Source organism: Chryseobacterium sp. 22543, assembly GCF_052044565.1.
Classification (GTDB): Bacteria; Bacteroidota; Bacteroidia; order Flavobacteriales; family Weeksellaceae; genus Chryseobacterium.
In genome coordinates, this window is sequence record NZ_JBQENH010000008.1 from 57,672 (window position 1) to 173,014 (window position 115,343).

103 protein-coding genes and 1 tRNA gene (1 of these 104 only partly in view) are annotated in these 115,343 nt (G+C 36.2%); 64 read left to right on the forward strand and 40 right to left on the reverse strand.

Features of this window, described 5'->3' with window-relative positions; genetic code table 11:
• Nucleotides 1–92 precede the first annotated feature (92 nt).
• The gene (locus tag ACTJIP_RS21340) at nt 93–1,061 is read left to right on the forward strand and encodes a cyclase family protein (RefSeq protein WP_219072281.1); all 969 of its coding nucleotides are present in this window, start codon (nt 93–95) and stop codon (nt 1,059–1,061) included.
• 217 nt (nt 1,062–1,278) lie between these two features.
• Here ACTJIP_RS21340 and ACTJIP_RS21345 read toward each other — a convergent pair whose 3' ends face one another.
• From ACTJIP_RS21345 to ACTJIP_RS21355, 3 genes are all read right to left on the reverse strand, one after another.
• Nucleotides 1,279–1,722 (reverse strand): carboxymuconolactone decarboxylase family protein, encoded by a 444-nt coding sequence (locus ACTJIP_RS21345; protein ID WP_077414119.1) that lies wholly within the window; start codon nt 1,720–1,722, stop codon nt 1,279–1,281.
• 4 nt (nt 1,723–1,726) lie between these two features.
• A complete protein-coding gene (locus ACTJIP_RS21350; protein ID WP_232539064.1) occupies nt 1,727–2,161 on the reverse strand; it encodes a DoxX family protein in 435 nt (144 codons plus the stop codon).
• Between the two features lie 63 nt (nt 2,162–2,224).
• Nucleotides 2,225–2,797, reverse strand: a complete 573-nt coding sequence (locus tag ACTJIP_RS21355) for a Crp/Fnr family transcriptional regulator (protein ID WP_077414115.1) — start codon at nt 2,795–2,797, stop codon at nt 2,225–2,227.
• A gap of 66 nt (nt 2,798–2,863) precedes the next feature.
• Here ACTJIP_RS21355 and ACTJIP_RS21360 point away from each other — a divergent pair, with 66 nt between their 5' ends.
• From ACTJIP_RS21360 to ACTJIP_RS21375, 4 genes are all read left to right on the forward strand, one after another.
• Nucleotides 2,864–3,229, forward strand: coding sequence for a DUF1304 domain-containing protein (locus ACTJIP_RS21360; RefSeq protein ID WP_077414113.1), 366 nt, complete (start codon nt 2,864–2,866; stop codon nt 3,227–3,229).
• A gap of 544 nt (nt 3,230–3,773) precedes the next feature.
• Nucleotides 3,774–5,024, forward strand: coding sequence for a quaternary amine ABC transporter ATP-binding protein (locus tag ACTJIP_RS21365; protein ID WP_440705068.1), 1,251 nt, complete (start codon nt 3,774–3,776; stop codon nt 5,022–5,024).
• A gap of 1 nt (nt 5,025) precedes the next feature.
• A complete protein-coding gene (locus ACTJIP_RS21370) occupies nt 5,026–5,853 on the forward strand; it encodes an ABC transporter permease (RefSeq protein ID WP_077414110.1) in 828 nt (275 codons plus the stop codon).
• Nucleotide 5,854: 1 nt separating this feature from the next.
• Complete coding sequence (locus tag ACTJIP_RS21375) at nt 5,855–6,709, forward strand: glycine betaine ABC transporter substrate-binding protein (RefSeq protein ID WP_440705069.1); 855 nt, start codon at nt 5,855–5,857, stop codon at nt 6,707–6,709.
• Between the two features lie 313 nt (nt 6,710–7,022).
• Here ACTJIP_RS21375 and ACTJIP_RS21380 read toward each other — a convergent pair whose 3' ends face one another.
• Nucleotides 7,023–7,400 (reverse strand): winged helix-turn-helix transcriptional regulator, encoded by a 378-nt coding sequence (locus ACTJIP_RS21380; protein ID WP_077414262.1) that lies wholly within the window; start codon nt 7,398–7,400, stop codon nt 7,023–7,025.
• Between the two features lie 129 nt (nt 7,401–7,529).
• Here ACTJIP_RS21380 and ACTJIP_RS21385 point away from each other — a divergent pair, with 129 nt between their 5' ends.
• Both ACTJIP_RS21385 and ACTJIP_RS21390 read left to right on the forward strand, forming a co-directional pair.
• A complete protein-coding gene (locus ACTJIP_RS21385) occupies nt 7,530–8,519 on the forward strand; it encodes an NADP-dependent oxidoreductase (RefSeq protein WP_077414106.1) in 990 nt (329 codons plus the stop codon).
• Between the two features lie 3 nt (nt 8,520–8,522).
• Nucleotides 8,523–8,999: a cupin domain-containing protein gene (locus ACTJIP_RS21390; RefSeq protein WP_077414104.1), complete on the forward strand. Its 477-nt coding sequence runs from the start codon at nt 8,523–8,525 to the stop codon at nt 8,997–8,999.
• A 309-nt stretch (nt 9,000–9,308) separates the two neighbouring features.
• Here the strand turns inward: ACTJIP_RS21390 and ACTJIP_RS21395 are convergent, their stop codons facing one another.
• Nucleotides 9,309–9,770 (reverse strand): thioredoxin family protein, encoded by a 462-nt coding sequence (locus ACTJIP_RS21395; RefSeq protein ID WP_440705070.1) that lies wholly within the window; start codon nt 9,768–9,770, stop codon nt 9,309–9,311.
• Nucleotides 9,767–11,836 carry a TonB-dependent receptor plug domain-containing protein gene (locus tag ACTJIP_RS21400; RefSeq protein ID WP_440705071.1) on the reverse strand — a complete coding sequence of 690 codons (2,070 nt, stop codon included), beginning with the start codon at nt 11,834–11,836 and terminating at the stop codon, nt 9,767–9,769. The genes ACTJIP_RS21395 and ACTJIP_RS21400 overlap by 4 nt, the downstream gene beginning before the upstream one ends.
• Nucleotides 11,837–11,959: 123 nt before the next feature.
• On the opposite strand from ACTJIP_RS21400, the gene ACTJIP_RS21405 reads away from it, so the two are divergent.
• The 8 genes from ACTJIP_RS21405 (at nt 11,960) to ACTJIP_RS21440 (ending at nt 21,413) form a co-directional block, all read left to right on the forward strand.
• A complete protein-coding gene (locus ACTJIP_RS21405) occupies nt 11,960–13,111 on the forward strand; it encodes a homogentisate 1,2-dioxygenase (RefSeq protein WP_077414097.1) in 1,152 nt (383 codons plus the stop codon).
• Between the two features lie 181 nt (nt 13,112–13,292).
• A complete protein-coding gene (locus ACTJIP_RS21410) occupies nt 13,293–14,804 on the forward strand; it encodes a succinate CoA transferase (RefSeq protein WP_440705072.1) in 1,512 nt (503 codons plus the stop codon).
• Between the two features lie 219 nt (nt 14,805–15,023).
• Nucleotides 15,024–16,298, forward strand: a complete 1,275-nt coding sequence (locus tag ACTJIP_RS21415) for an acetyl-CoA hydrolase/transferase family protein (RefSeq protein WP_047382678.1) — start codon at nt 15,024–15,026, stop codon at nt 16,296–16,298.
• A gap of 140 nt (nt 16,299–16,438) precedes the next feature.
• Nucleotides 16,439–17,230, forward strand: coding sequence for a hypothetical protein (locus ACTJIP_RS21420; protein WP_077414093.1), 792 nt, complete (start codon nt 16,439–16,441; stop codon nt 17,228–17,230).
• A gap of 234 nt (nt 17,231–17,464) precedes the next feature.
• Nucleotides 17,465–18,595, forward strand: coding sequence for a 4-hydroxyphenylpyruvate dioxygenase (gene hppD, locus ACTJIP_RS21425; protein WP_077414091.1), 1,131 nt, complete (start codon nt 17,465–17,467; stop codon nt 18,593–18,595).
• 70 nt (nt 18,596–18,665) lie between these two features.
• On the forward strand, nt 18,666–19,127 hold the full coding sequence (locus tag ACTJIP_RS21430) for a hypothetical protein (RefSeq protein ID WP_440705073.1): 462 nt from the start codon (nt 18,666–18,668) through the stop codon (nt 19,125–19,127).
• Nucleotides 19,128–19,179: 52 nt separating this feature from the next.
• Nucleotides 19,180–20,427 (forward strand): fumarylacetoacetase, encoded by a 1,248-nt coding sequence (gene fahA / locus ACTJIP_RS21435; protein WP_440705074.1) that lies wholly within the window; start codon nt 19,180–19,182, stop codon nt 20,425–20,427.
• 161 nt (nt 20,428–20,588) lie between these two features.
• Nucleotides 20,589–21,413 (forward strand): flavin reductase family protein, encoded by an 825-nt coding sequence (locus ACTJIP_RS21440; protein WP_180565247.1) that lies wholly within the window; start codon nt 20,589–20,591, stop codon nt 21,411–21,413.
• A gap of 190 nt (nt 21,414–21,603) precedes the next feature.
• Here the strand turns inward: ACTJIP_RS21440 and ACTJIP_RS21445 are convergent, their stop codons facing one another.
• Together ACTJIP_RS21445 and ACTJIP_RS21450 are read right to left on the reverse strand one after the other, a co-directional pair.
• A complete protein-coding gene (locus ACTJIP_RS21445; RefSeq protein ID WP_077414085.1) occupies nt 21,604–22,110 on the reverse strand; it encodes a hypothetical protein in 507 nt (168 codons plus the stop codon).
• 49 nt (nt 22,111–22,159) lie between these two features.
• Nucleotides 22,160–23,002, reverse strand: coding sequence for an alpha/beta hydrolase family protein (locus tag ACTJIP_RS21450; RefSeq protein WP_440705075.1), 843 nt, complete (start codon nt 23,000–23,002; stop codon nt 22,160–22,162).
• Nucleotides 23,003–23,063: 61 nt separating this feature from the next.
• On the opposite strand from ACTJIP_RS21450, the gene ACTJIP_RS21455 reads away from it, so the two are divergent.
• From ACTJIP_RS21455 to ACTJIP_RS21475, 5 genes are all read left to right on the forward strand, one after another.
• On the forward strand, nt 23,064–24,320 hold the full coding sequence (locus tag ACTJIP_RS21455) for a T9SS type A sorting domain-containing protein (RefSeq protein ID WP_219072274.1): 1,257 nt from the start codon (nt 23,064–23,066) through the stop codon (nt 24,318–24,320).
• Between the two features lie 15 nt (nt 24,321–24,335).
• Nucleotides 24,336–25,109 (forward strand): HipA family kinase, encoded by a 774-nt coding sequence (locus ACTJIP_RS21460; RefSeq protein WP_077414079.1) that lies wholly within the window; start codon nt 24,336–24,338, stop codon nt 25,107–25,109.
• Nucleotides 25,096–25,479 carry a DUF3037 domain-containing protein gene (locus tag ACTJIP_RS21465; RefSeq protein ID WP_077414077.1) on the forward strand — a complete coding sequence of 128 codons (384 nt, stop codon included), beginning with the start codon at nt 25,096–25,098 and terminating at the stop codon, nt 25,477–25,479. Before ACTJIP_RS21460 ends, ACTJIP_RS21465 begins: the two co-directional genes overlap by 14 nt.
• 119 nt (nt 25,480–25,598) lie before the next feature.
• Complete coding sequence (locus tag ACTJIP_RS21470) at nt 25,599–26,534, forward strand: alpha/beta hydrolase (protein ID WP_232539063.1); 936 nt, start codon at nt 25,599–25,601, stop codon at nt 26,532–26,534.
• 194 nt (nt 26,535–26,728) lie between these two features.
• Nucleotides 26,729–28,570: a carbon starvation CstA family protein gene (locus ACTJIP_RS21475; protein WP_180565243.1), complete on the forward strand. Its 1,842-nt coding sequence runs from the start codon at nt 26,729–26,731 to the stop codon at nt 28,568–28,570.
• A gap of 272 nt (nt 28,571–28,842) precedes the next feature.
• Here the strand turns inward: ACTJIP_RS21475 and ACTJIP_RS21480 are convergent, their stop codons facing one another.
• Nucleotides 28,843–31,614: a TonB-dependent receptor plug domain-containing protein gene (locus ACTJIP_RS21480; RefSeq protein ID WP_440705076.1), complete on the reverse strand. Its 2,772-nt coding sequence runs from the start codon at nt 31,612–31,614 to the stop codon at nt 28,843–28,845.
• Between the two features lie 601 nt (nt 31,615–32,215).
• Nucleotides 32,216–34,546: an ATP-dependent helicase gene (locus ACTJIP_RS21485; protein ID WP_180565241.1), complete on the reverse strand. Its 2,331-nt coding sequence runs from the start codon at nt 34,544–34,546 to the stop codon at nt 32,216–32,218.
• Nucleotides 34,547–35,023: 477 nt separating this feature from the next.
• Between ACTJIP_RS21485 and ACTJIP_RS21490 the strand changes: the two genes are divergently transcribed.
• The 3 genes from ACTJIP_RS21490 (at nt 35,024) to secG (ending at nt 38,922) form a co-directional block, all read left to right on the forward strand.
• On the forward strand, nt 35,024–36,337 hold the full coding sequence (locus ACTJIP_RS21490) for a M16 family metallopeptidase (RefSeq protein ID WP_440705077.1): 1,314 nt from the start codon (nt 35,024–35,026) through the stop codon (nt 36,335–36,337).
• A gap of 53 nt (nt 36,338–36,390) precedes the next feature.
• Nucleotides 36,391–38,436, forward strand: a complete 2,046-nt coding sequence (locus ACTJIP_RS21495) for a M16 family metallopeptidase (RefSeq protein ID WP_440705078.1) — start codon at nt 36,391–36,393, stop codon at nt 38,434–38,436.
• A 132-nt stretch (nt 38,437–38,568) separates the two neighbouring features.
• Entirely contained in the window at nt 38,569–38,922 is a 354-nt protein-coding gene (gene secG, locus ACTJIP_RS21500) for a preprotein translocase subunit SecG (RefSeq protein ID WP_428169141.1), read from the forward strand.
• A gap of 51 nt (nt 38,923–38,973) precedes the next feature.
• On the opposite strand, the gene ACTJIP_RS21505 is transcribed toward secG, so the two are convergent.
• Together ACTJIP_RS21505 and recR are read right to left on the reverse strand one after the other, a co-directional pair.
• Nucleotides 38,974–39,813, reverse strand: coding sequence for a glycosyltransferase family 2 protein (locus tag ACTJIP_RS21505; protein ID WP_440705096.1), 840 nt, complete (start codon nt 39,811–39,813; stop codon nt 38,974–38,976).
• On the reverse strand, nt 39,809–40,420 hold the full coding sequence (recR, locus tag ACTJIP_RS21510) for a recombination mediator RecR (RefSeq protein ID WP_034697032.1): 612 nt from the start codon (nt 40,418–40,420) through the stop codon (nt 39,809–39,811). The genes ACTJIP_RS21505 and recR overlap by 5 nt, the downstream gene beginning before the upstream one ends.
• Nucleotides 40,421–40,814: 394 nt before the next feature.
• Between recR and ACTJIP_RS21515 the strand changes: the two genes are divergently transcribed.
• The 6 genes from ACTJIP_RS21515 to ACTJIP_RS21540 all read left to right on the forward strand — a co-directional run bounded on the left by ACTJIP_RS21515 (nt 40,815) and on the right by ACTJIP_RS21540 (nt 45,322).
• The gene (locus ACTJIP_RS21515) at nt 40,815–41,420 is read left to right on the forward strand and encodes a hypothetical protein (protein WP_077414063.1); all 606 of its coding nucleotides are present in this window, start codon (nt 40,815–40,817) and stop codon (nt 41,418–41,420) included.
• A 24-nt stretch (nt 41,421–41,444) separates the two neighbouring features.
• Nucleotides 41,445–41,936: a hypothetical protein gene (locus tag ACTJIP_RS21520; RefSeq protein WP_077414062.1), complete on the forward strand. Its 492-nt coding sequence runs from the start codon at nt 41,445–41,447 to the stop codon at nt 41,934–41,936.
• An 84-nt stretch (nt 41,937–42,020) separates the two neighbouring features.
• A complete protein-coding gene (locus ACTJIP_RS21525; protein WP_440705079.1) occupies nt 42,021–43,463 on the forward strand; it encodes an aminoacyl-histidine dipeptidase in 1,443 nt (480 codons plus the stop codon).
• Nucleotides 43,464–43,651: 188 nt separating this feature from the next.
• The gene (locus ACTJIP_RS21530; RefSeq protein WP_440705080.1) at nt 43,652–44,233 is read left to right on the forward strand and encodes a TIGR00730 family Rossman fold protein; all 582 of its coding nucleotides are present in this window, start codon (nt 43,652–43,654) and stop codon (nt 44,231–44,233) included.
• A 27-nt stretch (nt 44,234–44,260) separates the two neighbouring features.
• A complete protein-coding gene (locus ACTJIP_RS21535; protein WP_440705081.1) occupies nt 44,261–44,434 on the forward strand; it encodes a hypothetical protein in 174 nt (57 codons plus the stop codon).
• Between the two features lie 138 nt (nt 44,435–44,572).
• The gene (locus ACTJIP_RS21540; protein ID WP_440705082.1) at nt 44,573–45,322 is read left to right on the forward strand and encodes a hypothetical protein; all 750 of its coding nucleotides are present in this window, start codon (nt 44,573–44,575) and stop codon (nt 45,320–45,322) included.
• Nucleotides 45,323–45,385: 63 nt separating this feature from the next.
• Here the strand turns inward: ACTJIP_RS21540 and ACTJIP_RS21545 are convergent, their stop codons facing one another.
• Both ACTJIP_RS21545 and ACTJIP_RS21550 read right to left on the reverse strand, forming a co-directional pair.
• Complete coding sequence (locus ACTJIP_RS21545; protein ID WP_440705083.1) at nt 45,386–45,715, reverse strand: ferredoxin; 330 nt, start codon at nt 45,713–45,715, stop codon at nt 45,386–45,388.
• Nucleotides 45,716–45,727: 12 nt separating this feature from the next.
• A complete protein-coding gene (locus ACTJIP_RS21550) occupies nt 45,728–46,783 on the reverse strand; it encodes an NAD(P)/FAD-dependent oxidoreductase (protein ID WP_077414059.1) in 1,056 nt (351 codons plus the stop codon).
• A 153-nt stretch (nt 46,784–46,936) separates the two neighbouring features.
• On the opposite strand from ACTJIP_RS21550, the gene ACTJIP_RS21555 reads away from it, so the two are divergent.
• Entirely contained in the window at nt 46,937–47,707 is a 771-nt protein-coding gene (locus tag ACTJIP_RS21555; RefSeq protein ID WP_077414057.1) for a DUF3108 domain-containing protein, read from the forward strand.
• A 269-nt stretch (nt 47,708–47,976) separates the two neighbouring features.
• Here the strand turns inward: ACTJIP_RS21555 and pheS are convergent, their stop codons facing one another.
• Both pheS and ACTJIP_RS21565 read right to left on the reverse strand, forming a co-directional pair.
• Nucleotides 47,977–48,987: a phenylalanine--tRNA ligase subunit alpha gene (gene pheS / locus ACTJIP_RS21560; RefSeq protein WP_077414055.1), complete on the reverse strand. Its 1,011-nt coding sequence runs from the start codon at nt 48,985–48,987 to the stop codon at nt 47,977–47,979.
• A gap of 126 nt (nt 48,988–49,113) precedes the next feature.
• Complete coding sequence (locus tag ACTJIP_RS21565) at nt 49,114–49,773, reverse strand: YceI family protein (RefSeq protein WP_440705084.1); 660 nt, start codon at nt 49,771–49,773, stop codon at nt 49,114–49,116.
• A gap of 75 nt (nt 49,774–49,848) precedes the next feature.
• Between ACTJIP_RS21565 and ACTJIP_RS21570 the strand changes: the two genes are divergently transcribed.
• Nucleotides 49,849–50,784 (forward strand): sulfate/molybdate ABC transporter ATP-binding protein, encoded by a 936-nt coding sequence (locus tag ACTJIP_RS21570; protein WP_077414052.1) that lies wholly within the window; start codon nt 49,849–49,851, stop codon nt 50,782–50,784.
• 289 nt (nt 50,785–51,073) lie between these two features.
• Here the strand turns inward: ACTJIP_RS21570 and ACTJIP_RS21575 are convergent, their stop codons facing one another.
• Nucleotides 51,074–51,418 (reverse strand): zinc ribbon domain-containing protein YjdM, encoded by a 345-nt coding sequence (locus tag ACTJIP_RS21575; protein WP_077414050.1) that lies wholly within the window; start codon nt 51,416–51,418, stop codon nt 51,074–51,076.
• A 384-nt stretch (nt 51,419–51,802) separates the two neighbouring features.
• Between ACTJIP_RS21575 and ACTJIP_RS21580 the strand changes: the two genes are divergently transcribed.
• The 14 genes from ACTJIP_RS21580 to ACTJIP_RS21645 all read left to right on the forward strand — a co-directional run bounded on the left by ACTJIP_RS21580 (nt 51,803) and on the right by ACTJIP_RS21645 (nt 65,759).
• A complete protein-coding gene (locus tag ACTJIP_RS21580) occupies nt 51,803–53,008 on the forward strand; it encodes an RsmB/NOP family class I SAM-dependent RNA methyltransferase (protein WP_077414049.1) in 1,206 nt (401 codons plus the stop codon).
• A gap of 189 nt (nt 53,009–53,197) precedes the next feature.
• Nucleotides 53,198–54,865, forward strand: coding sequence for a GLPGLI family protein (locus ACTJIP_RS21585; RefSeq protein WP_077414048.1), 1,668 nt, complete (start codon nt 53,198–53,200; stop codon nt 54,863–54,865).
• A 318-nt stretch (nt 54,866–55,183) separates the two neighbouring features.
• Nucleotides 55,184–56,851 (forward strand): asparagine synthase B, encoded by a 1,668-nt coding sequence (gene asnB / locus ACTJIP_RS21590; protein WP_440705085.1) that lies wholly within the window; start codon nt 55,184–55,186, stop codon nt 56,849–56,851.
• 313 nt (nt 56,852–57,164) lie between these two features.
• On the forward strand, nt 57,165–58,007 hold the full coding sequence (locus tag ACTJIP_RS21595; protein ID WP_228460191.1) for a hypothetical protein: 843 nt from the start codon (nt 57,165–57,167) through the stop codon (nt 58,005–58,007).
• Between the two features lie 139 nt (nt 58,008–58,146).
• Nucleotides 58,147–59,550: an MFS transporter gene (locus ACTJIP_RS21600; RefSeq protein WP_077414043.1), complete on the forward strand. Its 1,404-nt coding sequence runs from the start codon at nt 58,147–58,149 to the stop codon at nt 59,548–59,550.
• Between the two features lie 135 nt (nt 59,551–59,685).
• Nucleotides 59,686–60,561 (forward strand): pirin family protein, encoded by an 876-nt coding sequence (locus tag ACTJIP_RS21605; RefSeq protein ID WP_428169145.1) that lies wholly within the window; start codon nt 59,686–59,688, stop codon nt 60,559–60,561.
• 154 nt (nt 60,562–60,715) lie between these two features.
• Nucleotides 60,716–61,027, forward strand: a complete 312-nt coding sequence (locus ACTJIP_RS21610) for a GNAT family N-acetyltransferase (protein WP_149388378.1) — start codon at nt 60,716–60,718, stop codon at nt 61,025–61,027.
• A 58-nt stretch (nt 61,028–61,085) separates the two neighbouring features.
• Complete coding sequence (locus tag ACTJIP_RS21615; protein ID WP_077414039.1) at nt 61,086–61,985, forward strand: pirin family protein; 900 nt, start codon at nt 61,086–61,088, stop codon at nt 61,983–61,985.
• Nucleotides 61,986–61,999: 14 nt separating this feature from the next.
• A complete protein-coding gene (locus tag ACTJIP_RS21620; RefSeq protein WP_077414038.1) occupies nt 62,000–62,539 on the forward strand; it encodes an NADPH-dependent FMN reductase in 540 nt (179 codons plus the stop codon).
• Nucleotides 62,532–63,110 carry a TMEM175 family protein gene (locus ACTJIP_RS21625; protein ID WP_077414036.1) on the forward strand — a complete coding sequence of 193 codons (579 nt, stop codon included), beginning with the start codon at nt 62,532–62,534 and terminating at the stop codon, nt 63,108–63,110. Before ACTJIP_RS21620 ends, ACTJIP_RS21625 begins: the two co-directional genes overlap by 8 nt.
• A gap of 1 nt (nt 63,111) precedes the next feature.
• Nucleotides 63,112–63,330: a (4Fe-4S)-binding protein gene (locus ACTJIP_RS21630; protein ID WP_047424288.1), complete on the forward strand. Its 219-nt coding sequence runs from the start codon at nt 63,112–63,114 to the stop codon at nt 63,328–63,330.
• Nucleotides 63,330–63,725 (forward strand): OsmC family protein, encoded by a 396-nt coding sequence (locus tag ACTJIP_RS21635; RefSeq protein ID WP_077414035.1) that lies wholly within the window; start codon nt 63,330–63,332, stop codon nt 63,723–63,725. Before ACTJIP_RS21630 ends, ACTJIP_RS21635 begins: the two co-directional genes overlap by 1 nt.
• Nucleotide 63,726: 1 nt before the next feature.
• The gene (locus tag ACTJIP_RS21640) at nt 63,727–64,014 is read left to right on the forward strand and encodes a GNAT family N-acetyltransferase (RefSeq protein WP_175627200.1); all 288 of its coding nucleotides are present in this window, start codon (nt 63,727–63,729) and stop codon (nt 64,012–64,014) included.
• Between the two features lie 185 nt (nt 64,015–64,199).
• Nucleotides 64,200–65,759, forward strand: a complete 1,560-nt coding sequence (locus ACTJIP_RS21645) for a sodium:solute symporter (protein WP_077414033.1) — start codon at nt 64,200–64,202, stop codon at nt 65,757–65,759.
• 69 nt (nt 65,760–65,828) lie between these two features.
• On the opposite strand, the gene ACTJIP_RS21650 is transcribed toward ACTJIP_RS21645, so the two are convergent.
• Nucleotides 65,829–68,066: a reprolysin-like metallopeptidase gene (locus ACTJIP_RS21650; protein ID WP_440705086.1), complete on the reverse strand. Its 2,238-nt coding sequence runs from the start codon at nt 68,064–68,066 to the stop codon at nt 65,829–65,831.
• A 326-nt stretch (nt 68,067–68,392) separates the two neighbouring features.
• On the opposite strand from ACTJIP_RS21650, the gene ACTJIP_RS21655 reads away from it, so the two are divergent.
• From ACTJIP_RS21655 to ACTJIP_RS21665, 3 genes are all read left to right on the forward strand, one after another.
• Complete coding sequence (locus tag ACTJIP_RS21655) at nt 68,393–68,911, forward strand: hypothetical protein (RefSeq protein ID WP_077414030.1); 519 nt, start codon at nt 68,393–68,395, stop codon at nt 68,909–68,911.
• Nucleotides 68,912–69,018: 107 nt separating this feature from the next.
• Entirely contained in the window at nt 69,019–69,873 is an 855-nt protein-coding gene (locus ACTJIP_RS21660) for a transketolase (RefSeq protein WP_262484610.1), read from the forward strand.
• 30 nt (nt 69,874–69,903) lie between these two features.
• The gene (locus ACTJIP_RS21665) at nt 69,904–70,848 is read left to right on the forward strand and encodes a transketolase family protein (RefSeq protein ID WP_034697001.1); all 945 of its coding nucleotides are present in this window, start codon (nt 69,904–69,906) and stop codon (nt 70,846–70,848) included.
• A gap of 191 nt (nt 70,849–71,039) precedes the next feature.
• Here ACTJIP_RS21665 and ACTJIP_RS21670 read toward each other — a convergent pair whose 3' ends face one another.
• The 5 genes from ACTJIP_RS21670 to ACTJIP_RS21690 form a co-directional block, all read right to left on the reverse strand.
• Nucleotides 71,040–71,561 carry a hypothetical protein gene (locus ACTJIP_RS21670; RefSeq protein WP_232539062.1) on the reverse strand — a complete coding sequence of 174 codons (522 nt, stop codon included), beginning with the start codon at nt 71,559–71,561 and terminating at the stop codon, nt 71,040–71,042.
• A complete protein-coding gene (locus ACTJIP_RS21675; protein WP_440705087.1) occupies nt 71,539–72,018 on the reverse strand; it encodes a hypothetical protein in 480 nt (159 codons plus the stop codon). Before ACTJIP_RS21675 ends, ACTJIP_RS21670 begins: the two co-directional genes overlap by 23 nt.
• Before the next feature lie 69 nt (nt 72,019–72,087).
• Nucleotides 72,088–72,648, reverse strand: a complete 561-nt coding sequence (locus tag ACTJIP_RS21680) for a hypothetical protein (protein ID WP_139348472.1) — start codon at nt 72,646–72,648, stop codon at nt 72,088–72,090.
• A 7-nt stretch (nt 72,649–72,655) separates the two neighbouring features.
• The gene (locus ACTJIP_RS21685; protein WP_077414023.1) at nt 72,656–73,192 is read right to left on the reverse strand and encodes a DMP19 family protein; all 537 of its coding nucleotides are present in this window, start codon (nt 73,190–73,192) and stop codon (nt 72,656–72,658) included.
• 39 nt (nt 73,193–73,231) lie between these two features.
• On the reverse strand, nt 73,232–73,765 hold the full coding sequence (locus tag ACTJIP_RS21690) for a DUF4303 domain-containing protein (RefSeq protein ID WP_180565234.1): 534 nt from the start codon (nt 73,763–73,765) through the stop codon (nt 73,232–73,234).
• An 847-nt stretch (nt 73,766–74,612) separates the two neighbouring features.
• Here ACTJIP_RS21690 and ACTJIP_RS21695 point away from each other — a divergent pair.
• From ACTJIP_RS21695 to gwsS, 6 genes are all read left to right on the forward strand, one after another.
• Complete coding sequence (locus ACTJIP_RS21695; RefSeq protein WP_077414021.1) at nt 74,613–74,798, forward strand: grasp-with-spasm system A modified peptide; 186 nt, start codon at nt 74,613–74,615, stop codon at nt 74,796–74,798.
• A gap of 95 nt (nt 74,799–74,893) precedes the next feature.
• Complete coding sequence (locus ACTJIP_RS21700; protein WP_077414020.1) at nt 74,894–75,766, forward strand: hypothetical protein; 873 nt, start codon at nt 74,894–74,896, stop codon at nt 75,764–75,766.
• A 1-nt stretch (nt 75,767) separates the two neighbouring features.
• A complete protein-coding gene (gene gwsG, locus ACTJIP_RS21705; RefSeq protein WP_428169146.1) occupies nt 75,768–76,673 on the forward strand; it encodes a grasp-with-spasm system ATP-grasp peptide maturase in 906 nt (301 codons plus the stop codon).
• Between the two features lie 172 nt (nt 76,674–76,845).
• Nucleotides 76,846–77,652, forward strand: coding sequence for a GLPGLI family protein (locus ACTJIP_RS21710; RefSeq protein WP_077414017.1), 807 nt, complete (start codon nt 76,846–76,848; stop codon nt 77,650–77,652).
• 463 nt (nt 77,653–78,115) lie between these two features.
• Nucleotides 78,116–78,718 carry a hypothetical protein gene (locus ACTJIP_RS21715; RefSeq protein ID WP_077414016.1) on the forward strand — a complete coding sequence of 201 codons (603 nt, stop codon included), beginning with the start codon at nt 78,116–78,118 and terminating at the stop codon, nt 78,716–78,718.
• A gap of 149 nt (nt 78,719–78,867) precedes the next feature.
• Nucleotides 78,868–79,938, forward strand: a complete 1,071-nt coding sequence (gene gwsS / locus ACTJIP_RS21720) for a grasp-with-spasm system SPASM domain peptide maturase (RefSeq protein ID WP_077414015.1) — start codon at nt 78,868–78,870, stop codon at nt 79,936–79,938.
• A 95-nt stretch (nt 79,939–80,033) separates the two neighbouring features.
• On the opposite strand, the gene ACTJIP_RS21725 is transcribed toward gwsS, so the two are convergent.
• The 3 genes from ACTJIP_RS21725 to ACTJIP_RS21735 all read right to left on the reverse strand — a co-directional run bounded on the left by ACTJIP_RS21725 (nt 80,034) and on the right by ACTJIP_RS21735 (nt 85,876).
• Nucleotides 80,034–80,411 carry a hypothetical protein gene (locus ACTJIP_RS21725; protein WP_047373649.1) on the reverse strand — a complete coding sequence of 126 codons (378 nt, stop codon included), beginning with the start codon at nt 80,409–80,411 and terminating at the stop codon, nt 80,034–80,036.
• A 69-nt stretch (nt 80,412–80,480) separates the two neighbouring features.
• On the reverse strand, nt 80,481–80,951 hold the full coding sequence (locus ACTJIP_RS21730; protein WP_039371059.1) for an Lrp/AsnC family transcriptional regulator: 471 nt from the start codon (nt 80,949–80,951) through the stop codon (nt 80,481–80,483).
• 134 nt (nt 80,952–81,085) lie between these two features.
• Nucleotides 81,086–85,876: a translocation/assembly module TamB domain-containing protein gene (locus ACTJIP_RS21735; protein ID WP_180565230.1), complete on the reverse strand. Its 4,791-nt coding sequence runs from the start codon at nt 85,874–85,876 to the stop codon at nt 81,086–81,088.
• A 4-nt stretch (nt 85,877–85,880) separates the two neighbouring features.
• Between ACTJIP_RS21735 and tsaD the strand changes: the two genes are divergently transcribed.
• The 3 genes from tsaD to ACTJIP_RS21750 are packed head-to-tail and all read left to right on the forward strand — an operon-like array spanning nt 85,881 to nt 87,981.
• On the forward strand, nt 85,881–86,897 hold the full coding sequence (tsaD, locus tag ACTJIP_RS21740; RefSeq protein WP_077414013.1) for a tRNA (adenosine(37)-N6)-threonylcarbamoyltransferase complex transferase subunit TsaD: 1,017 nt from the start codon (nt 85,881–85,883) through the stop codon (nt 86,895–86,897).
• Entirely contained in the window at nt 86,894–87,289 is a 396-nt protein-coding gene (locus ACTJIP_RS21745) for a hypothetical protein (protein WP_077414012.1), read from the forward strand. Before tsaD ends, ACTJIP_RS21745 begins: the two co-directional genes overlap by 4 nt.
• Entirely contained in the window at nt 87,286–87,981 is a 696-nt protein-coding gene (locus ACTJIP_RS21750; protein ID WP_440705088.1) for an RsmE family RNA methyltransferase, read from the forward strand. The genes ACTJIP_RS21745 and ACTJIP_RS21750 overlap by 4 nt, the downstream gene beginning before the upstream one ends.
• A 51-nt stretch (nt 87,982–88,032) precedes the next feature.
• On the opposite strand, the gene ACTJIP_RS21755 is transcribed toward ACTJIP_RS21750, so the two are convergent.
• Complete coding sequence (locus ACTJIP_RS21755) at nt 88,033–88,713, reverse strand: TrmH family RNA methyltransferase (protein ID WP_440705089.1); 681 nt, start codon at nt 88,711–88,713, stop codon at nt 88,033–88,035.
• 162 nt (nt 88,714–88,875) lie between these two features.
• Here ACTJIP_RS21755 and ACTJIP_RS21760 point away from each other — a divergent pair, with 162 nt between their 5' ends.
• From ACTJIP_RS21760 to ACTJIP_RS21775, 4 genes are all read left to right on the forward strand, one after another.
• On the forward strand, nt 88,876–89,892 hold the full coding sequence (locus ACTJIP_RS21760; protein ID WP_077414009.1) for an asparaginase: 1,017 nt from the start codon (nt 88,876–88,878) through the stop codon (nt 89,890–89,892).
• Between the two features lie 54 nt (nt 89,893–89,946).
• Nucleotides 89,947–90,033: transfer RNA gene (locus ACTJIP_RS21765), tRNA-Ser, on the forward strand.
• 189 nt (nt 90,034–90,222) lie between these two features.
• On the forward strand, nt 90,223–90,633 hold the full coding sequence (locus tag ACTJIP_RS21770) for a hypothetical protein (protein WP_077414008.1): 411 nt from the start codon (nt 90,223–90,225) through the stop codon (nt 90,631–90,633).
• A gap of 343 nt (nt 90,634–90,976) precedes the next feature.
• The gene (locus ACTJIP_RS21775) at nt 90,977–91,777 is read left to right on the forward strand and encodes a DUF2490 domain-containing protein (protein ID WP_219072257.1); all 801 of its coding nucleotides are present in this window, start codon (nt 90,977–90,979) and stop codon (nt 91,775–91,777) included.
• Between the two features lie 118 nt (nt 91,778–91,895).
• On the opposite strand, the gene ACTJIP_RS21780 is transcribed toward ACTJIP_RS21775, so the two are convergent.
• Complete coding sequence (locus tag ACTJIP_RS21780) at nt 91,896–92,591, reverse strand: hypothetical protein (protein WP_077414006.1); 696 nt, start codon at nt 92,589–92,591, stop codon at nt 91,896–91,898.
• A 353-nt stretch (nt 92,592–92,944) separates the two neighbouring features.
• Nucleotides 92,945–94,477 carry a M20/M25/M40 family metallo-hydrolase gene (locus tag ACTJIP_RS21785; protein WP_440705090.1) on the reverse strand — a complete coding sequence of 511 codons (1,533 nt, stop codon included), beginning with the start codon at nt 94,475–94,477 and terminating at the stop codon, nt 92,945–92,947.
• A 192-nt stretch (nt 94,478–94,669) separates the two neighbouring features.
• Here ACTJIP_RS21785 and ACTJIP_RS21790 point away from each other — a divergent pair, with 192 nt between their 5' ends.
• Complete coding sequence (locus tag ACTJIP_RS21790; protein ID WP_077414004.1) at nt 94,670–95,278, forward strand: FMN-dependent NADH-azoreductase; 609 nt, start codon at nt 94,670–94,672, stop codon at nt 95,276–95,278.
• Nucleotides 95,279–95,564: 286 nt separating this feature from the next.
• On the opposite strand, the gene map is transcribed toward ACTJIP_RS21790, so the two are convergent.
• From map to ACTJIP_RS21835, 9 genes are all read right to left on the reverse strand, one after another.
• Nucleotides 95,565–96,329, reverse strand: coding sequence for a type I methionyl aminopeptidase (map, locus tag ACTJIP_RS21795; RefSeq protein WP_077414003.1), 765 nt, complete (start codon nt 96,327–96,329; stop codon nt 95,565–95,567).
• Between the two features lie 661 nt (nt 96,330–96,990).
• Nucleotides 96,991–97,605 carry a hypothetical protein gene (locus tag ACTJIP_RS21800; RefSeq protein WP_077414001.1) on the reverse strand — a complete coding sequence of 205 codons (615 nt, stop codon included), beginning with the start codon at nt 97,603–97,605 and terminating at the stop codon, nt 96,991–96,993.
• Between the two features lie 2 nt (nt 97,606–97,607).
• Nucleotides 97,608–100,967, reverse strand: coding sequence for a DUF6443 domain-containing protein (locus ACTJIP_RS21805; RefSeq protein WP_440705091.1), 3,360 nt, complete (start codon nt 100,965–100,967; stop codon nt 97,608–97,610).
• 8 nt (nt 100,968–100,975) lie between these two features.
• Nucleotides 100,976–104,311 (reverse strand): RHS repeat domain-containing protein, encoded by a 3,336-nt coding sequence (locus tag ACTJIP_RS21810; protein WP_440705092.1) that lies wholly within the window; start codon nt 104,309–104,311, stop codon nt 100,976–100,978.
• A 4-nt stretch (nt 104,312–104,315) separates the two neighbouring features.
• Nucleotides 104,316–105,944 carry a T9SS type A sorting domain-containing protein gene (locus ACTJIP_RS21815; RefSeq protein ID WP_440705093.1) on the reverse strand — a complete coding sequence of 543 codons (1,629 nt, stop codon included), beginning with the start codon at nt 105,942–105,944 and terminating at the stop codon, nt 104,316–104,318.
• Nucleotides 105,945–106,215: 271 nt separating this feature from the next.
• A complete protein-coding gene (locus ACTJIP_RS21820; RefSeq protein ID WP_180565216.1) occupies nt 106,216–107,673 on the reverse strand; it encodes a TolC family protein in 1,458 nt (485 codons plus the stop codon).
• Nucleotides 107,645–110,836 carry an efflux RND transporter permease subunit gene (locus ACTJIP_RS21825; protein WP_428169160.1) on the reverse strand — a complete coding sequence of 1,064 codons (3,192 nt, stop codon included), beginning with the start codon at nt 110,834–110,836 and terminating at the stop codon, nt 107,645–107,647. The genes ACTJIP_RS21820 and ACTJIP_RS21825 overlap by 29 nt, the downstream gene beginning before the upstream one ends.
• 21 nt (nt 110,837–110,857) lie before the next feature.
• Entirely contained in the window at nt 110,858–111,940 is a 1,083-nt protein-coding gene (locus tag ACTJIP_RS21830; protein ID WP_077414248.1) for an efflux RND transporter periplasmic adaptor subunit, read from the reverse strand.
• A 146-nt stretch (nt 111,941–112,086) separates the two neighbouring features.
• Nucleotides 112,087–112,473 (reverse strand): hypothetical protein, encoded by a 387-nt coding sequence (locus ACTJIP_RS21835; RefSeq protein ID WP_077413995.1) that lies wholly within the window; start codon nt 112,471–112,473, stop codon nt 112,087–112,089.
• 627 nt (nt 112,474–113,100) lie between these two features.
• On the opposite strand from ACTJIP_RS21835, the gene ACTJIP_RS21840 reads away from it, so the two are divergent.
• Nucleotides 113,101–113,493: a multicopper oxidase domain-containing protein gene (locus ACTJIP_RS21840; RefSeq protein WP_077413994.1), complete on the forward strand. Its 393-nt coding sequence runs from the start codon at nt 113,101–113,103 to the stop codon at nt 113,491–113,493.
• 37 nt (nt 113,494–113,530) lie between these two features.
• Nucleotides 113,531–113,965, forward strand: coding sequence for an META domain-containing protein (locus ACTJIP_RS21845; RefSeq protein WP_440705094.1), 435 nt, complete (start codon nt 113,531–113,533; stop codon nt 113,963–113,965).
• A 69-nt stretch (nt 113,966–114,034) separates the two neighbouring features.
• Here the strand turns inward: ACTJIP_RS21845 and ACTJIP_RS21850 are convergent, their stop codons facing one another.
• Both ACTJIP_RS21850 and ACTJIP_RS21855 read right to left on the reverse strand, forming a co-directional pair.
• Entirely contained in the window at nt 114,035–114,295 is a 261-nt protein-coding gene (locus ACTJIP_RS21850; RefSeq protein WP_077413992.1) for a SemiSWEET transporter, read from the reverse strand.
• Between the two features lie 36 nt (nt 114,296–114,331).
• Nucleotides 114,332–115,343, reverse strand: partial view of an NAD(P)/FAD-dependent oxidoreductase gene (locus ACTJIP_RS21855; RefSeq protein WP_077413991.1) — the 3' portion only. Its footprint extends 23 nt past the window's final position; 1,012 of the gene's 1,035 nt are visible here — the last part of the coding sequence; its start codon lies off the right edge, out of view; it ends in the stop codon at nt 114,332–114,334.

Consider the following 115,343-nt stretch of genomic DNA (forward strand, 5'->3'; position numbering starts at 1 on the left):
TGCAATAAAAGCCTACTGATTATCAATACACTAATAAAACTTCCCTCTTCCAGCTTCCAACTTCTTCCCTTTAACTCTCATACCTCATAAAAATGAAAAATAATCTGATTAAAATATTCGGGTTAGTAACCCTATTGACTCTTAACAGCATTACATTCAATGCTCAGACACTTGTCAATCCGGAAGATAAATCATGGTTTCCTTCTTCTTACGGAGCGCAGGACGAAATAGGAGCTGCTAATTTATTGACTCCTGAAGTTGTAAAACAGGCTCTGGGACTGGTAAAACAGGGTAAAACCTTAGCTCTTGCAGTTCCTATTGACAAAAAACTTCCGGCTTTCAGACACAGAAGCTTCAATTTATATAATATCCAGCCCGGAGAACAGGGTGGAAAAAGCATAGGTCCCAATAAATTTACATTCAATGATGAACTCGTAAACGGATGGACCGGAGTGGGAACCCAGCTGAACGGTATCGGACACATCGGTATTGACAATATTTACTACAACGGAAATAAAGCAACAGACTTTGTGACTGTGGAAGGCGTAAAAAAACTGGGAGTTGAAAAAGTTCCTCCTTTCGTAACCCGTGGTGTAGTCCTTGATATGACCGCTCATTATGGAAAATCAATAGTACCCGGAGGAACAGAATTTACGGTAGAAGATATCAAATCTGTTTTAAAGAAACAGGGCCTTACCCTGAGAAAAGGTGATATCATTCTTTTCAATACCGGATGGCTTGAATTGATTGGTAAAAACAATCAACAATTCTTAGAAACTGAACCGGGAATCGGAATGGATGCTGCAAAATGGCTTGCCGATCAGGGAATCGTAGCTTTTGGTGGTGACACCTGGGCTTCTGAAGTCTATCCTAATCCGAAAAGTAAAGAAGAATTTCCCATCAACCAGTTTATGCTGGCTAAAAAGGGAATTTATAATCTGGAACTGATCGACAGCCGACCTTTAGTGAAGCAAAAAGTCTGGGAATTTTTATTCGTATTGGGACAGCCTTTATACGTAGGCTCTACTCAGGTGAATGTGAATCCTGTGGCTATTTATTAATTTCTTTAAAAAACAGAGTAACAAAGTAATTCCGGTTAAAAAAATAAAGCTAACCTTAGAATTTATTTTTAGAATTAATACCACAGCCCTATTACATTGTTGCTTTGAATCTTACAGAAAACGGCCTTTCAAAATTGAAAGGCCGTTTTTATAAAAAGTAAACATCCGTAAATTATGCAGGCTTCATGAGCATCCATCTTCCTGCTTCATTACTTCATTATTTTGCAACCGGAAGATGCGTGCTTATTGCAATTCTGTTCCATGCATTGATGGTTACAATCGCCATAATAATCTGAGAAATCTGGCTGTCATCAAAGAATGATTTCGCCTTTTGGAACGTTTCTTCTGTTAATCCATTTTGGCTAATCAGTGTAATTTCCTCTGTCATCTTCAAAAGCACCTGCTCTTCTTCTGTGAAAAATTCTTTTGCCTCCGTCCATCCGTTTAGAATGAAGATTCTCTGAGGTGTTTCACCATATTTAATGGCATCTTTTGTGTGCATATCAAGGCAAAAAGCACATTTATTAATCTGTGAAGCCCTGATTTTAATTAATTCTTTTTGAATGTGAGTTAAAGAAGTTGTCTGTAAATATCCTTCTAATCCCATCATCGCTTTGTAAGCTGCTGAATCTACTGTTGCAATATTTAATCTTGCGCTCATTATATTATTTTTTTTTGGTTAATTGATCTATACTTAAAGAATATTGCTGCTGAACCGCCAATAAAAGAGCTGCGGCACTTCCTACCCATACAGAATAGTTGAGTGGAGCTTTAGGTCCTGAAGCAATGGTCATGGATATGGCAAAAACCAACAGCAGAATACTGCTTCCATACGCTGCAATTCTGGTTTTAAACCCTGCAATCAGCATCAATGGAAATAGGATCTCGAAGAAAGTAGCGGCATACGCTGAGAACGTACTCATTGTTTCCGGAAGAAAAAATGTCAGCTGTCTTGTATATTCTTTAAAACTCTCCATATTTCCCCATGATGAATTTTCTTTACTCCACCATCCAAATCGGTCTGCCACTGCAGAAAGCATGGTTACAGCAAGAGCAAGTCTTAAAAATAACTGCGGAAATCGATTTTTGGTATCTGTCATTGTATTGGCTTTTAATAACATGACAAATTTCCGGCTTTTGATCCGTAAAAATCTTAAACTGGTTTAAGATCGTAACTTTGCCCTGATTTCACTTAAATATTCTGGGGTAAATCCTAAAAAGGAAGCAATTAAATATTGCGGAATTCTCTGTATAAACCAAGGATACAACGTGCTGAAATGTACATAATATTCTTCTTTCGTCATCTCATAAATATAACGGATTCTTTTTTCAGCGGCAGCATAAGCCGTTTGGTAGACCATTCTGAAATAACGTTCCATAACGGGATGCTTTTCCAGTAAAAGTTCCTGAGACTGAAAATCAATAACTAAAATTTTAGAATTCTCTACAGACTGAATATTAAAGTCTGACTTCATCTGTTTTTCAAAAGCAAAAGTATCAGACATCCACCAGTTTTCTATAGCAAATTCTGTGGTTTGTTCTACCCCTTTTTCGTTCACAAAAAACTTTCTCAGGCATCCTTCCACAACGAAATATTTAAATTTACAAATATCACCTTCCAGCATCAGATTTTCTTTCTTTTTCACTTTTAAAACCTGAAAAAAAGAAATAATAGAAGCAAATTCCTCGTCGGTGATCGTAATGAATTTATCTAAATGTGCCTTGAAAGTTTCCATTGTAATATTTAGTAATCAAACTTAACTTTATTTTTTTAGTTTTACAATTCCAAAAAATAATAAATCATGGACATCGTTGCAAAAATTTTGATCGCCTTAGTCGCAATAGAACATATCTACATTCTGTGGATGGAAATGTTTGCCTGGGAAACAAAAGGAAAAGAAGTCTTTAAAGCTGCTTTACCTGCAGAAATGTTTAAACCTACCAAAGGACTCGCCGCCAATCAGGGGCTCTACAATGGTTTTCTGGCTGCCGGACTGATCTGGTCGTTTTTGATCAAAGATCCGCAATGGCAGACCAATGTGGCACTATTCTTTTTAGGATGTGTAGCGGTAGCTGGAATTTACGGAGCGATTTCTGCCACAAAAAAAATATTCTTTGTACAGGCACTACCCGCAATATTGGCAATTACTGCTGTTTTACTAAAGTAATTTTCATAGCTCATATTTGGAAAGATCACCTTCGAGATCTTTACCATATCAATACGCTCTTATCTTTAATGGTAAGAGAAAAATCACTCTACATATCACCTTCCATAACCAGACTTAAAACCAGCTTCTTACGTCCAAAAAAATCCATTTAATATAAAATTCGTAAATTTGCATCGTCATAAAAAATTGATATACAGGTTTTTTATGCTGATCTGCATTTTGATGAGATGTAGAAATTCAAGTTGTTCAGTACACATATCAGTAATTACCTCATCCGTAATTTAATTGTAGAATCTATGTAAGAGATTAACCTCTTTTTACATGCTACACTCTTTTTCTAGAGTATAATCTAATTGAAATATTTAAAAATAAACATAAGGCCCAATGGTCTGTATGCTCTTATTTTTTTGTTAAAAGCTTTTATCACTATAAGCTCTGCAAATTATTTTGCACTATCGTCATCAGCAGAACAACAAAGATTAAACGTATATAATGAATTGGTGTACAATTTTTTATATCATTTATTAATTCAAAAATTCTGAATATGGAAAAAAATGAAAACAGTAGAAAAGTAAAACTTAAAGTTGAAGATCTGACTATTATTTTTGGCAAAAACAAAGAAAAAGCACAGGAACTTTTAGACAAAGGCTTTTCCAAAAAAGAAATTCTTGAAAAAACAGGCTGCACCATAGGAATCAACAAAGCAAGTTTTGAAATCTATGAGGGAGAATTTTTTGTCATCATGGGATTGTCAGGAAGCGGAAAATCTACGCTGCTGCGCTGTCTTAACAGGCTGAATGAGCCTACCTCAGGAAAAGTATACATCAATGATGATGATATTACCAGCAAAAACAATAAAGAACTTCTGGAAGTAAGAAGAACGGAAATGAGTATGGTATTTCAAAAATTCGGATTACTTCCCCATCATACTATTTTAGACAATGCAGGTTTCGGCCTGGAAATCAGAGGAGAAGACAAAGCTTCCCGTGATGAAAAAGCACAGAAAGCCCTGGATATTGTAGGATTGAATGGTTTTGAAAACCAGTATCCTTCCCAACTTTCAGGAGGAATGCAGCAGAGAGTAGGTTTAGCAAGAGCATTGGCAAACGATCCTGAAGTTCTGCTTATGGATGAGGCTTTTTCTGCACTGGATCCTCTGATAAAATCTGAAATGCAGGATCAGATGCTTGAACTACAGAATACATTGCAAAAAACCATTGTTTTCATTACCCACGATCTGGACGAGGCTATTAAAATCGGAGACCGTATCGTCATTATGAAAGATGGAGTCATAGAACAGATAGGAACTGCAGAAGATATTTTAACCAATCCTGCCAGCGACTATGTAAAAGCTTTCGTAGAGAAAGTAGACCGTAAAACAATTATCACTGCCAGATCTCTGATGTTTGATAAAGCTACCGTAGTACGTTTCAGAAAAGACGGTCCGGAAGGGGCATTAAGAAAAATGAGAGCCACCGGATTAGAAAACTTACCTGTAGTAGATTTTCAAAATAAATTTCTGGGCTTTGTAACCCTTAACGATGTTGTCCGAATTGCCAAAAGAAAAGAACCTACAGTGGAATCAATTATCAACAGCAATGTTCCTTCAGTCTATCCTGAAGTCACTGTAGAAGAAATGCTGCCGTTAATTTCCGGAAGTAAATCAGCCATCGCAGTAATTGATGAAGACAATAAATTTTTAGGTCTTGTCACTCAGTTATCTCTTGTCATAGAAGCGACCAAGTTTAACGAAGAAGAAATCATTGAATTAAAAGAAATCGCAAACAATCAATAAGATGAATAAAACTATAGATATAGGTCAATATGTAGAAACTGCTATCAATTGGCTCACAGAAAATGGAAAACCTGTATTTGATGTCATAAAACACGTTGGAAATGCCTCTATTATGGGGATTGAATGGGTTTTAACAAACACACCCTTTTATGTAATCATTCTCTTCTTTACACTGCTGGCACTATGGAAAGCAGGAAAAGGTATTGCTGTAGTAACCGCAGCCGGACTAAGTTTAATATTTTTAATGGGATTATGGAAAGAAACCATGGAAACACTGGCACTTATATTTGTTTCCACCATTACAGCTCTTATCCTTTCTATCCCTCTGGGAATTTTGGCAGCTAAAAATGCAATAGCAGCAAAGGTTATCCGTCCATTACTGGATTTAATGCAGACAATGCCGGCATTTGTGTATCTGATTCCTGCTGTACTGTTTTTCAGCATTGGTAAGGTTCCAGGAGCTTTTGCAACCATTATTTTTGCGATGCCGCCTGCCGTAAGATTAACAACACTGGGAATTGAAGCTGTTCCGAAAGACATTGTGGAAGCCGCCAGAGCTTTTGGAGCCACCAACCGACAGATACTGTTTAAAGTAGAGCTTCCTTTAGCCATGAAAACAATTTTAACCGGGATCAATCAAACCATACTTTTATCCTTATCCATGGTGGTTATCGCAGGAATGATTGCCGCAGGAGGCTTAGGAGAAAAAGTATTGGAAGGAATTAATAATCTGGATATCGGATTAGGATTTGAAAGTGGATTATCCGTTGTGATTTTAGCCATTATCCTCGACCGTATTACCCAGGGATTTGTAAAGAAAAAACAATAAGATGAAACAATTAAAATATCTGTTTTTTCCCGTTTTAATGTTGGTATTTGCTGCATTATATTCGTGTGAAAATATAAAAAACTCCAAATACGTTACCATAGGAATGGTAGATGGCTGGGCGGAAGATGTTGCCATGACGCAAGTTACTAAAGCTATTTTAGATCAGCAGGGCTATCATGTCATTATTCAAAAAGCTTCAACGGATATGATTCTGGCTTCTATGAATAATGAAGATACAGACCTTTTCATGGGGGTCTGGCTTCCTTACACTCACGCTAAAAAACTTGCTAAATTCCCGGGATTAACTCATCTTGGCACCAATTACAACAACGGCCGTATAGGATTGGTCGTTCCGGAATATGTTCCTGTTAACTCTATTGAAGAACTCAATCAGCATAAGGAGGAATTCAGTCACAGAATCATTGGAATTGAAAAAGGAGCTGGACTAACAACCGGAACAGATAAAGCAATTATCGATTATAAACTGGATTATCAGCAGATCAACTCCTCTACCATTGCCATGATCACCGAATTACAAAATGCCATACAACGTAAACAATGGATTGTGGTAACAGGATGGCAGCCCCACTGGATGTTTGGTAAAATGAAGCTTAAGTTTCTTGATGATCCCAAAAAGATATTCGGTGAAGCAGAACAGATTAAGACTTACTCCAGGAAAAGCTTTGGAAAAGACCATCCTCAACTCGCCAAATTCTTTTCCAGACTCCATTTTGATGATGAAAATATGTCTGATCTTCTAATGAAAATGGAACAGAGTAAAAATAAAGAAGCCACCGCCAAAGAATGGGTGAAAGACCACTCTGAGCTGGTACAGTCATGGCTAGATAAAAATTAATAAACAATTTGGTATTATTTAAAATCCTCAATCCTATACGGGTCTGAGGATTTTTTATTGAGATTTATAGTTCAGAAGAATTCATAGATTCTTTGATATTTTCCCGATGAAGCAATATGTGTTAGTAATCGCAAAGGCGCAAAGAAATTTAATAATATTCTGCTTTAAGGTGCAAGAAAAATCAAAGATTTTCAGCAAGGAATAACCTATAAAGTATTAGGAATATACAATTTTATCGCAGATAAAATCCTTGCGCCTTAAGGCATGTTTAAAGGAAAATCATTGCGTCTTTGCGTTTTCCAATAACTCATAACTACCCCATTGATTCCTTGATCTTTTCTCTATGAAGTATTCCCCAGTTTACCAATGTTTCCGTCACCGGAAAAACAGACTTTCCATATTCGGTCACAGCATACGTTACAGTGATAGGTTTCGTATCCTGAATCGTTCTTGTGACCAGAAGGTTCGTTTCCAGTTCTTTTAATTCCTTGCTCAGCATTTTCGCAGAGATTCCTTCAATACTGCGTTCCAGCTTTTTAAAATGAATCATCTGATCCGGTCTGTTGGTAAGATACCGTAAGATCATAAGTTTCCATTTTCCTCCCAATACATCCAGACTGTCCCGCATCGCGAACAATTCTTCGGTACAGCTTGCTTCTCTTTCGATGCCGTTTTTAGTAATTTTTGCCATAATAGTTTCGTCAAGGTAACTAGTTACCATTAGTTAACTAGTAGCAAATATAAACTATTCCCTCTTTACATTTGTGTATCAAATCAGTAATATGAAATCGCATGATTTCTCAAATACAAATACTTACCTATGAAAGCAGTTATTTTGAATAAAAACGGAAATCTGGAAGATGGTTTTACCGAACAGCCTCAACCCAAGGACCATGAAGTTTTAATCCAGATTAAAGCCAGTGGTTTCAATCCTATTGATTACCAGATGCTGGAAAATGAGCTTGAACGAAAACTGATCAGTTCTCCTATATTAGGAAGAGAATTATCCGGAATCATTGTCAGCAAAGGTCCCGAGGTTACGCAATTCAATATCGGTGATGAAGTCTATTGTGGCAGCGGCTCTATGGGAAGCAACGGCACTTATGCAGAATATATTGCCGTTCCTGAAGCTATTGTTTCTTTTAAACCAAAAAATATCTCGTTTGAGCAGGCGGCTTCCATTCCTTCTGCAGGACTTACCTCTCTGCAAATCTTTAACCGCCTGAAATTAAACCCGGAGAATACACTCCTTATCACTGGCGCAGCCGGAGGCGTTGGTTCATTTTTAATCAAACTTTTATTAGCCCATAATATCCCACAGGTCATCGCAACTGTTGGTAGTGAAGAAAACAGGCAGATGCTTCTCAATTTAGGATTAAAAAGCCATCAGATCGTTAATTACAGAGATAAAAATCTTATTGAGAACATTTTAAAAGCCAATAACGATCAGCCCTTTGAGTTTGGAATTGATCTCGTTGGAAACTACATGTCTGAAGTGACGGCAGAAGTTTTAAAAATTAACGGAACTTATGTGGATGTGACCGCCTTAGTCACTAAAGATGCTCATGAAACATTGTTCAACAAAGGAACTTTGATTATGAATATCTCCAATTATACTTATGGAATGATTAAAAAATATGAATATTATAAAAACAGTTTACTTGAAATAAAAAAGCTCATTGAGAACGAAACAATTCTTCCGCCACAACATAAAGTAATTGGTAATCTTTCTCTGGATACTGTTCTGCAGGCACACTCTATTTTAAAAAATAATCAGACCCAAGGTCATAAACTCATCATGAAACATTAATCTATGAACACAATACCAAGACGAATCGTAACAGGAATTAAAAACGGGAAATCTATTATTATAGAAGACCAGCAGGTAGAAAACGCAGTAGAACATTTTCCGGGATTGATCATTTCTGATGTATGGAATACCCGGAAAACACCGGCAAGCCTGGACTTTGAAAACAGAATTCCGAATACCGGATTTCCACAAACTCCCAAAAACGGTACTTACTTTCGATATGTAGTGATTCCTCCTGATAAAGATTTAGGGGTTGAATGGAAAAAGAATGAACCTCATCCGATGATGCACCAAACTCCCACATTGGATTATATCATTATCCTTTCCGGTGAACTCTACCTCATCATGGAAGAAGGTGAAACGCTTTTGAAACCGGGAGACATCGTCATTCAAAGAAGCACCAATCACGCGTGGAGCAACCGTTCTGATGAACCGTGTATTCAGCTCGCTGTGTTGATAGATGCGGAAGGGGAGAATTAAAAGATTTAATTATTTAAAAATTTAAAGATTGGGATAGTTCTCACGAATTTTAAAAGTTCAACAAGCTTAAAAATCTGTATAATCTGTGAGAAATAAACAGAAAATCTTTAAAGTTGGACAAACGCAAAGGCACAAAGAAAATAAATAATAACTGTTTTTAAGCGCAAGAAAATCAAAGATTTTCAACAAGGAATGATCTATAAAGTATTAGGAATATACAATTTATCGCAGATAAAATCCTTGCGCCTTAAAACATAAGAGAAGAAAAAAACTTTGCGCCTTTGCGTTTTCCAACAAGAATCCCCCAATTTACAAAGCAGAAATCTCCAACAGCTTCTGCTTCATTTTTTCAGGTGTCATCTGTCCTTCCTGATAATATACCAGATTCTGATGCTTATCCAGAAACACCCATAAAGGATAAACAGGCTGATTTTTATTCTTAGACAAAGCCAGCGCCAACTCATGAATTCCGGAGTTTCCATTCTGCAGATACTCAAACTCCTGATTCTGAAAATGAATTTTCTCCTTCGTCTTTTCTGCCTCGAAATTGACAAAATAAAAATGATCATTGATCATATTAACCAGTTCTTTATCTTTATTTAAACGATAAGATTCAATTTTACAGACGGCACACCAATCCGTATAAAGGTGAATGACAACCGGCTTTGGATTTTCCTTCTGCTGAATCTCAAGATCAGAAAAAGTGCCTGTCTTCATCTGAGACAGATAAAAACAGGGCACTAACATTAAAAATAAAATTATTTTTTTCATTTTAAAGTATATTTTACTCCCAGAAAACCTCTGATACGCTGCATGGGAGCATAGCCGTATGCCGTGTCAAAAGTATAATGATTAGGATTGTTGATAGGATCATCAACATGTTTATCAAATGGATCAAAAGGTCTCATCAAAGGATCTTTAGGAGTAAAGTTGAATAAATTTTTAATTCCGCAGTATACTTCAAATCCTGATTTGAAACTCTTTGATACCTGAATATTGGCCAAAGAATAGAATGGTGAATATTCAGGGCGATAATCATTCTGCAGAACAGGAAGCCTCATCGGTCCGTAAAACTGTCCTGTAAAATCTATGGTCAGGTTACTTGGGAACTTATATGTCAGATTATATGTTCCACTCCACTTTGGAGCATGCAGCTGTTGTGTTTTTTGATTTTCATTATCAAATTTCTGGTACACATCAAGATAAGTTGCTCCAAGATTGACACTTAGCGGAAACTGAAATGCAAAATCCACATTCAAAGAAGCTCCTCTTGAAATTCCGTATCCGTGAAGATTATCATAAATAATTTTATTAGGATCAGAATCAAAATCACCCACGATTTTATTGCTGAAATAAGTATAGAATGCAGAAGCATCAAGATTTACCATTCGGTTTCCTACAGGAATTTTCCATATATAATTCAGGTTTCCGTTCACCGATCTTTCCGGTTTAAGATCAGATTTTACCACCACTTCGCGGGAACCCGTCAATGCTGCATGATCTTCAGTAAATAAATTCACTACTCTGAAGCCCGTTCCAAAATTGAAACGCAGGGTATGATACGGATTGGGTGAAAACTTCCATGCTAATCTCGGTGAATGTACGGAATGATGCACTTTATCATAATCATATCGGTATCCCAGCAACAAGGTATTTTTATCATTAATTTCCCATTGATCCTGGACAAAAGCTCCCCAGATCGGAGATTTCATCGGCGCATTGGTGATTCCGTCTGAGGCTAATGTTCCCGGGGTATTGTCATCATAAAAAGTTCTTTTAAAAGTAAGTCCGGCCGTGATATCATGCTTTCCGAAGCTTCTGTCCCAATACGTCTGCACAAAAGCTACTTTTTGTGTGGCATTGAAAGGATTTGATCCGTAAAATGAGTTCTGGTCATGATAGTTGTAGGAAAACTGAGTTACAATATGCTCTTTCATAGGCCATTCATACAAACCGAAAATTTCCGCTCTATTGGTATAAATACTTTCTCCATATACCTGATCACTGCCACGGTAAGATTTATTCCATTGCATTTCTCCCCCGAAACGGTCTTCATACAGATATCTCATCGCAAAACTTGCCTGTCTGTTTTCCTTTCTTTTAAAATTCCATTTGTTGAAAACCGAAATCCTGCTCTGTAGAGTAGCGTCTGTGAAATTATCTTTATTCTGGTCTATTCTTTCCTGAAAACTGAAATAATTCAAACTTAATAATGAAGCGGCATTCTTTCCTACATTGAACTTAGTTGAAATATCCAGATTATTCTCACTCCAGGTACTCGTCATCATATCTACACTTAACTTAGGAGCGGTCAAAGCATTTTTAGTAATAATATTAATTACTCCTCCCATCGCTTCTGAACCGTAAATGGATGATGCAGGACCTTTTACCACCTCTATTCTATCCACCAGACTATTCGGGATTCCACTCAGGCCATATACCGTAGAAAGTGAGCTTACAATAGGCATCCCGTCAATCAGAATCATTGTGTAAGGTCCTTCCAGTCCGTTGATATGGATATCTCCTGTATTACACACAGAACAATTCAGCTGAGGTTTTACTCCATTTACCATAGCAATGGCTTCAAAAATACTGGGAGTCGGATTTTTCTGAAAGAACTTCTGGCTGTAGATTTCTACTGCCACAGGACTTTTTGATCTGCTCATCGGTTTTATGGTTCCGGTAACCACTACATCTTCGATGTTACTTGTTTTGATTTCCCTCTTCATAACTTTTGCAGAATCCAGATTTTTATTGGGCTGCAAACTTAAGCTGTCTGTCTCCTGCGCAAAACAATAGGTTGATAAAAAAGTGATAGAAAATAATATTCGCTTCATGAAATTATAATTGTTAGACAAATCTAACAATTATTTTTCAAATACAAAACTCTTGAAGAAAAATATAGGTTGAGACAATTCATGAAAAATGATTAAATTTGAGAAACTACATAAGAAAGTAAAATGAGATATCATCTAGCGGGAAATATCCCACCAAAAAGACATACGATCTTTAAGTCACCGGAAGATAAATTTTACTATGAACAGCTCTTTGGTACAGAAGGCTTCCATGGTATTTCTTCTCTGTTATATCATATCCACCGTCCTACACAGATCAAATCTATCGGTGAGCCGAAAGATGTCACTCCAAAAATTGCCGTGGAAAAAAACATCGCTCCGAGAATGTTTAAGGGAATGAATGTCACTCCTGAAGACGATTTTATGGACAGCCGAAAAATCCTTTTAATGAACAATGATCTGAAGATGGGATTGGCTAAGCCGAGAAAATCGATGGATTATTTCTACAAAAATGCGGAATGTGATGAACTTTTATACGTTCATCAGGGAACCGGAATTTTAAAAACTTTTGTGGGAGATCTTGAATTCGTTACCGGAGATTATCTTATTATTCCGAGAGGAACGATCTATCAGGTAGAGCTGAAGTCTGATGATACTGTATTTTTTGTATTGGAGAGCCACTCTCCTATTTATACTCCGAAAAGATACAGAAATGAATTCGGACAGCTTTTGGAACATTCCCCATTCTGCGAAAGAGATATGATTGCTCCTGCTTTCAAAGAACCTATTGACGAGAAAGGAGAATTCCTGATTAAAGTAAAAAAAGAAAACCAGATTACAGATTTCATCTACGCAACACATCCGTTTGATGTAGTAGGCTGGGACGGATATTTTTATCCTTATAAATTCAATATTAAAAACTTTGAGCCTATTACCGGAAGAATTCACCAACCGCCACCGGTTCACCAGAATTTTGAGGGACACAATTTCGTAGTGTGTTCATTCTGTGCAAGAATGTATGATTACCATCCACAGGCTATTCCGGCACCTTACAATCATTCCAATATTGATTCTGATGAGGTATTGTTCTATACAGAAGGTGACTTTATGAGCCGTAATCATATTGATCTGATGGACTTTACCCTTCACCCGGGAGGAATTGTACACGGACCTCACCCAGGTGCGATGGAAAGAAGTATCGGTAAAAAATTCACAGAGGAATATGCGGTAATGGTAGATCCGTTCCGTCCTTTAAAAATTACCGAAGAAGCTTTAAAAGTAGAAGATCCTTCATATAAAACTTCATGGTTAGAATAAAACAAAAGTAATACTTCCTTAATTTAAAAAAGTATTACTGAATACATACAAAAGACGCTTTAAATCCTTTATTTAAAGCGTCTTTTTTCGTAAATTTGTGAGGTATGGTTAACATATTAGCCATCATTATTTTTCATGACGCATCCTAAGTAATGGTGGTTTAAAACAAAATCAATATTACATGTTAGAAAGAATCAGATTAGAAAGTCTACACCAAAAAGTAACCACGGCAGAAAATGCTGTAAAAATTATTAAAGACGGCATGACCATTGGGTCCAGCGGCTTTACAAAAGCAGGTGACAGCAAAGCAATTTTGCCTGCACTGGCAGAACGAGGAAAAACAGAAGACTTTAAAGTCACTTTGATGACCGGAGCTTCACTAGGCCACGGTACTGACGGAAAACTGGCAGAAGCCAATGTGCTAAAGAAAAGAATGCCTTTCCAGGTAGATCCTGTCTTAAGAAACAAAATAAACAACGGTGAAATTCTCTTCATCGATCAGCATTTGAGCGAAAGTGCTGAACTTCTTCACACCAAAAATCTTCAGAGCATAGATGTAGCCATTATTGAAGCGGCTTATATAGAAAGAGACGGAAGTATTGTTCCTACAACTTCTGTAGGTAATTCCGTGACTTTTGCTGCTTTGGCTAAAAAAGTCATCATTGAAATCAATACGGAAGTTCCGGAAGAAGTTTATGGAATTCATGACATCTACCAGGCAGAAGATTATCCTTACAGAAATGTTATTCCTATTGTCGCTCCATGGAACAAAATCGGGAGAAAAAGTATTCCTGTTGATCCTGAAAAAATTGAAGCCATTGTGTTTACCAATCGTAAAGACAGTCCGGCAGATATTGCGGAGCCGGATGAAAAGACAACAGCTATCGCCAAACATCTTCTTGCTTTTTTTGAAAATGAAGTTCTTTTGGGACGCCTTACAGACAGATTACTTCCTCTTCAGGCAGGTATCGGTAAAGTAGCGAATGCCGTTCTTACAGGATTCAAAGACAGTAATTTTTATGACCTGACCATGTTTTCCGAAGTGCTTCAGGACAGTACATTTGATCTGATAGATTCCGGGAAATTGAGTTTTGCTTCAGCATCATCCATTACTGTTTCTCAGGAATGCTATGAAAGAGTGTTAGGAAACCTGTCAAAATATAAAGACAAATTCGTTTTAAGACCTCAGAATATTTCCAATACTCCCGGACTGATCAGAAGATTGGGAGTAATTGCTATCAACACTGCTATTGAGTTTGATATCTATGGAAACGTAAACTCTACCCATATCGGAGGAGCAAAAATCATGAATGGAATCGGAGGTTCCGGAGACTTTGCAAGAAATGCCTATTTAAGTATTTTCGTGACTCAGGCTGCTTCAAAAGGCAATAATATTTCTCACGTTCTTCCGATGGTCTCTCATACGGATCATACAGAACATGATGTAGATATTCTGGTAACAGATGTGGGATTAGCTGACTTAAGAGGATTAGCACCGAGAGAAAGAGCACAGAAAATCATAGACAATTGTGTTCATCCGGAATATAAAGAAGAACTGCAATCCTATTTCGACAGAGCATGTGAAAGAGGCGGACACACCCCTCATTTGTTGGAAGAATCATTCAGTTGGCATCTGCGATTCTCTGAAACCGGAAGTATGAAACAGAAAACAGCTGTTGAAACTGCCAATTAAGATTTTAAACAAAATAATAAATGATATAAAAGGACTGAATGCCAATGCATTTGGTCCTTTATCTTTTAAATTGTATCTGGTTTATTTATATGACAAAAGTCTGTGCAATATCCTTAAACTATTTATATGAATATAAAATTATAAAGGTTATCTTTGAAAGAATAGAAGTATTTTATGTAATAAATAATGCTCTCAACCTCCTTTGAAAAAAGATTAAATATGAATAATTACATCAGTGCAGAAGAAGCAATATATACGATAAAAAGTGGAAACCGGGTATTTTTTCACGGCAGTGCATGTACTCCCAATTACCTGATTGATGAGCTGGCAAGACAGGCTGGCCGGCTACAAAATGTAGAAATGGTCTCCATTACCCAGCAAGGAAATGTGGAAATTGCAAAACCGGAATACAAAGACAGTTTTTTCATCAATTCGTTATTTGTTTCCACTCCTGTGCGTGATGCCGTAAATTCTGACAGAGGAGACTTTGTGCCTGTCTTTCTAAGTGAAATTCCTATTTTATTCAGAAAAAATATTCTGCCTCTTGATGTAGCCATTGTTACGGTTTCTCCTCCGGACAGACATGGTTTCTGTACGCTGGGAACTTCTGTAGATATTGCAAGAGCGGCTGTAGATACCGCAAAAATCATTGTTGCTATTGTCAATCCCAGGATGCCAAGAACCCACGGAGACGGGATGATCCACATCAGCAGAATTCATAAACTGGTTTGGCATGAAGAGGAACTTCCAACCGTAGATTATGGTTCAAAAGTAGGTCCTGAAGAAATGCTTGTCGGAAAAAATGTGGCTGAACTCATTGAAGACAGATCTACCCTTCAGATGGGTATAGGAACCATTCCTGATGCTGTTTTGAAATGCCTTACCAACCATAAAGATCTGGGAATTCATACCGAAATGCTGAGTGATGGTGTTATTGACTTGATTCAGGATGATGTGATCAACAATAAATATAAAGGATACAACGATAATAAAACCATTACAAGCTTTTGCTTCGGAACCAGAAAACTGTATGATTATGTAGATGACAATACTGTATTTGCTTTCAGAGATGTAAGCGAAGTAAACTTTCCGATCAATATCATGAGAAACAAAAAAATGGTTGCCATCAATTCCGCCATTGAAATAGATCTGACGGGACAGGTATGCGCCGATTCTATCGGAACAATGCAATACAGTGGAATTGGAGGACAAATGGACTTTATGCGCGGTGCCGCATTAAGTGATGACGGAAAACCTATCATAGCCATTACCGCTAGAACGAAAAAAGGAATTTCCAGAATCGTTCCTTTTCTTAAACAAGGAGCTGGTGTAGTAACCACAAGAGGACATATCCATTACGTTGTTACTGAATACGGAACGGCTTACCTGTATGGGAAAAACCTTCGCCAGAGAGCACAGGAACTCATCAGCATTGCCCATCCGGACGATAGAGAAATGCTGGAGAGAGCAGCCTTTGATAGATTTAAACACTGATAATCAAATAAAAAGGATTTCCAAATTGTTTTTTTTATTTAAAATCTCAAAACATATTTTGAAACCACATCTGCAGAATCATAAAAAAGCGCTAATCTTTTGGCAGTATTTTTGATAAAACTCACTCAAAAACAAGGAAATTGAAAACTATATATAATTCGATACGAGAAGAAGTTGTAAAGCATTCTAAAGTAAGGAATTCTGTTTTGGGGAATGTGAATGAATGGAAGAGAAGCCATTATATTATTCTTTCCGAAATTATTAAAGATGAACTCTCTGAGGCTGAAGAACTGAAGGGAGGAAAAAAATTTGAAATTGGAAATACCATTTCACATGTTACCCTTCAGCGTTTTTTTGAAAATGATTACCAGGATAAAACCCATAATGATCTCAGGTTTCTTAAAACATTAGATAAAATCTGTATTTTCTTAGGCTACAAAGACCTTAATGATTATATACTATCTGTAAGACATAAGAAACAGGATCATGAGGAATCTGATAACCGGTCAAATCTTACGCAGATGGTTTATGATTACTGTGCTGCTGCTTTTGAATTTTACAAGCTGTTTCCCATTCACAATACTGAACTGTTAAAAGATCTAGTATTTGATGATTCCCCGTTTCTGGAAAGAGCGTCACAATTCAGTAAAGAACTGTGTGATAAGGATTTTCATCTGGTTACTAAAAACAACCGGTCCAATTATGAAGTTTTTGATATTCACATCGTTACAGATGAGCCGGACAAAAAAATACTGGAGTCTCAGGAATTCTGGAACCTTCTTTTCAAAGTGGGAGAAACGGGAGAAGAGCATTTTGTCAACCAGCTGAGTACCCAGATCTACTTCATCCGGAAGATAAATAATACCTGGAAGATATGGGATAATTATAATCCTGATGCCGGAATGCTAAACAGAAAGATTGAAACAATATAAAAAGAAAGCCGTAGAGAATCTCTACGGCTTTCATGTTTCGAAATATTTTTTTCACTTGTCTTTTGTATTACAAATGTAAGTAGCCGATTTCAAACGTAAGAAACTTAAATATACTTAAGTAAACTCTTCTTTAACTTTATGTTAAATATATTCAATGAATCCAAGGGAATATTTTCGCAATGTCTAAGTTTTTTGTAATTTGCATACCAATAAAATAAAAGTAAAAGAGAAAATATGTCAACACTTACATTTGCCGAGAAAATAGCTCAAGCAGAAAATTTCTTACCGATCAACGGTACAGATTACATTGAGTTTTATGTAGGAAATGCAAAACAGGCTGCCCATTATTACAAAACCGCTTTCGGTTTTCAGTCTGTAGCTTATGCGGGTCCTGAAACAGGAGTAAGAGACCGTGCATCTTATGTGCTTCAACAAGGAAAAATCAGATTGGTACTAACAACAGGACTTAAGTCTGACTCTCTTATCAGCGAACACGTAAAAAAACATGGTGACGGAGTAAAAATTTTGGCACTTTGGGTAGACGACGCTTATGCAGCTTTCGAAGAAACAACTAAAAGAGGTGGTAAACCTTATTTAGAGCCTGTAACTTTAACTGATGAGCATGGTGAGGTAAGAATGTCCGGTATCTACACGTATGGAGAAACCGTTCACATGTTTGTAGAAAGAAAAAATTACAACGGAGCTTTCATGCCTGGATATGAAAAGTGGGAAAGTAACTATAAGCCTGAAGAAGCAGGTTTATTGTATGTAGACCACTGCGTAGGAAATGTTGACTGGAACAGAATGATCCCAACAGTAGAATGGTATGAAAAGGTAATGGGATTTGTAAACATTCTTTCTTTTGACGACAAGCAGATCAATACAGAATATTCTGCATTGATGTCTAAAGTAATGTCCAACGGAAATGGATTTGCAAAATTCCCTATCAACGAACCTGCAGAGGGTAAAAAGAAATCTCAGGTAGAAGAATATCTTGATTTCTACGAAGGAGAAGGCGTACAGCACATCGCGGTTGCTACGAAAGATATCATCCATACCGTAACTGAATTGAAAAAACGTGGTGTAGAGTTTCTTTCTGCTCCACCGGAAGCTTATTACGATATGGTTCCTGAAAGAGTAGGTCATATTGATGAAGATCTTAAAAAACTTCAGGATTTAGGTATACTTATTGATCATGATGAAGAAGGGTACTTATTGCAGATCTTTACCAAGCCTGTAGAAGACCGTCCTACTCTATTCTTCGAAATTATTGAAAGACACGGTGCACAGAGTTTTGGTGCCGGAAATTTCAAAGCTTTATTCGAAGCATTAGAAAGAGAGCAGGAAAGAAGAGGTAATCTTTAACTTTACATTAAAAATATAGGTTTTGTCAGGATTCAGTATTCTGGCAAAACTTTTTTATAAAACACAGTATATGAGAAAACTTTTAATCGGGATTTCCCTTTTAGGAACTTTAGGGCTTAAAGCACAATACGGTTCTTTGAATGAAATCCTTAACCGACTTGAACAAAGAAAAGGCATCAATCAGCATCTTGAAAATGTAAATATTGATAACAAAAAATTCGTTTTTATTAAAGATGAGGCTGATCATACGGAACGGGACTTTATTATTATCAAAGGGAACAATGCCACTTATGTAGAAGTTTTCGATGATAAAGCTACAGGAGAAAGCAGTTCTAATGTTTTCACCGGCGATATCATCAGGAAAAAAAATATTATTTCTTTAAGAGCAGATATGCTTGAAAATAAAAAAATCCCAATGCCTGTTACGAAAACGTTATTGTTGACTCAGCAGGATAATATTATATATCTCATCGATGTCAATACCAGAGACAGGTGGATAGATGAAGCATCTTACTCAAAAAAGGCAAAATAAATATTCTTTGGAAACACTCAGCAATATTTTAATCTAACTAAAATCTAAACTTATGAAATCATTTGTAGACTATTCCTCAAACTCGGATTTTTCTATACACAATATTCCTTTCGGAGTCGCAGTTTTTAACAAAGAATATATCGGATGCTGTACAAGAATCGGAGATCAGGTAATTGATCTTGCTACCTTGTATGATCTTGGTTATTTTGAAGATATTGAAGGATTAGACGACAATGTTTTTGAAGCTTACACCATCAACGAATTTATCGAACTGGGTAAACCAATTACCAATGCTGTTCGTGCCAAAATTCAAACATTATTACAGGAAGGATCAACATTATCAAAAGATCAGAAAACAATAGAAGAAGCCTTCTACGACCTTGATAAAGTAAAAATGATGATGCCTGTTCACATCCCGAACTACACGGATTTTTACAGCAGTATCGAACATGCTACCAACGTAGGAAAAATGTTCCGTGATCCGGCAAACGCTTTATTACCTAACTGGAAACATTTACCAGTAGGTTATCATGGAAGAGCCTCTTCAATTGTAGTATCCGGAACAGAAATCAACCGTCCAAAAGGACAAATGAAACCTGCTGATGCAGATACCCCTGTTTTCGGACCATGTAAACAACTGGATTTTGAATTGGAAATGGCTTTCATCATCAATAAAAATACAGAGATGGGAGAAAGTATTTCAACGAAAGAAGCAGAAGATGCCATCTTCGGAATGGTTGTTTTCAACGACTGGTCTGCAAGAGATATTCAATCTTGGGAATATGTTCCTCTAGGGCCATTCCTTGCGAAAAACTTTGGTTCTTCTATTTCTCCATGGGTAGTTACTCTTGAAGCTTTGGAGCCATTCAGAACAGCTTCTCCAGTACAGGATCCTGAAGTTTTAGAATATTTAAAATTTGAAGGAGATCAAAACTATGACATCAACCTTGAAGTCTATATTCAACCAGAAAACGGAGAACAAAACCTGATCTCCGAAAGCAACTATAAACACATGTACTGGAATATGAACCAGCAGCTGGCCCATCACACAGTAAACGGATGTAATGTAGAAGTGGGAGATCTGTATGCCAGCGGTACCATTTCAGGAAGCGATCCAAAATCATTCGGTTCTATGCTTGAATTGACCTGGAGAGGACAAAATCCTTTATCATTAAGCAATGGTGAAGAAAGAAAATTCATTGAAGATAATGATACCGTTACAATGAAGGCTTGGGCTGAAAAAGATGGCGTGAGAGTAGGTTTCGGTGAAGTTTCCGGTAAAATTATTCCTACACGTTAATATAAAAATTAATCATTAAATGCTTCGACTTCGCTCAGCATGACATCGCTAGAAATATGCTGTAAAACAGTTAGTATTAGAAATATCATGCTGAGCAGAGTCGAAGCATCTTTTTAATATCATTTGAATACTTAATTTAACTTAAGTGTTACAACAAAAATATGAAAACAGTAATCCCTTCCGAGATAACTTCCGTACAATTACAGACCATCATGCAGACGGCTGTTTCACCGCGCCCGATTGCTTTGGCATCTACTGTGGATAAAGATGGTACCATCAATTTATCTCCGTTCAGTTTTTTTAATATGTTCAGCACAGTTCCTCCGATTTTGATTTTTTCACCATCGAGAAGAGTTCGTGATAATACAACCAAACATACGCTGGAAAATGTTCTTGAAGTACCGGAAGTAGTCATTGGAACAGTGAATTTTCCTATTGTACAGCAGATCTCATTAGCTTCTACAGAGTATGAAACCGGAGTCAATGAGTTTATAAAATCCGGACTTACCATGAAAGAGGCTGATCTTGTACAGCCTAAACTGATTGAAGAATGCCCTGTCAACTTTGAATGTAAAGTTTTAGAGGTAAAGCCATTGGGAGATCAGGGCGGTGCAGGGAATCTTGTGATCTGTGAAGTTCAGAAAATTCACATCAGAGAAGAATACCTGAATGAAACCGGAAATCTGGATCAGAAAAAACTGGATATGGTAGCCCGTTTAGGCAGTAACTGGTATTCCAGAAGTAATGAGAACAGCCTTTTTGAAGTTCCAAAACCTTTGGTAACAAAAGGAATCGGCTTTGATCTGTTGCCTGATTCTATTAAGTACAGTAAAGTATTTACTGGGAATGACCTTGGAATGCTTGCCAATACAGAAGTATTACCTGCAGGTGACTTCCATGCGGATGAAAATATTCACCTTAATGCCCAGAAACTGCTTCTGGAAAGTAAAATTGAAGAAGCATGGACCATTTTGACCATTAAATAAATAAAAAAAGCCTGAAATTTCAGGCTTTTTTTATTTAAAGAGGAAGTTAGAATCCGGAGGTTCATAAGGTTATGAATAACTTTTATCTCAGTTAATAACCTTTTGGAAAATAGTTCTATTTTGATTTCAATAGATATCGAATGCCATTAGCAACTCCCAGCTTCTATCTTCCCACTTCCCTTCTTATATTTTATTTTGTTTTCAATGTTTCGGAAATCGTTATTTTCCCTTTTTCAGCAAAGTCTGTTACCTTTCCGTTTTTATCAATAGAAATATTCAGATTATCATTCTTGGCATCATAGTAAATATGTGTTGCATATGCCGGACAGTCGTGCTGCTTACATCCTGACAGTTTATAAATTCCGTTTTCTGATGTAATAGGACTTTCTACATTAAAATTCTTCACCATCTCATCATATTGAGTTCCTGCAAGTTTTTTCAGTCTTTCAGTGATGCTTTTATCTTCAAACAACTTGATATCATGAGGATATTTACCCACATTTTTAGTGATACTATTGTCCGGAGCCGGAGCAGAAGGAGGTGGTGATGCTACAGAATCATTTTTTGTAATGACAGAATCTTTAGACATTACTGTAGCCAAAGTATCTGTGCTTGCTGAAGATTCTGTCTTTGCTTCTTTTTTACACGAAATAACACATAATGAGAGCGCGAATGCGCCTGCAATAACTTTTTTCATAATTATACTGATATGGTGGTTAATTTATAATAACGTAGTTTTAACCGTTTTATTTCAATTTTTCTTTGATAAAATCAATACATTTTTCGGTTACAGTATTCAGATCTTTGGGTAAATCTGTTTCTGTCCAGGGCTCTTTTGCTCCGAAAGTATGATTAGCATTTTCAATCAGGAAAAATTCAGAATTCGGATGAAGAATATGAAGATGCTCTGCCTGTTTTACCTCTACAGCTTCATCACCCGTTCCATGAATAATCAGCATATGAGCTTTTGCCATCTCCGTTGCCCGTTCTACATCAAAACGGTGAACATTCTGCTCATAGTTCTCATAAAACTGATAATAGTGGGGCATTTCCTGCTTGGTACGCCCGTTCAGAGCATAATAAACTCCGTCCTTCTTCCAGTTTTCAAAAGCTTCTCCTGTGGGAAAGCGGTCTAAAGTATCCACACTGGCCAGAGTAATCAGACCATTGATTCTTTCATCTTCAAAAGTTTTAATGATAGAAATTCCTCCTCCCCTGCTGTGACCTATCAGAATGATCTTTTCTTCATCCACACGAGGATCTTTACTAAAGTGATCAATCACCACTCCAAGGTCAGAAAGCTCTTTAGAATAATTATTATGGCCAAAAGCTTCAAGGTCTCCAAAGTTATACGGATCATCCGGTGTAGTTCCGTTATGGGAAAAATTAAACTTCACGAAGAAAAAACCTGCTTCAGCAAACTTTTCCGCCATAAGATTCCACGATCCCCAATCTTTATAACCTTTATATCCATGAACAAACAGTACCAACGGAAGCTTTTTTCCAATGTCTTTATAAAAAATATCAGCAAGAAAACCTTTTGTTTCTTTATTTTCTAAATATATATTCTTTTCACTAATCAAATTCATAAAATAAATGGGGTTTATTTAATATTATTTATATTTATGGGATTAATTTAAATTGAAATTTATGAAAAAAACTCTACTTCTTTTACTTTTAATTACTTTTTCTTTTATCCTCAGCCAGACAACCAAAAGGGTGTTCTTTATCGGAAACAGTTATACTTACGTTAATGATTTGCCTAACCTCATCCAAAGTATTGCTGCTTCTAACGGCGATGTACTGGAACATCACAGCCATACACCTGGCGGGTCAACGCTGCAGGATCATTCCAACAATCCGGATGTGATTTCAACCATCAACCAGGGAAACTGGGATTATGTCGTATTACAGGAACAGAGCCAGCTTCCGTCATTTCCGGATTCTCAGGTTCAAAATCAGGTATATCCTTATGCTCTTCAGCTTTCCAATTTGATTAAAACATCAAATCCCTGTGGAAATGTAATCTTCTATATGACCTGGGGCCGTAAAAACGGTGATGCTGCGAATTGTCCGGGACTTCCCGCTGTCTGTACCTATCAGGGAATGGATACTCAGATTTATAACCGCTATATGGAAATGGCAACAACCAACGAAGGTATTGTTTCCCCTGTAGGTAAAGTGTGGAGAGCAATCAGGGAGCAAAACCCGGCTATTGAATTGTATGATCAGGATGAATCACATCCGAGTTATATTGGGTCTATGGCTGCTGCGTATACATTTTACACTATTTTATTCAAGAAAGATCCTGCACAGATCCCTTTTAATGGAAATCTTAGTCCGGCACAGGCACAGCTAATCAAGGATATCGTTAAAACAGAGGTTTACAATCAGCCTGTAAAATGGTTTGTAACGAATAATGATGTTCACAGCAGATTCACCTATCAGCTTACCGGAGCAGGAACGGTTCAGTTTACCAATACAACACAGAATGCAGCTGCCTATTCATGGGATTTTGGTGACGGTACAACCTCAACTCTAGAAAATCCGGTACATACCTACCCTGCAGGAGGAACTTATACCGTAAAGCTGACAACAGCTGCCTGCGGAGCCACTACCACCAAAACAAAACTGATTGTGGTAAGTACCTTAAATACAGCAGAAACAGCTATTCAGGATCCTGTTCAGATTTATCCTAACCCTACTCAACATCATATTACCATTACTTCTAAAAAGAGAATTGAAATACTTTCACTTACCGATGCTTCCGGAAGAATTGTTCATTGTCATTTGAGTAAAACAGATTCAGGATATATTCTGCCACTTCAGCATTTGAGCAGTGGAGTTTATTTTTTACAGTATAAAGCTGATGAAAAGGAATTCACTAAAAAGATTATAAAAAAATAAGCTTATTTTTGCTTCATGCAGAATTTAAGAACTGTAACCGTGACGCGTTACATTCTGCCATTGAGAGAAGGAGGATCTCTTCCTGCTCTGGCAGAAGCTGATGATGATTTCAAATATGTATTAAAATTCCGTGGTGCAGGCCATGGGGTAAAAATGCTTATCTCTGAACTTTTGGGTGGAAAGATTACCGAAGCATTGGGACTAAAAATTCCTGAACTGGTTTTTATCAATGTTGATGCCGATTTCGGAAGAACGGAAGCCGATGAGGAAATACAGGATCTCCTAAAATTTTCTGAAGGTCTGAACCTTGGTCTGCACTATCTTTCCGGTTCTATCACTTATGATCCGGGAGTAAGTGTTGATCCCCTTCTGGCTTCAAAAATAGTATGGCTTGATGCCTTTATTACTAACATTGACCGTACTTTTAGGAATACAAATATGCTGATGTGGAATAAAGAGCTTTGGATCATCGATAATGGTGCTTCATTCTACTTCCACCATTCATGGCAGAATTTTGATACAGCAGCAAAAACGCCTTTCAAATATGTGAAAGACCATGTACTTCTTCCTAAGGCAAAAATGCTTGATGAAGCAGATCAATTTGCCCATGAAGTACTGAATGATATACTTTTCAGGGAGATTGTCAATACAATTCCTGAGGACTGGCTGCACTGGAATGATGCTGATGAAACGCCTGAAGAAATTCGTGAGATCTATTTTCAGTTTCTGAAAACCAGATTAGAAAATTCTCAAATCTTTATAAACGAAGCTAAAAATGCAAGAGGATAAAATATATGAATATGCGGTAATACGCTTGGTACCTAAAGTTGAAAGAGAAGAATTTTTCAATATCGGACTGGTTATGTTTTCCAAAAGGGAAAAATTCATCAGGGTAGAATTCTATTTATGTCCTGATAAATTTAAACTCATGCACAGTAAACTGGACTATGAAGATATTATCCAGAATCTTGAAAGTTTTCAGAAAATTGCCAATGGTGATAAAGACGGCGGTCCTATTGCACTGCTTGATATTCCTGAGCGTTTCCGCTGGCTGACAGCTGTAAGAAGTGCTGTGGTGCAGACTTCCCGACCTCATCCGGGAAAATCCAAAGATCTAAACAGTACTTTTGGTAAACTTTTTGAGGAGTTAGTAAAATAACACATCCTTAAAAATTTATTATGAATTTATCGATAAACAACATATCAATCTGCAGGTTTTTCACAAACCTGTTTTTTGTTTTATTCTTAGGTTTTTCTAATTTATTTTTTTCCCAGAACTTGTCACAAGTACAGGTTAAAACACCTCCTGTAAAAAGTACAGTACTTCCTAAGATAGCCCATCTGTCTGAGGATATTGTGTATAAAACCAATAAAAAAGGGAATCCTCTTGCTCTGGATTTATATATTCCTAAAAATGTTGCCACTGAAAAAATACCTGTACTGATCTATGTTCATGGAGGCGGATGGATTGAAGGCGATAAAGTAGTTCATGCAGACAATTATCTGGAAAACACTGTTGAAAAGTTAATGGCAAAGCAATATGCCGTGATCAGCATTAATTATACGCTGCTGAATGATAGTACTCATTTTCCACTGCCTCTGGAAGATACCAAAGATGCTATCAGGTGGGTAAGAAAAAATGCAGATAAATATCATTTCGATACCAATAATATAGGTCTGTTTGGGGCTTCAGCCGGAGCTCACCTTTCCCTGATGGCGGCTTATACTCCCGACAATACTTATCTGGGAAGTCCGGAACTTTCGTCTTATTCTGCCAAAGTAAATTATGTAATTGATCATTATGGTCCTGCTGATCTTAATAAGCTTTTCCATACAAGACTAGGAACAATTCCGGTAGGAATGATCGGGTTGATGTCAAAAAAGATTGTCGGTTTACAGGAAAATCTGGTAAAAGGAATTTCCGGGTATGATATCAGAAAAGATCAGGATAGAGCCATCGATTATCTGAATACCTTATCTCCAGTTAATTTTGTTTCGGAAGGAGTTCCAACTTTAATTGTTCAGGGCAATAATGACAAAATTGTTCCTTTAAACCAATCTAAAAAACTTCACAGAAAATTAAACAGAGCCAAAATACAAAACGCTCTTATCATTGTTGATGGCGGAGTACATGGTTTTGGAACAACTGATAAAGCTTATCTGGACAAAATTACTGATGAAATGGTGGATTTTGTTCTTTCACAAAAGAAGTAATATACATTTATCTATTCAATTACAATTCAAATAACTATAAATCAATATAATAAAATACATTACAACAACAAATTTGCTAGATTGATATACATATTGATATTTTTTCATTGAGAATTAATTACCTTGGCTATTGTTTAAATTATTAACAACAAAAACACCAATCAATTAATTATTTATCAATAAAAATAAGCAATATGGAATCTTTAAACAATATCAATGCGCTTACTCTCATATTTGTATCTGTTCTTATTTTTGCGATAGCTTACCGTTTCTATGGTATTTTTATTGCCAATAAAGTTCTCAGGCTTAACGACCAAAATATGACTCCTGCTGTAGAATTTGCAGATGGTAAAGATTATGTCGCTACGAATAAAAATGTACTTTTCGGACATCATTTTGCTGCAATCGCTGCTGCAGGGCCATTAGTAGGACCTGTTCTTGCCGCTCAGTTCGGATATCTTCCGGGCGCATTATGGATTCTGATTGGATGTGTATTGGGAGGCGGAGTTCATGATATGGTTGTACTCTTTGCTTCTGTGAGACACAAAGGTCAAAGTCTTGCGACTATCGCTTCTAAAGAAATCGGAAAAGCAACCGGAACCGTAGCTGGTTTTGCAATTCTATTTATCCTGATTCTTACGCTGGCGGGTTTATCGCTGGCTTGTATAAATGCAATGCATGAAGCTTCATGGTCTCTTTTTACAGTAATCATCACAATGCCTATCGCCATCATCATGGGACTGATTATGCGTTATAAAAAGAACAGTGTTTTGTTTGCAAGTATTTTAGGCGGTATCCTTTTGATTGCCGGAATCATCGGAGGACATAGTCTGATGCAGAACCCTACCATGAACAATTTATTTTCCTGGGATATTAAAACAATTTCTATCGCGATTCCTCTGTATGGCTTTATTGCTTCTGTATTGCCGGTATGGCTGCTTTTGGTTCCAAGAGATTATCTTTCCACTTATTTAAAGATAGGAACTATTATCATGCTGGCTATCGGGGTCATTGTGATTCATCCTACCATACAGATGCCAGCAATCACTGCTTTTGTAAATGGTGGAGGGCCTATTATTGGCGGACCTGTACTTCCTTTTATTTTTATCGTGATTGCCTGTGGAGCAATTTCTGGTTTCCATGCTGTGATTGCTACGGGAACAACTCCTAAAATGCTTAATAAGGAAAGAGAAATTCTTTTTGTAGGATATGGAGCAATGCTTGTGGAAGGTTTTGTAGCATTGATGGCACTTATTGCGGCATGTACACTGATGCCGGGTGATTATTTTGCGATCAACACCCCTAAGGAAGCTTATGATTCTTTTCTTGCAACACATCCTTCACTACATGGTGTAGACATAGATTATTATTCACAAAAAATAGGGATTGACCTGTATGGAAGAACCGGAGGTGCTGTATCTCTGGCTGTAGGAATGGCCCATATCTTCAACAAAATCCCTTATATGGATCAGCTGACGGCCTACTGGTATAATTTTGCGATTATGTTTGAAGCTGTATTTATTCTTACTGCTATTGATGCAGGGACAAGAGTGGGACGTTTCTTCTTACAGGAAATGCTGGGTTCTGTAGTTCCAAAATTCAATGATAAAAACTGGATTCCGGGAATTATTATCAGCAGTCTTCTTTTCACTTTTGCCTGGGGATATCTTGTGTATACCGGAAACGTAAACAGCATCTGGCCATTATTCGGAATCAGTAATCAGCTGTTGGCTGCCTGCGGACTTATCGTCTGTACAACAATGCTGATCAGGATGAACAGGGGAAAATATGCTTTATGCTCAGCTATTCCCGGAGTTTTCATGGCCGGAATTACATTCTGGGCCGGGTATATCCAGGTGACCGCCATTTATATTCCCAAAGGACAGTACTTACTGGCTGCACTAGCAGCAACAGCCATGATTCTTATGCTTATTGTATTTATAGGGGCTTTCCGAAAATGGTATCAATTGCTTCAGATCAACAAAACAGTAATGGATCATTATGGAGAACCTGTGAAGGAACTTGTGGAAAGATAAATTCATATGATCATAAATAAAAAAACAGTTCAGAAATTCTGAACTGTTTTTTTTTATAGAAGTTCCTTAATCTGATAAAAATGCAGAATATATACATTAAAACCATTAAGAAGGATTTAAGAAATAAAGTATAGTTAAGATGAATCATTCTGATTTTTAAGCTTAAAGCGAAGCTTATCTTAATACTCTCAATATCTTAATACAATCTTAATGTTTCAAAATATAAAACTTTAAACAATTTCATAAGTCATAAGTAAGATCTGCTATTGAACTTAAAAATTGAAATTAAGTCTCGCGAAAACATATCTACCATTTTGTCCAAACTGTGAAGTAGAACGTGAATAGATAAACTGGTCATTATTGGTAGAAGCAGTAAGGTTTTTTGTTGGATAAATATCAAACAAATTGTTCACCCCCAAAGTCAACCCTACGTTTTTAGTAAACTGGTAAGCAGCAGATATATCGGTAATGATCTTATCTCCGATCGGTTGGTGTTCATTAAAATCTATGATTCCGTCTCCGTTCACATCAATAATATCAGCACCTGTTACTTTTCCAAAATAAGTATTTCTCAGATAGAACGTAGCATCCTTCCATGAAAGGGTGTGCGAAAGACTGGCTTTCACTCTAGGCACAGCTTCTTCCAGATACACTCTTGATTTTTCAGAAAAATATACTTTCTCAAGCTGTGGTGACTGTAAAAGTCCTGCAGAATGGATATCTCCTACCTGTTTGGTCTTATTAAGGTTAATAGCAAAGTTATTATCGAGTTTTATACCTGAAAATCTTACATTATGTGAAATCACTACATCCAACCCTTTTGTTTCCGTATCAATTGCATTGGTAAAGAACTGAGCACCGTTCACATTTAATTTATCATACTCTTTTTGTGCATCTGAAGGCACATCTTTTCTTAAGAACTGGTCCGTAAGGATGATACGGTTGTCGATTCTTGTGAAATATCCGTCTGCTGTAAAGCTAAGCCCTGCTGAAGGAATTTTGTAGGTAAATCCTACACTTGCTGATTTGGAAGTTTCCTGCTTCAGTTTTGGCATACTTAGCAATCCTGCCAGCTGGGAATCATTACTGAAAGTTCCTACTTCCAAAAGTTGATTATTCGTAAACAATGTAGAAGTTACATTATAATAAATCTGGTGGATAGACGGAGCTCTGAATCCTGTAGATCCTGCAAATCTCACATTGAAATTAGGCGCTATTTTGATTCTTGAAGCTAATTTATAATTGAATGTCGATCCGAAATCAGAATAATTTTCATATCTCGCAGCAGCGTCTACCAATAACCAGTTGGTGAAGTTAAATTCTACATCTGCATAAGCTGCCACCGACTGTCTGTTTTTATCCACAGCATTCTCAGGTTTAAATCCATTGAATACCTGTGATCCTCCCGGCAGAGGCAGTCCAAAAAAGTCCGTAGCTCTCTGGCTTGGATCTCCGTTCCAGATATTTCCAAATTGATCATATGTCTGATACGAAGCTTCTTCACCTTGGGTAATTTTAAAATTCTCATAGCGGTGCTCAGCTCCGAAAGCGACATTGATCCCTTCCCATACATCGTATTTTTTAGAGAAATCTAAATTGATTGTGTTTTGGGAAAATCTCAGCCCTCCTGCATTAAATTCTCTTGGCGAAGCAAAACGTAAGGAGGTATTTCCGGTGTTTTGAATATTATAGGTAAATGAATTCTGCCCGTATGTATTACTGAAATCAATATTCCAGCCGTCCCATTTCCCTTTGATTCCTGCAGCCAGGGAAATATCCTGGATATCCGTTCCAATCTGTGGAAGATAACCATTAGGATACAATCCTGTAAAAGTTCTGTTTTCAGTTGGTCTTCTGTAGAATCCTCCGGAAGTTCCGTGTCTTATGCTGTAACCACCAAAAGTATACACTTTCCAATTGTCACTTACTGGGATTTCGGCATTCACAAAAAGCTGATGATTATTAAGCTTCGACTGCCCTACCTGCATATTAAAATCCTTCCTTTCCTGCCCTCTGTACGTCAATTCCTGATCCGTAAAGTAATTAAGCTGATCTCTGGTAAAATTTCCTGATTTCAAAATACTTTGTAATGCAGAAATGGTATTGGCTCCCTGGATTGAATTTTGCAGCTCCTGAGAAAAGTAGTTTACATTTTGTGCATACTGATGTACATAATTTACAATCTGCTGTGAATTGGGTGTATTCCCAATATTCGTAAAAAGAGAAGAAAGATTAACTCCGTCATTTAGTGCACGTTGTTCAATGGCATTATAAGCATTGTAAATAGGTCCATTTTCTGTTCCGGCTCTATAGGTTGGATTTCTGAACTGTGAAGACCAAGTGATATTGAAGAAACCTCCTTTGGTTCCTATTTTATTACCATAGTTCAGATCCAGCTGAATATTCTGTCCGTCAAAATCGCCGGTATGGTCATTAGCTGTTGGTGTTAAATTTCCTCCATAACTTATTTGTCCTGCCAGTTTTCCTGTATCTCTTTTCAAGTCAAGATTAATTACTCCGGCAATGGCATCAGATCCATATTGTGCTGCAGCTCCGTCTCTTAATACTTCTATTCTGTTTAATGCAAAAGACGGAATGGCATTTAAATCCGTTCCTACGGTACCTCTTCCGGGTGTTCCGTTTACATTCACCAATGCTGAAGTGTGTCTTCTTTTTCCATTAACCAAAACCAATACCTGGTCCGGCCCCAAACCTCTCAGCTGGGCAGGATCCAAATGATCCGTTCCGTCTGAGTTAGTCTGAATGGTAGAAGTAAATGATGGTGCTACTGCATTCAGGATTTGTCCAATATTTGTTTGTGGGAGAATGATTGAAGATTCTTTCACATTGAATACATCTACAGGAACCGGGCTGTCTGTTTTAGATCTGGCTCCAGCTCTTGATCCCAGCACCACTACTTCTTCTACATTATTGGTTTTTATACTGTCTTTATTTGTTTTGATGCTGTCTTTTTCCTGTCCGTAAGTATATACTCCAAGAAAAAATAAAACAGAGGCCGAAAGAATAGTTTTTTTATTTCTCATATAGTTTAATTTGATTGAACATTTATGTTTTTACAAGCTGCAAATGTAAAATATATTTATTAGTCTACAAAATCAATAGACTTTGTTTTTATAAAAAATGGTTATCGTTTCTTTCTATCCCTATTTAAAGTTAAGATAAATTAAGGAAACATTCATAAAAACATTGCTTTATAGATGGTTAAATTCAAAATAGATAGAGAAATATATTACCGTTTAAACGCTATAACCGCAAAGGAAAATTTACAGCTTATTATTCTTATGTTCGCAAAGGCACTTCGTTCAGCAGAGAAATTGTCTTCAATAAGTGGAACGTCATTGCGAACGAAAAATAAATACATCTGAATGAACACATTGCGAACTTTGTGTTTAAAATAGGTAATCTAAACGCTATGACCGCAAAGGAAAATTTACAGCTTATTATTCTTATGTTCACAAAAGCACTTCGTTCAGCAGAGAAATTTCTCTTTGCTAAGTGGAACGCCTTTGCGAACGAAAAAAATAGACAAAGTGCAATAGTTACATTGCGGGCTTTGCATTTAAAAATAAAATAAAACGGATCCAAAAATTGAACCCGTTTTATTTATATTGTATTGTTCTGAAATTAAATCTTAGTCAGTTTTGCATATTTCAGAATCAGGTTTTTCTCTCCTTCATGGATGAAAATAACTTTTGCTTTGATATTCTGAGGATCCGTTCCATCCAAGAAGCTAACTTCTCCAATTCCAAAACGGTCGTGTCTCACCTTATCTCCTACTTCAATATCCTGAGAAGAAGCTCCACTTGGGTTGATAATTTTAGCTGTACTTACAGGTTTCAGTTTTCTTACTTCCTGAGCAGGTTTTGAGGCATCACCTCTATCGAGAGTCTTCTTTTCAACCTTTTTGAAAGATTTCATGTCAGAAGGATGTTCATCAAAAATATTGGATCTTACCCCTGAATTATTGATAAATCTTTTTTCCAAAGCAGGATTAAGGAATTCAATATATTCATCATCAATTTCACTTAAGAATCTTGAAGGTTCTGCATCTGTGATTTTCCCCCATTGAAAACGGGAAACAGCATATGAGAAAAAGACCTGTTTTTCAGCCCTTGTCAGTGCTACATAAAATAGTCTTCTCTCTTCCTCAAGGTCTTCTCTGGTGGCAGAGCTCATAAAGCTTGGGAACAGATTTTCTTCAAGTCCTACTAAGTGAACTACTGGAAACTCAAGTCCTTTTGAAAGGTGAATAGTCATCAATGAAACCATATCATCTTCCAGGTTCTTATCCTGAGTATCTGCTGAAAGGGCGATATTTTCAAGGAAATTGGAAAGACTCGGATCTCCGTCTTCCAGCTGCATCTGCTCTTCAATGAATCCCTGCATGGAGTTCATCAATTCCTGTACGTTTTCTACTCTGGAAATTCCTTCCGGAGTCTGATCATCTTTCAAAAACTTGATTAAGCCGCTTCGTTTTGCCACTTCCATAGCAACACTGTAAGCTGTTTCTGTTTTCAGCAATACCTGAAAAGCTTTTATCATAGACCAGAAGTCGTTCAACTTGTTCAAAACTCCGTTGTTCAGGCCCAATTGAGGTGCATACATCGGAAGATTTTCCAATACTTTTGAAACCGCAATATTATGAGCATCTGCAAAAACGATCAGTTTATTCTGTGTTGTTTCTCCAATTCCTCTTGCAGGATAGTTGATGATCCTCATCAATGCTTCAGAATCATTTTCATTGATCAGAAGTCGAAGATAACCAATAAGGTCTTTTACTTCTTTTCTTTGGTAGAAGGAAAGTCCTCCATACACTTTATATGGAATATTTTTACGTCTCAGTGCATCTTCAAAAGCACGTGTCTGAGAGTTGGTTCTGTATAAAATGGCAAAATCACTGTATTTTCTCTGGTCACGGTTACGGAGTTCCCAAATATTTCCGGCAACAAAATTCGCTTCATCAGCATCGGAAAGAGATCGGTATATTTTGATCTTATCCCCTTCTTCATTGTCACTGAATACATTTTTCTTAAACTGCTGTAAATTTTTTGCAATAACTACATTAGCCGCATTTACAATATTCTGTGTAGAACGGTAATTCTGTTCCAGAGATACTGTTTTAGCATCTGTATAATCTTTTTTAAAGTTTAAGATATTGTAAATGTTAGCTCCACGGAAAGAGTAAATGGATTGTGCATCATCCCCTACCACACAGATATTCTCAAATTTTGAAGCTAATGCTTTTACAATAAGATACTGAGAGTGGTTGGTATCCTGGTACTCATCCACCATGATATATCTGAACCTATCCTGATATTTTGCAAGCACTTCAGGAAAACGGGTCAGCAGCTCATTGGTTTTCAACAAGAGGTCATCAAAATCCATGGATCCGTTTCTGAAACACTGATCTACATATTTCTGATAAATCTGTCCGATGAATTTCATATTAGCCTTTTCATCCGCCTCCATCAGTTCCGGGTTGTTGAAATAAGCTTTTACCGTAATCAGATTATTTTTATAGGTTGAGATTCTTGCCTGAACTTTTTTAGGTTTATAAAGATCTGCATCAATATTCATATCCTTCAGTACTTTTTTGATCACATTCAGGGCATCCTGCTGATCATAAATGGTAAAATTGGAAGGATATCCAAGATAATGAGCCTCAATTCTTAAAATTCTTGCAAAAACAGAGTGAAAAGTTCCCATCCAAAGACTTCTTGCATTACTGTCTCCTACTACTTTTGCAATACGGTCTTTCATTTCACGAGCCGCCTTATTGGTAAAGGTAAGCGCCAGGATATTGAAAGGGTCTATTCCATTATGTATTAAATGAGCAATACGCATGGTAAGTACACGCGTTTTCCCGGAACCTGCTCCGGCAAGCACCATCAAAGGTCCTTGTAAAGAGGTAACGGCTTCATATTGTGATTCATTGAGTCCTTTCAAATAGTCCATACAGCAAAAAAATTTTGGGAACACAAAATTAATGTATTCAGAGGAGAATTCAAACTTTCATGAGAAGTTAGAAATTGCAACACTCAAATTTTAATACTTAAAATATATATCAATAGTCAATTTTGCTTTAAAATGTGAGTGGCTCCTATTAAATATTCAAAATTAAACGCTAATGTCCGCAAGATTTATTAATCTTATATATTTTGTTCGCAAAGGCATTACATTTAGCAAAGATCTCGGGCAAGCATTGCTGAGTAAAACGCCATTGCCACCGATCTGAAGGTTATTTAAATATCTTAGTGGACTCTGCGTTAAAAATACTATTTGCAGGCAAAGTAAATTGATAATTAACATTATAAATTCCTACTTTTTAAACTTTTAATTTCTAAAAATTTTCTTATTACAACATATATTTCTATACATTTTGTAACATTTAATTCACTTTTCGTACTAATTGATAAACAATTTCTAAATTTTATGAAAAAGCGACTTCTTTCTGCTGCTGCCGTAGCTTTCTTCGGGCTAATGCTGAATGCACAGCAAATCAAATTCGAAGAGTATGACCTTCCCAATGGTCTTCACGTAATTCTTCATCAGGATAACTCGGCGCCGGTTGTAACAACAGGTGTAATGTACCATGTAGGTGCAAAGGATGAAGTAAAAGGCAGAACAGGTTTTGCTCACTTCTTTGAACACCTTTTATTTGAGGGAACTCCTAATATCAAAAGAGGAGACTGGTTCAAGATTGTTTCTTCCAACGGAGGACAGAACAATGCCAACACCACCAATGACAGAACGTATTACTATGAAACATTCCCTTCTAACAACGAACAGCTTGGACTTTGGATGGAAGCTGAAAGAATGCGTCACGCGGTAATCAATCAGGTAGGTGTAGATACACAGAGAGAGGTTGTAAAAGAAGAGAAAAGATTAAGAATGGACAACCAGCCTTATGGAAATCTTTTCACAACTATTCAGAAAAATTTATTTACCAATCACCCGTACAACTGGCCTACAATCGGCTCTATGGAAGATCTGAATTCTGCTAAACTAGAAGAATTCCAGGCGTTCTACAAGAAGTTTTACGTACCGAATAACGCCACTTTGGTTGTTGCAGGAGATATCAAACCTGAACAGACTAAAAAATGGATCGAAACCTATTATGGAGGAATTCCAAAAGGAACTTTATATCCAAAAGATTTCCCTAAAGATACTCCTATCACTCAGGAAAAAGAAGTAACGGCAACAGACCCGAATATCCAGCTTCCTGCTTATGTTTTCGCGTACAGAACTCCGGCTAACAAAGAGAAAGATGCTTATGTTTTAGATATGCTTTCTTCTTATTTAAGTAATGGAAAATCTTCGGTTTTATATAAAAAATTAGTTGATCAGGACAAAAAAGCACTTCAGGTAGCTGCTTTTAACCAAGGGCTGGAAGATTACAGTATTTTCGCCTTCTTCGCGATCCCGATGGGACAGACTACAAAGCAGGCTTTACAAGCTGACATTGATGCTGAAATCAAAAATCTTCAGACTACATTAATCTCTGAAGATGATTATCAAAAACTTCAAAACCATTACGAAAATCAGTTTGTAAATGCTAACTCAAGCATTCAGGGAATTGCTGCTTCATTGGCAACCAACCACGTATTGATGGGTGACACGAATTTGATCAATAAAGAAATCGACATTTACAGATCTATCACAAGACAGGATCTTCAAAATGCTGCTAAAAAGTATCTTAATTCCAACCAAAGAATAATCATTAACTACGTACCTGAGAAAAAGTAATCATTTCAACTTTTAAGGTTACAATATGATTATTAAAAATTAAATTTTTACAAATGAAAAAGCAATTAACATATATAGCTGCAGCGTTTTTCTTTACAGGAATGGTTTCAGCACAAAAAATAGATCTTAATGCAATGCCGAAGCCGGGACCTACTCCTGCGATTAACATTGCTAAGCCAAAAACTTTCCAGCTAAGCAACGGTCTTACAGTAATGGTAGTTGAGAACAACAAGCTGCCAAGAGTAAGTGCAAGCCTTTCTATGGACAGACCTCCTTACAATGAAGGAGCTGTAACTGGGGTAAGCGGAATCATGGCTGAACAGTTTGAAAACGGAACTACGAATATCTCCAAAGATGATTTCAACAAAAAAGTGGACTACCTTGGGGCAAATCTTAATTTCTCTTCAGGAGGTGCTTCTGCCAACTCACTTTCAAAATATTTCCCTGAAGTATTAGGCCTGATGGCTGATGCAATTATTAATCCTAAATTCTCTGCTGAGGAAATTCAAAACTCTAAAGAAAGAGCTATTGAAGGATTAAAATCTGAGGAAAAAAATGCTTCTTCTATCGCGGAAAGAGTTTCAAACGCTTTGATGTATGGAAAAAATACTTCAAGAGGTGAATTTGAAACTGTTGAATCGATTAACAAAATCCAGCTTGCTGATGTACAGAACATCTATAAAAAATACTACGCTCCGGACAATGCTTATTTAGTAATCGTTGGAGACGTAAAGTTTGACCAGGTAAAACCTTTGATCGAAAAGGCCTTCAATAGCTGGAAAAAAGCAAATACCCCTGTTACACAATTAGAGCCAGCTTCTAATGTTGCGAAAACAGAAATTAATGTAGTGGATGTTCCTTCTGCTGTACAGTCTGTTGTTTCTCTAAACAACCTGAACACGTTGAAAATGAAAGATGCCAATTATTTCCCTGCAACAATTGCCAATTACATCCTTGGAGGTGGTGGTGAAGCAAGACTTTTCATGAACCTTAGAGAGAAGAACGGATTTACTTACGGTGCTTATTCAAGTATGGTAGCAAGCAAGTATTCTCCTGAATTTTCTGCAAGTGCGAGTGTAAGAAATGAGGTTACAGACAAAGCGGTTAAGGAATTTATGAATGAACTTAATGCTATTTCTACGGTAAAACCAGAAGAATTGGCAAATGCAAAAGCAAAGCTGAAAGGTTCTTTCATCATGTCCTTAGAGCAGCCTGCAACTATTGCAAGGTTTGCATTGAACCAAAAAGTTCAGGATTTACCAGCTGATTTCTACACCAATTACCTGAAATCTATCGATAAAGTAACAGCTGCAGATGTTTCAAATGCTGTTAAGACTACCATTTTACCAAACCAAAGCAGAATTTTCATTGCAGGTAAAGCATCTGATATTTCTGAAGGATTGGAAAAATTAGGTTACCCTGTAAAATATTTTGATAAGGATGCAAATCCTGTTTCAAAACCAACTGTACAAAAAGTAGATGCAAGTGTAACGGTTGCCTCTATTGCAGATAAATACATCAATGCTATCGGAGGAAAAGCTAATTTGGCTAAAATTACTTCATATACTACGAATGCTTCAATGTCTATGCAAGGACAAAACATCGATTTTAAAATCGTTAAAGCACAAGGCGGAAAGGAGCTGACAACTGTAACAGCAATGGGACAGGTTGTTCAGAAGCAGGTATTTGATGGGAAAACCGGTTATTCTATGCAGATGGGACAAAAAATTGACATCACACCGGAAGAAATTGCTGAAAAACAAAAGAACCCGGAGCTTTTTGAAGAATTAGGTTTTGCAAAATCTGCTGATTATAAATTAGGAGGAATTGAGAAAATCGGAGGTGAAGATTCTTATGCAATTAAAAGTGGAGATACAACGTATTACTACAGCGTTGCAACAGGATTAAAAACCGGAGAAACAAAAAAAGTAAAAGCAAAGGGCCAGGAAGTGACAATCCCTACAACATTCTCTAATTACAAAGATGTAGAAGGGGTAAAAATGCCATATACAATCTCTGTAAGCCAGATGGGAATGGATATGACCATGAATGTAAAGTCTTATGAAATAAATAAGGCTACTGATGCTGATTTTAAATAATAACATCCAATTTTTATAGAAAAAACGGCAACAATTGTTGCCGTTTTTATTTTTATCAACATTTAGCGATATCTTTCTTTGTCATTCAGTAAAAAAAGATTAAATTTGCCATTCAAAAAGATATCAGAATTAATGGATACTATATTTACACTATTGATGGTTCTTGTTATGGTTGCCAGCGTTTTATTGGTAATTATCGTTATGGCACAAAATCCAAAAGGAGGAGGCCTTTCCAGTACATTCGGAGGTGCATCATCTGCACAGTTTGGAGTACAGAGAACCAATGATTTCATGGAAAAAGCAACATGGACTCTAGGCGGAACTATCATCGTTCTTATTCTTTTAAGCGTTGTTATTACAGGAAAGCCGTCTCAGATAGCTCCTACACAAAAACAACCAGTGAAGAAAGAAGCTCCTGCAAAACAGTCAGCTCCTGCTTCTTCTACAACAACCCCGGCACAAACTCCTGCAGCACCGGCAAAATAAGAAGAATACCATCTTATATAAAACAAAAGCAACTCCAATTGAGTTGCTTTTTTATTTTAACTTGATCTTTTCAATCTGATAGCGAAGTTTCAGCCCTGCCTTTAAAAATGAATATTGTACAGGCTTCGATTCTTTATAATATTTATCAATAAAGATCTGCATGGCTCCATAAAATCTCTTGAGATATACTTCATTCTTAATAGTGCTTTCTCCTTTGTGATGAAGAATAGAAACTTTACCATAATAGAAGTTTTTGTAACCGTTTCTTAAGAAAGTATAGCAAAGATCAATATCTTCTCCATACATAAAATAAGCTTCATCCAGCCCTCCTATTTTTTCGTAAACGTCTTTTTTAGCCAGTAAAAAAGCGCCTGTCATAACTTCTATTTCAGCAACCGCATTTTCCTCAATGTCGTTTCTGTAATAAGACTTGGAATTATTCTTTTTAAAATTTGTAAACAGCTTTTCAAAAGAGTTAAACATATCCGGAACAGAACGTTTACTTTCAGGAAGAAAATTACCTTCCACATCATGCATCCTCACTCCCAGACATCCGAATGCAGGCTGAGAATCGGCAAAATCCAGAAGTTCCTTCATATAAAACCCTTCAAATTCTGTATCAGGATTCAAAAGTAAAATATATTCTCCTTTTGCTGCCTGAATCGCCCGGTTGTTCGCTTTTGAAAAACCTCCGTTTATTTCAGAAGATATAAAATGTACGCCAGGAAACTCGGGAATAAGATCTGTCCAGGAATTGTCTGTAGAAGCATTATCAATAACAATCACTTCATAGTCTATCTCCTGTATATATTTCTGAAGTGACAAGAGGCAGCTTCTGAGCAATTGTGCAACATTATAATTAACGATAATAACAGACAGCTTCATATTAATCCTTTTCGTTATATGGCAGCCTGTTGATAATGGATCTTCCTAAAGAAATTTCATCAGCATATTCCAGTTCATCTCCTACTGAAATTCCTCTTGCAATGCTGGAGAAATTCACATTGAAACTTTTAAATTTCTTATAGATATAATACGCTGTTGTATCTCCTTCCATCGTGGCACTCAATGCGAAAATAAATTCCTTCACCTTTCCATCATTCAATTTCTTTTCAATACTTGGAATATTTAACTGCCCGGGTCCTACTCCTTCCATTGGAGAAATTTTTCCGCCCAGGATCAGATACTTGCCTGTATATTTTCCGGTATTCTCAATAGCAATTACATCCCGTACATCTTCAACGATACAGATCAGTTCACCATTTCTCTTTTCATTGCTGCATATTTCACAGATGTCAAAATCTGAAAAATTATGACATTCTTTACAATATTTTATTTCATTGACAAGGTTAATCAGGGAATTTCCAAGACTTACAGCTCTGGAATTGGGCTGCTTCAACAAATGCAGTGCTAATCTCAATGCGGTTTTTCTTCCAATCCCAGGCAGTCCCGAAATCTCGTCTACCGCCTTTGCCAATACTTTACTTGGATAATCCATAGGTACAAAAATAAGGATTAAAGTTGATAATTAATAGTGAATAGTCAATCGTCAGTTCGCTTCGCTTGTGAATTTTTATACAGTATAATAAATTTTTAACGCTGAGCGCGCTAAGATGTCTAAAGGTTAAAAAAATGATTGCAAAGGCGCTTTACTCAGCAATAAGAAAACTTGTATCTCAGCTGAACGAAGTGCCTTTGTGAACAAAACATATAAAAAGAGTAAACAACCCTTGCGAACTCAGCGTTTAATTTTATTTTTCACAAAAATCACCTTATAAATTTCCGTCAACACAATGTCTCAATATGATATTTTAAATTTCACCCATACCTGAGAACTCTAAAAAAACCTTTATATTTGCGGCTTAAATTAAATATGAAAAAAATTAACTAACATGGTACTTAACAATCTTAACTATCCTCTGGATTTCAAATTCAAAATCACTACTTTAGCAAGTGACTTCAATATTACTGACAAAAACGGAAATTATGTAGCGTATGTGCGTCAGAAAATGTTCAAGTTGAAAGAAGATGTTATCGTTTTCAATGATGAGAGCAAGTCTAAGGAACTTTTCAGAATCAAAGCTAATAAATGGATAGATTTCAACGCTTCGTATTCTTTGAATGATCTTATTGACAATAAAAACTTCGGTAGACTGGCAAGAAAAGGAATGCGTTCTATCTGGAAAGCAAGTTACGATATTCTGGATGCCCAAGATCAGCCTAAGTTTAAAGTTCAGGAAGACAGTGCATGGGTGAGATTCTGGGACAGCTTTGTAGGAGAACTTCCTATCATCGGAATGTTCACAGGATATTTCCTTAATCCATCTTATACGGTGACTGGTATTGATGGGAAAGCTTATTTTAAACTTAAAAAAATGCCTTCATTCTTCGGAAGAAGATTCCAGCTGGACAGACTGATCGATATTGATGATGAAGAAGAAAGTTTAGTAATCCTTTCTTTATTAATGATGACACTTCTTGAAAGAGCAAGAGGGTAAGAAAAATAATAAAACCACAAACACATGAAATATTTAATCATTTTATTTTCCGCATTTCTATTGGTAGCCTGCAAAAAGGAAAAAGAAACGGTTTCAGGTTCTCCTTCTGCCGATTCTTTACCTATTGCAAAAGATTCTGCTTCAACAGGTACATCTTCTGGAAATATTCTGGTGGGAACCATTCCGTTTCCTAAAGAAATTAAAGAATGCTCCTGCTATTTTGCGATAAGCAAAACTGATTTTGAAAATGAAAGATACATCTACGCAGATGATGCCGGAAAAACTGCTTACATGATGCTGGATGGCAAAAGACTGGCTCTGAATCTCATCTCTTCAAGTGATATGGAGGTAGATGAATTGCTTACCAAAGAAATAGAAAATGATGATTACAAAATTTCCGTAAAAGGTAAAAAAATAAAAGGCGAAGAAGCTTTACTGTTTGAAGGGACCCTGACTATAGAGAAACCAGACGGAACTACATTTACGACTCCGATCTATGGAGAGTGTGGATGTTAATAAAAGCGAAATCATACAACAAAAATGCTTCTGTATCTCACGGAAGCATTTTTTATTTTGTAAATTTGAGAAAAATAAAATTCAATGGAATTATCTAATATAGAACCGCAGATTATCTGGAAAAATTTCTCCAGATTAAATGCTGTTCCAAGACCTTCAAAAAAGGAGGAAAAAGTAATAGCTTTTATCAAGGGATTTGGTGAAAATTTAGGACTGGAAACTACGGTAGATGAAGTAGGAAACGTTATTATTAAGAAACCTGCCACTGCTGGCATGGAAAACCGTAAATCTATTGTGCTTCAATCGCACCTTGATATGGTTTGCCAGAAAAATAACGATGTTAATTTCGATTTTGAAACAGAAGGAATCAAAATGGAGATTGACGGTGACTGGGTAAAGGCAAAAGGAACTACTTTAGGAGCTGATAATGGTTTAGGAGTAGCAACCATTATGTCTATTCTTGAAAGTTCAGATATTCCACATCCTGCATTGGAGGCTCTTTTCACTATTGATGAAGAGACTGGAATGACGGGTGCTTTAGGACTAAAGCCAGGGCAACTGACAGGACAAATTCTATTGAATCTTGATACTGAAGAGGATGATGAGATTGATATTGGCTGTGCAGGAGGTGTTGACGTAACTATCACTCAAAACTATGCTGCAGAAGCTCCAAAAGGACAAATTGTAAGACTTGAAGTAAAAGGTCTTCAGGGTGGACACTCCGGAATGGATATTCATAAAGGTTTCGGAAATGCCAATATTATTTTGGGTAGACTTCTTTACAGCGGTTTAGAAAATCAGAATATTGAATTGGTTTCTATCGACAGCGGAGGTCTGAGAAATGCAATTCCTAGAGAAGGTGTAGCTCTAATTTCTGTGAGAAATACTCAGGAATTTATAGAAAACGTAACGATTCTTAAGAAAGATATTTTAGAAGAATTTGCGACTGTAGAGCCGGGAATTCAGATCAATATTGAGAACTCCACGTCTTCTGACAAAGCAATTTCAGAAGGAGATTCTAAAAAAGTAATCCTTACTCTAAAAGCTCTTCATAATGGAGTATACAGAATGAGTCCGGATGTGGCTGATCTTGTAGAAGCTTCTAATAACGTAGCAAGAGTAGAATTGAAAGTTGGAGAACTTAAGATTTTAAACCTTACAAGATCTTCTGTAGATTCTTCAAAATATTCAGTGGCAGAACAATTGAAATCTGTAGCAGAATTGGCTGGAATGAATGTTGAATTCAGCGGTTCATATCCAGGATGGAAGCCAAAACCAGGTTCAGAGATCGTACAGCTGATGGAGAAACTTTATACTGAGAAGTTCACTGAAAAACCTCATGTAGTAGCTTGCCATGCAGGTCTTGAATGTGGTATCATTGGAGCCAACTATCCTGAAATGGAAATGGTAAGCTTTGGACCAACGATCAGAGGGGCTCACTCTCCTGATGAAAAAGCGAACATTCCTTCAACTCAGAAATTCTGGAGTTTCCTGAAAGATATTTTAGCCAATATTCCTCAGAAATAGAACATTAAAATTACTATATTGAATATCCAAAGTCTTATGATTTTGGATATTTTTAGTTTTAATTGAAATAAAAATGCTTCGACAGGCTCAGCATGACACAGCTAAAAATTCATCTCAAAAAAAAGTTAGTATTAGAGATGTCATGCTGAGCTTGTCGAAGCATCCAAACCATAAAAAAACCTTATACAATGAAAAGTATCACCGTATTCTGCGGCTCAAGTTTTGGCACAGATAAAATTTATGAAGAACAGGCATTTTTGCTGGGACAAACCTTAGCTAAACAAGACATACAGCTCATTTATGGCGGTGCTGATGTTGGCCTGATGGGAACGATTGCTGACGCAGCATTGAGTGAAAATGGCAACGTCATTGGAGTCCTTCCCCACTTTTTACAATCCAAAGAAATTGCTCACAAAAATCTGACCGAACTCATCATCGTGGAAACCATGCACGAAAGAAAAACCAAAATGAATGAACTCTGCGATGGTGTTATCGTTCTTCCCGGTGGCTACGGTACATTGGAAGAGTTTTTCGAGATGATCACCTGGGCACAGCTTGGCCTTCACAAAAAACCAATCGGAATTCTGAATATTGACGGATTTTATGATGATCTGATCAAACTGGTTCAAACCATGGTAGATAAAGGGTTCTTGAAGCAGATAAACAGTGATATGCTGCTGATCAGCGACACTATAGATGACTTACTGGAAAAGATGAGAAATTATCAGGCTCCTACGGTTGGAAAGTGGATTTCTAAGGAAGAAATTTAAAAACTAATATTATTTACAAACTTGAAAATGGATCTAATAGAATTTAATAAAAGAGTAAAAGAAACCTTTCCTCCCTTTAAAAATAAACATTTATCGGGAAGTATTTTAAAAATAACTGAAGACTATTTAAATGAATTTTATTCCCTAGTCGCTGAAATTGATGAAAATATATATAGACATGAGGTAAAAGAATATATTTAAAAAAAGATAAAACAACAAAATGAACAAATTTTACAGTCAATACAGTTTTTTTTAGAAGGAGACATCATCAATTATTACCTCACCATTTATAACGCTTTTTTTAACGGAGATGTAGGATTAAAAAATATTTTTTATAAAATGATCCCATCAAGACAACGATTCTTTAGATTAAGAACAAATATTCCAAATAAGAAATTCAAAAATAATGAAATGTTTCATATTCCTTTTGAAGAAATTCGAAGAACTGGAAACCAAAGATTTTCATTATCAGGACATCCTGCTCTTTATCTAGGAAATTCTTCCTATATATGCTGGGAAGAACTTTCAAATCCTAGTTTAGAAACTTGTAATTTTTCGGTTTTAAGGAATAATGAAGAAGTGACTTTATTTGATTTAACACCTCCTTTAGAAATAACAAAATTTGAAGATATTTTAAGATATCCATTAATTATTTCATCTTCAATAAAATTCACAGATAATACATTTACTTTTAAACCTGAATATATAATACCTCAAGCAACTTATTTTTCATTACTTAAATTTAATAAGGATTTATTAGCAAAAAAAGTTAATATAAATTATATAAATAAACTAGATGGAATTATATATTTATCAACACATATTTCACAGGAACTATTATTTTCTGATTTAAATTTAATGTATAATTATGTATTACCTGTTGAAAATATTGTAGAAAAAGGATATTGTGAAAGATTAAAGAAATTATTTTCTATTTCAGAGCCAAAGTCAATTAATGATCTATGGCTAAAATTTCCTCACTTGTTTTTAGAAAAAACAAATTATAAAGAAGAGTATGAATTATCGATATTTAATACAATCGAGAAATATATTTGTGGTCAAACAGTCCCTAAATCTTTGATTGATTAATATAAAAACAAAACCCGTCCGAAAAACTCGGACGGGTTTCTTATTAAGATTAAAAAATATTTTCTAAGGATAAGGAGCAATTTCCACTTCGAGCCCTTCCATTGCATCGGCAATATGTAGCTGGCATCCCAATCTGCTGTTTTCTTTCACATGGAAAGCTTCACACAACATAGCATCTTCTTCATCTCCCATTGGTTCCAGACCAGGATCATTGATTACATATACCTGGCATGAAGCACACATCGCCATTCCTCCACATACACCAATAGTACCTTCTTCTGCCAATTCATAGGAACGGATAATTTCCATTAAGTTCATGGACATATCCGTAGGAGCTACGACATCATGGGTTACCCCTTCTCTGTCGGTAATTTTAATATTAACGTCTGACATAATTCTGCAAAATTAGTCAATTTTTTTCACAACTGCCTTCTCTGCTTCTTTACGGCTTCCGTCGAATCCGTCAACACCACTTACCGTTGTATATTTTAATACGAATTTTTTACCAGGATTCAGTCTGTTGTAAACACTCTGACACATCAAAGTAGCTTCGTGGAAACCACAAAGGATCAACTTCAGTTTTCCAGGATAGGTGTTGATATCTCCAATTGCATAGATTCCGTCAATGTTCGTCTGGTAATCTAAAGCGTTATTTACAACGATTGCATTCTTCTCGATATTTAATCCCCAGTTTCCGATCTCTCCCAATTTTGGAGTCAATCCGAATAATGGAATAAAATAATCTGTTTCAATATCATAAGCTTCTTGACCATCAACCTGTACCGTGATCGCTTCTACTTTTCCGTCACCTTTAATAGCTGTAACTTCTGCTGGAGTGATTAATTTAATCTTCCCCTGATTCTTCAGGTCCTGAACTTTTTCTACAGAATCCAAAGCGCCTCTGAATTCATTTCTTCTGTGAATCAATGTAACTTCGCTTGCAACATTTGATAAGAAAACACTCCAGTCAAGAGCAGAATCACCACCTCCGGCAATAACTACTTTTTTATTTCTGAAATGCTCAGGTTCTTTCACAAAGTACTCAAGGCCTTTTTCTTCGTAATCTGCAATATTATCCATCGTAGGTTTTCTAGGTTCAAAAGTACCTAAACCACCGGCAATGGCAATAGCTTTACATCTGTGAACAGTTCCTTTGTTGGTAATCACTTCAAACCATTCATCATCTACTTTAGTATAAGAAACAGCGGTTTCTCCCAAAGTGAATCCAGGCTGAAACTGCTTGATCTGTTCCATTAAATTATCCACCAATTCTCCAGCATTCACTGAAGGATAACCTGGAATATCGAAGATAGGTTTTTTAGGATACAGTTCTGCCAACTGCCCTCCTGGCTGTGGAAGCGCATCAATAATATGGCACTTCATTTTTAATAAACCAGCTTCAAAAACTGCAAAAAGTCCTGTAGGTCCCGCACCTATGATCAATATATCAGTGGTTATCATAATATTTAAGATAATTTAATTATACATGTAACTGCAAATTTACTAATTTTAATGCGAAGCATATTTAATTGATTCTAAATAAAAACCTGAGATTTGTCAAATATCTATCATTTAAGATTTTAAATTTGGCAATGTTTTTGTAAATGTCTTGTTATGAAGAAAATTTTAAACCTTTTTGCAGTATTTATATTCTTTTTAGGCTCAGCCCAGATTGATAACATCGCAGACGGAGAATCTATCACTCTCAGAATACATTACGGCTTCCTTAACGCAGGAACAGCGAACCTTACTACAAAACAGACCAATTACAAAGGGATTCCCCATCTGTATGTAAAAGGAACAGGACAGACTACCGGCGCCGTAAAAGCATTCTTCAAGGTGGAAGATTTATATGAAAGTTTCATCAATACCCAAACAGGATTACCAAGTTTCTACGTCAGAAATGTACGTGAAGGAAGCTATCGCCAGCATTTTGAAACGGTTTTTAATCACGATAATAATACATTAATTTTAACAGATAAAAAAACTCCTGCCAATGGCTCTAAGGTTCTAAAATCAGTAAAAGGGGTTCAGGATATGCTTTCATGTTTTTACTATTTAAGGAGTAAAAGCCCGGATGAATTGAAGGTGGGAACCATCATCAATATGAATGTATGGATTGATGACGAGATGTTTCCATTTCAGTTAAAAGTAACAGGAACAGAAAATTTAAAGACAAAATTCGGTACCATCAATTGTTTAAAGATTATTCCATCTGTAAAAAGCGGAAGAGTATTTAAAGAAAAAGAAGGCGTAACTATGTGGGTTTCCAATGATGCCAATCATATTCCAATGCTGTTGAAAGCTGAACTGGCAGTAGGTTCACTGAAAGCCAGTATTGATGATTACAAAAACGTAAAATATCCTTTAAAGTTCAGCAAATAACAATTGTAAGTTTTTAAAGATACAGCCTGTAAATTTTACAGGCTTTTTTTATTGCTGATGTAATATATCCTTAACACGGATTGTCTTAATAATAGAGGCAGATAAAAGAGCTGCAGCATGTCAATACTTCCATTGGATCCGAACCGAAGTATAGATATAAGAGACAGACACGTGTAAATTTTTCAATAAGATTAGTTTTTAATTACGTTTTGTTTCTTAGGTCAGTAATTAAAAACAAAAAACCTCCGGAGCTCCGGAGGTTTGATTTTTTATAGTGTTTTGAACTGTTCGAGTGTTCTGATATCATTTTCAAAGAACATTCTGATGTCACTCATCTGGTAAAGAAGCATTGTAATTCTTTCAATTCCCATTCCGAATGCATATCCTGAATATTTCTCAGAATCGATATTCACATTTTTCAGTACGGCAGGGTCTACCATTCCGCATCCCATGATCTCCAGCCATCCTGTTCCTTTTGTAATTCTGTAATCTGTTTCAGAGTTTAATCCCCAATACACATCAATTTCAGCACTCGGCTCAGTGAACGGGAAGAAAGAAGGTCTCATTCTGATCTTAGATTTTCCGAAAAGTTCAGTAGTAAAGAACTGGATTGTTTGCTTTAAATCTGCAAAACTTACATTCTCATCAATATATAATCCCTCAATCTGGTGGAAGATACAGTGAGAACGTGAAGAGATGGCTTCATTTCTGAAAACTCTTCCCGGAGATAAAATCCTGATTGGAGGCTGATTTTCTTCCATAAAACGAGTTTGTACAGAAGATGTATGTGTTCTCAAAAGAATATCAGGATTCTGCTCAATAAAGAATGTATCCTGCATATCTCTTGCCGGGTGATATTCCGGAAGATTAAGTGCCGTAAAGTTATGCCAGTCATCTTCAATCTCTGGTCCGTCTGCTACTGCAAAACCAATAGATTTAAAGATTTCAATAATTCTGTTTTTCACCAGATTAATTGGGTGTCTTGAACCCAATTCCAATGGAAATTCAGGTCTTGTAAGATCTTCTTTTTCTACGACAACAGAAGATTCAGAAGAATTTTTCAAATCTTCCAATTTTACAGCAACTGCCTGTTTCAAAGTATTGATCTTCTGTCCGAAATCTTTCTTCTGGTCGTTAGGAACTTCTTTTAATGTTTCGTAAAAATCATTAAGAACCCCTTTTTTACCGTTGTACTTGATTCGGAAGTTTTCGATATCTTCCCTAGAGGTAGCATTGAAGCCGTTTACTTCGATCAGTAGTTCTTCTATCTTTTCTATCATTATTTTACCCTTTCAAAATGTTTTGCAAAAATACGATTTTAAGTTGAATAATAAGTCCGTCAAAAAAAAATCTGCCTCTTTTTCGGGAGGCAGACTTCAATCACTTATTTCACTTAAATAAAAAAATTATTTCTTTTCTAAAGCTTTAACGTTGATCTGAAGAGTCACCTCGTCTTTAATCACACCGTTTTCAGCAGGAGCCTGGAACTTCACCCCAAACTCTTCTCTTTTGATATCCTTTGGTTCAGTAGCTACACTTACCACTCCGTCTTTTACAGAAACATTAGCCTTAAACTGAACGGATTTTGTAATTCCTTTAATTGTTAAATTACCATCCAAAAGAGTATTATAATCACCTTCTGTAGCCGGAGTAACTTTTGTAATTTCATAAGAAGCCGTTGGAAATTTTTCAACTTCAAAGAAATCGCCGCTCTTCAGGTGGCCATTTAATTTTTCCATATCTTCCGGACTGTCTTTCAAATCCACAGAAGTTAATGAGTTCATATCAGCAACGAATTTTCCGCTTTCCAGTTTTCCGTCTTTCACTGTCACATCTCCGCTTTCAAACCTGATTGTTCCAAAATGACTTGTATTCTCAGATTTAAAAACTTTATATCCCTTCCATTCAACTTTACTGTTTAGCGTATCCAAAGTGAACTGGCTACCTTCTTTGGTAGTCGTCACCTCATTACTCTCACTGGTAAGCGGTTTATCTTTTTTACAAGAAACCATTACAGCAGCAACGAATAAAGCAGGAATCGCTATCGAAAACAGTTTTTTTCTCATTTTTGATTTATTTTTATTAGTTCCGCTAATATAATAAAAAAAATTATGTTTTCATAAAAACCTTACATTTGTAATATGCTATTAGAAATAAACAATTTATTTTTCTCTCATAACAAAGAAAATCCCCTGTTTCAGAACCTTAATCTAAGGTTTGAAGAAAACAGAATTATAGCTCTTGCAGGAGAAAGCGGATGCGGAAAATCCACTCTTCTCAATCTTATTTATGGTCTTCTTGATTGGGAAAGTGGAGAAATTATTTTTAACGGAACAAAGCTTTTGGGACCGAAAGGAAATCTTGTTCCCGGAGAACCGGAAATGAAATTCGTAGCACAGAATTTTGATCTTATGCCTTATGCTACAGTTGCCGAAAACGTAGGAAAGTTTATTTCTAATATCAATTTAAAACAAAAAAAAGAAACCGTAACGGAACTTCTGGAAGTGGTGGGTCTTCAGGAATTTGCGAACGTACTTCCCAAATATTTAAGTGGTGGACAACAGCAGAGAGTGGCCATTGCCAGAGCATTGTCTGTACTTCCAAAGCTCCTGATTTTAGACGAACCATTCAGTAATCTGGATTTTCCGAGAAAAATTGAGCTTCGAGAAAGACTTTTCAGATATGTAAAGCAGCATGGAGTTTCTTTAATTATCTCTACTCACGAACTTCAGGAGATTATGCCGTGGCTGGATCAGATTGTTATTCTTCAGGACGGAAGACTAATTCAGAATGACAGTCCGGAAGAGACCTACAGACACCCTTACAACTCTTATGTTGCAAAATTATTCGGAGAAGTGAATATTTTCAGTGAAAACGAGGCTGAAGACTTCCAGCTTCCCAAATTCTCTTATTATCCCAAAGAAATCAAAATTACAGAATCCGGCCTCGAAGCCGAAGTTCTGGAAAGCAGATTTGCAGGAAACTATTATTGGAATAAGCTAAGAACAAAGGAAAAAGAACTTGTAGTTTATACAGATGAGAGCATATCAGGATCTATAAATATTTCATTTATTTAAAGACAAAAAGGCAGGGCTATTATTATATACGGGACATTTTCCCTTTTCTCTGTGTTTTACATAACTTATACATTTACTTACACTTATCTATAAAAAAAATACAAACATAAGAATTGGTTATTCAAACTTTTTCTTACATTTGTACTTCCAAAGCTTAAGGAAATTTTTGGTTATTTCTCTTTCTGCCTTCCAGACGGACATTAGCAATCTTGCAATTAAGTCTTAGAAAGATTACACTGTCCAATTTTTTCCTTTTCTTATTTTTAAGACATAAGAAAACAGTAATTTCTTATGCTTTCTTTACAAACTCTGATTTAAGAGCCATTGCCCCGAAACCATCAATTTTGCAGTCAATATTATGATCACTTCCTGGTCTTAAACGGATATTTTTCACTTTGGTTCCTGCTTTTACCGGTTTTGGAGCTCCTTTTACAGGAAGATCTTTTACTACGACTACAGAATCTCCATCCTGAAGTTCGTTTCCATTTGAATCTAATATTTTTCCTTCGTTAGCTGCTTCAGTAGCCGCTTCTGCAGGATCCCATTCGTGGAAACACTGGGAACAGACCATCATATTATCGCTCGGATAGGTAAACTCAGAGCTGCATTTCGGACAAAGTACTGTATCACTCATATTTTTAATTTTTTGCAAAGGTAGAGCTTTTTGGAGGTTGAAGTCAAGTGCAGTATAATTACTGTTGAAAAGTCAAACTAAACGCTATCGTTCGCAAAGCTTGATTAAAAATATTATACTTCGTTCGCAAAGTCACTTCGTTCAGCCAGAATATCAGTTTAATCATTGCTAAGTGAAACGCCTTTGCGATCCTTCTTAAAAAACTATAAGATTTCTTAGCGGTCTTTGCGTTAAAATTTATTTATACTTATAAAAATCTACAAGCTAAGCGGATTGACCATTCACTATCACCATCAGCCTGCCATTCTTAAACTCTCACATCCCAAATTCCAAACTCTCAATTAAAAGTCGTATTTTTGCAGATTCAAACAGCGAAGCAAACTTATGGAACTTATTCACAGAAACTTGGCAATCGGAATTCACGATGCCTTACAGGAGACATTTTTTGAGAAAAACAAATATGCAGATAAAGTTATTGAAAGACTTTTGAAAGCAAACAGAAAATGGGGAAGCCAGGACAGAGCTGTTGTTTCTGAAATTTTTTACAATATTATCCGTTGGAAAAAACGTCTTGAATATTATATGGGGGAAGGTGTAAAGCCCAACAACATTTACAAGCTTATCATCGCCTATTTACTTTGGAGTAAAACCAATTATAAAAAGTTTGAAGAATTTGACGGAATCAAAATTGCCGACATTCTTACCAAACTTAAAAAGAATACAGTTCCTACAAAAGCAATAGAGCATTCTATTCCTGAATGGCTTGCTGAAACTCTTGAAAAAGAACTTGGAGCTAAATGGGAAAGAGAAATGATTGCTTTGAATGAGCAGGCACCCACTGTTTTAAGAGCAAATTCTTTAAGAACAACAACAAAAGAACTTATTTCTGACCTTACTGATGAAGGTGTTGTTTCTTTTCCTATTAAAAATTATCCTGATGCTGTTCAGTTAGAAGAGAAGAAGAATGTTTTTCTTACCACAGCGTTTAAAGAAGGATTATTTGAAGTTCAGGATGCTTCTTCTCAAAAGATTGGTTATTTCCTTGATGTGCAGGAAGGACAAAGAGTGGTAGATGCATGTGCAGGTGCAGGAGGAAAAACACTTCACTTAGCAGCATTAATGAAAAACAAAGGCCAGATTATTGCCCTGGATATTTTCGAGTGGAAACTTGCCGAATTGAAGCGTCGTGCCAAAAGAGCTGGCGCCCACAATATTGAAACCCGTATGATTGCCGATAATAAAGTAATCAAACGTCTTCATGAAAAGGCTGACAGACTTCTGATTGATGCCCCATGTTCTGGTCTTGGAGTTTTAAAAAGAAATCCGGACAGTAAGTGGAAAATTGATCAGGACTTTATTGACAGAATTAAAAAAGAACAGCAGCAAATCCTTCAGGACTATTCTAAAATGCTTAAAAAAGGAGGAAAAATGGTATATGCAACATGTTCTATCCTTCCATCTGAAAACAATCTGCAGGTAGACGAATTCATCAAAAACAACCCCGGATTCAAAATGATTAAGGATGAAAAAGTAATGCCTAGCGAGGGTTATGACGGATTCTATATGGCTTTGATTGAGAGAATTTCTTAATCCAAACCCAATAACAATATATAAAACTACTCTATTTTTTGGAGTAGTTTTTTTTTATTTAAAAATCTTTCTAAAAAAATGTAACATTTTTTGTAACATTTAAAGCACATTGTCTACTAACTGTATAGATTAAACCGGTTTTATGCTCTGGAAACTTTAGAATAACTTTGCAGCAAACTCATTTTATTTATGCATACAAGAATTGTTTTCAATTTTCTAGCCATCTTCTTATACTGTCTGTTTTCTGCACAGACCTATGAAATTCAGTATACCAGTTCATATAACGGAAAAACAAATACAGACCAGCCCTCTACTATCGTTTGGGTTAATGAGAAAGAAAATTTCATTCTCAACAGTACAATCAAAGAACAAAAAAGCAGCTTCCCTTATGAAATCACTAAGGTAGAAAAGCCAACAAACATTATTGTTTCATATGCTTTTTTAAAACCGGGATCTACTATTTCAACATCAGATACTGAGTCTGTGGGAAAGCAGGATTTTGAACTCACCAATGAAACTAAAAAGATTCTAGGCTACACTTGTAAAAAAGCAGTCACAAAGGTGAACTCAAACACCATTGAGATCTGGTACACGAATGATTTGAAGCTAAAGGGTGGGCCTTCTGTTTTAGGACAGAATTTAGGACTGGTTCTGGAAGTCGAAAGAAATAAAAACTCTTTAATTACAGCCAGTTCGATCAAAAAAATCAAGGATACAGGAATTGAAAATATAGTAAAGGGAAATATACAGACAACGGATCAGTTGGGGTATAAAGATTTGCTTTGGAAAAGCAGATTTACTACGCTGAATGTTTTTGAAAATGAAACCATCAATTTCTCTGATGCCTCAAAATCTGATGAACAGATAAAAAGATATGCCAACGGAACCATCATTCTTAAAAAAGTAAAATTCCCTGCGATTACAGAAGGAGAAAATATTTTTGTAGAACTGAAACAACAGTCGAACGGGGATGCCTATGACAGAACCGGAACAGTATTTTTCATCCCTCAGGATAAGGAAAAATCTTTTTTTGATGGATTGGAAAAAGGAGCAAAAACACTTCCTGTCTATGAAAATGGAAACGGAAAGCAATATTATGGGATAACAACTACCGATAACTATAGCCCTGCTACGGAAATGATGAGATTTTTTACCGCTTTTGGAATCCAGAAGTTCAATCATATTCAGCTTAAAGGAAAAAACTGGCAGACTATCAGTCCTTACCGGCAGGATATTACAGAGCTTAAGCCTGCATTATCAGGAAAAGAAATTTGGGTAGGTACATTTATTGGCAACTATGACAAAGGCGGACATAAAGTAAGCCTTGATATCACCATTCACAAGAGTGATCAGACAGTTAATAAAAACAATACAGCGATACCATTATTCAATACTTTAAATATTATGGAAATGGCCGGGCAGGACTACTCTACGATGTTCAATCAGGATAAAGGACTCCTTGTTAATTTCACTTTAAATAAAGATTTGAAAAATGCTCAGTTAAGATATACTACAACCGGACATGGAGGCTGGGAAAACGGAGATGAGTTTGTTCCTAAAGCCAACTCTATTTTCGTTGATGGAAATCCGGTATTTTCATTCGTCCCATGGAGAACAGACTGTGGTTCGTACCGTTTGTACAATCCGGCATCAGGAAATTTTCAGGACGGTCTTTCTTCATCAGACCTCAGCAGATCAAACTGGTGTCCGGGAACAGTTACCAATCCTAACTTCATTCCTCTTGGAGATTTGAAAGCCGGAAAACATACGATTCAGGTGAAAATTTCTCAGGGAGCTTCCGAAGGCACAAGTTTCAGCTCATGGAATGTTTCGGGAACGTTACTTGGGGTACAATAAAACAAAACCTTCTTGCATGAGAATTGCAAGAAGGTAAAAACACAAATGATGAAAAAAAATTATTTCGAGCCACAAAGTAAGGGTTAAAATTCATATAATTAATTACCATAGATTAATAAATATGTCATTTTTATTTTGTATGGAAAACCATCAATTTCGGCTCAACGAAAAAAATTAATCAAAAACATGTTAATTTCAAAGAATAGTTAATATTTTTAACTTTAAATAATTAATTGATTAAAAATTTTCGCTTTTAAATATTTTTCATTGTTATTTATAAACATCCCTTCTACTTTTGTCACATAAATAATAGAAATTATGTGTGGAATTGTATGTTTATTTGATGCCAAACAGAAAACTGAAGTATTAAGACCTCAGGTGTTGGAAATGTCAAAAAAAATCCGTCACAGAGGACCGGATTGGAGCGGCGTTTTTCAGGACGAAAAAGTAATTTTCTCTCACGAAAGACTTGCCATTGTAGATCCTACCTCTGGAAAACAACCTTTATTTACAAAAGACGGAAAAGTAGTATTAGCCGTGAATGGTGAAATCTACAACCATAGAGAATTAAAAGAAGAATTTCCTGATTATGAGTTTCAGACTCAATCTGACTGCGAGGTAATCCTTGCTCTTTACAGAAAGTACGGAAAAGATTTCGTTGAAAAACTGAACGGGATTTTTGCCTTCGCATTATATGACACTGAAAACGACATCTACCTTATTTCCCGTGATCATATGGGAATATGCCCTCTTTATCAAGGTTGGGACAAAAACGGAAACTATTATGTAGCTTCTGAACTGAAAGCACTTGAAGGAGTATGTAAAAAAATTGAAACATTCTTACCGGGACATTTCGTTTACAGTCCGGACGGCGCTGAACTCCAGCAATGGTATACAAGAGACTGGGACAGTTTTGATCATGTGAAAGAAAACGAAACAGATATCGCAAAATTAAGAAAGGGTCTTGAGGATGCTGTTCACAGACAACTGATGAGTGATGTTCCTTATGGTGTACTTCTTTCCGGAGGTTTGGATTCCTCAGTGATTTCAGCGATTACCGCAAAATTTGCCCGCCAGAGAGTTGAAAGTGGAGACACACAGGAAGCCTGGTATCCAAGACTTCACAGTTTTGCTGTAGGACTTGTAGGTTCTCCCGATCTGGCTGCTGCACAAACAGCTGCAAAACACATCGGATCTGTTCACCATGAAGTTAACTTTACCGTTCAGGAAGGGCTGGATGCTGTACGCGATGTAATTTATCACCTGGAAACTTATGATGTAACAACAATCAGGGCATCCACCCCGATGTATCTTCTGGCAAGAGTAATTAAGTCTATGGGAATAAAAATGGTGCTTTCAGGAGAAGGTTCTGATGAATTATTCGGTGGTTATTTATATTTCCACAAAGCTCCAAACGCAAAAGAATTCCACGATGAAACGGTAAGAAAATTAGGCAAACTTCACCTGTATGACTGCTTAAGAGCCAACAAAGCACTAATGAGCTGGGGAATTGAAGGCAGAGTTCCTTTTCTGGACAAAGAATTTATGGATATTGCCATGACTCTTAACCCAAAAGATAAAATGATCAATACGGCTGAAGGAAAAATCGAAAAATGGGTATTGAGAAAAGCCTTTGAAGATATGCTTCCTGATTCTATTGTCTGGAGACAGAAAGAACAGTTCTCAGATGGTGTAGGCTACTCATGGATCGATACCTTAAAAGAAGTTGCAGAAAAAGAAGTGACGGATGAAATGATGGCTAACGCAAGATTCAGATTCCCGCTAAACACTCCTCAAAACAAAGAAGAATACAGATACAGAACTATTTTTGAAGAACATTTTCCAAGTGAAACAGCAGCTGCTACCGTACCTTCTGTTCCATCTGTAGCCTGCTCCACTCCTATCGCTTTAGAATGGGATGAAGCATTCAAAAAAATGAATGATCCAAGCGGAAGAGCGGTGAAAGTACATGAAACTTCATACTAGAGGGGTTGATTAGTGAATAGTCAATCGTCAATCCGCTGTGCTTGTCAATTTTGTTATGTGGTTCGGGTTGCGAGATTCGAGATTAAGAACCATCAATACAGAGGTATTTTCTGATCTGCTGTTAATCATTCACCATTCATTTTGCGAAGCAAAAATTGACTATTGATATTTAATTTCATCGCTTCAAACACCTAACTTCCTCAGTTATAATTTATCAATCCTGTAGTAATACAGGATTTTCTTTTGAATTAACAATAACAATATGGCATAATTTAACTGACAATCCAAAATAATATCTAATAAATAATTATATTTGGAAAACGAAAATATCAATTATAAAAAAATGAGAAGAAACCTTACTGTTTTATTTGCCTTATTAGCCATAAGTTTTGCTTTTGGACAAGGAAAATATGGCAAATATCTGAATTCGAAGAAGCTTGCTTTGGCTTATAAGAGCGTGAAAGATCAAGATAAAGATGATTACTACCAGCAATTCTACTGGCTTGTAAAAGCAGAGCAGCTAAAAACGTATCCTCACCTTAAAGATATAAAACCTGTCGTTTTATATGAATTCGTAAAATATGTAAACCCTCAGAATCCAACAAAAAAATTGGATGCCAGAGGTAAAGAACTTAGAGCAACTGCAGAATTATCTTTAAATCAATATTTTAAAAATAAGAAATTTGAAAACAATTCTGTTTTGATGTACAATCTTGAAACCTATGTAGATCCTTCAAAAGGACAATACTACACAAAGGTTGATCCTGAGAAAATAAAGGAACTTGTACCGAAAGAATTATTTGCCTTCAACTCTTTCAACAGAAATATGGGAGAGGAAAAGACATATTATCTTTGGATTGACAAGAAAAAAGATGATTTGAATATTGTAGATATCATTCCTAGCGAAAAAGAAGACAAAGCTTTCTATGCAAGACTGAAACAATATCTTCCAAGCTATAAGTTTTCAAAATATGTTCCTAGTGTAAAAAAAGGAAACAAATCTGATAAGACAGATATCGAATATTATTACATCATGCCATTTGAGCAGAATACCGATAACATCGAATACAAAACAAAGGATTTCAAAACTTTCACTTTAAGCCAGTATAGAAAAGCCGGTGATGAATGGAAAGGAGTAGAAAAGCCTAGAAAATAAATCAAAAAGTCCTGTGAAATCTCACAGGACTTTTTTAATTTTATATGGATTTCTTTATCTAAAGATCAACCTGCTTAAAGCAAGCAGATTCTTCAAATAAAATAAGTCTGGACGTTTTTAACGGTTCAGCCTATACGAAATGACAGAAACAAGCACACCACAGACATCCATAAAGAAAATATTACCTTTGATTCTGGCTACCGCTATTTTTATGCAGATGCTGGATTCAACCATCCTGAATACTTCCCTGCCTTCTATTGCAAAAGATCTGCACGAATCTCCGCTTAATATGCAGAACGCCATTATCAGTTATGTTCTTACATTAGCTGTTTTCATGCCTGCCAGCGGATTTCTGGCAGACCGGTTCGGGACCAAAAAAGTATTTATTTTCTCGTTGGTACTGTTCAGCTTAGGTTCCTTGTTTTGTTCCTTGTCTCAGAATCTTACCCATTTGGTAATTTCAAGGGTCATCCAGGGAGTCGGAGGAAGTTTAATGACTCCTGTCGGAAAGCTGGCATTAATCAAAACATTTGATAAAAGTGAACTCCTTAAAGCAATGAACTTTGCCATTATTCCGGCTCTTATTGGTCCTGTACTTGGTCCGTTAGTCGGAGGTTATATGGTAGATTACCTTTCATGGCACTGGATATTTCTGATCAATATCCCGATTGGTGTTTTAGGAATTCTTTTAGGATTAAAATTCATGCCCAATTACAAGTCGGATGATGTTGATTTTGATTTAAAAGGCTTTTTAATTTTTGCAGCGGCCTCCCTCCTGCTTTCCGTTTCACTGGAACTTTTTGGGGACATGCAGAATATCACTCCTGTTTTACTTGTATTCATTATGGGCTTCCTGTTTCTGTATTATTATTACAAACATGCTAAAAGAGGAGGAAATCCTATCTTCCCGTTAAACCTTTTTCAGGTGAGAACTTTTCGGGTAGGTATCGTGGGAAACCTGGCCACCAGATTAGGAATCAGTTCTGTTCCGTTATTGCTTCCCCTGATGATTCAGATTGCATATAAACAGTCAGCAGTAACTTCAGGCTGGATTATTGCTCCCATGGCTTTAACGGCAATCTTCGGGAAATCATCGGTGATTAAAATTCTCGATAAATATGGCTATCGTCAGACTTTAATGATCAATACATTCATCATCGGAACGCTGATCTGCCTGCTCGCTATACCTGATATACATACTTCCTTATATTGGTTTATTCCCATTATCGCAGTATTAGGTTTTTTCAACTCTATACAGTTCACCTCTATGAACACCATTTCTATTGCTGACCTTCGGAATTTTCAGACCAGCAGCGGAAACTCTTTAATTTCAGTGAATCAACAGCTGGCTATTGGTTTCGGAATTGCATTCGGACTGATTGTTTTAAAGCTGTTTGAAAATACAGATCTTATTAATGGTGAAATTCACAATGCCTTTCGACTCACATTTCTCACGGTAGGAATATTGACAATTTTATCAGGATTTGTTTTCAGAAGGCTACACATTTCAGATGGAAAGAATATGAAGTCGAAGGAAGATTAAAGAATGAAACTTAAAATGGTAAATTTGAAACTTCACGCTGTACATTTTGCCTTTCTACGTTTCCTACGAACTTAACACAGATCAATGCTTTTCGCATATAACTATGGTAATTTTGTTAACATAATCAACAATGTGATGGCAACTAAAAAAATAGAAATCGTAGTATCTCCGAGACCTGCACACTTTGTAGGCGATGGATTCAGGGTTCATAATTTTATTCCGGGAGTATCCGGATTAGATATGAAAAGAATGGACCCGTTTATTATGCTTGATTACAATTCAAAATTTCATTTCAATGGTTCCGACAGACCAAGAGGAGTGGGAGTTCATCCGCACAGAGGTTTTGAAACAGTAACAATAGCGTATAGCGGAAAAGTAGAACACCATGACAGTGCTGGCGGCGGCGGTGTTATAGGAGAAGGTGACGTTCAGTGGATGACCGCAGCAAAAGGAGTTCTTCATAAAGAGTACCATGAAACAACATGGGCAAAAGAAGGAGGAATTTTTCAGATGGTTCAGCTTTGGGTAAATCTTCCGGCAAAAGATAAAATGAGCTGCCCGAAATATCAGGCTATCGAAAATTCTAAAATGGAAAGAGTAGATTTAGGTGAAAATGGTTTTGTAGAAATAATTGCCGGCGAATATGACGGTCATAAAGGTCCTGCAAGTACTTTCACACCGGTTCATATGATGAATGCCAAACTTAAAGCAGGTGGAAAAGCTGATTTTAATTTTCCGGCTCATTTCAATACTGCAGCTTTGGTTATTGAAGGAAGCATTACCGTCAACGGTGAAGAAACCGTGAAGGCTGATCATTTTGCATTATTTAAAAATGAAGGTGAAACTTTCACTATTGAAGCAAAAGAAGATGCTGTTGTTTTAATTATCAGTGGTGAGCCTATTAATGAACCGATCTACCCTCATGGCCCTTTTGTAATGAATTCCAGAGAGGAAATCATGCAGGCTTTTGAGGATTTCAACACCGGAAAATTCGGATATCTTGAAGATTAAAAGAATTAAATTTATCTTAATCTTAGGTAATTCCTTTTTTATTAACTTTATATAATTGCAAACCTTATGGGTTTTGAAAACCTGTAAGGTTTAGCTATGATAACAAATAAGCTTTGCTCTATTACAGAAGCAGGCAATCCTTAATTCAAAAATTATGAAACCAGAATTTGAAAATATACCTCTTGTAAAAGCGGAAAAAAGATTTGAAATAGAATTCAACGGGCATTATGCATTTATAGATTACCGTGAGACAACACACCAGATTGCTTTGGTACACACTGAAGCAGATCCTGAACTGGCAGGAACAGGTGCAGCAGCAGCTGTGGTAGAGAAAACGCTCAATTATATCGAAGAAAGCGGGAAAAAGCTTCTTCCCTTCTGTCCTTACGTTTTCGCTTTTATCAAGAAACATCCTGAATGGAAACGTATTGTGGATGAGAAATTTGAAGGATATGACAAACTTTAAATTTCCCGTAAAACCCCTCAATCTATTTATTTAACATTAAAAAAAGTATCACATCATCATGTCAAATATTGGACTTATCATTGAAGAAAAAGCAGCAGATATCGGAAATTTTCTGGTAGGAAGGCTTCTGCCTTTCCGTGAGAAAAGAGCGGTTGGCCCTTTTGTTTTTATAGATCACATGGGACCTTCAGAATTGAAGGATTATCAGAACCTTGATGTTCCCCCTCATCCCCATATCGGATTATCCACATTAACGTATCTGCTGGAAGGTTCTATTTTCCACAGAGACAGTATTGGAAGTGCTCTTGAAATAAAACCGGGTGCTGTCAACTGGATGACTGCCGGAAAAGGAGTTGTACATTCGGAAAGAACCCCTGAATATTTAAGACACACCGATAAAAGACTTCATGGATTCCAGATCTGGGTGGGACTTCCGAAACATCTTGAACAGTCTGAGCCTACATTTCATCATATTGAAGCTGATGAGATTCCGGTGTGGGAAGAAGATGGTATTCAGTATAAACTAATTGCTGGTGAAGCATTTGGCAGAACATCTCCGGTTCCTGTACACAGCAAGTTATTTTTCATCGAAATAAAAACAAAAGAGGCTAAAAAAATAAGCATCGGAAAAGATCTTTACGGAGAAGCTGCAATGTATGTTCTGGATGGAACGGTTACCACAGAAGGAAATTCTTATGGTTCAAAACAGCTGATGATCGCTAAAGATACCAAGCTTTGCGAGTTTGATATGAGCGAAAACGGAACAGTTTATCTTTTCGGAGGTGAGCCATTCGATGAAGAACGTTTTATATTCTGGAATTTTGTTAACTCTGATAAGGAATTACTTGATCAGGCAAAAGTAAACTGGAATGACCAGAATCACGAAGCTTTTCCTTTGGTTCCGGGAGATGAAAATGAATACGTTCCGCTTCCAAAGGCTATTTTAAACAGAAAATAATTTCAGTTCAAACCATGAAAATATTAGCATTTGCCGGAAGTACGTCTTCCACTTCTATCAACAGGGAACTGGTAAAGTTTGTTCTGAAAGATTTTCAGGAAGATGAAATCAATTTGATCGACCTCAACAATTTCACTATGCCTGTATTCTCTGTAGACCTTGAAAAGAAAGGTTTTCCGGATGAAGCCCATCATTTTTTAAAAGTTATTGATGAATGTGATGTGATCATCTGCTCTCTTGCGGAACACAACCGTTCTTACAGCTCAGCTTTTAAAAATGTTTTTGACTGGTCTTCCAGAATTAATGTAAAAGTATTTCAGAATAAACCAATGTTTTTGATGAGCACTTCTCCGGGAGGCTATGGCGGAGGAAATGTAATGAATACGGCAAAAACATTTTTCCCACAGTTTGCAGCAGATATCAAGGAAACTTTTTCATTGCCTAAGTTTTATGAAAATTTTGATATGGAAAGCGGAGTCATCAATCCGGATATGCTGAATGATCTGAAAGGTAAAATACAAAACTTTAAAAATCAGGTTAAAACCAATGACTAAAGGAAGATTAGAGGCCTTCAGTGACGGTGTCCTTGCTATTATTATCACCATTATGGTACTTGAACTGAAAGTACCGGAAGGAAATAGCTGGACCAGTCTCAAACCTCTCCTTCCTAAGTTCCTGGCTTATATTTTCAGTTTTATTTATGTAGGAATCTACTGGAACAATCATCATCACTTGTTTCAGACGGTAAAAAAAGTAAATGGCAGCATTCTTTGGGCCAATCTCCACCTGCTGTTCTGGCTTTCTCTGATGCCTGTTGCTACAGAATGGATCGGAACCACCGGTTTTGCTAAAAATCCTGTTGCAGTATACGGGATCGGACTCATTATGGCGGCAATTGCCTATACCATTATGGAGCATGTCATTATCCGGTGCGAAGGGGAAGATTCAAAGCTGAAAGAGGCCATCCATTCGAAATATAAAGAATATATCTCTATTATTTTTTATGTTCTTGGCATCGCTACTTCGTTTTTTTATCCTTATATTGCCATAGGTTTTTATTATCTAGTGGCTCTTATATGGCTGATTCCGGACAGAAGAATCGAAAAATCATTAAAAGAAAATTGATATGGAAACACACGAATATCCCAACGGTAACATCACCGTCATCTGGCAGCCTCAAAAGTGTATCCACTCGGCTGTATGCGTAAAATTGCTTCCCAAAGTCTACAATCCTAAAGAAAGACCCTGGATAAAAGCAGAGAATGCAAGCCCGGAAGAACTTAAAACACAGATAGACCAATGCCCTTCAGGCGCATTAAGTTATAAATTCAATACAGAAAAATAATGGCGGTAACGGTAAAAGCAAGTTTAGGAAAAACAAAATATTATACAGAAGTAACAGCCGGCGAAAATAAGATCATTACGGATGAACCGATTGATAAAGGCGGACAGAACAAAGGTTTTAACCCAATGGAAATTCTGGCTACGTCACTGGCAAGCTGTACAGCAGCTACCTTGAGAATGTATATTGAAAGAAAGGAATGGGATGTAGAAAACATCAATGTAGAAGTAGAGCTTGAAAATTTCCCATTAACAAAAAGAGCGGTTTTCAAAAGAGATATCAGCTTTGAAGGTATTCTGGATGATGAGCAGCTGAAAAGACTGCACACCATTGCTGATGCATGCCCAGTTCATAAAATATTAACCAACGACATAGAAATACTAACTAAATTCTCATAACATGATCGAAGTAAAACAAAACAACGACGAGAAACACGGAAGTTTTGAAGCTTTCATAGATGGAAGTAGCGCAGGAGTGATGACATATACCTGGGCGGGAGAAGAAAGATTTATTATAGACCACACCGAGGTGGAAGAAGCCTACAACGGAAAAGGTGTAGGTAAGGAAATGCTTCTGGCTGCAGTGGATTTTGCCAGAAAAAATGGGAAAAAGATTATTCCCCTCTGCCCTTTTGCTAAGGCAAGTTTCCAGAAAAGTGAGGAACTTCAGGATGTTTTAGTGAATTAACCACTGTTTTCCACCCTTACAATACAAACCTTTCAGAGTATTTCTGGAAGGTTTTTTATTTTTATGCAAATTACAGACTGTAAAGCAAATTAATAATCACAATTTGTTCTAAAACTAACAGTATTTTAAATTCATGATTCACGACTGATCTTTTTTATATATTTGCTAAAATTTAAAAATCAAGCATGAATTCAGGAACTATCCTTTTGCTATTTGTTTTCATCTATTTTATCGGCCTTTTGGTGATTTCTTATTTCACCAGCCGTAATTCTGATAACCAGTCATTTTTTATCGGTAATAAAAAGAGTAAATGGTGGCTCGTTGCATTCGGAATGATAGGAACCAGCTTAAGTGGAGTTACTTTTATTTCCGTTCCGGGAACTGTAGGAAAAATGACCGGCTCCGAATATATTTACGGAGGTTTTGAGTACTATATGATGGTCATCGGATTTTTCATCGGATATTTTATCGTTGCAGCCATATTGCTTCCGCTTTATTATAAGATGAACCTCACCTCTATTTATACCTATCTGGGGAAAAGATTCAATGTAGAAGCTCATAAAATAGGTTCTATCTTCTTTATTATTTCAAGAGCAATTGGTGCTACGGCAAGATTATATCTGGTCGTCAATGTTTTACAGATATTCTTACTGGAAGGACTGGGAGTTCCATTTTGGGTAACTTCTCTTATTCTTTTGCTGATGGTCCTTCTGTACACTTTTGAAGGGGGTGTAAAGACAATTGTCATTACGGATACCCTGCAGACTTCTTTTATGATCATCAGCCTTGTAGCATGTATCGTTTATATTTTATCAAATCTGAATTTATCATTTGGGGAAGCATATACTATTCTGGAACAGAAAAACTACACCCATTTCATCAATTTTGATCCTAATTCCAAAACCTTTTTCCTGAAAACAATTTTAGGCGGAATTTTTATTACGATTGCAATGACTGGGCTGGATCAGGAAATGATGCAGAAAAATATCTCTGTAGACAATCTTAAGAATTCAAAGAAAAACATGCTGACCTTTGCAGGAACACTTCTTATCGTGAACCTTGCATTTTTATTCCTGGGAGGACTGCTTTATCTTTTTGCATTACAGCACGGAGCAGAATATGGAACTCTGAACTCTGAAACAGTGACGAATATTTTCGGATTTAAAGATAGTGCCGGAAATATTAAAAATATAATGGGAGACGACCTTTTCCCGGCTTTATCACTTCAGGGGCATTTCCCAATGATGATTTCCGTTATTTTCATTATCGGATTGATCTCAGCGTTGTTCCCTTCTGCAGATGGTGCTTTAACGGCTGTAACCAGTTCGTATTGTGTAGATTTATTAAACCTTAATGAAGATAAAACCAAAACTGAAAAAGAAAAGAAACGTCTTCGTATGAAAGTGCATTTGATTTTCACCGTAGTTTTCTTTATTCTGATCATGGTTTTCAAATCATTGAATGACAAATCTATTGTTTACCTGATCATGGAAATTGCAGGATATACCTACGGACCGCTTTTAGGCCTTTTTGCTTTTGGAATTTTCACAAAGTTTCAGATCTCCAGAAAATATTCCATCCTTGCAGTAACTATTTTAGCACCTGTACTTACCTATTTGATCAATCTTGCTGTTACCACTTATACCGATTACAAAATCGGTGTGGAACTGATTGTTCTTAACGGACTGCTGACCTTTATCGGTCTGTGGCTGGTAAAAAACAAAAACTATTTAAAAGTCGTTTAATCTTTATAAAAAAGTAAAAAGGCTGTCCTCAATTGAAGACAGCCTTTTTTATTTCAGTAAATGGATTCTTTATTCTTTAATCCACTTGATTGTTTTCTCTATATTCTTAGATTTAACTTTAATCAGATAGTCACCTTTCACCAACTGAGACAAATCAAAAGTACCTACTTTATCATGGTTCAATTTATTATTAGCCTGAGTGAATACTAATTTTCCGCTTACATCGTATACAGTCATATCATACACTTCATTTGAATTGGTAAATTTAATATTCAGAAGCCCTTTACTTGGATTAGGATATACCACGAATACATCTTTATTTGTAGCAATTTCATTCACACCCAGTGTTTGAGTGATGGTAAAATTAATAGGGTTAATATTATAAAATACATTCGTTTCTGCTGCTACCATAATTCTGGCCTGCGTGGTCGTTACATTAGGAATGGTAACGGTCTCAGAGCCATCATTTGCAGTGGAACCTAAAATAAGTGTTGGATACGTAAGACCTCCGTCTGTGGAAAGGAAAATATTTACAGTAGCACAATTTATAGGGAAAGCAGTTGTATTCGCTACATCCCATGTTATGGTCTGAGTAGAATTACCTGCCCAGTTTACCGCTGTAGTAGGTGCAGTTACATTGAACGGTCCTGAATTTCCATCAACAGTAATAATAGCATCATCATTCGTAACTCCTGCACAACCTGCATTATTATCTCTTACAGTCAGTCTGAACTCCATGGTTCTGGCATAGGCTGGTCTAACTTCTCCTTTGGATACCGTTCCATTGATCACGTCTGTAAGTTTCGGGAAATATCTGTAAGGAACGGTTACAGGCACATATGATCTGAATATAGCAGCATTCCCTGTTGGGGCATTCCAATCACTTGCTGGTCCTACATCATTCTGTTCCCAGCTGTAAGTAAGCGGATTATTGTCTATATCTGTAGCAGATCCCTCTAATCTGAACGGTGTACTCTTAGGGATGGTATAATCACCTCCGGCATTTACAGAAGGCGGAAAATTGTTAGAAGGAATGGTCACCTGACATGTTGTTGACTGAACTTTCGCTGTAATAGACTGGAATGATTTGGTATGGAAAGTAGGAATACTGTTAGAAGCCAAGTTATTTGTACTTCCACAAATTCCGGCATATGCCATAATCGTAATTCCGCTTCCGGGCTCTACGGCATTGGCAGCACTTCGGTTTCCTCCTCCACAGCTTCCTGTAGTTGCATTAAAAGTATGCGGACCTCCAAACTGATGTCCTACTTCATGCGCTACATAATCAATATCGTAAGGGTCACCAACAGGGTTAGGGGAACCGGTAATTCCTCTTCCTTTATTGGTTGCATTGCAGATTACTCCTAATCCGGCTAATCCACCACCACCTGTACTGAAAGTATGTCCGATGTCATAATTAGTATTTCCTATCAGTAAATCAATCTGAGTCTGGCTTTCATTAATTAATGTTCCTGCAGCATTATTCCCGTTAAAAGGATCAGTAGCAGCATTTGTAAAAACAACATTTGTTTCATTATCCACCAATACCAGTCTTGAAGCAACTTCCTGCTCATAGACTCCATTTACTCTGTTTACTGATGTTACAATTGCTGAAAGTGTCTGTGCAATAGTAGGAGCAGCTGAACCAGTGGCTGCTACAGCATATTCTCCAGTACAAGCCACAGCCAATCTAAAAACTCTAATTTGAGTTCCTACGCTTGGGCTTACGGTTTTTTGAGCGTTTTTTTTTCCCAATGGAGAATCGTCCTCATCTTTTACTCCGCAGGATCTTGGATTTTTATCAATTAAGTCACTCTTTTTATAAATAATATAATTGTTAATATCCTGTTTTGCATAAGGATCAATGTAAGTATCCCCTGCTACCACAGATTTTATCTGCGCATGGAAACCAAGCTCAGTAAAATCAAGCTTTATAGTAGCATATTTATCATCAACTCCCTGTCCTGTAAAAGTAATGATCTGTGGAAACTGGCTGGCTAATCCAGGAGCCATTACCGAAGATTTCCAGATTTTGAATTTCGCTTTCGTACCGTCAGGCATTGGTAACACAATAATGGGTGCATTATCTTTACGGTCGCTGTCTTTCAATTCCGGAACGGAATTAAAATAACTTTTCATTCCAGCCACATCCAATGTATAGGTTAATGACTTTTCCGGTTGTACAGTCCTGTTTTTAGGATCTGCTTTGATGGACCTCTCACTGATCACGGTAAAAAAGTCCTGTGCTTTCCCTGAGGAAATAGATATAATAAATATCCCCAGATAAAATAATTGTTTAATTTTCATATATAATGGTTTGTAATTTTTATTAATTCAACTAATAATACCAAAAACTAAGAAATAATCAGTTAAAGGTTCATAAATCAAATAATATTGAATTATAAAAATAGTTAAATTTATCCAAATTTATATATGAAAATTTAAAAAAAGCATGTTTTTTTTGTACAAACAGCAACAATCTAGCTACCACAAAGCCTTCAACTTAAGAAGTAAATTTTCTTTGTTTAAATAACTAATTTTATAGACTTTTTCATTTTAATTATCTTTGATCCGAATGCTATAAAGTCATTCAAAAATTCAACAAAATAAAAAGAAACAAAAATCAAAAAACTATGAAAAAAATTATCTCAATTTTAATGTTTGCATTCACATTCGGATGTATGAGTGCTCAGGAAAATTTTGAAGTGTCAACATTAAGAATCGGACCGTTTAAAGTCTTCATGCCCAAGGCTGAAGCTGAAAAACTTGCAGGAACAAAACTTACAAACTCTAATGGGGAGAAAAAAAATACAGTAAAGTATAATGGGGAGGCCATCCAGATTGATCTTTTTGACAATTATATTAACGAAGCCAATCCTAGTGTGCCTTCTATTACTTACATGACAACAACGAGTAAAAAATTTAAGACCAAAAGCGGAATTGGGGTTGGAAGCACCAGAGATGACCTTATCAATGCTTACAGAAATTATCCCAACTTCAGTGTACGCCCGGATTGGGATGACAATAGTAAACCTATTAAAGATTCCGGTTATTTTAATATTGAAGACAGCCAGGCAGGAACTCTATTAAGCTTTAAATTTATTAATAATATAGTAACCGAAATCTCTGTTTACCTCAATGAAGGCTGTTAAAAGCAGGAAAATATTCAAATTAATCAAAATCCGGGTTTTCATATCCGGATTTTTGCATTTCCATAAGCCGGTAAAAAATTGTAAATTCGCGTGCAAATAAATCAGACATAATGAGTAAAAGTATTGAAGAGCTAAAATCTCTTACTACACAGATCAGAAGAGACATTTTAAGAATGGTTCATGCTGTAAATTCAGGACACCCGGGCGGAAGTTTAGGTTGTACAGAATACTTCACAGCCCTTTATGGAAAGGTAATGAACTATAAACTTCCTTTCACAATGGAAGGCAAAAATGAAGATCATTTTTATCTATCAAACGGACATATTTCTCCGGTATTCTACTCTACTTTAGCAAGATTTGGTTTCTTCCCTGTTGAAGAACTGAGTACTTTCAGAAAATTAGATTCAAGATTACAGGGACACCCTACTACTCATGAGGGACTTCCGGGAATTAGAATCGCTTCAGGTTCTCTTGGACAAGGACTTTCTGTAGCTCTTGGTGTAGCTCAAGGTAAAAAGTTAGATGGTGATCAGTCTCTTGTTTACACTCTTCACGGAGATGGTGAGCTTCAGGAAGGTCAAATCTGGGAAGCATTGATGTATGCTGCTGCTAAAAAAGTAGATAATATCATCTCTACTATAGACTACAATGGCCGTCAGATTGATGGGGATACAGATGATGTATTAAGCTTAGGAAATCTTCATGCTAAACTTGAAGCATTCGGATGGATTGTTTTGGAAGAAAAGAACGGTAATGATCTTGAAGCTGTGATTGCAATCCTTGAGAAAGCAAAAACAGAAACCGGAAAAGGCAAGCCGGTAGCCATTCTTCTTCATACAGAAATGGGTTACGGGGTTGATTATATGATGGGATCTCATGCTTGGCATGGTAAAGCTCCTAATGATGAGCAGCTAGAAACAGCATTCAAGCAATTGTACCTAGAAGCTCCAGCTGATTACTAATATCTTAACATCTCGATTAATACAATAAAAATGAAATATACATATACAGAAAAAAAGGACACTCGTTCAGGATTCGGAGCAGGATTGGCAGAACTGGCGGACAAAAATCCTAATGTAGTAGCACTTTGTGCAGACCTTATCGGTTCTTTGAAAATGGAGAAATTCATTGAAAAAGCTCCGGAAAGATTCTTCCAGATAGGGATTGCAGAAGCGAACATGATGGGGATTGCTGCAGGTCTTAGCATTACAGGAAAAATTCCATTTACAGGAACTTTTGCTAACTTCTCTACTTCAAGAGTATATGATCAGATCCGTCAGTCTATCGCTTATTCTAACAAAAATGTAAAAATCTGTGCATCTCACGCAGGTCTTACTTTAGGAGAAGATGGAGCTACCCACCAGGTTCTTGAAGATATTGGTATGATGAAAATGCTTCCTGGAATGACGGTTATCAATACTTGTGACTACAACCAGACTAAAGCGGCTACCCTGGCGATTGCAGATTTTGAAGGTCCTGTATATTTAAGATTCGGAAGACCGGTAGTTCCTGTTTTCATTCCGGAAGATATGCCTTTCGAAATTGGAAAAGGAATTATGCTTCAGGAAGGTACTGATGTAACGATTGTTGCAACAGGACACCTTGTTTGGGAATCTCTTGTAGCGGCTGACGAGCTTGAAAAAGAAGGTATTTCTTGTGAGGTCATCAACATCCACACAATTAAGCCTCTTGATGAAGAGATCATTCTAAAATCTGTTGAAAAAACAGGTAAAATTGTAACGGCTGAGGAGCACAACTACCTTGGTGGTTTAGGAGAATCTGTTGCAGGTATGCTTGCAAGAAAAAGGCCTACAAGACAGGAGTTTGTAGCGGTAAATGACACTTTCGGAGAGTCTGCAACACCTGCAGAATTGATGAAGAAGTACAAAATTGATGCTGCTGCAGTGAAAGAAGCTGTAAAGAGAATTTTAGCTTAAGATAAGCTATTTTTATATAGACAAACCCCGGCTGTTTCCTTGAAACAGCCGGGGTTTTTATTAGATATTTGTAAAAAGTTGATTGTTGTAGTGCATATAACCACCCGTCAAAAATCCTTTGAATTTTGTCACCTCTGCAAAGGAGAAGAATGGTTATATTCCTTTTTCATAGTATTAGTCTTTATCCTTCATTATTGTTCTGATTGATGATTTAGGGGAACTCCAGCAACGATCAAAACAGGAAATAAGATTTTTTCTACATACTCATCTTCTCTTTTGTCTGAAGCTTTTGAACCAGAAAAGTAATTGCTGATTCTGTAGTTTTTCACAAACTGATTTCTCTTTTTCCCTATTGAATAATAATAGCCTCCTCTTTCATCATTGACAAAATAGGTCATTTCATCAAAATTCATGAGCTTTTTGGAAAGTAAAAGTTTTCTGTAAATACACTTCTCTGATTTATCAAAAATATATTTCACCGGAACCCTGAAAAATAAGTCAAACAGGAAGTAAACCATGTAAATTATCCACAAACCCAATGCAATTTTGAACTGGTCACCGGACATTTTATCCATAAAAAAGTATATGATCAAAGGAAGAGCAATAACACCCAAAGCCAACCACCATACCAAAACACGCAGGAAATTGTAGTTGGGCATAAAGCTTATTTCACTTCCGTTTTCCTGAAACTTATAGCGGTCTCGGATATCCATTCTCTGGATTATTAATGTTCATAATATCCTCCGTTTCATTTACCATCTTCTGTATTCCTCTTTGTGTAAGAGCCTGGCCTATGGTAAGCTGCTTTTCTTTACCATTAACTTCAAAATAAACAGACAGCATCACATTGGTAGTGATAAAACCCATGTATTTTGTTGCCAGCACATGAAAGTTTCTGAAGTCCTCTATCGGATAGGTTCTGGCCGGAACAAAAATGGTATGTTTTCCTGTAATCGTCATGCGATCCATATCAATGATGAATTTCTTGGTGAAAAAATTAATCAGAATAAGTGCTACCACAGCAATGATAACGTAGCTAAGAGTCCTTACGCTGTTAAAGAGCAATCCTGCCACAATCAGAAAGATAATGCAAAGTACCGTTATAAATACCGGCTGGTTCTTAAAGATATACTGATTACCCTCCTGTTTATAAAATTTGTAGTTGTTCATAATTAATATAATTATTGTTTATAATTTGATTTGTTTTTAATGTTCTGAAAAGGTTTTATTGTAGGACAGTTATTCATAACGCAGTGCTATTTCATCCTCATTAATGGTTTTCAGGGTATTTAGATCTGTTCTGAAATAGGTATCATGAATTGAGAAATAGGCATCTGTTTTTACGCCGGTCTGTTCTGATGCTCCTTTCCAGACATCAAAAAACCATTGTTCAAATAACCTGTATTTTTCATCATTATATTCATCCAGAATGTCATCAAAATCATCACCTTCATAATTGTCCTCAAAATCTGAAGCTTTCTGCCATATCTTCTGTGGAATCAAGCCGCTCCATTTTTCATTTCCATTATCATTGTTATTCTTTTTGGTTGGCAAAAACATGATTTCTGTTGCAATTTCTCCCTTATGGTCTACGCCCCAGAATACAATATTCAGATAGTCAAATTCATATTCAAAATAAAAAGCTTTGATATGAGCCTGCGTATTTCCGTTCAGATAATTGATACTTTCACCTTTCAGCAAATGAATAAGGTCTTCGGTAAACTTTCCACTGATTCCTGCCAGATAGTTCTTAAATTCAATATTGAGGTTTTCAAGATCTTCCATAGATTGAGGTTTCATTTAAATTTTAACGGTCGATTTTCCTTCCTACCCATTTCTCCAGCTGCGAGAACATTTCATCAATAGACAAAACTTTCAGATCTGGATGGTTCTTCAGCCATTGCGAATGAAGCTCTGTTAAGTTTTCATCCAGACTGTAAAAGGAATCATTTTTCAAAATATCTCTCGTTTTGTTAGGTCCGAAATATTCACTTTCCAGGAACTCTTTCTTTTCTCCTTCTTCCATATTTTCTACTTTTGAAGACTGTTCCAGAAATAGTTCCCAATGTTTTTGGGCACCTATTTTCTTTAAACCTTCTTCAATAATCCTGTTTAGTTCTGGTGACCATCCGGAATTCCAGACAAACTGAGAAAAATTTCCATTTTTATACTGACTGACATAATAGTCGACATAGTAACTGGTTATTGAATCTTCATGCATATTTTCTTCTCCAACTCCTTCTTCGTGTAAAAGATTGACAACAGAAATATTGGAATTGATGACATCATAAGGATCACTGCTGTTAAAAGAGGCTTCTGAGACAATTATTTTATCGGGCTTCATATGTATATATTTAAAGTGTTTTTTTAATTTGTCATACTTTTAATTGCCCCAGGTAGCCATCCAGTTAAGATATTCACTTTTATATTCATTATCATTAAGTCTGACGATAATATTTTTCAGTTCCTCCTCTTCAAACTCATAATCTGAGACCGTGAAAATCAGGAAAATATCTTTGCCTGTTATCTTTGTGAAAAAATTCTCATTTCTAAGCTTCTCCAGCACTTCAATGCAGATGGAATATAACTTAGTCTGAAAACCTTCAAACCATTGATCATCGTCGTCATGATTATCCAGCTCTTCTCTCAGTTGAGTACAGATATCACCAAATTCTTTTTCCGCTCCCTCCATTTCATAAGTCCATTCTGCCGGTTCATATTTATAATAAAGAGCATCATCTTCATCTGCCATTTCCATAACTTTCATTGTATTGACAGCAGGACATACCGTCATTGCGCCTTCATCACTGTACAGTGCAAAACTGTAAACTCCCTCTGCCCCATGCTTTTCATACACTTCTAAAAAAGCCTTCCTGGCAGCATTTTCTATCTGCTGTTTTAAAATTTCAAAATCCATACGTCTTTTCTTTTTTAAAATGGGCGGTAAAATTACCTTTATCTTATCAAATCAGCACATTATATTCTTTAGAAGGCTGTTCAATTTCATGATTATAGCTATCTGTTTTTATTATACAGGAACAATCCGGGAATCAAAATAGCTGCCCCAATCAGCAAAGGAACCAATTCTCCATATTTAAACAACCAGAAAGCTTCTCTGGATGATCCTATTTTCCGAGTATCATATGTATATACCTTACTTTTATATTTAAACCACATAAACTTTTCACCACGGTGTTAAAAAATTTCATTTTTATGACTCAATATTGTCTATCTGAATTAATTTATCTGAAACCAATGCTTTTTCTGTGAAAATTCACAAAAAAAGCACATCATTTTTGAGCAGAAAATCAGTACTTTTTTATAAAAACATGCTTTGTAACATACAAATTTCTTTCAAAATAAAAGAATTATCGTGTGATTTCTAATGTTAAATTCATTCATTCCGCCGTATTGTACAATAGAATATATTACTGCATAATATCCTATACTATTCCTAAGCTTTCTTTACATTATCGGACTTCACTTTATACTTTTCAATATTTGGAATATTTCACCAAATCCTCTGACATATACAGAATTTGCACATGAATATGTGTACACAAAATAAACAACTCATTTACATGTTTTATCCCATTGAAGTGAACTGAATATTGATAGATTTGAAAACATCAACGTTGACGGAAGACATTCTACATTTTTGCATTGTATGTGTACAGTACATGAAAACATGTGAATTATTCACCCCAAATGTCAGGGTTTACATGACATAAATAATTTACACAACACAACAAAAAATTATCAACATGAAAAAGTTAATCGGTATGAAGAGTAATTTCTCTTCTTTGGAAAACAAAAAAATGAAAAGTCTACAATCTATCAAAGGTAGTGGAGACACTGCAATCAACTATGTTTCTACAAACAAAGGAGAAGTGTATGATAAAGAAACCTGGGTAGACCACAAGCTTTCGTCAACTTTAGACGTCGGATAAAATTTATCTGCAATATATCATACATTGTAAGGGAGGAGTTATTTCCTCCCTTTACAAAGAAAAAAATCTTAATTGACTTTATAAAACGGATTATAATGAAACGAAATTTGATTTTGAGATATATAGGACCCTTACTCATCATTAGTTTTATATTCTTTTCCTGTAAAAGCAAAAACAACAATTATATTGTGTATTACAACAGGGTAAATGAAATTGACAGCATCTATAGAATCGCCAATCAGCCAGAAGAGGCAATAAAACAATACCGGAAATTATTCAAAAAATATAGTCCGAGAAATCAGGACCGTATTGAAGAGTATGAGACGTACATTAAACTGGCTGATCAATATCAAAAAGATTTCGGAGGAAAGAAAGGTCTTTACAAGCTTATCCCTTTGATTGCTCCTTATGAAGGGTCTGAGAAAAGTTACTTCGGTCTGTTCCAAAAATACGGTATAGACAGCACTGAAGTGAGACAAAGAATTGCAGACTGGAAAAAAGGTTTAAATAAAAGGTTAGTAGATTCTTTCAGTATTGCTTTCATCCGTGATCAAGCAGAAGGACGAAGAAATCCACAGCTTATGAAAAAAAATGACAGAATAAATGCACAACTGTTGAAATGGACCTTTGAAAATTATGGTTATCCTTCTATACAGAAAATAGGACTTATTGGAAATGATGGGGTTTTTATGCCCATGCATCCCTTGTTCAGCCATATGATAGAATCAAAAGAGTATCCGTTTTTTAAAATGAAAATGTTTGAATATGTAAAATCCGGAGAATGTATACCAAGGGATTACGCTAATATGGTAGACAGACATGATCTCCAGATCAAAAAAGAAGAGATGCCTTACGGCTCCTATCCAAGTTATAGATCTGTCATTGATACTGTAAAAGTAAACCGTATCAGAAAAAACATTGGATTGCCAGCTCTAAGACGTTCTTCCAAAGCCAAAAATAAATTGTGAGATGATTCTTATTATTTCCAACAACAATGAAAGAACCACCATGGTGATCATAAAATGGCTCCTTGCTATGAAAAAGAAATTTATCCGCATCCATGAGGATGAAATTTTTGAAATTAAAACGGAAAATAAAAAGATCTTTTTAGAAAGCAACAGAAGTTCCTTTTTTTTGGATGAGATTACCAGCGTATGGTATAGAAGAGGCCGATTGAATATCAAACGTCTGCGGTATGACAATACCTCTGTGAATGCCCATATGAATGAAGTACAGCATTGGCTTGAAGATTATGTAAGAATAAAACTGGAATCCAGGAAACATATCAGTAAAGAGAGTAACAGTGATATTAATAAGTTATTAGTATTGGAAGAGGCTATAAAAGTAGGATTAGAAGTTCCGAAATATTTTTTGGCCGATAATACAGATCAGGTTTCTTTGAACACAACCATTGTAAAAACGATTGGAGGAAACCCTATATTGGATGATATTGATACGGATTTAAACGGCATTATGTATACTTCAACTGTACATAAGCGGGAAAAAATGAAGTTTTTCACTACATTCTTCCAACATAAAATTGATAAAGAATTTGAAATCAGAACATTTTATCTTAATGGAAAGTGCTACTCAATGGCTATTTTTTCTCAAAATGACGAGCAGACTAAAACAGATTTCAGAAAATATAATTTAGAAAAACCAAACAGAAATATCCCTTACCTACTTAGTGTTGACATTGAGGAAAAAATTCATCTACTGATGCAGACATTAGACCTTAATTGTGGATCATTGGATTTCATCAAAGGAAAAGATGGTAAATTTTATTTTTTAGAAGTCAATACAATTGGGCAGTTTCTGGGATTATCTCATACCTGTAACTATTCGTTGGACCAAGAAATTGCTGATTACCTATGAAAATTAAAGTTAAAGAAAAAAACAAGCTTCCACTTACTTTCAAACATGTTGAATCCTTCAATGATCAGAAGCTTAAAAAACCAAACGATATTATTTATGTTTTAGATTGTGAAAAGTACCAAACCAATTTCTATATCAGAGAAAGACCTATAAAATCACTTGTAAGGCTATTATGAAGCTATTATATTTTTTCTTTATTGTTATGGTATCTGTATTTCTAAAAGCACAAAGTTCAAGCTTCATATATCAATTAAATTACAGAGCTGATTCAGATAATTTTAAAAGTGAAAAAAATATTTTTTACCTAGATATTAAAAATAAAGAATCTTTGTTTCGATCAGATAAATTTCGTGAATCTGATTCATTAAGAGCAAAAAGAGGTTGGGGAAACGGATTTGATATGGAATATAACCACAAACAACTTTATGTTTATAAGAAAAATGGAAATAATGAAATTCTAAAGTATGTATTTGTTCCTTTAATTTATAGCACATATGCTATTCCTATTAATGAAGAATTTCATTGGGAAATTATTGACGAAAAAAAGAAAATTGGGAATTATAATTGTCAAAAAGCAAAAGTAGAATATGGGGGAAGAAACTGGACTGCATGGTTTACAAACGAAATTCCTTTACAGCAAGGTCCATATGTCTTTTATGGTCTTCCAGGATTGATTATAAAAATTTCTGATGAAAAATTGGATTATGATTTTGAGCTCATTCAGATAAGAGACTTCAAATGGAAAGAGCTTTATACAGATAAATTTCAAAAGAAAATTACCTGGGAAGACTTCAAAAAACTTCAAAAAAATTTTTACAATGAGCCGCTATCCATGTTCAATAAATCTGAAATAACATCTTACGACGAAAGTGGAAATAAGATAAAAACCAATTTTAAAGAAATGACAGGAAATATTCAAAAACGAATTCGGGAGAAAAATAATCCTATTGAGCTAAATCATAAAGTAGAATATAAATAGGTTTAAATGATACTAATTATCTCAGAGAATTGTGTACAAGTAGTGAAATAGCCATTGTAACAGGAAAAAACAGATTCAATACATAAAGACTATTTTTTTAAATCAAGGTAATAAACACAGGTAATTTATTTTATAAAATTTAAGAAATGAAATATTCTAATTTAAAAACACAAAGCCCCAATATTAATTTTAAGCCTACCATTTACCTGATTCTATGTCTATTTCTTTGTGCCTGCAAAAATCGAAATTATATTTTATATTATAATAAAGTAAACGAAATTGACAGTATATACAGAATGGCTAAACAACCTGAAAAAGCCATAAAAAATTATACAAACCATTATTTAGAAAATACCGCCCTCTCAATCAAGAACGTCATGAAGAATATGAAACTTATATAAGGCTCTCTGATCAGCATCATACAAAATTTGGAGGAAAAAAAAGTCTGTACAAACTTATTCCTTTGATAGCTCCTTATTGGGAGTATAAAAAACAAGATCCAAAATTGATTAAGCTGTATAAAAAATATGGAATAGACAGTTTGGAAATGGAGCTGAAAGTTGCACAGTGGAAAAAAAGACTTAATCAAAAGCTTGTAGACTCTTTTACTGTTGCATCTATGCGTGATCAGAACAGCCGAAGAGATCTAAATTATCAGGAAATTACTAAAAATGATAAAAAGAATGCTGAGCTTCTAAAATGGATGTTTAAAAATTATGGATTTCCAAGTATGCAAAAAATAGGTTTATTAAATGGTGACTTTTTTATGCCGTCAGGACCTATACTGCTTCATATGGCAGATTATGATGAATACTACCCTTATTTTAAAACTAAAATATTAGAATATGTAAAATCTGGTGAATGCCCACCTCGTGATTATGCTGCGATGATTGACAGAAATAATCTGCATCATAAAGTTCCTTACACTTATGGAGTTTATCAGGGATATGAAAATATAAAAGATTCATCAATAGTAAATGATAACCGAAAAGGCATTGGTCTTCCAAGTTTAACGTACCGAAACAAATTAGCAAAAGATTTAGCCGATAGTTTAAAAACCAAATGATAATGATTTTCTCAAATAATAATGACAGAACAACGATTGAAGTTATGTGTTATCTCACTTCAATGAATAAAGACTTTACTCATATTCATGAAAATGAAGTTTTTGAAATTAAAATAAACTAATTTTTTTCCCATATAATTTATTAATTCATGAACTATTTCAACCTATTCAGCAACATTCTGATCACCAAAGGAGCAACCCGGATATTGATCTCAGATCTACAGAGAAATGTTTCAGAATTGTATCCGTTAGAATTCTATGGAATCATAGAAGAACTTAAAAACCAATCTATTGAGGGGATATTGAAAGATTATGATGAAGAATCCAGAGCAATTGTCCATGAATATATCAATCTCCTGCTGGAAAAAGAATATGGATTTGTTACTGAAAACGATTGGGACAGAAATTTCCCTCCTCTTTCTTATGAATATCATGAACCCAGTGATATAACGAATCTCTTTATTGAAATGGAAGATATTGAGATCGTAAAAAAAATAAAACCTTCTATAGAAAACCTTGGAATTAAACATTTGGTTATTTACAGTTTAAAACCATTAACAATAAATGAATTTATAGAAATTGATGATGTATTTAAAACCTCTGTGCTTTCGGGAATAGAAATATTCTCTCCGTTTCATAAGGAAACCAATCTATCTTTTATACAGGCTCTTCAAAAAAATACAGTCAGAATATATAGTCTCATTTTCTACAATTGTTCGAAACCTCCTTTCAAAGCTAAAGATGAATATAGATTCTCGCTGAATTTCCTGAAAGATGACCTGAAAATATCTGTCTGTGGAAAAGTGGAACTGAAGTATTTCAATACCAACCTTCCAAAAGTACTGGAAGCGATAAACCACAATTCCTGCCTGTATAAAAAGATAGGTATTGACCGAAACGGCACCATTAAAAACTGCCCGCTGATGGTTGAAAGCTTTGGAAACATTCGTAATAACAGTCTTGAAGTGGCTATAACCCAGCCCGATTTCAAAAAATACTGGGATCTGACCAAAGACAATATAGAAATCTGTAAGGACTGTGAGTTCCGTTATGTCTGCACAGACTGCAGGGCGTATACCGAAAATGCAGAAAAAAGTAAAGAAGGTCTGAATGTATCAAAACCTTTAAAATGTGGCTATAATCCCTATACGGGAGATTGGGAAGATTGGACAAAAAATCCTTTGAAGCAAAAAATTTTTCATTCGTTAGAACTCAGATAGCATTTCTCATCCCCTTATATTATATATATTCAAAAACGGCTTTTAAATTCCATTTAAAAGCCGTTTGTTATTTTTATTATAAAGTGATTATATTCCTATTTGAAAAACTTCCATTTCGGGATAATAGCAAGCATTCCGAATCCTGTAAACAGAAAAAGGTTGGTAACATCTGTATACAGGAATGTAGACAGGTAATAATTGTGCATAAAGAAGTGCATTACCAGTAAAGCCGGGAACATGAAGATTCCTATTTTTCTGTAGAAGAACATCAGTACCAGCCCAATCATCATCAACACATCAATTGAAAAAATAACATAGAAATACCACCTTGGGATCTCCAGGTATTCATGCTGCAGATATTCATCCACATCTATTCCAAGCCCCATTATGGTAAACAACATTAAGGCTGCAAATGCCAGTACAAATCCCCATCCTTTCTTCGGGTCTTCGTCAAAATAACTGTATTCTTCCATACCTACAAAAATAAAGAACTTATGAGAGATTTCATAAGTTCTTTTATAATTATTCGTTTAAAATTTGACTTATATAGAGATCGCGTTGATCAATCTATTTTTGTCACTTAAGAATTCTTCCATAGAAATCATACTTTCAGTTCTCATTACGTCCTGAATGTCATCTATCTGATAAATAATTCTTTTAGCATCATCTGTATTCTTAGCTCTTACTTTACAGAAAATATTATATTTTCCTGAAATAACGCTAGCTTCAATGACGTTAGGTAAAGTTGACAATTCTTTCAATACTTCCTGAGTACGGTTTGATTTTGTCAAAAGGATCCCTATGAAAGCTGTAAAGTGATAATCCAGCTTACCATAATCGATATTAAGAGATGATCCCAAAATAATACCTGCATCTTCCATCTTTTTCACTCTTACGTGAATTGTTCCAGCAGAAACATCCATCTGCTTTGCAATTTCAGTAAAAGGCATTCTTGTGTTTTCTACTAAGAAATCAAGAATTTTCTTGTCTATTTCGTCCAGTTGATAGTTCATATTAGTTAAATTACAATTTCTTTAAAAAATCTATGTATTTTTTGCAAATTTACGAAAAATAATTTAACTAAAAAATATATATCAAATATTAACAATAATTAACACAGATGATAAAAATCATTAAAATATTCTAATTATTTACCATTTGATTTTATAGAATCTGTTTTTATTTCACCTTTTGCATCTGAAGTTTTTTTGTCTTTTTTCTTCTTTTTAAACAAAGAATTGAAGCTTTTACTCCACACGACCCCTCCTCCATAGGCTTGATTTGCAGAACCGTTTGTACTCACCATTCCGATGTTCGTAGGCTTGGAATAAGCGCGTATAACCAACGTTCCGTCGTTCTTTTTAGATAAATCATACTCTACAGAGCCTTCTGTAGACAAATAGTTATTTTGGGCACCATCTGTTTTCGATAGTGGAATACCCAGACCTGTTTTTATATTCACTCTTGGGGAAAGGGCTACACTCAATCCCGCATTTGCTCTGTCTCCAAAGTTTGAGTTCTGGTCACCTTTTACATAATTAAGGTCAATCTGGAATTCATTACTCATCGTATTAAGTACAGATCCCAATTGTTTCAGAAGCATATTATATCCGGAAGACTCTGCAACATTTCCCACATTCACATCTACCCCGCCAGAGTTTGAAACGTTGAAAGTACTCAACAGCAGGACAGATCCGAACTGAAGAACCTTCTCCCCTTCCTGACTCATTTTAGCAGCCAGCGTTTCCCTCACCTGGCTGGAAACATCCATAGCAGTTACGTTAAGGTCAATATTAGGGTCTACCAACGACTGGGTAATGTGAGCCTGCAGCAAAATACTTATAGGCTGTAGTTTTCCCATACTAAGATACTCCCCGGCATTAGAAACCATTCTTATATAGTTGGCATTAATGTCTAATGCAGGCTTCATGGCATCACCATCCCATCTGATACTACTGTTCCTTTCTATCTGGAAAGTTTTATTAAGAATTGCCTTAGAGACAAATGTTCCGTTATCTACTTTATAAGTACCGCTCATGGCGATATTCCCTTGTCTGTTCATGTGGAACCTCAACGGATCTGCAGAACCTTTTACTGTAATATTTCCTACATCATCTCCTACCAGCACATTTACAGTAGTTCCTTTATCTACGGCTAGATTGAAATCAATATTCATATTGGCTCCTGTTTTTTTCTTTTCTTCCAGTGTAATCAGACCGTCTTTTCCTTCTTTCAGGAATCTCAGCATCTTGAATTCTTCAACATTGGATGTAGAACTGGAATTAAAGGTAAAGGTACTTCCGTTAAGCGCCTTCATATTAGGAGTTGTAATACTTAATCCTGAAACAGGTCCGTCTACATAAAGATCTCCCTGTCCGTAAACTCTTCCCCAGAAAAGGTCAAAATCTTTTTGTGTTGTATTTAGCATGAGAAGGTTATCAGCTCTCATTACGAGAGATACCCCCATTGAAGAAAGGGTCTCAAACTGAATCGCCCCGGAAATATTCCCTTTGGAATTGGTTCTTCCATCGTGTACCTCAATATTGTTGAGAATGGCCAGCCCTTTGGTCAGCTGAATGACAGTATCATCAAATGCATAATCTACCCCGGTAAACAAAAGCTTTAGTCCAAAATCTTTTAAAGCAATATCACCGTTATAATCCAGATTATTAAGCTTTCCGTTAATTTTAAGATCCCCGGTAGCTTTACCACGAAGGTTTCCAAAAACAGTCTGCACAAACTGTTGTGTAAATGACAGGTCAAAATCACGCATTTCAGCCGTAAGGTCAATAATCGGAGAAGAGGTGTTATTATTAACAGTTCCTGTAAGATTAAGGCTGTTATTTCCAAGGACTCCTGCAGAATGAACTTTCACATCAATATCATAAACATTCAGTGAGAAACCATTGGTAGCAGAAATAGAGATATCTCCCATATCGTTGCCATTCATCTTAATATTATCAATGTTAAGATCTACCAGTGGCTGCAGGGTACTTTTATCCATTTTGATCTTGACACTTCCGTTGGCAAGACCTTTTATATCCATGGTATTTCCTCCGGACTGCATTTCCAGAAGCTTTTCTACAGCAAATTCATTGATATCGGCATCTACATAAAAATCTTTTGCTGATTTAAATTGCGCTTCTTTAATAAACAAAGCACTTTTATCGGAATACACCCTTAGGTTCCTGATATCAAAATCTCCGGTATTCCTTCTATAGGTAATGGAGTGATTCAGTTCCGGACTTGTATCTATAGCCCAGGTCACTTCATTGAATTTCACTTCGGTAGGCTCAAATCTGAATACATAATCTCCCGCCGCATCCGTAGACTGATCTACATTAATAGCATATTCTTTAAGCTTTTCATTAATTTCATCATCAGGACTTCCATGCTTAAATACGGTAGCTAAATGAAGGGTATTTCCATTCTCATTATTCCCTTTAAGCTCAAAATCTTTGATTACATTTTTATTATAAACTACTCTATTGATCTTTGCATACAATTGCTGGTTAAGGTCGGCTGTATTAATTCTGACTTTAACACTGTCTACCATTGCACTGTCTCTGTTGAGATTCTTTCTGTCGTGAACCTTATAATCAGGGCTGGAAGATGCCAGTGCCTTATCAGCATCGGTAATTTCTTCCTCTTTTGTCATAACATATTTCAAAGAAGCGGCATCCAGATTCAGAATCAGGTTGTTTGAATTTCCATCATATTCTCCTTCCACTATAGCTCCCTGCGGTAGTTTAAGTTCCGGTAAAAAATAATTGACCAATCCTTGCTGAACATCAAATTTCAGTGCAAAATTCTGTCCACGGTATAATTTTCTCGGTGGTGGCCCTACCAATATCTTTCCAACTCCGTTTTCTACCATTCCTGCAAGATCAGCCAGGCTGTATCTTCCCGATATCTTCCCTGTAGCAGCTCCCGGAGCATCTACATCAATCACACGGCCTCCTGCTTCTACAAAAGTTTTTAATTTAGCATTCGGAATATTATATTTTTGAGTTGCCGTAGCAAAGTTCAGATTATTGGCATTAACATCCAGCGTAAGATCATTAATGGAAGACATTGCCATCTTTCCTTCAACCTGACCGCTTACCACCTGGCTGCCAGGCTTATTGGTAAAATAGTTCATATTCAGGTAAGTGACATCCGCGTTGACATCCATAGCCACTCTTGAAGTACTGAAATCTATCAATCCTTTGATCGTAGCTTTTGCCTGTTCATCATTAACGGTAATAAGTCCGTTGTATTTTTTATGATCCAATAATCCATCCAGATACAGATTATTGATCGTTTTATCCATAATTTCAACGCTTGCAATCTGAGATTTAGTTGTCAGACGCATGGTATTGACATCAAAGCTTTGTCCGTTAAGATCGAATTTACCGGAGATTAAACCTACCGTTTTATTCTTTGTAATGACAGAAGTATTAAGGTCTTTCACATCAAGATAACCGGAATATTTAGGCATTGCAGTACTGTAACCGGATAAGGTAAGTTTGGAAATTTTAGCCTGCCCTATTCCTGTCATTAAATTCCCGCTATCCACATAGATCTGATCCGGATTTACTCTTGCTGTCCCGTTGTATTTCAATTTTCCAAAATCATCAGCAAAATTCTTCATCTTTTTGGAGATAAAAGAAGGCATCATTGCTTTTAGATCCTTGTAAGTAAAATCTGCAGAAAGATCTTTTGTTTCAATGGCAAAATGTCCTTTCAGCAGGTTATCAACCTTCATTGTTTTGGTTGCAATGTTGACATCAGGATTTCTGATCAGGAAATTCTCCAGATGAAATTTATTTAAGGGTCCCGTCATTGTCCCTGAAAGGTTGAACGGTTTGATATTATCCCAGTTCGTCACAAAATAGCTGATATCATAACCACTGATCTGACTTCCCTGTTGAATGTTCATATCCCATCGTACCCTGTCAGCAAAATCTGACCACGATCCATCATGAAGATTAAATTTAATATCTCCCTGAAGTAATGTATGGTCGGTATTCAGCGTAAGATCTTTTAATGACAAAAATTGTTTCGTTAAAGACAGTTCTGTTGAAAAAGTATCCACAATATGAGATTTCCCCCATCTTGAGGTCACAAAGGACATATTATTGATCAATGCCGAAACATTTGGTCCGTTCACTTTTACGTTCGGTGCTTTTAAGTTGAATTTTTTTGCTGTTAGCCATTTCCCCTGTTCTCCGGGAGAGTTTTCATTGATGATGGAAACTTCAGAATCAATAATCTGTACTCTGGAATTCAGCTGAAAAGGAGGTTTGTTCGGATTTCTTTTCTTACCATCATCAAAGAGTTCTGTAAATCTGACAAAATTGGATATACTATCTCCTTTATAGGTAATTACTCTTACTTCGGCATTAACGAGAGTCAGAGAATTGAAGCTTAAAGAATTGCTTTTTCCTGAAATAGCATTCACAGCCAAAGATATCCAGTCCGAATCTGCACGGAATTCACGGGCTTTAATAAAATCAAACCCTTTATAGTCTTTTACTTTTAAACCTTTGATTGTTACATCTCCAAAGTAGTTAACATCCACACTTTCTGTAGAAAACCCTGATTTGAAATCTTTATTTACGATTTGAAGAGCCTGATCTGCCGCCCATTGCTTCGTTACCGGAAGGTTGATGATAACCAATATACCTCCTATTACAAATAAGCCAAGCCAAAAGAGAATCAAGAGAAGCTTTCCCCACCAGGTATAGCTGGTAACATCTTTCATGGCCTGTTTCCCAAACTCTTCAGCCGTTTCCACAGGATGATGTATGGCATCTGAAGCCAGCTCAGATGCTTCTTTTACTGTCTCCCGAACTTTTTCTTCTACATTTTCGACAGTTTTCTGTACCTGATCCCCTAGGTTTTCAGCTACCGATTTTTTATTCTCATTCTCGTTATTATTCTCTAACTTTGCCATTATTATGAGCGACTCTATAATTTTAGGTATTGAATCGTCCTGCGACGACACCTCAGCAGCTATCATCAAGGGAAATTCTATTCTTTCAAACATTGCCGCAAACCAGGCCATCCATAAAGAATATGGTGGTGTTGTCCCTGAACTGGCTTCACGGGCCCATCAGCAAAATATTATCCCTGTTGTTGAAAAATCTTTTTCTAAAGCAAATATACAACAAAATGCTATCTCTGCTATAGGATTTACTCGCGGACCGGGACTTTTAGGATCTCTTCTTGTAGGAACATCATTTGCTAAGTCTTTGGCTATGAGCCTGAATGTACCTTTAATTGAAGTAAATCATCTTCAAGCCCACATTCTAGCCCATTTCATCGAAGATGCAAATCCTGTGCCGCCTACTTTTCCATTCTTATGTCTTACGGTAAGTGGCGGACACACCATGATTGTACTGGTAAAAGACTATTTCGATATGGAAATTATCGGAAAAACCATTGATGATGCCGCAGGAGAAGCTTTTGATAAAATCGGAAAGATTTTTGATCTTGACTACCCTGCCGGACCTATCATTGACAGACTTGCCAAAGAAGGGAATCCTGATGCGTTTAAATTCAACAAACCGAAGCTGGAAAACTACGATTATTCTTTCAGCGGTATTAAAACTTCGGTACTGTATTTTATTCAGAAAGAAGTCAGAAAAAATCCGGATTTCATTAAGGAAAACCTAAATGATCTGTGTGCATCTGTACAGAAATCTATCATTGAGATTCTGATGAATAAACTTGAAAAAGCAGCCCAGGATCTCAACGTCAATAAAGTTGCTATTGCAGGTGGTGTATCTGCCAACTCTGCGCTGAGAAAAGCAATGGAAGACAACAAAGAAAAACTGGACTGGAGTATCTACATACCCAAGTTTGAATATACCACAGATAATGCTGCGATGATTGCCATGGTAGCGAAACTGAAGTTTGAGAGAGGTGAATTTACAGATTTGAGAACTTCGGCAACAGCAAAATACGATTTATGAAAATACTCTTAGAAGAAAAAATACTGGGAACGCATTCTAAAAAGAATTCAAAATATTATTGGGTATTAGAAACGGTTACAGGAAAAAATGAAGATGTAGAACATGCCTTAGATTACTTTCCATCAAGTTCTGAGACAGGATATATTCAGGATATAAAAGAGGAAATTATAAAAAAAATAAACTCTGAGCATCTTTTCAGTTTTCCTTATACTCCAAAAGAAGGAGATTATTTATCAATCAAAAATAATTTGAGAAAACAGGAATATTTAAATCTGATTTTTATTAACAATATCTGGATTGAAGAAATATACATGTGTTCTTACCGTGAATGTGATACAGATATCTACACAACTATAAAAACAGGAGTTGCCTTCTTAACTCAGGATATATGAAACTATTTTACGGTGAAATAATGGATCACGGGGTCATCATCAATGATGAAGAACAGCAGCATATTGTGAAAGTACTTCGTATGAGAGATGGTGAAGACATTCATGTGACGGATGGAAAAGGAAAGCTGGCTTCAGGAAAACTGGTTATAGAAGGTAAAAAAGCAGGTATTGAGGTATTTGAAATCAAAGAAAGCCTGCCGGAATTCACTCCTAAACTTCATATTGCTATTGCTCCTACCAAGAATATCGACAGAATTGAATTCTTTGTGGAAAAGGCTGTAGAAATGGGTATTTCTGAGATCAGTATTATTGTAACGGAGAAAACCGAACGTAAAAATATTAATATTGATAAAATCAGAAAACAGGCTGTTGCTGCATCAAAACAGAGTCTGAGATTTCATTTTCCGGTCATCAATGACACTGTAAAACTGACGGACTTCTTGAAAAATACTGATCCTGACCATACGTTTGTAGCACACTGTCATGAAAATTTAGAAAGAATTGATCTTAAAAATATTCCTCAACTGAAACAGCTTACATTTTTAATAGGTCCTGAAGGTGATTTTTCTGAAAAGGAAATTGCATTTCTGGCAGACAATAAAGTAAAAGCTGTATCACTCGGAAATCAAAGGCTTAGAACAGAAACAGCAGGTGTTTTTGTCGCCGCATGGAATTATTATAATATGATATAGATAACAAAAAGAGAAGGTTCATGAGCCTTCTCTTTTTTATTTCTGAATGACTTATTTCCAGTCAATATTATTTTCTCTCAGATATTTTTCAAAGATCTGTTGTCCGCTTCTTATTGAATTTACTGTCCAAAGGATTTTCATCCTTAAAAGTTTTTCTTCGTTTAATTTATAATCAATATCAGATTTGATCAGCTTCTGTTTCAATTCATACATACAGATTGAAGCTGCTACGGAAACATTGAAGCTCCTTGTAAAACCATACATCGGGATAGCCAGCGTTTCATCCGCAAAGTCTAAAATCTCCTGGGAAACTCCTTCCATTTCAGTTCCGAAAACTAAAGCAATCGGTTCTGTAATTTTATATTCAGGCAGCATTTTAGCATTATTTTCTAATGAAACCACCACAATTTTATATCCTCTGTCTTTAATACTCTGAAAAGATTCCATATTTCGGGGAAGCTTTTCTACCTCAACCCAGGTATCTGCGCCCTTTGTGACCCGAAGATTGGGTTCAAAACTATACTCTTCCTGTAAAGCGACTACCTTATGAAAGCCGCAAGCCTCCACAGAACGTACAATTGCAGCTGCATTTCTAAACTGATAGACATCTTCTACAACCGGAAGCACAAAGTCTGAACTTTCCTGCGAAAAATGTTCAATTTTTGCCAGTCTTTCTTCGGTTAAAAACTGTTTTAAATATTCATAAGTCTGCGATAAATCACTCATCTGCATTTAGTTATTTTTTCCAATAGCCCAATGTAACGCCTACGATTGCCATCTTATTTTTATAAAATTTTGATATAAGCGTTTCATTCATTTTCAAATCTTTGCAAATTAACGTAATTTTGACCTATGAACCCTAATCGGGCTCCAATTCTTAATTAAAAATAGTACATGAAGCGAAAAGTCCTGCTTATCTATACCGGTGGAACCATCGGAATGGAAAAAGATTATGAAACCGGAAGTCTCCGTGCCTTTGATTTTGGTAATATATTTGAAAAGATGCCCGAAATGAGGCTCATGGAATGCGAAGTCTTCGTTCATCCTTTCGCCAAACCACTGGACTCATCGGATATGGGACCCGAAGAATGGAGAGTGATTGCTAATTATATTCACAAAAATTATAACGACTACGATGGTTTCCTCATTCTTCATGGAACAGATACCATGTCTTATACAGCATCCGCATTAAGTTTCATGCTAAAAGGGTTAAGAAAACCTGTAATCATGACCGGTTCTCAGCTTCCCATTGGAGATCTGAGGACAGATGCCAAGGAAAATCTTCTGACCAGTCTTTATTATGCCAGCCTTTACGAGAACGATGAAGCGGTTATTCAGGAGGTTGCCATTTATTTTGAGTACAAATTATTAAGAGGAAACAGAACATTGAAATATTCTGCTGAGTATTTTGATGCCTATTCAAGCCCGAATTACCCTATTCTGGGACAATCCGGAGTTCACTTGAATATTATTAAAGATAATTTATTCCGTTGTGACCCGAAAGTAGAATTTCATGTTGATGAACATATTTCTGAAGATATTTTATTCTGGAGGATTTTTCCGGGAATGCACTTAAGCCATTTCAGAGAAATTCCTAAAATGAAGGTTCTTATTCTTCAGGTGTTTGGCTCAGGAACTATTTTCAGCAGTGCAAAAACTCAGGAAACGCTTCAGGAAATCAGAAATAACGGAACGGAAATCGTAGTGGTAAGCCAGTGTATTTCAGGAGGTATCTCATTCGGAAAGTATGAGAACAGCAATATTTTCTCCAGAATCGGAGCAATCAGCGGCAGGGATATGACTGCAGAAACGGCCATTACCAAAGCAATGCACCTTATTGATAACCCAAGCTACTCCGGAAGCTTTGCTGATAATTTCACCAGAAGCCTTTGTGGAGAAATTACGGATTAATTGCAGGAATAATTTGGATATTAAAGAAATTACACTATTTTTGCAATCTCAAAAAGAGAGGTGTCCGAGTGGTTGAAGGAGCTACCCTGGAAAGGTAGTATACGGGTAACTGTATCGAGGGTTCGAATCCCTTCCTCTCTGCAAGAAAATTAAAGCCTGTGCTAATGAAGCACAGGCTTATTTTTTGGTCAGAATTCTTGGTTCATATTCAATTCTCTACTTCATAAGTATTTATACCTAAGACCATAATTGGTAATTTACACTATAGAACATCTGTCTGGTTCTTCGTTACTTTGAATTACAATCTAATCAACTAAAAACCAAACCAATATGACATCAACAAGTGTAAATGCAAATTCTTCCGGCCAGGTAGTACTTGGAAACGGAGCACAGTTTTGGGTATATCTTTCCCCTCAAAACGACACTGCCAGAATGATATCTACATGGCGGGTAACATTTTCGCAAGGAAATTGGAGTGATACCATTTCCAGTGAAAATCCGACCAAGCAAATTCAGACTCCCAATCTTTCAGGGATCTTTGAGATTAAGGTAGAATTACTAAGCGGATCTACCGGTACATGGCGTCAGATTCCACCTCAAAACGGAAGCCATAATGAGATAGGCTGCAATTCCAACTGTGCTTCCATGGTAGGTATTGTTGCTGACAGCACAAATCCTCCTATCGGATCGATCAATGCTCATTTCTGGACAACCTGGGATGCAATGTGTAAAGCAGGATAGGATCATAAAAATAAGTTCCATAATTTTTAAATCGCCGCAATATTGAATGTTGCGGCGATTTTGATATTGCGCGCACATATAGCTTTTCCACAAGTTATCAACATTTTATCCACAATTGATATTGTATAAAAAAGCATTGAATGTTTTATTCCCAATTCTATCCTAAATCAGGTGTTTATTTTGTCATGTTTTTAAACAGTATTAAAAGATTTTGAATAAACATTCTATGAACAAAGCTTATAATTTTGCGATCACGAAGTATTCTCTCTGCGTTTCAACGGTATTTTTTTTCATCTTATGGTTTCGCAGTCATCTAAAATTAACAGTAAAACAGCTATCCACCATGTTGAACACGAAGAAAATTTTTGCAGGATTATTTTTATTAGGATGTCTAGGAGCATCTGTCAAAGCACAGATCAGTCCACCGGGATTAGGAGATACCAATAATGCATTCTGGGGTGCCTTTGGAGTGAAACGACAGCTGGATTCTCTGGGAAAGAAACAGGCGTTGAGTTATATTGCCATCGGAAGAAAAAGCAGTCCGGATCATCATAACTTATTTTCAAAACAGGCGATCATTGTTTTAAATCATGAGGTATACCATTCTTTTGCTCCCCATCAGCAGTACAGTTATGCAATCAGCTACCGCCGCCAGCCCCAGTACGAAAGCACCGCTCCTTATGATAAAGAAAATACGGAACAGGAATTCAGAATCTACGGAAGGTATGCATACACTTTTGACCTTGGAAAGAAATGGAAACTAAAAAATACAATGCGGCAGGAATTCAGGAAATTTTTTGATGCAGGTTTTCATAAAGTAGAGGAAGACTTTCAGTTCAGAACCCGTATCAAGAGTCAATTAACCTATAATTTATCTCCTAAAAACAATCAAAAGCTGGCATTGAGTGCAGAAGCCTTATTTTCAATCAGCCATCTCAATGAACCTGATTCTCAATGGGGTTCTTTCGGGTATCGTGAAATGCGTATTGCAGCTTACTATATGTTTACAATCCCTAATTCGCCTTTTACCGTAGATATAGGATATATGGATGACCTGATCAGAGACAGCAGAAGCATTCATCATGGAGGGGTTCATTATCTGGCTGCAGACCTGATCTGGAATATTCCTTACAGAAAGAGATAGCAAAAAATAATTTTACACATTATATACAACAAAATCCCAGTCATCACTGACCGGGATTTTTGTTTGAAACATAAGTTTCCCTGCAATATAATTAAGTATGAATGTTTGGTGTAAAATCTTAGTTGCACAAAGTCAGAAACTGGCGGCTCAATTGTACATTGAATTTGGCTTCAGCTCTTGAGCGGGCATAAATAGTTTGTTTAAAAGCATGTACTGTCTTCAGTTTCTGATCTATGAATTCTGCAATCTGCACAACAGAGAAAAGAAAATCTCTGTATACTGCCATATTAACTGTCTGACCATAATACGGAAGATAAGCTTTTAAAAAAGGAATTGCTTTCTGATGACGGTTGTAGCTGATACAATACCCTACTCCTTCCATGGATGTAATAATAGTGTAGTTATTGATATAATCCTGAATATTTTTGGTACCGTCCAGAGTTTGGGCATTTTTTGAACAAAACTTATTGATCTTATCCAGAATATGCTGGGCATATTCCATCATGGAAATATTTTTAAATTCAAAAACCTGATTCATCCCATTGGCTGGTGAAGTTCCGTTTTCACAATCAATGCAGAAAGAAATCCCGATTTTTTCATGATAAGGAAAAAAGCAGTCTTTGACTTCAATGGAAGCATCCGGCTTTAACATGTCATCTCCAAAATTGTAATAGACATACGGACTATAAAGTTCCGCAAGAGCGTTCAGATAATCTGTTTCGCTGGTATTATGATATTCTTCAAACCATTTTTCAAGGTTATCATAATAATTATGTTCAAAGTCGTTAAAGTTTAAGTAAAATGGCAATTCCATAGCTCTGTAATTTTGATATGACAAAGCTATACCCGTAATGCGACAAAACTTGACGTAATATATTTTTTGTGAAAAGATTTGAAAGATTATTAAGTCAATAGTCAATTTTTGCTTCGCAAAGTCAATGGTGAATCATTATTAACGCTAAGGTTCGCAAGGTTTGTTGAGTAACGTTTTATATTTTGTTCGCAAAGACACTTCGTTCAGCTAGGATAGCTGCTTTATCATTGCTGAGTGAAGCGCCTTTGCGATCGTTTTTAAACATTAAAATATCTTAGCGAACTTTGTGTTAAAATTGATTTACACGAATTAAAATTCACAAGCGCAGAGAATTGACCATTCATCATTGATATCTACTTATCATAATTCTTCATCACATACTCAAAGTAATGAATCATTTTCAGGTAGTTTTCGATACTGAGGTATTCATTGGTGCTATGGATACTCTGCTGTTCCGCACTGTTGATCTTGATCGGCATGAATCTGTATACATTTTTGCTCACAATCTCATATTTTCCGGCATCGGTTCCTGCCATGGTAAGGTATGGAGTGACAATCGCTCCGGGATGAATTTCTTTTACACCCGCTTCTATCATTTTAAAAGCTTTCGTATTGGTTGGAGAAATCGCAGAAGCTTCTCTTGTATTGTCAATTTCTTCCACCTCCACATCGAAACCTTTAGTTGCTTTAGCAATATGATCCCGTACATCCTTCACTGAATTTCCGGGAAGCAATCTGAAATTAACGACAAATTCAACTTCAGGAGAAAGTACATTGGTACCGTCACTACCTTTCATCATTGTCAAGGCTGTGGTTGTTCTTACCAATGCGTTGGTTGTATTATTTTTGGTGAGCTGTGAAATCAAAACAGGTTTCAAAAGCCATTGATTGGCCAGTGCCATTCTTGTTGTAAAAGGCATTTCACCTCCTATATTATTAAAAAATTCTTTGATTAATGGGGTGATCACAGGCTTCATCTGATCATCTTCCAAACGCTGCATAATGACAGCGGCTTTCCCGATAGCACTTTCCATTGGAGGCATAGAAGAATGTCCACCCAATCCTTTTACCTTAATTTTTGCGGAAAGAAAGCCTTTTTCAGCACATCCTACGACAGCCACGTCTGTATCTATTCCTGCGACGTTTCCTTTTCTCATAATCAATCCGCCTTCGTCATAAACGGCATCGAACTTCAATCCTTTTTTCTTAAAATAATCAGCAATCTGAATCGCTCCTTTCTGTCCGCCAACTTCTTCATCAAAACCAAAAGCAAGATAGATATCGCGTTGTGGAATCTGCCTATTTTTAATCATAGAATTCATGGATTCCATTAAGGAAAATAACATTCCTTTCATGTCTATTGCTCCTCTTCCATAGATTCTTCCGTTGGCTACGGCTCCGGAAAAAGGGGCAAAATCCCAGTCTTCCGCTACTTTTGCAACAGGTTCTGCCGGTTTATCATCCGGGCGGAATATATTTTCTTCATTATTCTTTATATCGGCATCTCCCGGAGGAACAACGTCCATATGGGAAAGAAATAAAATAGGTTCCAAAGCAGGATTGCTTCCTTTGAGTCTGAATACTAACCCATATTGGTTTACTTCAACATTTTCCGTGTTCTGATAGACTAATGGATAGGATATTTTTAAATAGGTTTTGAACTGATCAAACGGGGCATAATTGAATTCACCTAAACTTCCTGTAGAAACGGTTGGAACCTTTATTCCTCCTGAAAGTCTCATCACTGCAGAGTCATTTTTTACAGGTTTCCATCCCTCACCTGCTCCGATATCATTTTTCTTAAATGGATAGATGTAAGTTTTAATCAACACTACAGCGGCCAGAATGACAACGATTCCCAAAAGGATTAAAAGAACTTTTTTCATAGCAGATCAGTTTTGTGGTGTGGTTTTACCCCATAAATATAGCAAACTATTTATTGTTTAACAATTTAAAACCGGGCTTTTTCAATCGCTGACTCTCCTGAATACTGCTTTTTACAATTTTAAACTGATAAAAAGCACATGCATCTGTCCCCATTGTGAACATCAGATCGTCATAAGAACAAAAAATAAAGTATGAAGAATATTCTGCACATTATCTCCAGCGCGAGAGGAGATTTATCTTATAGCAACAGATTGAGTTCCCTCATTCTGGAAAAGCTTTTACAACAGCATACTATCAATAAAGTCGTTGTACGGAATTTGATTAAAGATGTACCACCATATGCTGATGAAGTGTCTATTCATGAGTTTTATAAGCATCCGGGATTGTATGACGAGCAAAGTAAGCAGCTTCTTTCGTATGCCAATGCGACTGTGGATGAAGTGCGTGAAGCAGATATTATTGTCATTGGAACTCCTATGTTTAATCTGGGAATTTCCACTCCTTTGAAGGCATGGCTGGATCAGCTGATCCGGGCGGGAGTGACTTATGTTTTTGATGAACAATGGAATCGTGTGGGACAGTTTAAAGGTAAAAAAGTGTATCTGGCTATTGCTTCCGGCGGAAGAAATACTGAGGGAACTCCGGATTATATTTCTGATTATCTCAAAGATGTTTTCAGAAGTTATACAGGAATTACAGATGTGGAAACGTATCGTATTGAAGGGACTATGGAGAGTGGTTTTATAGCAGATTATGAAAGTATTCTGAAAGATTTTTATGCTGTAAATGATCTTTCCTAAGAGAGATTTATGGTAAACACAAAGTTTTCAACTATTTACACTGAATTTAAGGGAACAAAAAAGGAATCAACACGTTGATTGGATGAAGCTTTGGGATTTAATAATACTTATTGTTGGGTTTTAACGCAAGGGCGCTAAGTTTTTTACTAATGATGTATATTTTAAGGCGCAAGAAAATCAAAGATTTTCAGCAACGAAATTATGATAAAATCTTGCGCCTAAAAAATACTTTTTTATTGAAATTGGTGTCTTTGTAATTTACAAATCACACAAGAATAATCTGTACTTAATTCAGGATTTCGTTCATTTCGGTTAAAATGATAGGTTTTCCATCGGTGATAACAATCGTATGTTCGTGCTGAGCCATATAGCCACCTTTATTTCCTACCATAGTCCATCCGTCTTTTAATTCTATAGCAAGATTGGAATCAGTGGAAATAAAAGTTTCAATGGCGACTACAGAGTTTTTCTTAAAACGTCTGGTGTCATAACGGTTTTTGTAGTTGAGCAATTCATCAGGCTGTTCATGTAGACTTCGTCCTACTCCATGGCCACCAAGGTTCTTAATGACTTTAAGACCTCTTTTCTTTGCTTCTGTTTCCATTAAATGACCTATGTCTGCTATTTTCACACCACCTTTTATGTTATCAATGGCCTTTCTCAAAATATCTTTGGATGCTTCCACGAGTTTCTGATGTCCGTGAATATCTTTCCCAATCACAAAAGAGCCTCCGTTATCGGCCCAATATCCATCAAGTTCTGCAGAAACGTCAATATTGATCAGATCACCTTCTTTCAAAATCCTTTGATCAGTCGGAATACCATGGCAGAATTCATTATCCACGCTGATGCACGTCCAGCCTGGAAATCCATAAGTCAGATAAGGCGCTGACTTTGCCCCGAAACCTTCCAGTATTTTAGCTCCGTATTCATCAAGATCTTTCGTAGTCATGCCGGGTTCAGCATAATCCATCATTTTCTTCAAAGTATATGCAACGGCTTCACTTACTTTTTTCATTCCGATCATCTGATCTTCGTTGGTGATTGACATAGTTTTGTTTGTTATTGAGAACTACAAAGTTAGGAAATTAAAATATTCTGATACGATTTGTTTTAATTCCAAAGTTCGTGTATTGAAAAATGAGATTATCAGGTACTTTAATATCCTTCTACCCCCTTGGGTAAGGGGGTACACCCTGTTATATAAGGGGCTAGAGGATGTTCAATAACGGTCTTAAGACACTTGATGAAGAGGCTGGAGAGACTTACTAAGTGGTTGGAGGTTGTTTATAAAGTGGTTCACAGTATTTTGATAAGGATGTACAAGGACTTTTTTAAAAGAAAACCACTGCTTTTGCAGTGGTTTTTATTTTATTCAAGGACACGAGCGAGGGGGCTAAAAGAAAAGGGAAAATTAAGTGATGAGCAGACTGGAAAAATTGCTTGATAAATAAGGCACTTAATAAGTTATAACCCTCTATCGTAAGCTTTCCTCTATACTGGAAATGAATAAAACCACTGCTATTGCAGTGGTTTTATTTTATCAACTCAAAGTCATAGACTTTTGATAGTCAATATTAATTATTTTTAATCAAATCAACATAGTTGAAATACTACCAAAAATTGATTAATTCACTTAAAAATTCTAGTATTTTAGAAGTTATACTTATTACAATTTTTTCTATCTTCTGCATAAAACTCTTCATATTTTTCTACCAATAAATAGTCCAATAAATAACAATTTTTTTTTCTGAATATATACTTACTCCTTTTGAATATTTATGATTTATTTTGTCATCATAATTATAGTCAATAATGTATGTTTTAAACTTATCAACTAAGCCGTCCTTCGTTGTTAAACTATACATGTCTTCCTTTTTTATAATGTCTTCTTTATTTTCTGAGTTTTCATCTGAAAAATATGGAACTAACATTTCATTATTATTTATTCTTAGATTTATCTTTTTTAACTGATTTGTATTAAGAACAATCGACTTTGTGCTAAAGTTTGCGTCTATTAAAATCCCCCCATTTCTCTGAGTACTGGACGTTATACTATCTACAACTTTTTTTTCTACATTAAAGTCGAATAAATAAATATAATTAAACGGTTCTGACGAATTATTTTTATACGATAGTTTTACAGGCAAATTATTAATTTTTTTTGGAAATTGATTAATCAATAAAGGATTGTATTTATTTATGACTTCTAGATAATTAATATTTATTTGGTTTAATCTTTCAACCATAAAAGAATCATTATTTTTTTTACATCCAAATAGTAAAAAAAATAAAATTATATAGAATATCCAATTTTTACTTTTCATCTTTATTTCTTCTTTTTTATGACTTCTAAAATACCTTGAAGTAATTCTTTATATCCTCCTTTTTCACTTTTTAATCTGGTACCAGGACTTTTATGTTTTTGATTTAAACCACTAACTATACTACTTCCCTTTCCCAAAGGAGTAACATATTCATTGTGAACGCGTATAGTATTACTGAAAGCAAAGTATTCTATATCAGCGCCTGTCTGTTTATGGGTATTTACCTCACCTTTTTTAACATATTCCTGTTTGACACCACCCACTTGCTGATACCCGAGTTCATTTTTATGAGTACTTCTATCTGTACTAAACTCTGTATTTGTCACTTTATCTACTTGTACAATATCTGCCTTTTCATAACCATGATCATTCATGACTTTATCATAGGCCTTACCGTCAATTTGTTCTAGCTTTGAAAATGTAACCTGTACCTTACTTCCTTCATTTATTTGTGTATAAATTTCCCCATCTTTTTCATAAGAGCTATAGCCTTGACTTTCTAGCAACTTTTCTGCATTTTGTTGACCTGTCCCCAAGTAAGTGGCTAAAGTTCCCGCACTATCTCCTACATCAGCAACCAAATTTCCTTTTCCATCTTTATGCCAATCGGGAGCCCTTCCGTCGGGATCTATAAAGCTTAAAGGATTGTTAAAAGCATAGTTATAAGGATTATGTCTTGTCATCTTCTCCGCCAGTGGATCTATCACACCCCATCTTCCCAGATCAGGCATATAAAACCTTGCTCCGTAATCATACATTCCTGTTTCCTGCAACTCTTTCCCATTATACTTATAATTATAGCTTGGGTTTCCTATAGAAGGGTTGGATATTCCATGCTTCAATCCAAATGGATAGTAATTACTTTCCTCAAGAACTTCTATGCTGCTTCCATTATTGAAATAACTTACCCGCACATTTCCCAAATGATCTGTGTAATTGTAAATGTACTTATTATTTTCAAAATTAAAATAACCTTCCGAAGTAGGTATAAATTTCAATGCAGGAATGGTATAAAGGGAGGCTGAAGTATCATATGCATGCCTGTTATCATATTGGAAACCGTCAAGATAATTGGTTTCTATGGACCCGTTCATACTGTATGTCTTGGAGACTTTTACTCCATCTGCCCTGTAGATATAGCTAGTGTTGGAAATACCTATCAACCCCGCATTCACTGTAATATTACTGGGGAGATTCAGGTAATTGTAAATGATCTTCATTTTTCTGTCAGGATGATCCGTCATATTTCCGTTGGAATTATAAGCCATGGTTCCCTGTAATGCATCATAACCTGAACGGTTGTTAAGGACACCGGCAGGAAGGGTAATTCTATCCAGCACATTACTTTTATCTCCATTCTGATAGTTATAGATCAGATCATCAATCTTCTCGGCTGTTGTTCCTCCGGCAGCAGGCCATGAAAATCTCTTTAAGGTTTTAATATTCCCATTGAGATCATAGCTCAGCTCTTCATTAAAATAATCATTCTGGGCGAGTGAAGAATTGGGCTGAGAATAAGCTCCTTTCAACATCCTGTTTAAAGCATCATACTGGTAATTGTATCTTTTCAACCCTTCTGCACTGGAAATATTCCAATCAATCTCGGTGATATTTCCATTAAATCTTCCGGATGAAGTATTGGTATAAACAGGATTGTTATACTTCATCTCATACCCGAATAATTTCCCGTTCAGATTGGAAGGATCATTAACTTTTGTCATCCAGCCTCTGATATTATACTTGTAATCGATCTGCTGAAGTGGAGAAGAAGTGGTAATTCCTCCTACTTTCTTTGATTCCAGCTGGGAAATTTCATTGTATTTATTCTGAGAAAGGTATTCAACAGGGTTACTGCCGATTTGATGGGTATGGGTCAGAAGCCTGTTCTGGGAATCATAGGTGAATTTTTCTACAATAAGCTTTTCAGGGTCTGAGCCAAGCCTTTTGTGGTAGGTATTGGTCTGAAGAATAACTCCCGTGAAGTCAAGTTTGTTGTTGATCACAGTATAGCCTCCCAAATAATTACGGCTTCTTGATCCGATGCTTCTTCCCTTGGTATCATACCAGAGAAAATTCCTTGTCCAATTGTCATCTTCTATATTCTTTACATAAGAAGCGGTAAGGAGTCCTTTAGTTGTCCTTTCCTGAACGGGATCATCTGTAAGAAGGGGTTGGGCAAATACATTGGTTACCGCAGGAGAGCCTTGGGGATAAGTATCATAATAATTAACGGTTAATAGTTTAGTGACAGAACCCGGATAACTGGCAGAACCACTATCATAATATACTCCAACTCCACTGTTGGTGAATCCTACCGTAGAGGATCTGGTTACATTATTACTGCCTTTAGCATCTGCTAATGTCTGTTCTGCTCCTCTTCCTGCTGTACCATAAGTCTGGGAACTGGTATAGAGTCCAGTGTAGGCTGCCCTTCCAAATTGATCATATTTGGTAAAAAGCCATTGTTTTAATGCTCCCATGACAGCATCCTGAACCATAATCAGCCTGTCCTGTTTGTCATACACCATATATTCCCAGCCTTTGCCAGGGAGTTTCTTTTCTACCAAACGGTTTCTCCCGTCATATTTATACTGGTAACATAAATCATTAAGTACCGTATTAGGATCTGCTTCTACAGAAGCTTTGGGAGGGATCACATAAGCCAGTTGGTCATAATCATTGTAAACATAATACGTATCTGCGTTTTCTGAAGCACTGATTACCTTTCTTACCAGTACAACCTGCCCCTGTCCGTTTTTAAACTCAATGGTTGGGTTTCCGTCTTCGTCAGTAACCGTATTTTTATAGAGCTGTCCTATTCCATAGGAGCCTGATAATGTCAGACTGGAAGTAAAGGTGGCATAGGTAAAAGCAGCTGTATATTTTTTTACCTCGCCATCGGCATTGGCATCATATCCAAATTGTACAGGTTTGTTATCCCATGCATTCCCAACCTGTTTTTGTCCTAAAACACGGTCTAAGGGTGAGTTTTCCAATATCTTTTCTGAAAATATCTTTTCTCCTCCATATACAGAAGAAGCATTTCCCAATGGACTGGAAACGATAGATCCATTCTGAGTTCCTGTTTGCGGAACCGGTAAATAATCTTTCACCTGTCTGCCAAACGGATCATACTCAATGGGAGTAACAACATCTTTTCCCAATGGGGAGGCTTTTACATTAACAATTTGTTTAGGTCTTCCCAGCCCGTCAAAATACTGAACCGTTTCGGAGCCTCTTACATTAGCAAGGGTAGGATCGGACAAATACGTCTTTGAATACACATAGTTTTCTGTATTGGTAAGCTGCGCCTGGGCAGTTCCCATTATGAGAATTCCTATTGGAATTAATATCTTTTTCATGATTGTGTTTAGTTTTTATAGTTGTATTTCATCTCCTTCAGCACTTTACCATTCGCATCAATCACTTTTTCAAGCCTGCCTGCCGAATCATAGATATAGCTTTCTCTGATTCCGGATGGTGAAGTGATACTTCTTACCCCAACTAATGGATCATAGGTGTAGGTAGTAATCTGATAACCGGATAAGGAAGTATTAGCTCTGAATGAAGTCAATGCCGATAAAAATGCCGTTTCATCATTGTTTACTCCTGCATCTGCATCTGTGTTGGAAGCATTCATGATATCTAAAGTACTTGGAGACATCCCTGATAAACGTGCATAAGTGACTCCTTCTATCTTCGCGATAGGAACCGTTTGATTATATCCCCAAACAATACAAACCGGAATTCCTTCTCTAGTCGTATATTGAAGCAAATTTCCTTTATTGTCATACATATCATAACTTATTGCCACTTCCATTACTCCGTCAGAAATATTCTGAGATAATGATGAAATAGGAAGTGGTAGTCCAATTGTTTTAGTGTCAGCTTCTGTCTGAGTATAGGGATATAAGGTTTCTGCCTTAGAGATCACCTTTCCATTTTTCTTTGCCTCTGTTTCAAGTGGAATACCAATCATATTTTTGCTGATTAAATATTGATTATTTTTTTCCGGGGCATATTTATAATTCGTTTCTATTAAAGATTGATCAGGGGAAATTACTTTAACACCTGTAAGTTGTTTATCAATATTATTATACTGATAATCATTAGTCTGCACAATTTTCTTAGCATTCACATTTACTACACCGCTAAGAACATCTGTCAACGGAATATCTTCCATAAAATCCGTTTCTACTGTTTTCTTTAAAGTATTAGAATAAGTTGTGATGGGAAACAGGCCTATAATTCTATTAAAAAGCTGTGTTCCGGGGGTTATATTTGGAGGGTACAATGTAGGAGTATAGACGTCCAATCCTACAAGGTTATATATTTTATTTGTAGTGCTAAACTGATAGTTATTCTCAGTCATTTTTAATGCGAAGAAATTATTATTTTTCTTAATAAATGAGTAGTGTTTAAGAAGTGTTCCATTATTTTTATCATAAAAAGAAACCCGTTCAAGATTTCTACTCATTAAGTTAACAACATATTCAATATTTTTTGCGCTATAAGGGTTGGATGAGTCGGGCTCGCGTAATGTCTGAAATTGATCAAACTCAGGTGCAGAAAAGATCTTTATTTCACCTCCTTTTTCAAAATCATCACCTCCATGGCTGATGGTAACATTAGGATACATATTATCATTTTCAATATCAGATAATGTATAATTATTTATCCCAGATGTAAAACACAGTTTTCTAATGCTATAGAACCCTCCGCCCAAAGGCCCTCCTTCAACGTTTTCACACAAGCCTTCAAAATACATATTTCCCAAGAAGAACTTTTGATAATCAGCTCTGGATAAAGGCAGGTCATCTGCATTATGAATATTTTGAAAATTACTATAATATAATCTTCTGATATTTGAAATAGTCCCTTCAACTGTTTTATCATACATTTTCTTTAATCTAAGCCCATGATCTTCAACTTTTGTATATCCAATATAGTAATCTGCATTAACAGACGATTCAAAAATAATATTGGGTCTTAAACACGTAATAACAATTTTATACTGATTATTAGGATTGGTATTGATCTCAATGAGTTTATTAAAATCCATCTCAGTTTTAGGAAGATAATAGTTTTGGTTTATCAGTATCTGATTTGAAGTAATATCAATAACTTTTAGATTTGACGCCCCCTGATTATTAGGAATAGTAGATGGTTCATCCTGGTGGATATTAAAATTTAATGTTATTTTATTATCCAGTACAATATTCCCATTAATAGTCATTGAATCTTTTACAACCACTGGATAATAAGCATCTGTATTCGTCTTTACCGTTTTATTGTCACGTGTCTGTTTTTTTATTCCTAATGATTCGTATTCAAAATGCGTACTTCCTTTTGTTGGATAAGTAATAGAAGTCAGAGTTCCTTTTTTAGCAAAATTAAAATCAGCTCTTCGGTCTGCCAAATTATAAGTACTTAAGTTCATATTAAGATTAGCTCCTAATAAATTAACATCAGGGACTGAAGTAGTATTCCATTTCCCATTATTATATCCAAAAGTGTCTACAGAAAAAGCATTTTTTTTAGGAACATTATTGGCTTCATCATACGTAAAAACATATTCATTTTCAAAGGTTTTTGAACCTTGAGAATAGTCATAATTTTGAAGTTTATTCAGAAAAAATTTATCATATCCATCAATATAAGTAAAATCTATTGTTTTTCTTTTTTCATTTTTATACAATACATCTATTGAGGTCAGCTTATCATAAAATGAAAAATTATTCGCCTGATAATAGAAATTTATTACAATATTGTTTGAAGTAATCTTTGATATTTTCAACGGGTTCATGAGTCTCAATGAGTTCACAGATGTTGAAGGATCTGGTACATTTTGAGGAGGACAATCTGATGGTTGGTTAGATACAGAGATCACTGATTTGAACAAAGTTGTAGATAATATTATACTTTTTGTATAAATTTTTTCATATTGGAAATTAATAGTATTGCCATCCGGATATTCTATTTTTGTCAGATAAAAACTAGTGATACCAGAAGTATTAAGAGATTCTCTATTAGCAGTTGTTTCTATTGCATTTTCTCCCCCTAAATAGAATTTCACCCCTTTATTTGTTGTGATTACAAAGGCATAGGTTTGTGAAAAATTCCCTACAGTACTGATTTTATATGAATGTTCATCCGTAATCAGTACAGGATTTAGATTTTTATCAAGATAAAAACTCCCTGAATATCCGGGAACTGTAAAATTGAAAATATCTACCTGAGTATCATTTATATTACCATTAAGGTAAGATGCTAATTCAGCTGCTTGTGGAGTTCCTTCATTTGCATTGGCCAGATTAGTAGCAACCTGAAGATCATTAAAATAAACTCTTCTGCTGCTGTCTACTGTTTCATCAGCGTGTCCATAGATTGTTCTATTAATAACTCCGCTGGATTCAAGCACCCAGCTCATTCCTACACTTGTAGGGATATCATCGACTTTAACTCCAATCTTGGCATAATTAAGATTTATGGAATGTCCTACTCCGTTACTTTTTAGGTTATATATAGGAATGCTAATTGAAGCCATACCTCTGTATTCATTCAATGGGGTCTTCCCATATTCCGTTCTTAAAAATGATTCGGTAGAAGGAGGAACTACTTTTGGAATATTAAAAGGCTCAGGGTCTCCTTGTCCTTTAATAAAGATTATTGGGATAAATAATAATAAGTTTAAAAAAAATTTCATGCTGTTATTTTTTTATCAGTTTTGCATTCGCCGTTTTATTCATATCTGTCTTTATTGTAATCAAATAAGCTCCCTGAACCAAAGCTTGAGTATTAATCTTAGTAACTCTGTTCTTTGTTTTCAAGTTCTGTAGCTGTCTTCCAGACATATCGTACAAGAGAATATCTGCATCTCTGAAGTCAAAGCCGATTTCTACGTAAGCATAATCTGAGACAGGATTTGGATAGATTTTAATGTCATATTTTTCGATCAACTGATCAACCTGCTTGTCTCCCAGCTTCACAATCTTCCAGTTTTCTTTACCCAGTTCTTCTGCGCTGGTCCCTGCAAGAACAATTGAACCGTCTCTATTGAGTTTCAAGTCTGAAAGCCTCTCTTCCTTCTTGCTAGATTCTCCTTTGACGTGTTTCCTCCATTGTTCATTGCCATTATGATCAAGATATAACATCCAGAAGGTTTCATCATCGGTTTGAATTCTTCCTTCTGCCTGAGTATAACCTCCTAATAAAATTCCTTTGGAAGATTTATCATCTGTTGAATGAAGAACACTCATACTCATTAGAATATCTCTGTTCTTGAAATTGTAGGATTTCTGCCACTGTTCATCACCTCTTTCATTTAAGAAAATCAGCCAAAGGTCTGTACCTTCTTCAATCCCTACAGTTTTGTTGCCTGATCTTTCTGATCTGGATTCTCCACCAATGATGAAGCCAGTTGATGTTAATGCCAATGTTCTGATATGATCATCTCCTTTCCCTCCAAAATTCTTTTCCCATTCTACTTTTCCATTTTTGTCCAGCTTAACGATCCAGTAGTCGCCCTCGCCAAAGTTTTCAGTTTGTTTCGAGTTTCGGGATACGGGATTCGAGTTTTGAATGTTTGACACGGAACCCGCATCTCGCATCCCGGAACCCTTTTCAGATCCCGAAACACGAACCTCGGAACTCCTTGAGTAAACTCCCAATAACGCTCCGCCATCTCTCGTTGGAATCATCTTCTCCACTTCGTCTAAACCTTTTCCTCCTAAAACTAATTGAGAAAGTTCTTTTCCGTCTTTATCAAGTTTCGTGATCCAAACGTCTTTGGAACCGTAACCTTTTACAGCGTTCTGCACATTACCTGCAACGAAGAATCCAAAATCTGTAGTTTGAATGACTGATCTTGCTTCTTCATCGGAAGAACTTCCTAACGTTTTCTGCCATAATTCATCACCAAATTCATTGATTCTGATAAGCCAGATGTCTGAGCCTCCTTTGGAATCCTCTTTTTTATCCAGTCCCTTTCCTGAATAAGACGTTCCGGCCAAAAGAAATCCGCCATCTTGTGTTGTAACTGTCGCTGATAAATAATCATGATTCGATCCTGAAAAGTATTTCTCCCAAACTTCATTTCCCTGCTGGTTTAGTTTTACCAAATGGAAATCATATCCGTTATTTTGCTTACTTTCTGAAGCCTGCTGCTTATTGCTTTGAATAGAGCTTCCCGTAATAAGATACTGCTGATCGATAGTTGTAGTAACCTGGCTAAGAAAATCCTGGGTAGAGGATTTGATATCTTTCTGCCACACTACTTCCTGAGCAGAGATACCCAAGACCGTGCATAAGGTGAATGCACCGATATAGAATTTTTTCATTCCAATGTTGTTTTCTGAGTTAGTAATTAGTTCTTAAAACTTCGCGAATTTAACACTTTTTAAGATATAAAAATCATTTTCATGTGGTATGTTGTAAATCATACTGCTTATTATTAAATTCACTTTATTTATATTGATATTTGCCTTGTCCTGATGCAAAATTATCTCTGGATAACGACAGAACTTGTCGCATTAAAAATAAAAAGGGTCAACTCAAAAGAATTGACCCTTCCAAAAAACATTAACTGTTTATTGATAGAATTATGATGTTTTATTTCCAGCCTCCACCTAAACTTTTATAGATGTCAACTACTGTGCTGAGCTGTTTCTGTTTTGCCTCAATCAGTTCCATTTTTGCATCCAGCGCATCTCTTTGGTTCAAAAGAACTTCAAGATAATCAGCTCTGGAATTACGGAATAGCTGATTGGCAATATCAATAGACTGATCCAGGGCTTTAGTTTCCTGAGATTTCAATTGATAATACTGATCTATATTTTTAACTTTCGACATCAGATTGGCAACATCCAGATAAGCGTTCAAAATGGTTTTGTCATATTCGTACAATGCCTGAACCTGTTTTGCATCTGCTGTCTGAAAATTAGCTTTTATCGCACTTTTATTAATCAATGGTCCTGCTAATTCACCTGCCAGATTGTAAGCAATGGATTCAGGTAATTTAACAAGATAGGATGGTTTGAAAGCCTCGAGTCCTAATGTCGCAGAAATTTCCAGAGAGGGATAAAACTCTTTTCTTGCTGCTTCTACATCCAGCTTTGAAGCCTTTAATTCCAATTCTGCCTGCTTGATATCAGGACGGTTTGCCAGCAATTGTGACGGAATTCCCGTATAAACCGTTGGAGGAATCGTAGACATAAAATTCTCCTTTGTTCTAACAATCGGTTGTGGATATCTTCCTAACAAAGCATTAATTCCGTTTTCCTTCTCCGTGATCTGCTGACGGATTGTATATTCTGCAGCTTTGGATTTCGCCAATTCTGCTTCAAATTTCTTCACCGCCAGTTCCGTTGCTGCAGCAGCTTCCTTCTGAATTTTGGAAATTTCCAATGCTCTTTGCTGAAGCTTGATGTACTGCTGTATAATATCTAACTGATTATCAAGAGCCAGCAATTCATAGTAATTATCAGCAACTTCTTCAATAAGATTAGACAAAACAAAGTTTTTACCCTCCACAGTAGAAAGATAATGGGCCACTGCAGATTCTTTTTCGGTTCTGAGTTTTTTCCAGATATCAATCTCCCAGCTTGCATTTAATCCCGCTTCAAAATTTCCCAGCGGATCCGGCATTTCCTTTCCAGGTTCAATTTCTGTAGTAGCATCACCAGCTCCTTCACTGGTATATCGGCCAGCTTTTTTCAATCCTGCTCCTATTCCTGCTGAAACAGTTGGGGTAAGCCTACCTTTTTTAGCTAAAACACCACTTTTAGCAATTTCAATCTCCTGAAGAGTGATTAATAGTTCCTGATTATTTTTTAAAGCTGTTTCAATCAGGGTTACCAGGTTTGGATCTGTAAAGAACTGTCTCCATGGAGTTGTTCCGCTATTGTTATTTGCATCCTGCTGTTCTTCCTGATTAAAATTCTGAGGAATATTGTCTTTTACCTCGTCTTTTATGACAGTCGCCATTGGCGCCTTACAACTTGCAAGAACAAGTGATAAGGCAATGGCTGTGATTATATTTTTAGTCTTCAAATTTTCCATCATGTTCATAAGGTTCGGTTTGTTCTGTTAAAGGATTTTCTTCTTCATATTTTGCCAATCTGGACTTATCTGCAATAGTTCCGAAGATGTAATATAATCCTGGGATAATCATCAATCCGAAAATAGTTCCGATCAACATTCCTCCTGCCGCTGCAGTACCAATTGTCCTGTTACCGATTGCTCCCGGACCTGTTGCAATAACCAATGGAATCAATCCGGCAACGAATGCAAATGATGTCATCAGAATCGGACGGAAACGAATTGCGGCTCCTTCAATAGCTGCCTTTGCCACAGAAATTCCTTCTTCTGCTTTTTTCTGTACAGCAAATTCTACAATCAACACTGCATTTTTCCCTAAGAGTCCGATAAGCATAACCATTGCTACCTGTGCGTAAATATTGTTTTCCAGCCCTAAAAGTTTTAAACATAAAAATGCTCCGAAAATACCTGTAGGAAGTGATAAGATCACCGGTAACGGAAGAATAAAGCTTTCATACTGAGCAGCAAGGATAAGATAAACAAATCCTAAACACACAAGGAAGATAAATACCGCTTCATTTCCACGGCTTACTTCATCTTTGGAAATACCCGCCCAGTCGATACCGAAACCTCTTGGAAGTGTTTTATCTGCCACTTCCTGAATAGCCTTAATCGCCTGTCCGCTACTGTATCCAGGTGCCGGAGTTCCACTCACCTCTGCAGAGTTATACATATTATGTCTTGTGATCTCAGACAGTCCGTATACTTTTTCCAATCTCATGAAGTCTGAGTAGGGAACCATCTGATCTTTATCATTTTTAACATACAGTTTCAACAGATCCGTTGGTAAAGCACGGTATTGAGGTCCTGCCTGAACAATTACCTTATAAGGTCTGTCGAAACGGATGAAACTCGTCTCATAGTTGGACCCAATCAATGTAGATAGGTTATCCATCGCTTTTTCAATGGTTACTCCTTTTTGTTCTGCAAGATCATTATCAATCTTAAGCATATATTGTGGAAAACTCGCGGAATAGAATGTAAATGCCGATCCAAGTTCCGGACGTTTCTTCAGTTCTTTCACAAAGTCATTACTCACCTGTTCCATTTTATGATAGTCTCCGCTTCCTGCTTTATCGAGTAAACGAAGTTCAAACCCTCCGGCAGCTCCATATCCCGGAACGGAAGGCGGTTGGAAGAATTCAATATTGGCTCCCGGAATATTCTTGGCTTTTTCTTCCAGCTTTTCAATGATTTCTGCAGCAGATTCTTTACGGTCCTCCCAGCTTTTAAGGTTGATCAGACAGGTTCCGGAGTTGGATCCGGTACCTTCGGTCAAAATTTCATATCCTGCAAGAGAAGAAACAGACTGTACACCGTCAATATCTTCAGATTCTCTAAGAAGTTCTTTGGCAATCTGATTGGTTCTTTCCAACGTAGATCCCGGTGGAGTCTGAATAATTGCATAGATCATTCCCTGGTCTTCAGCCGGAATAAATCCAGATGGCAAAGAGTTGCTGAGGAAATATGTACAGGCACAAAATGCTAACAGTAACGGTAATGTAATTGTTTTCTTCGTCACTGTTTTATTCAGCATCTTCTCATATCTTCCAGCTCCTTTTGTAAATACATTATTGAATTTATCAAGGAATATGGTAATCGGAGTTTTCTTTTTAGGTTTTCCGTGGTTATTTCTTAAGATCAACGCACACAAAGCCGGTGTTAAAGTAAGTGCTACAACTCCTGATAAAATAATGGATGAGGCCATTGTAATAGAGAACTGACGGTAGAATACTCCAACCGGTCCCGACATAAATGCAATCGGAATAAATACAGATGCCATTACCAACGTAATTGCGATAATTGCTCCACTGATCTCGTGCATTGCTTCTTCTGTTGCCTTCAATGGAGAAAGATGTTTTTCTTCCATCTTGGCGTGAACGGCTTCAATTACCACAATCGCATCATCTACTACAACCCCGATCGCCATTACCAGGGCAAAGAGCGAAATCATATTCAGGGTAATTCCAAAAGCGGACATCACCGCAAATGTTCCTACCAATGAAACAGGAACAGCCAGTGCCGGAATCAAAGTTGAACGCCAGTCTCCAAGGAATAGGAATACCACAATAGCAACCAAAATAAAGGCTTCAAACAAAGTATGAATTACTTTTTCCATAGAGGCATCCAGGAATCTGGAAACATCATAACTGATGTCATAATGCATGCCTTTAGGGAAATTATTTTTTTCAAGATCCTTCATCAATGCTTTTACGTTTTTGATAACGTCGCTTGCATTAGATCCGTAGGATTGTTTTACTGTAATTGCCGCAGATGGTTTTCCGTTCAATGTGGAATAAATATCATACATGGAACTTCCGAATTCTATATCTGCAACATCTTTCAGTCTTACAGACTCACCGTCCGGCTTTGCTTTTAGAATAATGTTTCCATAATCTTTTTCGTTGTTGAAACGACCCGAATATTTTAATATATATTCGAATGACTGAGAGCGTTTTCCGGAACTTTCTCCCGTTTTACCCGGAGAAGCTTCCAAACTCTGCTCATTCAGAGATTCCATTACTTCATCAGCTGAAATATTATAAGCCGTTAATCGATCAGGTTTAAGCCAGATACGCATTGCATATTCACGGGTTCCCAGGATATCGGCAAAACCAACACCGCTTACCCTTCTCAATTCAGACATTACATTGATATCTGCATAGTTGAAAAGGAATTTCTGGTCAGCTTTAGGATCATCACTGTACAGGTTAATATACATCAACATGTTAGGTTCCTCACGAGTGATCTTTACCCCTTCACGTACTACGAGAGGCGGCAGTTTGTTCACTACTGAAGATACACGGTTCTGAACATTTACCGCAGCTACGTTGGGATCTGTCCCCAGATCAAATACAAGCTGAATGGAAGCTTCCCCGTCATTTCCGGCATCCGAGGTCATATATTTCATACCTGGAACTCCGTTTAACCCTCTTTCTAAAGGGATAACTACGGATTTAATCAACAATTCGTTGTTAGCTCCGGGATATTCTGCGGTAATATTTACTTTAGGCGGAGAAATGGATGGGAACTGCGTCACAGGAAGTTTTACCAATGACAATATCCCCATAAATACAATAATCAATGAGATTACTATAGACAGAACTGGTCTGCGAATGAATTTCTTAAACATACTACTTCATTTTAGAGACCACTACTCTGCTTTTAATTTCAATGATTGAAGAACTTTCTTAGGATCCTGGAATTTTGTTTTCACCTTTTGATCATCCTTCACTTTCTGAACTCCTTCCAAAAGGATCTGATCTCCTTTTGATATTCCTGAACCTACTACATAAAGATCCGGAAGTTCATAAGCAATTTTGATATTTCGGGATTTAGCGACTCCGTTTTTATCAATAACAAATACGTATTTCTGATCCTGAATCTCATAAGTAGCTTTCTGTGGAATAATTAATGCATTGTGAACAGGCATTGTCATCCGGATCTTTCCTGTTTCTCCATTTCTCAAAAGCTTATCAGGATTTGGGAACTTGGCTCGGAAAGCAATATTACCTGTTTCATTATCAAATTCTCCTTCAATAGTCTGGATCTCTCCTTTCTGCGAATAGGTTTCTCCGTTCGCTGTGATCAGGGATACCTGATTGCTTCCTCTGTCTGCAGCGTGAGTCTGATAGCTTAAATATTCCGGCTCAGAAACGTTAAAATAAGTATAGATACTTGTGTTATCTGACAATGAAGTCAACAAATCACCTTCATCTACCAGGCTTCCCAGTTTCAAAGGAATTCTGTTGATAACACCAGAGAACGGCGCTTTGATATCAGTAAATGAAAGATGGATCTGAGCCAGTTTCATTTCTGCATTGGCAGCATCCAGCTTGGCTTTTGCCATTGCTTTTTCATTTTTAGAAACAATATTGTTTCCTGCTAATGTACTTGCATTTTTCAGTTCGATAGAAGCTTGTTCTACCTCTGCTTTTGCTTTTAATAATTCTGCCTGATACAGTTTAGGCATGATTCGGAATAATGTCTGTCCCGCCTGCACGTATTGTCCTTCATCTACAAAGATTTTTTCCAGGAAACCTTTTTCCTGAGCTCTTACTTCAATGTTTTTTACGGATTGAATCTGAGCAACATATTCTTTGTTGATTACAGTATCCATTACTACAGGGGACGTCACCGGAAATACGGTAACTTCTTCTTTTTCTTCTTTTTTCTTATTGCAGCCAACCGCCAACAGAAGGACACTCAGCGCAATTCCCGAAGCAACTCTCTTTATCATAATTCTAGAGTTTATATAAATCGTTAATGTTTTGATAGAAATAAAACGGTAATAAAAGAGGTACGATGTGATGATTACCAGCATACACAACGCAAAGTATTTCTACCTGAAATCAGGCAGAAAAAGAATAGATTGAGAAAATTTTAAATTCTAATAGAACGGATCAGAATGAATCTTTTGGCTGTAAGACCGAAGACAAAGCCATGAATATCCGGTCTAAACCGTTTATCGCTTTTTAATCCAAAAATATAAACCAGGCTGAAAACTCCTGCAAAAACAACAATAACCTGCCATACGTCAGATAACTGGAAATCATTTTCAGCAAGTTCTAATGTGGAGTTGTCTACAGTATCAGCCATCTGCTGAACAGAGAGTTTTTCAAAAGTCTGGTTAAGACGGTTGGCTCTTTTCGGTATATGATGAGAAACATGACCGGAATAGTCATTTCGAAGCGTTTTAACGTCGAGCCTACTTTCTACTACAAAGAGCAGAAAAAGACCAGTTAAAAAGTATACTATAAAGTTTCTCATTTTGAAGTGGCAAATGTACACCCAGATTATGATATTATCATCATGGATTAACAAAATTTAACTATCCTTTAAATTACCTGAATCTAAAAATATAATAAACATTAAACATTTCTTTATTCAAGGGTAATTCGAGCAATTCTGACATCTCATCTGTGCAAGTTTCAATTTTCAAAAATCAAGCCATTTTTTTTGAATTAAGGAAATTTTAATTTTTAAGTTGTTACTTTTTTGAACATTTTAATGGCCTGGAACTCTATTTTAAAAATTTCCATAATCAAACCTAAACTTTATCATGATTACTAATTATTAACATTTACTTATTGTTACTCTCTTCTTTTTGAATTATTTTTGCCGAAAATTTACACAACAAATGAAAAAAAATACATTATACTATTGAAAATAAGTCCTTTAAAATTCCCGAATTAACAACGATTATCCTCAATTTTCTACAATAACTATTACTTTCTGTTTCGTGAATAATGTTTCAAAAAACAGTGAGTTAAATTAGACAAAATCTTAACTCTCTGTTAGTTTATGAAAATTTAACACATATTTATTAAAAATATTTGTAAATTTATAAGGCATTAACATCATAATTCATGAAACACTTTAAAATCACTTATCACTATGAAAAAATTATTACCACCAATCCTTCTGGGATTGACCATTCTTTCCCTAACAGCGTGTAAACATCCCGGAAAAGAAGCTGAAACCATTACCGCTGCTGCACCCGAAAACACAGACGAAATTTTCAAAGATGTGTATGTTGACAGCTATGGAGAAAAGATAGAAGTAACGATCAACAACACTAAAAATACCGCAACTATACATTTAAACGGTAAAACTTTTGACCTTAAAAAAAGTGATGCTTTACCTGAGTATACAGCCTCCAATGAAGAGTATCAATATTCTGATATTAAGGGAAATATAACTTTTCTTAAAAAGAATGTAGACATGGTTCTGTTCCATCTTAAACAGGCAAAAAAAGAGTCTGGCCCCGCAAAAATGGCATCGTATTAGCATAAGGAATAGCATTCATCTTAAAAAAATAAGCATTATGAAAAGTTTATATTACTATTTATCGGCACTTGTTATTGCAACATTTCTTGTTGTTTCATGTAAAACACAAAACGCACAAAAAGCGACTCCTGATATTACTGGAAAAACATGGAAACTGACAGAGCTTAACGGGAAACCGATTGATCTTAAAAATCCTAAAAACAATCCTTATTTCAAACTTGATATGAATGGAATGAGATATGAAGGCCACGCCGGATGTAACGGATTAGGAGGAACTTTCGAGATCAAACCTGAAATCATGAGAATAAAATTCCATCAGGGAATGTCTACTATGATGGCTTGTGAAGATCTGGATATTGAAAACCAGTTTACAAAAGCTATCCTTGCTGCGGATAATTACTCTGTAAATGGAAATACTCTTACTTTAAACAAGGCAAGAATGGCTCCTTTAGCCAAATTTGTTCTTCAATAATCGTATTTCACTTAAATAAAAAAAATAAAGACGCTTCATTTCTGAGGCGTCTTTTTTATGTGTTAGACTCTATTTCTTTTTGTTGTAAATAAAATAGCAGATCAGAAGGCTGATATTGACCAGAACAGCAAATCCATTGGATAAAATAATAGGCATTTCATCTTTTTTTATCCCGTACCAGACCCACAGCGAAAGTCCTGAAATAAGAACAAGAAGCATGACCAGAGAAATATCTTCTACATTCTTTTCTCTGATCACCTTTACAAGCTGCGGAATCATCGAAACAGAAGTAAGAAAACCGGCAATGATACCTAATATATTTTCGTCCATATATTTTATAGTTTTGAATCTTTACACTAAGATATGCTATTGAAACCTCTTTGAAGAAACTTCTTCGTGCAATGGGGTACCCTGTTCAATAAAATGGAACAGATCCCGTGAAAAATAGCATCCATTCAGAATACCACGTGCACCCATTCCATTAAAAACATACAAGTTATGCAATGTTTCATGTCTTCCAATGATTGGTCTTCTGTCTTTTACAGTAGGACGGAAGCCAAAATGTACTTCTTCCACTTCAAAATCATAGGGATAAAATTCAGAAAGCCCATTGACCAATTGAGTGACCGCTGAGTCATCAATATGATGATGAAGCTGATCTCTGTCGTAGGTTCCACCATAAAAATACAGCCCGTTTCCGGTTGGAAATAAGAAATGTTTCTTTTTAATGGTGATATTTTCCTGAATCGGTTGGGAAAGTTTTACTTTTATATGATGTCCTTTGTTGGGAATCACTGCTATTTCAGAAAAGTATGGATTATCTTTCACTCCCATTCCTTCACAGAAAATGATATTTTTGAAAGAAAAATCTTTATAAACCGATTCAGAAGGGTTCAATTGAGTATAATCGAATCTTTCTTTTACTAAATGATCATTTTTTTCCAAATAACTGAATAGACCACTAAAAAAACCATTAACATTAAGCCTGGCAGACTGATTCACCTTTCCCGTCTGAAAATCGTTTTTTACCCCATTTAAGCGATCAAAATTTCTATCAAGAAAAGCTGATAATTCTTCATTTCCTGATTTCTTTAACCAAAGATTCTGTTCATTCTCATCATGAAAAATTCTATGTATGGGAGCATTGATCAGGTAGTTTTCTCCGGTATAAGATTCTATTTCTTTAAGACTGCCTTTAAGAAAGTCTATTTGCTCCTGTGCTTTCCAGAATGTGGTAAATTTTTTAAGAACAACAGGATTGATAATTCCGGCTGAAACCTGTGAAGCACTTTTTCTTCCTTCAGAAAAGATCACAAAGGACTTATTGTTCTTAATTAGCTGATGAGCCAGAAAAAGTCCTGCATATCCGTCTCCTACA

Bases quoted from the DNA above. Each gene is read 5' to 3' on its own strand.
- ACTJIP_RS21340 (WP_219072281.1), top strand. From the start codon at position 93: ATGAAAAATAATCTGATTAAAATATTCGGGTTAGTAACCCTATTGACT.
- ACTJIP_RS21345 (WP_077414119.1), bottom strand. From the start codon at position 1,722: ATGAGCGCAAGATTAAATATTGCAACAGTAGATTCAGCAGCTTACAAA.
- ACTJIP_RS21350 (WP_232539064.1), bottom strand. From the start codon at position 2,161: ATGACAGATACCAAAAATCGATTTCCGCAGTTATTTTTAAGACTTGCT.
- ACTJIP_RS21355 (WP_077414115.1), bottom strand. From the start codon at position 2,797: ATGGAAACTTTCAAGGCACATTTAGATAAATTCATTACGATCACCGAC.
- ACTJIP_RS21360 (WP_077414113.1), top strand. From the start codon at position 2,864: ATGGACATCGTTGCAAAAATTTTGATCGCCTTAGTCGCAATAGAACAT.
- ACTJIP_RS21365 (WP_440705068.1), top strand. From the start codon at position 3,774: ATGGAAAAAAATGAAAACAGTAGAAAAGTAAAACTTAAAGTTGAAGAT.
- ACTJIP_RS21370 (WP_077414110.1), top strand. From the start codon at position 5,026: ATGAATAAAACTATAGATATAGGTCAATATGTAGAAACTGCTATCAAT.
- ACTJIP_RS21375 (WP_440705069.1), top strand. From the start codon at position 5,855: ATGAAACAATTAAAATATCTGTTTTTTCCCGTTTTAATGTTGGTATTT.
- ACTJIP_RS21380 (WP_077414262.1), bottom strand. From the start codon at position 7,400: ATGGCAAAAATTACTAAAAACGGCATCGAAAGAGAAGCAAGCTGTACC.
- ACTJIP_RS21385 (WP_077414106.1), top strand. From the start codon at position 7,530: ATGAAAGCAGTTATTTTGAATAAAAACGGAAATCTGGAAGATGGTTTT.
- ACTJIP_RS21390 (WP_077414104.1), top strand. From the start codon at position 8,523: ATGAACACAATACCAAGACGAATCGTAACAGGAATTAAAAACGGGAAA.
- ACTJIP_RS21395 (WP_440705070.1), bottom strand. From the start codon at position 9,770: ATGAAAAAAATAATTTTATTTTTAATGTTAGTGCCCTGTTTTTATCTG.
- ACTJIP_RS21400 (WP_440705071.1), bottom strand. From the start codon at position 11,836: ATGAAGCGAATATTATTTTCTATCACTTTTTTATCAACCTATTGTTTT.
- ACTJIP_RS21405 (WP_077414097.1), top strand. From the start codon at position 11,960: ATGAGATATCATCTAGCGGGAAATATCCCACCAAAAAGACATACGATC.
- ACTJIP_RS21410 (WP_440705072.1), top strand. From the start codon at position 13,293: ATGTTAGAAAGAATCAGATTAGAAAGTCTACACCAAAAAGTAACCACG.
- ACTJIP_RS21415 (WP_047382678.1), top strand. From the start codon at position 15,024: ATGAATAATTACATCAGTGCAGAAGAAGCAATATATACGATAAAAAGT.
- hppD (WP_077414091.1), top strand. From the start codon at position 17,465: ATGTCAACACTTACATTTGCCGAGAAAATAGCTCAAGCAGAAAATTTC.
- ACTJIP_RS21430 (WP_440705073.1), top strand. From the start codon at position 18,666: ATGAGAAAACTTTTAATCGGGATTTCCCTTTTAGGAACTTTAGGGCTT.
- fahA (WP_440705074.1), top strand. From the start codon at position 19,180: ATGAAATCATTTGTAGACTATTCCTCAAACTCGGATTTTTCTATACAC.
- ACTJIP_RS21440 (WP_180565247.1), top strand. From the start codon at position 20,589: ATGAAAACAGTAATCCCTTCCGAGATAACTTCCGTACAATTACAGACC.
- ACTJIP_RS21445 (WP_077414085.1), bottom strand. From the start codon at position 22,110: ATGAAAAAAGTTATTGCAGGCGCATTCGCGCTCTCATTATGTGTTATT.
- ACTJIP_RS21450 (WP_440705075.1), bottom strand. From the start codon at position 23,002: ATGAATTTGATTAGTGAAAAGAATATATATTTAGAAAATAAAGAAACA.
- ACTJIP_RS21455 (WP_219072274.1), top strand. From the start codon at position 23,064: ATGAAAAAAACTCTACTTCTTTTACTTTTAATTACTTTTTCTTTTATC.
- ACTJIP_RS21460 (WP_077414079.1), top strand. From the start codon at position 24,336: ATGCAGAATTTAAGAACTGTAACCGTGACGCGTTACATTCTGCCATTG.
- ACTJIP_RS21465 (WP_077414077.1), top strand. From the start codon at position 25,096: ATGCAAGAGGATAAAATATATGAATATGCGGTAATACGCTTGGTACCT.
- ACTJIP_RS21475 (WP_180565243.1), top strand. From the start codon at position 26,729: ATGGAATCTTTAAACAATATCAATGCGCTTACTCTCATATTTGTATCT.
- ACTJIP_RS21480 (WP_440705076.1), bottom strand. From the start codon at position 31,614: ATGAGAAATAAAAAAACTATTCTTTCGGCCTCTGTTTTATTTTTTCTT.
- ACTJIP_RS21485 (WP_180565241.1), bottom strand. From the start codon at position 34,546: ATGGACTATTTGAAAGGACTCAATGAATCACAATATGAAGCCGTTACC.
- ACTJIP_RS21490 (WP_440705077.1), top strand. From the start codon at position 35,024: ATGAAAAAGCGACTTCTTTCTGCTGCTGCCGTAGCTTTCTTCGGGCTA.
- ACTJIP_RS21495 (WP_440705078.1), top strand. From the start codon at position 36,391: ATGAAAAAGCAATTAACATATATAGCTGCAGCGTTTTTCTTTACAGGA.
- secG (WP_428169141.1), top strand. From the start codon at position 38,569: ATGGATACTATATTTACACTATTGATGGTTCTTGTTATGGTTGCCAGC.
- recR (WP_034697032.1), bottom strand. From the start codon at position 40,420: ATGGATTATCCAAGTAAAGTATTGGCAAAGGCGGTAGACGAGATTTCG.
- ACTJIP_RS21515 (WP_077414063.1), top strand. From the start codon at position 40,815: ATGGTACTTAACAATCTTAACTATCCTCTGGATTTCAAATTCAAAATC.
- ACTJIP_RS21520 (WP_077414062.1), top strand. From the start codon at position 41,445: ATGAAATATTTAATCATTTTATTTTCCGCATTTCTATTGGTAGCCTGC.
- ACTJIP_RS21525 (WP_440705079.1), top strand. From the start codon at position 42,021: ATGGAATTATCTAATATAGAACCGCAGATTATCTGGAAAAATTTCTCC.
- ACTJIP_RS21530 (WP_440705080.1), top strand. From the start codon at position 43,652: ATGAAAAGTATCACCGTATTCTGCGGCTCAAGTTTTGGCACAGATAAA.
- ACTJIP_RS21535 (WP_440705081.1), top strand. From the start codon at position 44,261: ATGGATCTAATAGAATTTAATAAAAGAGTAAAAGAAACCTTTCCTCCC.
- ACTJIP_RS21540 (WP_440705082.1), top strand. From the start codon at position 44,573: ATGATCCCATCAAGACAACGATTCTTTAGATTAAGAACAAATATTCCA.
- ACTJIP_RS21545 (WP_440705083.1), bottom strand. From the start codon at position 45,715: ATGTCAGACGTTAATATTAAAATTACCGACAGAGAAGGGGTAACCCAT.
- ACTJIP_RS21550 (WP_077414059.1), bottom strand. From the start codon at position 46,783: ATGATAACCACTGATATATTGATCATAGGTGCGGGACCTACAGGACTT.
- ACTJIP_RS21555 (WP_077414057.1), top strand. From the start codon at position 46,937: ATGAAGAAAATTTTAAACCTTTTTGCAGTATTTATATTCTTTTTAGGC.
- pheS (WP_077414055.1), bottom strand. From the start codon at position 48,987: ATGATAGAAAAGATAGAAGAACTACTGATCGAAGTAAACGGCTTCAAT.
- ACTJIP_RS21565 (WP_440705084.1), bottom strand. From the start codon at position 49,773: ATGAGAAAAAAACTGTTTTCGATAGCGATTCCTGCTTTATTCGTTGCT.
- ACTJIP_RS21570 (WP_077414052.1), top strand. From the start codon at position 49,849: ATGCTATTAGAAATAAACAATTTATTTTTCTCTCATAACAAAGAAAAT.
- ACTJIP_RS21575 (WP_077414050.1), bottom strand. From the start codon at position 51,418: ATGAGTGATACAGTACTTTGTCCGAAATGCAGCTCTGAGTTTACCTAT.
- ACTJIP_RS21580 (WP_077414049.1), top strand. From the start codon at position 51,803: ATGGAACTTATTCACAGAAACTTGGCAATCGGAATTCACGATGCCTTA.
- ACTJIP_RS21585 (WP_077414048.1), top strand. From the start codon at position 53,198: ATGCATACAAGAATTGTTTTCAATTTTCTAGCCATCTTCTTATACTGT.
- asnB (WP_440705085.1), top strand. From the start codon at position 55,184: ATGTGTGGAATTGTATGTTTATTTGATGCCAAACAGAAAACTGAAGTA.
- ACTJIP_RS21600 (WP_077414043.1), top strand. From the start codon at position 58,147: ATGACAGAAACAAGCACACCACAGACATCCATAAAGAAAATATTACCT.
- ACTJIP_RS21605 (WP_428169145.1), top strand. From the start codon at position 59,686: ATGGCAACTAAAAAAATAGAAATCGTAGTATCTCCGAGACCTGCACAC.
- ACTJIP_RS21610 (WP_149388378.1), top strand. From the start codon at position 60,716: ATGAAACCAGAATTTGAAAATATACCTCTTGTAAAAGCGGAAAAAAGA.
- ACTJIP_RS21615 (WP_077414039.1), top strand. From the start codon at position 61,086: ATGTCAAATATTGGACTTATCATTGAAGAAAAAGCAGCAGATATCGGA.
- ACTJIP_RS21620 (WP_077414038.1), top strand. From the start codon at position 62,000: ATGAAAATATTAGCATTTGCCGGAAGTACGTCTTCCACTTCTATCAAC.
- ACTJIP_RS21625 (WP_077414036.1), top strand. From the start codon at position 62,532: ATGACTAAAGGAAGATTAGAGGCCTTCAGTGACGGTGTCCTTGCTATT.
- ACTJIP_RS21630 (WP_047424288.1), top strand. From the start codon at position 63,112: ATGGAAACACACGAATATCCCAACGGTAACATCACCGTCATCTGGCAG.
- ACTJIP_RS21635 (WP_077414035.1), top strand. From the start codon at position 63,330: ATGGCGGTAACGGTAAAAGCAAGTTTAGGAAAAACAAAATATTATACA.
- ACTJIP_RS21640 (WP_175627200.1), top strand. From the start codon at position 63,727: ATGATCGAAGTAAAACAAAACAACGACGAGAAACACGGAAGTTTTGAA.
- ACTJIP_RS21645 (WP_077414033.1), top strand. From the start codon at position 64,200: ATGAATTCAGGAACTATCCTTTTGCTATTTGTTTTCATCTATTTTATC.
- ACTJIP_RS21650 (WP_440705086.1), bottom strand. From the start codon at position 68,066: ATGAAAATTAAACAATTATTTTATCTGGGGATATTTATTATATCTATT.
- ACTJIP_RS21655 (WP_077414030.1), top strand. From the start codon at position 68,393: ATGAAAAAAATTATCTCAATTTTAATGTTTGCATTCACATTCGGATGT.
- ACTJIP_RS21665 (WP_034697001.1), top strand. From the start codon at position 69,904: ATGAAATATACATATACAGAAAAAAAGGACACTCGTTCAGGATTCGGA.
- ACTJIP_RS21670 (WP_232539062.1), bottom strand. From the start codon at position 71,561: ATGGATATCCGAGACCGCTATAAGTTTCAGGAAAACGGAAGTGAAATA.
- ACTJIP_RS21675 (WP_440705087.1), bottom strand. From the start codon at position 72,018: ATGAACAACTACAAATTTTATAAACAGGAGGGTAATCAGTATATCTTT.
- ACTJIP_RS21680 (WP_139348472.1), bottom strand. From the start codon at position 72,648: ATGAAACCTCAATCTATGGAAGATCTTGAAAACCTCAATATTGAATTT.
- ACTJIP_RS21685 (WP_077414023.1), bottom strand. From the start codon at position 73,192: ATGAAGCCCGATAAAATAATTGTCTCAGAAGCCTCTTTTAACAGCAGT.
- ACTJIP_RS21690 (WP_180565234.1), bottom strand. From the start codon at position 73,765: ATGGATTTTGAAATTTTAAAACAGCAGATAGAAAATGCTGCCAGGAAG.
- ACTJIP_RS21695 (WP_077414021.1), top strand. From the start codon at position 74,613: ATGAAAAAGTTAATCGGTATGAAGAGTAATTTCTCTTCTTTGGAAAAC.
- ACTJIP_RS21700 (WP_077414020.1), top strand. From the start codon at position 74,894: ATGAAACGAAATTTGATTTTGAGATATATAGGACCCTTACTCATCATT.
- gwsG (WP_428169146.1), top strand. From the start codon at position 75,768: ATGATTCTTATTATTTCCAACAACAATGAAAGAACCACCATGGTGATC.
- ACTJIP_RS21710 (WP_077414017.1), top strand. From the start codon at position 76,846: ATGAAGCTATTATATTTTTTCTTTATTGTTATGGTATCTGTATTTCTA.
- gwsS (WP_077414015.1), top strand. From the start codon at position 78,868: ATGAACTATTTCAACCTATTCAGCAACATTCTGATCACCAAAGGAGCA.
- ACTJIP_RS21725 (WP_047373649.1), bottom strand. From the start codon at position 80,411: ATGGAAGAATACAGTTATTTTGACGAAGACCCGAAGAAAGGATGGGGA.
- ACTJIP_RS21730 (WP_039371059.1), bottom strand. From the start codon at position 80,951: ATGAACTATCAACTGGACGAAATAGACAAGAAAATTCTTGATTTCTTA.
- ACTJIP_RS21735 (WP_180565230.1), bottom strand. From the start codon at position 85,876: ATGGCAAAGTTAGAGAATAATAACGAGAATGAGAATAAAAAATCGGTA.
- tsaD (WP_077414013.1), top strand. From the start codon at position 85,881: ATGAGCGACTCTATAATTTTAGGTATTGAATCGTCCTGCGACGACACC.
- ACTJIP_RS21745 (WP_077414012.1), top strand. From the start codon at position 86,894: ATGAAAATACTCTTAGAAGAAAAAATACTGGGAACGCATTCTAAAAAG.
- ACTJIP_RS21750 (WP_440705088.1), top strand. From the start codon at position 87,286: ATGAAACTATTTTACGGTGAAATAATGGATCACGGGGTCATCATCAAT.
- ACTJIP_RS21755 (WP_440705089.1), bottom strand. From the start codon at position 88,713: ATGCAGATGAGTGATTTATCGCAGACTTATGAATATTTAAAACAGTTT.
- ACTJIP_RS21760 (WP_077414009.1), top strand. From the start codon at position 88,876: ATGAAGCGAAAAGTCCTGCTTATCTATACCGGTGGAACCATCGGAATG.
- ACTJIP_RS21770 (WP_077414008.1), top strand. From the start codon at position 90,223: ATGACATCAACAAGTGTAAATGCAAATTCTTCCGGCCAGGTAGTACTT.
- ACTJIP_RS21775 (WP_219072257.1), top strand. From the start codon at position 90,977: ATGTTGAACACGAAGAAAATTTTTGCAGGATTATTTTTATTAGGATGT.
- ACTJIP_RS21780 (WP_077414006.1), bottom strand. From the start codon at position 92,591: ATGGAATTGCCATTTTACTTAAACTTTAACGACTTTGAACATAATTAT.
- ACTJIP_RS21785 (WP_440705090.1), bottom strand. From the start codon at position 94,477: ATGAAAAAAGTTCTTTTAATCCTTTTGGGAATCGTTGTCATTCTGGCC.
- ACTJIP_RS21790 (WP_077414004.1), top strand. From the start codon at position 94,670: ATGAAGAATATTCTGCACATTATCTCCAGCGCGAGAGGAGATTTATCT.
- map (WP_077414003.1), bottom strand. From the start codon at position 96,329: ATGTCAATCACCAACGAAGATCAGATGATCGGAATGAAAAAAGTAAGT.
- ACTJIP_RS21800 (WP_077414001.1), bottom strand. From the start codon at position 97,605: ATGAAAAGTAAAAATTGGATATTCTATATAATTTTATTTTTTTTACTA.
- ACTJIP_RS21805 (WP_440705091.1), bottom strand. From the start codon at position 100,967: ATGAAAAAGATATTAATTCCAATAGGAATTCTCATAATGGGAACTGCC.
- ACTJIP_RS21810 (WP_440705092.1), bottom strand. From the start codon at position 104,311: ATGAAATTTTTTTTAAACTTATTATTATTTATCCCAATAATCTTTATT.
- ACTJIP_RS21815 (WP_440705093.1), bottom strand. From the start codon at position 105,944: ATGAAAAAATTCTATATCGGTGCATTCACCTTATGCACGGTCTTGGGT.
- ACTJIP_RS21820 (WP_180565216.1), bottom strand. From the start codon at position 107,673: ATGAACATGATGGAAAATTTGAAGACTAAAAATATAATCACAGCCATT.
- ACTJIP_RS21825 (WP_428169160.1), bottom strand. From the start codon at position 110,836: ATGTTTAAGAAATTCATTCGCAGACCAGTTCTGTCTATAGTAATCTCA.
- ACTJIP_RS21835 (WP_077413995.1), bottom strand. From the start codon at position 112,473: ATGAGAAACTTTATAGTATACTTTTTAACTGGTCTTTTTCTGCTCTTT.
- ACTJIP_RS21840 (WP_077413994.1), top strand. From the start codon at position 113,101: ATGAAAAAATTATTACCACCAATCCTTCTGGGATTGACCATTCTTTCC.
- ACTJIP_RS21845 (WP_440705094.1), top strand. From the start codon at position 113,531: ATGAAAAGTTTATATTACTATTTATCGGCACTTGTTATTGCAACATTT.
- ACTJIP_RS21850 (WP_077413992.1), bottom strand. From the start codon at position 114,295: ATGGACGAAAATATATTAGGTATCATTGCCGGTTTTCTTACTTCTGTT.